Raw genomic sequence first — 115343 nt, forward strand, 5'->3', positions numbered from 1 at the left:
AAAATTCTTGAAGAGCAAGGCAAGATGGACTTCGCCATCCAAGAGTTTGAATACGAACGCAATCTGCCTGACCCACAGCGAGCCGAGGAACCGTGGCGCAAGCTGTCCGGGGTCCATAAGCTCAAGGGCCGACGCAACCTAGCTATCGCCCGCGAGCTATGGCTTTCCCGCGAGTCTCTGGCCCAAAGCCAGGACGTTGCCCCAGGCCGACTCTTGCCTGATCGAGCAATTATGGCAGCTGTGGAGCAGCGCGCTGCCAGCGTTCCCGCGTTGCTTCAAATCCCGGGTTTCCATACCCGCCACGCCAAACGAGATGCTCCACGCTGGATGGATGCCATTCAGCGCGGACGACTTACCAAGGACTTGCCTGAGCTGCGCGCCAGCAAGGCCGGGTTGCCTCATCCACGTTCGTGGGCTGAGAAGAATCCGGCGGCTTCGGCTCGACTCGAAGCGGCAAAGCTTGTGCTGGCAGAGGTCAGCGAACACTGGAACATTCCGGCGGAAAACTTGCTGACCCCTAAATATCTTCGGGAACTGTGCTGGAATCCACCGGTGTTGATCAGTGCCGAGGGCATTGATGAAAAACTCGCTGAATTGGGCGCTCGTCCGTGGCAGCGAGAGTTGCTCGTAGCTGGTTTTGCGCAGGCATTTGCCGAGGTATAAGCAAAGTGTGATGGGTTGCACTTGCACTTCAAGTTACTACTGAGTAACGTATGGTTTAGGTCACAGTGATGCTGGCCACTGCCCTATGCTGGGCAGCATGAACCAACCCCAAGGAGCCCGACGGTGAGTGCCAACGCTTCGACCGTGCCCAATAACGTGCACCCTTCGCTCAACGACCGCGATGTAGTCTTCATCGACGGTGTCCGAACCCCGTTCGGCAAGGCCGGCGAGAAGGGCATCTACCACGGTACCCGCGCCGATGATCTGGCGGTCAAGGCCGTTCGCGGACTACTCGAACGCAACCCAGAAGTGCCGACAGAAAAAATCGACGAAATTTCGATCGCCGCCACCACGCAGACCGGCGACCAGGGCCTGACTTTGGGCCGCACCGTGGGCCTTCTGGCCGGAATCCCAAAATCCGTTCCAGGCTTTGCCATTGATCGCATGTGCGCCGGCGCCATGACCGCGGTAACCGCGACTGCAGGTGGCATTGCTTTTGGCGCCTACGACATCGTTGTAGCTGGCGGCGTAGAACATATGGGCAACCACCCGATGGGTGCCGGAGCCGATCCAAACCCGCGTTTCCTTTCCGAAAAGATCGTGGATCCGCAGGCCCTGAACATGGGCAACACCGCGGAAAACCTGCATGACCGCTTCCCGGCGATCACCAAGGAACGCGCTGACCGCTACGCCGTGGCCTCCCAAAATAAGCTAGCCAAGGCATACGAAAACCAGCAGATCCAGCCCGATCTGATTCCCGTCGCTGCCAAGCGTCCAGGCGAGGGCTGGTCGGTCAAGACCGCCGATGAGCCACCACGTCCAGGGACCACCATGGAATCCTTGGCAGATCTTCGCACCCCATTCCGTGCCCACGGACGAGTCAGCGCCGGCAACGCCGCTGGCCTGAATGACGGTGCCACCGCAGCCCTGCTAAGCAGCGGACAGGCAGCGCGCGAGCTCGGACTGACGCCAAAAATGCGCATGGTCTCCTTCGCCTTCGCCGGCGTTGAACCAGATGTTATGGGCTACGGTCCAGTTCCTGCCACAGAAAAGGCTCTAGCCAAGGCAGGACTGAGCATCAAGGACATCGGCCTATTCGAAATTAATGAAGCTTTTGCTGTCCAGGTACTCTCCTTCCTCGACTTCTACGGAATCGAGCAGGATGACGATCGAGTAAACCGCTACGGCGGAGCAATCGCCGTCGGCCACCCACTGGCCTCCTCCGGCGTTCGCCTGATGACCCAGCTTGCCCGACAGTTCTCTGAAGACCACTCGGTACGGTACGGCATCACCACCATGTGCATCGGTCTGGGCATGGGTGGCACCGTCATTTGGGAAAACCCAAACCATGCAGACTTTGGCAGCAAGGCATAAGGAAGAGACAATGACTGCAAACACCAAAAACTTCGCGGCCGTCGCTGAAATGATGCACGACGAAACCGTCACTCACTCCTATGTCACGGACGTTGCTCTGCCCAGCGGCAAGACTCTCGCCCTACTGACCTTAGATAACGACCTTGACCACAAGAAGCCAACCACCCTGGGCCCCAACGGCCTGCTGGAACTTCGTGCGACCCTTGAGACTCAAGCTGCACGTGCCAAGGCCGGCGAAATCCACGCCTTGGCCATTACGGGAAAGCCCTACTTCCTCATCGCCGGTGCCGATTTGTCCGCGGTCACCCGACTGAGCGAACCAGATCAGGCCACGGCCATGGCAACTTTGGGTCACTACACCTATGAGCTACTTGCCGATTTGGGCGTTCCAACTTTCGCTTTCATCAACGGGCTAGCCCTCGGTGGCGGTCTAGAGATTGCACTGGCTTGCAACTACCGCACGGTGAGCACAGCAGCTGGCGCTTTGGGTCTTCCTGAAGGATTCCTCGGATTGATTCCAGGGTGGGCCGGCGTCTACCGCCTGCCACGTCTGGTCGGTCCCGAAAATGCCTTGAAGGTCATGATCGAGAATCCTCTGAACAACAACCGCACGCTCTCAGGCCCTGCGGCCTACAAGATGGGTGTGGCTGATGCGTTGTTCGAGCCAGCAGATTTCATCGAACACTCAACCGGGTTTGTTGATTCAGTACTCACTGGAACCACGCAGGTCCAGCGTCCCAACGCTGTGGATCCGAGCGACCCCGAGGTGGCCCGCCGCTGGTTGGAAGCCGCCGATCAGGCAGAAAAGTTTGTTGATGCCAAGCTTTCCGAGGCAGCACCGGCACCATACAAGGTGCTCGAAGTATTCCGAAAGGGTCTGACTCTTTCCCAGCCTGACTCCGCCAAGCTTGAAATTGAAGCTCTGACCGGTCTGATGCGTACACCTCAGTTCCAGAACACTGTTTACGCGTTCTTGGATCTAGTACAGAAGCGTGGCAAGCGACCAGCAGGCGCACCGGATGCCAAGCTTGCGCGCCCGGTGACCAAGGTGGGCGTTGTTGGTGCCGGCCTGATGGCAAGCCAGCTCGCGCTACTGTTCGTCCGTCGACTCAATGTACCGGTGGTCATCACCGACTTGGACCAGTCACGCGTAGACAAGGGTATTGCCTACATCCATGGTGAGATAGACAAGCTACACAGCAAAGGTCGCATGAGCCAAGATGGCGTCAATCGCTGCAAGGCACTGGTTTCAGGATCGGTAACCAAGGAAGCGTTTGCCGATGCTGACTTTGTTATTGAAGCCGTATTCGAAGAGCTCTCGGTTAAGAAGCAGGTCTTTGCCGAAGTTGAAGCCGTGGTCTCCCCCGACTGCGTCTTGGCCACCAATACGTCCTCACTATCCGTGACCGAGATGGGCCGCGATCTTAAGCACCCAGAGCGGCTAGTTGGTTTCCACTTCTTCAACCCGGTAGCACTGATGCCATTGCTGGAAATCGCAGCCACCGAATGGACCAACGAGACGTCGCTGTCCACGGCGTTTGTGGTCGGCAAGGCACTGAAGAAGACCACTGTGAAGACCCAAGATTCGGCGGCCTTTGTGGTCAACCGCGTATTGCTTCGACTGATGAGCGAAGTCCAGGCTGCCTTCGATGAAGGTACCGACGCACAGACTGCGGATTCTGCCTTGGCACCTATGGGTCTGCCAATGAGTCCGTTCACCCTGTTGGCCATGGTTGGCTTGCCAGTGGCTCAGCATGTGAACAAATCTTTGAACGCTGCTTTTGGAGACCGTTTCGCTGTCTCTGAAAACCTGCAGAAATTGATTGATGCAAAGATCACTGCACTGTGGGTGAAGAATGAGGATGGCTCGCAGGAACTGAACCCTCAGGCAGCACCATTGTTGAATCAGGGAGAGAAGCCCTCGACCAAGGAAGAGATTCTGCTTCGGGTGCAGGATGCTCTGGCAGAAGAGATCGGACTGTTGCTCAAAGAAAACGTTGTGGCCGAAGCGGCCGATGTTGATCTTTGCATGATCACCGGTGCCGGCTGGCCAATGCACCTCGGCGGAATCACTCCTTACCTTGACCAGGTTGGAGCCGCGGAACGAGTGAACGGCAAGAAGTTCAACAGCTAGAACTTAGCGAACATTGGGCCTCAATCCATTAGGGTTGGGGCCCAACGTCGTAGTGACAGCAATTAATTAATTTCCAATTCCTTAGCACCGTCACAGCGACTTCTGTCAGAATAAACCCATGACTGACTTCGCCTTACCAGCACGCCGCACCATCATGTGCGCTTCTGCAGCCCTTGGTTCCGCCGCATTGTTGACCGCTTGCGGTGACGGACATTCGGAAGCTGATACCCCTGAGGCCTCTGCCGCACCGAAGCCAACCGGTGAAGGGCAGAAAGTCATCAAGCTGTCCGATCTTGAAGTCGGTGCACGCACTTCCGTTCAGGCAAAACATCCCTCTGGCGCGGAAATACCAGTACTACTGTTCCGCCCAGATGAAAAGTCTGTACTGGCCTTCTCCAGCGTCTGCACACACCAAGGTTGTGTAGTCACCCCCGATTCAAGCAAAGATGATTTCTTCTGCGCTTGCCATGGCTCTCGGTTTAAGCCGGCTGATGGAACCGTTCTTGATGGTCCTGCCGTCGCCCCGTTGGCCAGGTACGCTACCGAAATCACCGACGGTCAGGTCGTTGTGTACGTAACTGAAAGCAAGTAAAAAAGCTTCAGCGCAAAAATTGAGAGGTTGCAACCCTTTAGGGTCGCAACCTCTCAGTTTAATTATTGGTCCGAGCTAGTGGTTCTTCAGACTAGAACAGGGCCACTTTGGTCGGCGCCGGGAAGATCTCATCAAGTTCCTTGCGCTCTTCTTCTGTCGGTACCCAGCGTACAGCTTGAGCATTCATCTGGATCTGCTCGGGACGAGTGGCGCCAGCAATCACAGAAGTGACTGGTTCCTGTGCGGCCAACCATGAGAAGGCAAGCTCGATTGGTGCCAGATCGCGCTGCTGGGCGAACTGGGCGAAGCGATCAAGCTGTTCAAAGTCGGAGGTCTCGACCAATTGCTGTCGAGCATGGGTGAGGCGGCTACCAGCAGGTGCATGGCCCTTTGAATATTTTCCGGTGAGCAGGCCGTTAGCCAATGGGAAGTACGGAAGCACGCCGAGGCCAAATTCGCGGGCGGCTGGCAGGACTTCCAACTCGGCGCGGCGATCAATCAAGTTGTAATGATTTTGCGCCGAGATGAATCGTTCGGTTCCCAATTCGCGAGCCACGTACTCTGCCTGGGCGATCTGCCATCCGGCACGATTTGAGTGGCCAATGTAGCGGACCTTGCCGCTGGTCACTAAGTCGTCCAGCGCACGGAGGGTTTCCTCGATCGGAGTGTTCGCATCAGGAGTGTGGAATTGGTACAGATCAATATGGTCAGTACCCAGACGCTTTAATGACGCTTCCACAGCCTTCATGATGTAGCGACGTGATCCGCGGGCGTTAAAATCTGGTCCGTTAGCTCCGGCAACATCCATGCCGAATTTAGTGGCCAACACGATATTTTCGCGGTTCTTGCCCAGCGCTTTACCCAGGCGTTGTTCGGAGAGCCCAGCAGTTTTGCCATAGTTGTCGGCAACATCGAAGAACGTGATTCCAGCGTCCAAGGCTGCATGAACCACGGCGTCGGTACCTTCTTGGCTCTGCGTGACGGTCCCCGAGCGTCCCAGATTGTTGCATCCCAAACCAACGACTGAAACGCTCAAACCACTGCGGCCTAGTTGACGGAATTCCATGTGCACCTCACTGTTTTTCATCTGCCGCTTCACTGCGCGACCTTATACCCATAGGCTATCTGGTAGGTCTGAAAAGCAAAGAGTCCAAGACACAATTCACTGCATTGCATATTTATCCATTAGGATGGAAACATGTCTAAAGTTCTTACCAATCTTCCTGTAGGCGAACGCGTCGGAATCGCGTTCTCCGGTGGCCTCGACACCTCGGTGGCAGTAGCGTGGATGCGCGACAAGGGCGCCATTCCTTACACCTACACTGGCGATCTCGGCCAGTACGACGAGCCGGACATCGACGCCGTTCCAAGCCGTGCGCTGGAATACGGTGCCGAGAATTCCCGTCTGGTTGACTGCAAGCCAGCACTGGTTGAAGAAGGCTTCGCAGCACTGGCCTGCGGCGCTTTCCACATCCGCTCCGGTGGCAAGACTTACTTCAACACCACCCCATTGGGCCGCGCCGTTACCGGCACCCTTCTGGTTCGCGCAATGCGCGAAGATGGCGTGGACGTGTGGGGCGACGGTTCGACCTACAAGGGCAACGACATCGAGCGTTTCTACCGCTACGGCCTGATGGCAAACCCAAAGCTGCGCATCTACAAGCCTTGGTTGGATCCAAACTTCGTCACCGAGCTCGGTGGCCGCCAGGAAATGTCGGAGTGGCTTCAGGAACACGACTTCCCTTACCGCGACTCCGCCGAGAAGGCATACTCGACCGATGCCAACATCTGGGGTGCAACCCACGAAGCTAAGACTCTGGAACTGCTGGACAGCTCCATCGAGTCCGTTGAGCCAATCATGGGCGTTAAGTACTGGGATGAAAGCGTAGAGATCAAGACCGAAGACGTTTCGGTTTCCTTCGTCGCTGGACGTCCAGTTGCCATCAACGGCAAGGAATTCACCGACTCGGTTGCCTTGGTCAATGAAGCGAACATCATCGGTGGACGCCACGGTCTGGGCATGAGCGACCAGATCGAAAACCGCATCATCGAAGCTAAGTCGCGCGGCATCTACGAAGCACCAGCTATGGCGCTGCTGTACATCGCCTACGAGCGCTTGGTTAATGCGATCCACAACGAAGATACCGTTGCCAGCTACCACAACGAAGGCCGCCGTCTGGGCCGCCTGATGTATGAAGGTCGCTGGTTGGACCCACAAGCTCTGATGCTGCGCGAGTCGCTGCAGCGCTGGGTTGGCTCTGCCATTACCGGTACCGTAACCGTTCGCTTGCGCCGTGGAGATGACTACACGATCGTGAACACCGAGGGCGAGAAGCTCAGTTACCACCCAGACAAGCTGTCCATGGAACGCGTGGGCGACGCAGCCTTCGGTCCAGTGGATCGTATCGGTCAGCTGACCATGCGAAACCTGGATATTGCCGACTCGCGCGGTCGCCTAGAACAGTACGCCAGCATGGGTCTTGTCGGTGGAACCACCGCTGAGCTGGTTGGCTCGCTTGAGGAAGGTGGCGCTGACGATATCGTCAACGCAACCCGCGTTGATAGCGACGATCTTGCTACCGATCGTGCCATCGAATCTGCAGCCTTCGACGCTGGTACAGACTAGTATCTGACGGCTAAACAAAACCGGTCGAAGCTTCTCATTTTAGAGAATGCTTCGACCGGTTTTTTGTGCCCGTTTGGGCTGCTGCTAGCGCGAAAATCCATTCAGCGCAGCCAAGGACTGTAACGCCATGATGAAACCAACGAGGGCTAGAAAACGAATCGACCCATGAATCACTGAGCCCCGCTTGCTATCTTTTGAAGGCAATGAAATGACTTCATCCGCCAACCAGGTGACCAGCGTGATGACCGTACCAATGAGCGCCACTTGTTCTTCGGGTAGTGACATGGCTTTGGCCATGGCAGTACCGATTCCTACACCGGCAATGACCTGCAACAGCATCCAAAGCCATTGTTTGATACTCCGGCGCTGCTTGGGCTGAGCTGAAAGTTGTTCTTGGCTCATGCTTCAATCAGCGTGAGCAATGGGCTAACGGCAAGGGTAAAGCCCACTAGGGATACAAGGCGCAACACCAAACGAACTCGGGCACCGGGCTTGGTGTTAGGCGCAGGCAGTCGGAAGCCCTGCTCAACGATCCAAACAACAACAATCACCAGCACACCAGCCAGTGCAAGCTTTGCCGGGGCAACTCCGGAGAACACCGAAGCGATACCCAGACCGATAATCACGCCAACACAAGCTTGGAACACCAAATGCAGTGGCGTTCGAGTGGCACCCATCGGTGGCGCCTTGCGTTGGGCACCGGGAGTCTCGTCCCGATCTTCCTGTGGAATCATTTCTACTAAGTTCCTTATTTCTTGCGGTCGGCGGAAGCACGATTGCTGGGGGTGACTTCCTTGCACAGCAAAAGGCCACTTCCGCCAGTGAACTGCACAGAACCGAACTGTGGTGCTCTACAAATTTCTCTAAATCCAAAAGACCGCTGCAACGCGAGCGACGCAGTGTTTTGCGCATTCACAACACACCATGCCCGATCGGCACGGTGGGCTATCCATTCCAGTCGCGCGGTGGTCAAGATTGAGGCCAACCCGTGCTGCTGAAAGTCAGCTGCAATCTCCACGCCGGACAGATAGAACCCTGCCGGTGCCAGTTCATCGTCGGGATCCCACCAGCTTGCCTTAGCCCAGCCAAGCAGCTTATCTTGGGAATCCTTCAGCACTAACTGGCAACCTTCCACGCCAAAACGCGCAGGCTCGGCGTTTCGGCCTAATGAGCGTGAGAGTGCCTGTACGGCCTGATAGTCCGCTTCCTGCATTGGTTGCGGAAGAAGAGAAGGCAAAACCAATTAGCTCAGGGTCATTGGCTTCGCTGGCAACGGGTGAACCTGCTTGAGTTTTTCTGGAGTCGCGTAATCAGCGGTGCCGATGCTCATCTTGGTGAAATCGAGCTTGGCTTCGCGGATGCAAGTCTTGATAGCTGAAACAGCGAGCTTTGGAGCCGGCGAAAGAACACGGATATTCAACTTACGTGGAGCAAAATCACTGGACTCAACGGTGCCCAGGCCACGCCATGCCAAGTGACCGGTGAGCGCCTCTTTGACCTTTTTCTCCAAGTACTGGTCACGTTCGGTACCTGCAGCTGACTTCAGCGTGTACTGAACGATGACCCAAGTCTGGTCTTCATCCTTGATTTCGGCGTAGCCTTCATCGGCGCATGCCTGCAGGAAACCCGCAAAAAGCTCGTCGGCACGGTCGTTGTTCACGTCCTGAACATCGCTGGTGGTGGACATGTGCCCAACGCTGCCATGGTTGATGACAAACTGACCCAGCTCGCCGTCTTCAAACTGCTGGAACCACGCTTCGCGGAAGTGCAGTACGTTCTTGTCGTCTAAACGATAGGTGCGAATAATCGCCATTGTTTTCCCTTTTCAGGTCAGTAGAAAATCAGTAAAAGTGTTTAGGTCGTGGGCAGGTCGCCGGCTTTGGCTAACCATTGGTTTCGATAGGACCGGTCAAATGGTGAAGCATCTGTTGCGACGAGGTCCAACAACTCTCGCGCCGCTCCGCTCATTTCCGTTTTTAGCTGCTCTGGATAGCCCATAGCCACAGAGTGTTCTTCGAATTCGTCTTCGTCATCCAAGAATGTCCCCCGACTACGAGAGCGAATAACGTCCAGATCAAGATCTATCGAATTCACTTCCCAGCCACCAGACTTCATTGCCTGCCAACCGATCTGGTGCGACAAGTCGATATAGACATCAAAGTCTTCCGTGGGCTGTGCGTACAACGTGGCAATCCACGGACCCTCGTGAGGAATGAGGCACAACGCATCACTTTGAGCCAGGTGGGCAACGCCGGGACGCGCTACGAGTGAGCCTTTGGGCTGATGGAGCCAGTGCCCGTACTCGTCTTGTCCGAGGTAGAAACCCGGAACTACCCAGTGTGGCGTGCCATCAAATTTCCAGGCACGGGCGACTACCAACTCACCAGTTGCGATCACTTTTGGTGTGCGAGGAAGTCCTTGGGGGCATGCCTGAACTGAGCTCATAGCTTTGGAATCTGTCCAGTAGGAAGATCCTGCCCTGGTAGTGGACGAGCGAACGGGACCTTGGTTCCGAGCACCTGAGCCAAAGTGTCGCGGGCCACCTGTTGCGCGGTCAGTCCCACACGGTCCAGAACTTCAGCACGGGTACCGTGAGCCAGGAATTCGGTAGGCAAACCAACTTCATTAAGAGCAGTATCAACACCAGCGGCACGCATTTCGGTGCGAAGACGCGAACCAACACCACCAGCGCGGACGCCGTCTTCGATGCAGACAACGATGCGATGGCGAGCGGCCAACGAAATCACCGAGGTTGGCATGGGCAATACCCAGCGAGGATCAACAACGGTGACCGAAACGCCCTGGCTGTTCAGGCGTTGCGCGACGTCCAAAGACAATTCGCTCATCGCACCAACCGAAACGATCAAGACATCCGGAGCGGACTTGTCCCCCAACCGAGCGAGCACGTCCACACCGTCGGGCAAGCGATCGATGGCGTCGATGGGTTCCCCAACTGATCCCTTGGAGAATCGAACAACGCTTGGTGCGTCGCTGATTTCCAGGGCTTCACGTAATTCTTCGCGGAGTCGATCAGCGTCACGTGGTGCAGCCAGATGAAGATTTGGCACAATCTGCGTCAACGCCATATCCCACATGCCGTGGTGGCTGGCGCCGTCAGGACCGGTCACGCCAGCGCGGTCAAGGACGATGGTGACCCCGGCCTTATGCAAGGCAACATCCATGAGCAGCTGATCAAATGCGCGGTTCAAGAAGGTGGCATACACGCAAACCACTGGGTGTAGCCCGCCGAAGGCTAATCCTGCCGCGGTGGTCATCGCATGCTGTTCGGCAATGCCAACGTCAATGACGCGTTCAGGATGCTCTTGAGCCATCTTCTTCAAGCCCACCGGCTGCAACATGGCACCGGTAATGGCGACAATGTCATCACGTTCGTTGGCTACCTTGGCGATTTCCTCGCCAAAGACGCTGGTCCAGCTCTGTGCGCTCGACTTGGAAACGGGCAGACCGGTCACGGGATCAATGATTCCCACGGCATGGAACTGGTCAGCTTCATCGGCGCGGGCTGGAGCGTAGCCGTGTCCCTTTTCAGTCAATGCGTGCACTAGCACTGGTCCCGAATACTGTTTGGCTTGCTGCAAAGCTTCTTCGACGGCACGCTGGTTGTGTCCGTCAATAGGGCCGATGTACTTCAGACCCAAGTCTTCAAACAATCCCTGTGGAGCCCACCAGTCTTTGATGCCTTTTTTGGTGGCATGAAGGGACTTATAGGTGAATCCGCCGACGGCGCCGGATCCCTTGAGCTTGTCTTTGAGCTTTTCCATGGCGTTTTCGTACGCCGGGTGGGTGCGGAACTTATCCAGTTGCTGACGCAGGCCCAGAAGCTGATTGGCCAAACCACCGATAGTTGGGGCGTAAGACCGACCATTGTCATTAACCACGATGACGGCTTTGCGGTCCTTATCGGCTGCAATGTTATTGACCGCTTCCCAGACCATGCCACCGGTCAGTGCACCATCGCCAATTAAGGCAACGGCATAACGCTCGTTATTCCCCCGCAACTTGTTGGCGCGGGAGATTCCGTCGAGCCATGACAAAGACGCGGAGGCGTGTGAGGATTCCACTACGTCGTGTTCTGACTCAGCTCGATCAGGGTAACCCGAGAGCCCGCCTTGCTGACGTAGTGTTTCGAAATTCTGGCGTCCGGTAAGCAGCTTGTGAACGTAGGACTGGTGTCCGGTATCAAAGATGATGGAATCCTGCGGCGAATCGAAGACTCGATGAATGCCTAAGGTTAGCTCGACAACACCAAGGTTGGGGCCAAGGTGGCCACCTGTACGGGCAACATTGTCGATCAGGAAAGTACGGATTTCCTCTGCAAGATCGTCTAGTTGTTCTAAGGACAGCGCCCGAAGATCGCTTGGTTTCTTGATGGTCTTAAGCAAAGACACGCTCGTCCCCTTTACAAATTCGCCCTTGGTGGCTGTGAGCCCATGCGAAATACTTAGTCTACCGCGTTGGAACCTTCTCTCATTATCCGCCACCGTTCCAGTTAGTGCGAATTTGCGGGCAATGAGGTTCAATACCATGGGCAATGCCGGTGGATTTCGAAGGTGCACATGCCGGGAGCGCCTTCAAGTCCGACCTTTAGCTCAACAGTCGCCGGAAAACCCAATGCTCCGGTTGAGCGTACCCATTGGTTTCGGCGATGCGGGCAAAGTCTAGGCGCTGACAAACTTTCTGCGAGGGGACGTTGCCTGGATCTACGATCGCGAAGACCGATTCCCCGCCAGATTCACGGACGTAGTTCAGGACCTCCCTCACCGCTTCCGTCGCAAATCCTTGGCCTTGAGCACTCGGGTGCAGATGCCACCCAACCTCGATTGGTGTCTGCAGGAAATTCAGGTCAATGCTCTGTTGAGTTTCACCCTGCAACGGTTTGCAAAGAACATTTCCAACCAACGCATCAGTCTCACGATCAGCTACAGCCCAAATACCTTGTCCTTTGGCGATTATTCCCCGACGTCTAGCGATGGAAGCTAGTGCCTGATCCAAGGTTGTCATGCAAGTTGCGCCCGGACCGAGATACCGCATGGTTGCAGTGCGCGACTCTAGGTCCAGCAAGAATGGTGCGTCGTCAGTTGTCCATGAGCGCAAGTGCAGTCGCTGGGTCAATAATTCTTTCATTGATGGCTCTCCACATCGCAGTATTTATCCAGAGCTTAGCAACATCTTTGACGCTCTTGCCCTGCGCCTATGCTGGTGCAATGAGTAGCGTAGAACCCTCGGTCCAAACTGCCAGTGAATACTCGTCGATAGCCCAGCGCTATATCGACTTGTTCGGTGCCATTGAGCAGGCGGAGAAAGAAGATCGTGAGCTGATCGCAGCGTGGGCCGAAGGTGTGCGCGGACCCGTTTTGGATGCCGGATGCGGCCCTGGCCAGTGGACTCAATTTATCTCTGGTCCCCAACGCCCTGCCACGGGCGTTGATATGGTTCCAGAATTTTTGGCTCATGCGGCCAAGAGCTACAGTGAATGCACTTTTCAGCAGGGCGATTTGTCGAATCTGAGTTTCAGCGACAATCACTTTGCTGGGCTGCTGGCGTGGTATTCGGTAATCCATACTCCCCCAGAACAATTGCCTTCAATCTTCTCTGAGTTCGCACGAGTCCTAAATCCTGGTGGTCAATTACTCACGGGCTTCTTTGCGGGCGACAAAGTTCAACCGTTTGCCCACAAAGTCGCACCCGCCTGGTACTTGCCACCTCGATTCTTGGTCGGGCTACTAGAAAACGCGGGTTTTGAACTTCTCGACTCCCAGACCCGCTCGCGCCCGACGGCACGGCTGCACGGTCATGTTGTGGCGCAGTTGAAGTCTTAAAGTTGAAGACCCAAGGCAATTGCCTTGGGTCTTCAACTTTGCGTGTTGCGTAACTACTAGTGGAACACTCCGGTATACACCGGGGTGGCTCTACTAGTTAGCAGCGGCGATCTGGCGCAGTACGTACTGCAGGATGCCACCGTTGCGGTAGTAGTCAGCTTCACCTGGGGTGTCGATACGCAGAACTGCGTCGAACTCGGTAACCTTGCCGTCTTGTGCGGTTGCGGTAACCTTCAGGGTCTTCGGGGTGGTGCCGTTGTTCAGCTCAGTCACACCGGAAACTGCGAAGGTTTCGGTACCGGTCAGACCCAGCGAATCAGCGGACTCACCCTCTGGGAACTGCAGTGGCAGAACGCCCATACCGATCAGGTTCGAGCGGTGAATACGCTCGAATGACTCGGTGATGACGGCCTTAACACCCAGCAGTGCGGTGCCCTTAGCAGCCCAGTCACGCGAGGAGCCCGAACCGTATTCCTTACCACCAAGGATGACCAGCGGGGTGCCGGCAGCCTTGTAGTTCTCAGCAGCGTCGTAGACGTAAGCCTGCGGAGCACCTTCCTGGGTGAAGTCGCGGGTGAAGCCACCCTCAACGCCGTCCAGGATCTGGTTCTTGATGCGGATGTTTGCGAAGGTACCGCGGATCATGACTTCGTGGTTACCACGGCGCGAGCCGTAGGAGTTGAAGTCCTTGCGATCCACACCATTCTCGATCAGGTAACGGCCAGCCGGGGTCTCCGACTTGAACGAACCTGCAGGCGAGATGTGGTCAGTGGTGACCGAGTCGCCCAGCTTGAGCAGAACACGAGCGCCGTCGATGTCCTTCACTGGCTGTGGCTCGGCGGTCATACCGTCGAAGTAAGGTGCCTTACGTGCGTAGGTCGATTTTTCGTCCCATGCGAAGGTTGAACCCTCTGGGGTGTCCAGTGCCTTCCAACGATCGTCGCCTTCGAAAGCGGTTTCGTAGCCCTTGGCGAACATTTCCTTGTCAATCGACGAGTCCATGATTTCCTGGACCTCTACTGGCGATGGCCAGATGTCCTTCAGGAAGACGTCGTTGCCCTCGGAGTCCTGACCCAGTGCGTCAGCTTCGAAATCGAAGTCCATGGTGCCAGCCAGTGCGTAAGCGATAACTAGTGGCGGGGAAGCCAAGTAGTTCATCTTTACGTCTGGGTTGATGCGACCTTCGAAGTTACGGTTACCGGTGAGCACCGCGGTGGCTGCGAGGTCGTTGGTGTTGATCGCCTCGGAGATCTCAGCATCCAGTGGACCGGAGTTACCGATGCAAGTTGCGCAACCGTAGCCAACGATGAAGAAGCCAAGCTGCTCCAGGTATGGCATGAGGCCGGACTTCTCGTAGTAATCGGTGACAACCTTCGAGCCTGGTGCAACCGAAGTCTTAACCCATGGCTTGGAGGACAGACCCTTTTCGGCTGCGTTGCGAGCCAGTACGGCTGCGGCCAGCATGACCGATGGGTTCGAAGTGTTGGTGCAAGAGGTGATCGAAGCGATCGAAACCAGGCCGTGGTCCAAGGTGAACTTGGTCCCATCTTCCTTGGTGACCTCAACTGCGGTCGACGGACGGCCGATACCCTGGGTATCTTCGGCGTCAGAAACGTAGTTGTGCAGATCCTTGCGGAACTGTTCCTTCGAGGAAGTCAGCTCGATGCGGTCCTGTGGACGCTTCGGGCCAGCGATCGATGGAACAACGGTGGAAAGATCCAGCTCGATGAATTCCGAGAAACGGATTTCGCGGCTTGGATCGTGCCACATGCCCTGTTCCTTGGCGTAAGCCTCAACCAGTGCCACGTTCTCGTCGCTACGGCCGGTCAGGCGCAGGTAGTCGAGGGTGACATCGTCGATTGGGAACATTGCGGCGGTGGAGCCGAATTCTGGGGACATGTTACCGATGGTGGCGCGGTTTGCCAGCGGCACCTGTGCGACACCTTCGCCGTAGAATTCAACAAACTTGCCAACAACGCCGTGCTTACGCAGCATTTCGGTGATGGTCAAAACCACGTCGGTTGCGGTGGCGCCAGCTGGGATCGAGCCAGCAAGCTTGAAGCCAACAACGCGTGGGATCAGCATGGAGACAGGCTGGCCAAGCATTGCTGCCTCGGCCTCAATGCCACCAACGCCCCAACCCAACACGCCCAGGCCGTTGACCATGGTGGTGTGGGAGTCGGTGCCTACGCAGCTATCTGGGTAAGCGCGCAGTACGCCGTCGACCTCGCGGGTCATTATGGTACGTGCCAGGAACTCAATGTTGACCTGGTGCACGATGCCGGTTCCTGGTGGAACGACCTTGAAGTCGTCAAACGCAGTCTGGCCCCAACGCAGGAACTGGTAACGCTCACCGTTGCGCTGGTACTCGATTTCCATGTTGCGCTCTACAGCGCCCTTGAAACCGAAGGTATCAATCTGCACAGAGTGGTCAATAACCATTTCGGCAGGTGCCAATGGATTAACACGGGTTGGATCGCCACCGAGTTCCTTGACGGCCTCGCGCATGGTGGCCAAGTCAACAACACAAGGCACGCCAGTGAAGTCCTGCATCAGGACTCGCGCTGGGGTGAACTGGATTTCAGTGTTAGGTTGCGCCGACGCATCCCACTGACCCAGTGCGTTGATGTGCTCGTTAGTTACGTTCGCGCCATCTTCGGTACGAAGCAGGTTCTCAAGCAGAACCTTAAGGCTGTAGGGAAGGCTTTCTGAGCCTTCGACCGCATTCAGTCGGTAAATTTCGTATTCGGTTCCATTGACGTCAAGTACGCCCTTGGCACCGAAGCTGTCCACATTGCTCACGTGGGACTCCTCTCGCCAGACACTCATACTGTTGCACGCGCACACTGTAATTCCAGTTAGGAGTTCCTAACTGAGATAGTCAGGTTCCTAGCGCGGCAGAGCTAGAAACAGTCTATCGCCAACTGCCAGAAAAAGACTCCTCGGAATAAACTTTGACCAAAATTCGTGTCTCAACGGACAAATTCAGGTGATTAACGGCGCACGAAGAGGCCAATGGACTCCATGTGGTGAGTATGTGGGTATAAATCGTGAATCTCCACGTGCTCTAATTCGTAGCCGCGAGCGGTCAAACGCGAGATATCTCGGGCGAAAGATGCAGGGTCACAGGAGACGTAACAAATACGTGAGACACCACTGCTACCCAATTCAGCAGCAACTTGCTTGTCGATACCGGTACGCGGTGGATCAAGGACCACGCCATCTAGCTTCGCGTCACGGGAGACCTGACGTAGTACGTGCTCTACCCGGCCGCGAATGACGGTCGCCTGAGGATAATCGCGAAGATTCTTTTTAGCGTCCGCGTGGGTGCCTGGTGCTCCCTCAATGGAGAAGACCCGTCCTTCTTGTCCCACAGCCTTGGCCAAGGGAACGGAGAACAAGCCAGCGCCTGCATAAAGATCGGCCAGCTGTTCACCACGAACAGGATCAAGTAGATCCACTACTCGTTCCGAAAGCAGGGTCGCGGCGCTGCGGTGCACCTGCCAGAAGCCTTCGCCGGTAATCCGGTACTTCTCCCCCAGCACTTTTTCATTCAGCCAGGGCGAGCCAGCCAAGATCTCCAATGAACCCTTGCCGTCAGAGGCGGAACCACCACGCTGGGTGAACGAAGCGACGTTCACGCCTTCTGGGAATTGCTTGGCCACCTTCAGCGCAGCACCGGAGCTTGCCTCGGAGAGCAAAACCAAAATCGTACGATCGTCCGAACTGGACACCGCTACTTCAACGCGGTCAATACCCGAATAGTTCACCGCATAGATTCCGCTAGCCTCGATGGCTGGATGAGCCAATGGCATCGAAGTAATGGCGGTGAGCTGGTTGCTTCGGAAGCCACTCATGGCCAAGTTGCCGGAGGCATCAACCGAATAGGACATGCGTGTGCGCCAGCCCAAACCGTCAGTTGAACCAGCAACTTCTTGGACCTGGGGGAAGTTGTAATCCTCAGCTTTCATGCCGCCCAAGCGGGTGAACTGTTCGGCCACTACCTGTGACTTCAACTCGCGTTGGTGAGCCAAGGAAATGTGCCCAAATTCAGCACCGCCCACGGGATCACGGTGCTTGAGTGCATCAGCCGCATCCCAGAAGTGTGGCACTCGGTGCTCACTGGCTTCATGGACCTCAACTACATCTGCACGCCAAAATTTCGCTTCCGGGGCCGAGTCAGTCAAACGCACCGATACAAGTTCTCCGGGAATACCGTGACGCACAAAAATCACGCGCCCCTCGTGGCGAGCGACGGTGTGACCGCCGTGGGCGATATTGCCCAAACGTACTTGCAACGTTGATGATTCAGTCATTTTTTCGTCTTTCGTAGGAAGCATTTTTAGCGGTGTGCGGAAGACTCTTCGGTCGCTCCGCCGCCTAGGTTGTTTGAGGCACTGCGCAGACGCCACGGCACCGAAGCGATCACAACGCCCGGTTCATAGTGCAGGCGGTTCTTTACGCGGAGCGCAGTTTGGTTGTGTACCAGCTGTTCCCACCATTGGCCCACCACATACTCGGGAATGTAGACAACGATGAGTTCTCGCGGGGACTCGCGCTTGATGGAACGAATATGTTCGATCAGCGCTCCAGGAATATCGCGGTAGGGGGAAGCCAAGGCCGTAATCGGAACGGGGATCCCCAGTCGGTCCCAGTCTTCGAGGGTGGTCTCGGTTTTTTCCCGTTCCACGTCAACGATGATCGCTTCCAACTTTGAGGGCCGCGAAGCCCGCGCGAAGGCCAGAGCGCGAAGCACCGGTTTGCGCACGGTAGAGACCAGAACCAACGCGTGAACACGCGATGGCAGTGCGGTGACGGCGTAGTCTTCGTCGACCTCGAGTTCGTCATCAACCTTTTGATAGTGGCGCTGCAAGCCATGCATGATGAACATCAATACGAGGATGCCCAGCAGTGCCAGCCATGCACCATGAACAAATCTGGTGGCCAGCACAACAACAAGAACCAACGCTGACAGGACCAAACCAACCAGGTTCAGCAGGCGTTTGCGTTGCTTAACAGCTCGAATTTTACGGTCCGAGATGGGGACAAGGACGCGCTTCCAGTGGGTCAGCATGCCCAGCTGACTCAGCGTGAAGGAAACAAAGACGCCCACGACGTAGAGCTGCACCATCGAAGTGACATCACCGTGGAAGAGCAGCACCAAGATAATTGCGGCAACACCCAAGGAAAGGATGCCGTTGGAGAAGCCAAGACGATCGCCACGTGTTCGCAGCTGTCGAGGCAAGAACCCGTCGGTGGCCAAATGGCTGGCCAGCAATGGGAAAGAGTTGAAGGCCTGATTACCAGCCAAAAGCAAGACGGCGATGGTCAACACGGACACTACGATCAGACCCAAAGTGTAGTCACCAAAGACCGCCTGGGCCAGCTGTCCCAATACCGGCACCTGCACGAAGTTCGGCGAAATTGGCTGACCATCAAGCAAGAACGACGCCTGAGGATCGGCGACAACCTTAATCCCGGTGGCACGCGCCAGCATCAATGTTCCCAAGGTTAATACGCCTGAGAGCAGGCCAAGAACCAACAAGATTCTTCCGGCGTTTTTTGCTCGCGGCTTAGCCAAAGTTTGAACGTTGGAGATGGGGACTTCAATACCCGTTAGTGCGGCAGATCCAGTGCTGAAGGCACGCAAGATCAGCAATGCTCCAACCACGCCGTGCAGGCCATTGGCGAACTGTGCTTCGGGGACAATAGTGAACTCAGCACTTGGCGCGTGGCCAAGGTTTCCGGTCAATGCCATCACGCCGCCGATGGCGACAAGGGCCAGCATTCCCGCAACAAAGAGGTACACCGGAATTGCTAGGGTCCATTTTCCTTGCCCGGTGCCACGCAAATTGCCAACTACCAACAGTGCCACCAGCGCGGCAGCAACCCAGGCTTTGTGTTCACCTAGTACCGGGAAAATGGCGCTCAGGTAAGCAGCAGCCGAGGAGCTAGACACCGCAACGGTCAAGACAAAGTCCACCAACAGCGCCGCTGCCACCGCTGTACCGGGACGCGCACCCAAGTTCTTCTTGACGATTTCATAGTCGCCACCACCGGAGGGGTACTCAACAACCGATTGCCGGTACGAGAGCACCAGCACCACCAGAACGGCGAGGACTGCCAATCCCACTGCTGGGGACAGCATCGCTGCCGCGACACCGGCCATAGCCAGCGTCAGCAGGATTTCATCTGGCGCGTACGCCAGAGAGGACAGGGCGCTGGAGGAGAAAATCGGCAACGCTACGTTTGGTGGGAGCGGCTTCTTTTTCAGCTGTTCAGTGCTGAAAGGCCGACCCACAAGAATCCTCTTGAGACCATCAAATAATGCAGGCACGAGATAACGTTATCGCAGGTGTGCAAACCACACGGGAGGTTCACCGCCAATAATCTTGACCCGAACAGCGCTATTGTTGCATTCGGAGCACACTTAGGCGGTGCGCCGGTCAATCACCACAAGCAGCAATCCAAGGAGTTCTCGGTGGCACATTTTGTGATCATGGGGTGCGGACGCGTCGGCGTTTCGTTGGCCCATACACTGGATTCAGCGGGGCATTCAGTAGCCATCATTGATCAGGATGCTCATGCCTTCCGCCGATTGAGTACAGACTTCTCTGGTTTTACTGTCACCGGACGCGGTTTTGACCGCGACACATTACAAGCAGCAAAAATTGATGGCGCGTATGCTTTTGCCGCTGTATCTAGCGGTGATAATTCCAACATTCTTGCTACCCGTGTAGCCCGCGAAACCTACAACGTGCCACATGTAGTCGCTCGCATTTATGACCCAGGACGCGCCGAAATCTATCAGCGTTTGGGTATCCCTACGGTGGCCGCTGTGCGTTGGAGTACCGACCAGGTATTACGACGCATCCTGCCGGACTACTCGATGCGTGGTGACTACCGCGAGCCTTCGGGCCGATTAGTACTCTCAGAAGTGGCGCTGAATCGAGGTTGGTACGGACGACTCGTTAAGGACTTAGAAGCAGCTTCTGGGGTTCGTGTCGCCTATCTGACTCGCTTTGGCGAGGGAACGATCCCGCAAAACCGCACGCGATTGCAGGGTGGCGATTTGGTCCACGTGATGATGCGTCTGGATCAGAGCAAGGACGTCGAAAAGATTCTTGCAAGCCCACCTGCTCCCCTGTCCAACGACTAATTGAGAGGCACTCCATGAAGGTCATGATTGCCGGAGCCGGCTCAGTCGGTTCCTCTATCGCCCGAGAGCTTGTGATCAACGGTCACGAAGTTTTGCTGATCGACATCCAGCCAGAGATGGCACAGCGCGAAGATCTTGAAGGCGTCAAGTGGTTAATTGGCGATGCTTGCGAGCTTGCCGTGTTGCAACAAGCTCATCTTGAGGACTATGACGTTGTAGTCTCTGCCAGTGGTGATGACAAGGTCAACCTAGTGGTCTCACTGCTGGCTAAGAGTGAGTTCGGAATTCGTCGTACCGTCGGACGCGTCAATAATCCTAAAAATGAGTGGATGTTTGATGACGCATGGGGCGTTGACGTCGCGGTGAGCACTCCGCGATTGATGACTGCTCTGGTCGAGGAAGCGGTGGAAGTTGGTGACTTGGTGCGTCTGCTGACTTTGAAGACCGGTGAGGTCTACATGGTCGAGTTCACGGTTCCGCATGATTCTGCGCTCATTGGCCGCGCTATCGGTCGCGTTAGTTGGCCGCAGGACACCACCTTGATGGCTGTAGTACGTGATAAGACGCCGTTCCCACCAAGTGCCGACGATGTAGTTGAGGGTGGCGATGAAATCTTCTTCATCACCACCCCACAAGCAGAACCTCTACTGCGCCGCACCTTGCGCGACGCGACCCGCTAACCTACGGTCGGATCTTGGGCGGCAACGTTTGTGGTCTCGGCTGGTTTGGAAAGTAACCAGGCGAACCACAGACCGGCTGCATACAGGGGTACACCCATTAGTGCACGGGCTAGCCCCAAGGCCACAACGTGGTCGGTGTAGTACATCGGTAGCTGCACCGCTAGGCGTGCGGCAAACACCGCAATCACGATCCACGTGGCAATCTGGTAGCGACGCAGGCGATCGGCCTTCTTGCGCCATTCGACGCCTTCATTGCGAATGAAGCCGAACAACAATCCGATCAGTGGCCAACGGATGACCACGGAAATGATGAGGCCCAGCAGGTAGGCGCCAGAGGTGTAGAAGCCGGGAATGTAGTAGTCCTTGGCATTACCGGAATGGCGAGCGGCAAAGGCACAAATCAAGATTCCGATCAGGCCGGACACCGACTGGACCAGGCTAGAGCGTTTGGTCATGCGGATGACCATGAAGATCACGCCAAGGCCAATCGAAGAGATCAGAGCCCAGGTCAAGTTGGAGCTCAGCGCAAAAACCATGATGAATACAAAACCTGGCACGACGGTTTCTAAGATGCCACGCACACCACCCACGGTGGACAGCAGGTCGATTCCGCCATCTGCGTTCTGAGCAATTTTCGAATTTGCGCCGATCATCGCGGCAAAACTTTGTTGCTGGTTTGGCGCAGGCGCAGGTTGCTCCTGCGGCTCTGAATCCTCGTTGTGCATCCTGCTCACTTCCATTGGTTCAACGGCACTGACACTGCCCCGCGTCGGCGGAAACTTGCTCCGGTTACCCTCGGGCGACAGGAACGATGATGTAGCGCGGATTAAAAATCGTCGGGACTTGCTCTACGGGCGCGACCATTCCCGAATACTGCACCTTCACCCCAGGCTTGATGCCAGGAACAGATTTTTGTCCCATAAACACCAGTCTCACGTGCGCGACGGTGCCTCGACGGGCAGCAACGCTGCCTAGCTTGTCCACCACCACGGCCTTGAGCAACGGTGCCTGATTTGAAGGCGAGTAGCTCACCGATTGAACGTAACCGGTGTGCTTCACTCTGCCCTTGACCGGCAACTGGGCCAGGTTATCCAAGCACAAGTAGTGCAGTGTCGGATCCGCTGGCCCCAGTTGCGGGGTAACGGGCTTACCGTTGAGCGCCATCTCTAGCCAATCTGGGTGATCTCAGGGCCGCGTTCGGGACGCTTTAGCTCTGGTTCTGCTTCCTCGCCTACCGGGCGGGTCTGCGCATTCGCTGGCACGTTCAGTGGCAACAATTCGGCCGGAGGCAGTGGCTTGTCGCCACGGTTCACGATGACATCGCGCAGGACGTTTTCGACGGTTTGGGCTGCTTCTTCATCAGAAATTGCGCTGCCACCGATGACTGCACGCAGGAACCAGCGAGGTCCGTCGATGCCGACAAAACGTAGCGCTACATGACCGTCACGGCCATCGGGTAGTTGCTGTGGAACGCGCGCCAGCAGTTCTTCACCGTAGGCACCGTCGCGCTTAAAGATCTCACCATTTTGGGCGGTGATGTCACTCTTGATTTTGTCTTTGATGCCAGGCCACAGCGACTGCGACTTGGAGGAAGAGAAAGCCATCAGCTGGACGCGCGACTCAGCAACTTCCAGCGACACTGCGATCACACGCTGGTTGGACTCTTCAACGTCCATGCGCACCTTCAAACCGCTCACCGGCTTGATAAGAATCGACCCGAAGTCTAAATACTCGTCCGTGTTCTCAACATCATTAATGTCGAATGGGCCGGCCTTAGGCTCATTAGGCTCAGAGGATTCAGTGGTTTCAGAAGTTTCAGTAGCGACGTCGTTGGATTCGACGGCCGGTTCCTGCTCTTTGGATTTTTTACGCTTGAAAATCATGGTGTCCTTAAAAATCTGGGCTTACTGTCCGCTGGTCTTTGTTAGGCGTTGAATCCGCCAGTAGATCCAAAGCCGCCGGCTCCTCGTGCGGTCTCCTCCAGTGAATCGACAGGCGTGAAGGCCGCCTGCTCAACTTTCTGAATAACCAGCTGGGCGATGCGATCGCCTCGGTTGATAGTGAAGGATTCAGCCTTATCTGTATTTAGCAGAGTGACCATGATCTCACCACGGTAGCCAGCATCAACAGTACCCGGTGCATTGACCACTGTGATTCCGTGCTTGGTAGCGAGGCCGCTTCGCGGGTGCACGAGTCCGACGTAACCGTGAGGAATTGCCAGAGCGATACCGGTTCGCACCAAGGCACGTTCACCCGGTTCAAGCACTGCACCTTCGCGGGCGTGCAAGTCAGCGCCTGCATCTGAAGGATGCGAGTAGCTCGGAACGGGCAGTTCACTATCGAGCATATTGATGGCAATCGAGATTGTTGGCTCACTCATCGGTTTGGTAGTCCCCCGGGGTGTTTTGTGACTTGGTGGTTCGCTTGTTTCTTTGGCTTAACTCTATCGCGCAGATCTTAGAATGAGCTGTCCACACCGGCGCTGTCCTCGTTCAAAGAAATATTGCCTAAACTTGGAATCATGAGTAATACCAGCCCTGAGGCTTCGCGCGTTCTGTACACCGAAAAACTCTGGCCTTCAGCCAGCACCTGGATTTGGCCAATCATTATTGCCATAACTGCCGGTGTTGCGGTGGCGCCAATCAACGTCATTCTTGGGTGGAGCGTTGGAGCTGCTTTCCTAATCGCCCTGGTAGTGATTTTCCTCGTGCGCGTACCGGCAATCGAAGTTACCGAAAGCACCGTCTCGGCTGGTCGAGCCAGCATTGAACGAGAGTTCATCGGTGAAGTCACCGGCTACCGCGGCAACGATGCGTTTAAGCAGCGTGGACAGAAGCTTCATGGGCTGGCCTATATGGTGCTTCGAGGCTGGCTCGACGGCGTTGTGAAGATGGAAGTCACCGACGAACGTGACACCACCCCGTACTGGCTGATCTCTACTCGCCGCCCCGAAGAATTGGCCGCGGCACTCTCCGGCGTTATGTACGAATTCACCGAAGAAGGAAAGCTCGAAGCCGAGAAACTGGAAAAGGCTCACGGGGTCAACGAAGACCAGTAGTCCTTCTGACCTATAGGAAGCACTGACCCGTAGTTCTACGTAGCACCCTTAGATCCTCAACGCTTAGCAAAAGCGTTGGGGATCTATCCTTCGCACTCGCTGCAGAATTTCTGCCCGTTGTCTTCACGAGCGAGCAGAGTGCGATGTCGAACCATGAAGCAGGATGCACAAGTGAACTCGTCAGCTTGCTCGGCCATGACCTCGATGCTTGCTTCTTCTTGAGCCGTCTCTCCACCAGGCAAAACGAAGTCCTCAGCCAAAGAGGTTTCCGATTCATCGATGAGGTTCGCCATCTCGACAGTCTTACCGGCCTTGAGCGATGCAATTTCCTTGGCGCGGTCCTCTTCTGAGAGCATCGTTGGTGCAGCAGATTCAAATGTCATGATCGTTTTTTGCTCTTTCCTGCAGGTGTTTCGTCCATGCCGGCAGCATCACTGGGTGAAAACTCATACCGGCATAGAAGTATAACGTTTTTACGCAAAATCCATTCCCTCGGGCTACTTGGTATGCCACAGGCTGAAGGAACACGAAATAAGACGTGAAGTTGATGACTATTCTTGCGCCACACCCGGGGCGGTGGTAGGAATTCAGGCTTCAAGGTGGCAGAGTTTTACTCAGGAAATAGAGCGTGTGGAGGGTATTAATGCGTCAGCTGAGACTGGTAGGAATTCATGAAAATGGTTCCAGCCTGCAGGTCAGCAGTGACGACGGGATGAGCTACGAGCTCCCCGTTGACGATGCACTGCGCAGTGCAATGGCAGAAATAGCCCGTTCGCGGGCTCCAAGGAACCGTGAGGAATCCTCTGTCCACTCGCCGCGTGAAATTCAGGCGCGAGTTCGCGCCGGTGCTTCTGCCTATGATCTGTCGCTCGAATGGGACATCCCAGTCGAGGACATCGTTAAGTATGAGGGCCCTGTACTCGCTGAACGTGAGCACATGGCTGAACTCGCTCGTCGTGTAGAGGTGTCCGGTCCACAGACCGATGCTGAATACCGCGAAGTCTTTGGTGAAGAACCAGCAGACTTGGGCTCGATGGTTGTGCACCGTTTTAACCAGTTGCACATCGACAGCGATTCTGCGCGCTGGAACTCTTGGAAAGATCCTGAGGGTCAGTGGATCATTACCGTTGAATTTGATTCTCCGTTGCCTAGCGACAACGTTGAATCCCTCGGTACCGATGCGCAGAGTGCCGCTGGAAACGTTGCCCGCTGGTCGTTCTCCCCAGCACGCAAATCTTTGAAGAACCTCAACCGCTGGGCACAGACCTTGAGCGAGCAAGTAGCTCCTGACTACTTCCGCCCGGTCGCTGCGGTAAGCCAGGCTGAGCCTGAGCCACCAGCATCCAACGCTCCTGAAGCTGACGAGACCGAGGAATTGGTAACTCTCCTCAACGCTCGTCGTGGACAGCGCCCCAAGGATCAGGATCCTGAGCGCGAGTCACGCTTCAACGACATCATTGAGCGTGGCATGAGCAAGTACGATGCGGAAGAAGATGACTCGTTGCCGAACCTCCCGCAGGGTATCTCGCCTCGCACTTCTCAGCTGATGGTTGTGACCGATTCAGATCATGATGATTCTGAAGCTGACGACAAGCAGTCCGAGCAGAACGATGACTCTGCACCTCGCAAGGCCAAGCGTTCGTCGGTTCCTAGCTGGGACGACATCATGTTTGGCAAGCGCAAGAAGGATACAGATTCTTAGCCCTCAGTAGAGGGACAATATGCGATTGGGGTAGCACCTTCTGGTGCTACCCCAATCGCATATTTTTTATCAAATTCTTATTTGGTTCGGTGCACTAACAGCGGAACGAAGCGCTCCCCCGCTGTGAGCGAACCGTGCTGTCCCACCATGTCGAAAGCCATCGGAGCAACCCGACGACCGTCGTAAAAGGCTATTGACTCTGCCGCTAGGATCATCAGATCTCCCAGACGTGCCTGGTGCTCATCGGTGATCGGGCCAAAGTAATCACGTTCCACCGCTTCTTGGCGTGTCATGATCCAAGCTTTGGTACCAAATTCTTTGTGCCAGGCATTTTTGACTCGTTGCCTGCCGGCCTCGTCTGTTTCGACGGCAAAGGTTAGTTGTGCCCCGCGAGGTTCACCGCTGGTTAGCTCCACTCCCTCAACAAGTTCTGGGTACTGGCTGTAGTCGATGCGCTGCGATTCGGGAACGTCGACCATCCCATGGTCCCCAGTAATCAGCACCGTGGTTTCTTCAGGCAGTCGAGACACCAGCGACTTGATGACGTAGTCGAGTTCCTCAAGGGTGTCTCGCCACTGACTGGAGTCAACACCGAACTTATGACCCGTCTTATCTAGCTCGTTGAAGTAGGTGTAGACCAGCGCACTACGATGTGAATCGAATACGTTGTGGGTGGCTTTGGCTCGTGCCATTGGCTGGTTCGCTGCGACAAACACAGGACCGCGCAGAGAGGCACGGGTCAATGCTGATTTGGCGAACATTGGGATTGAAACCGTGGCCACGTGTACGCCGTGTTCGGCTACTTTTTGGAATACGGTTGGCTGAGTTTGCCAAGCTTCCGGATTCAGGTCTGCCGGCCAGCCACCTAGTTGGTTGACTACTCGACGTTGCGCCGGATCCACCACATCGTATCCGAGCATGCCGTGCTCCCCTGGAGTGACACCGGTGGCCAAGCTACTCAGGGAAGTTGCAGTGGTTGAGGGAAACCCGGTGCCCAATTTTTGCCCATCGGCAAATAAAGATCGCAAGAAAGGTGCATGCCCTGTGTGGCTCTTGAGCTGGTTCCAACCCAAACCGTCCACCATGATCACTACAACGCGCTTGGTCTTTTTCAAGCCCAAAGCGTTGGCGAATCCCGGTACTCCCAAGGCCGTAGCCGCAGAGGGCAGGATCTCTGAGAGGGTGGCTTGCCCGTACTTCGGTGCATCAGGAATTTTGGTTGCTGGGACCGCAAGTTCAGACACATTTACCTCGTCATTATGGCTCAAGAGATCGTAGCCAAACGTAGTCGAACAGCAAATTCGCGAGCCTTGTTGACCGCACGTTGCCCATCGGCTTCAGCGCTCACCCGAATCACTAAGTCTTCTGGTTGTGAGGTGCCGTTCAAACCGTGGTCGGCCTCGCATTGCGGGTCACCGCAATCAGCGGGAGCCAGATCGATACGTTTGGTGCCACCCCACGACATTCCGAAGGTCAGTTCCTTGACTGGATCCGCAGCCGAATAGTGCTGCGGCTGATGGTACACAAAGCTGGTTGCGACCGATGCAATACGTGCAAGTGCAATCATTTCGACCGAAACCTGAGCCATGACATCTTTGCCATGATCATCGAGCTGCTGGTCATCAACATGCAAGATAAACAGAACTTTTTCGCTCATCACCATGACCGTAATGTGTCGGTGAACTTCAGTGTTGTCGAAATGAGTTTCCAGATGAACATAGTGGTCAAGCACTGGCTGATTCATCATTGCTTCAGCAAGTACATCCTGGACCATCTGCGGGTAAAAACCTGCACGAACCAGATCGTCTTGAAGCTCAGCGCCAGGAGCAGTCGAATATGTTGGAGAACTCATAACTCAATTCTACTCAGTTGACGAGGTCAATTCACGTTGGGCGATTGCGCTCAGCTTCGTAACGCCCGGCGGACGCTATCAATTCGTTGCTCAGCATTGCTGATCTGAATATTCACCGACAAGACGCTCAGCGAATCTGCTGACACCGAGATAGGTGCAAACTTTGCCACCGTGATTTCGGGGTGATTGTCTTTGAAGAGAGACACGCGAGTAATAAAGTCCTTCAGTGCTTCGAGGTCCACTGCGGCGAGCCCCTGATATCCCAACAACCGAACGCTGCTTCGCGGACGCCTAATGAGTTGTTCAAGATCGTGAGCGGACAGCGGCGCTACCCCATGAGCCCAGTCATCCAAGAGATTCACCGGATCTCCACTGAGGCCAAAGGAAATCACGGGCCCAAGCAATGGGTCTTCCACTGCCTTAAGCACGCAAGCTTGACCAGCCGGGGCCATGCTCTGAACTTCAAGGGCATCCACTCCGTAGGTTTTCATCAGTAACTTCATGTGGGTGAAATTGGATTCCAGGCTGGCACGGTCCGGAATGCTCAACCGTACTCCGCCAAGATCTAGACGCTGACGCAAGTCTGGATCATTGGCTTTCAGTGCTACCGGCCAGCCCAATTCGTCGGCCGCTTTGATGGCCTCGGAAACCGTGTTGACCACGCGAGATCCAAAAATTTCGATGCCGTAGAAACCAAGCAGCTTTTGCGCCTGAGATTCGGTGAGTTCTAACAAGTTGGAACCCGAGACGGATTTTCCCAGTTCTTTGAGGAAGTCGGCGGCACCGTCAACATCGATGCCTTCCGGCTCTTCGATGGCCTCATAGGGCACGTCGATCCATTGCTGATAACCGTAGGCCTTGGCTAACGCACCGATCGCTGTGGTGGGCGAGGTGTACAACGGCACGCCTTGTTTGAGCCCACCGGTAATTTTGGTATCGGCCAAGCCAGGGACGAGAGCCAAAACAGGTTTGGGTTGGTCTAAGAATTCACGAGCAACCTTGAGAACAGCAGAGGTTTCCAATCCGGAATATGGCAAATGTGCCAGCACGACAGTGTGCACTTGAGGGTCGTCAATCAGCTGCTGAATTCTGCGGCGCAACATCGGGAGGGCACGAGATTGGCCCACGCTGTAATCGAGCTCGCCTCCATGGATCACGGAATTCAGATTCCGTGTTTCTGCGACATCGCAAACCACTTCGGCAATCGTCACGGAGTTCGAAAGGACGGCAACGTTCGGCCCTTGAGGTGGCGGGAAAACTGAGAGTAATGAGGACACGTCGAGTAGCTCTTCGGAGGACCGAACGCGGATCACCCCTGATTGGCGCAAGATCGCGTTCATTGCGCCGGCCGGTGCCTGTCCTACTCGCACCGAATGGCCCGGTGGCAATCTGCGCCCCATCACATCGGTCTTGGCAACGACGACTGGTTTACGTCGCGCCAGCCTGCGGGCAATGCGAGCAAATTTACGGGGATTACCAAAGGACTCAAGATACATGGCAACGACATCGGTACGTGTGTCGTCTTCAAAGAATTGCATGGCGTCATTGCCAGAAACGTCGGCACGCAGGCCTGCTGAGATCGCGCTACTGACACCGATTCCTTGCTGGATGGCTACGCCCTGCAGAATCATTCCCATGGCTGCTGACTGGCTAAAGAAGCCGACGTTGCCAGGTTGTGGTGAGCCGGCGCTGCCCGAGGCGTATAAGTTCACGGCAGGATCGGTGTTGATCAGGCCCAATGAGGCCGGCCCAACAACCCGCATCCCGTTAGCGCGCGCCAGGGCTACTAGCTCGCGTTGGGCGCCAAGACCTTCGGCGGATTCGTATCCGGCCGACATGATCACGAGCGCCTTTACACCGTGGGCGGCGCAGTCTTTGATCGTTTCCAATACTCGTTCGCGTGGAATGCAGAGCACCGCCACATCCACTGGTCCCGGGATTTCGCTGACCTTGCCGTAAGAGACTAGTCCCCCGACTTCCAAAGCTGCATCATTAACCGCGTAGACGATGCCGGCGAATTTGGATTCGATAAGTCGTTCCAGAACATCATGGCCAAGCTTTCCCCACGTCCGGCTAGCACCAACGATCGCAATGGAATCTGGTGACAGAAGCCCGGCCACACTGCTGGCTTCGGCACGGTGCTCACGGGATTCCGTGACTTCTCGTGCCTTCTCGGTAGGACTAATGGAGAATTCGAGCATCACCACGCCATCTTCAAAATGGCGAGCTACCGCATAGCCGGCTTCAGAGAAGACGGTGAGCATCTTGCGGTTCTCAGGCAAAACTTCAGCAGCGAACTTTTCAATGCCCTTTTCTCGGGCTGCCGCTGCGAGGTGTTCAAGCAGAATTGATCCGATACCAGTGCCTTGGTATTCATCAGAGACGTTAAACGCCACTTCAGCTTCACGCGGATTATCTAAACGGTCATATCTTCCAACACCGATAATCTTTGAACCGCGCACCACAGTGAATGCCACACGGTTGGTGTGATCCACGTTGGTGAAACGCTCTAGCTCTTTAGGGGTCAGCGACGACTTGTACGTAAAATAGCGTAGGTAGACCGAGGTTTCAGACTGATGCTTATGCATCTCCTGCAACGCCTGCGCATCACGCGGGGTGATAGGCCGCAAATGCGCTGTCGTCCCATCGCGAAGCACAACATCAGCTTCCCAATGTGCCGGATATGCCGCCGAAAGTTTACGATCCACCATAGGCTTAGGATAGTCGTGACCTTCGCGTTGTGCCCAGACGCAACACGAAGTATCGACCGCTCAGGCCGCAAGAGAGTATGTGAAGGACAAATAGAGTAATGGCTCGAAAGAAGTCTGAAGAGATTCCCGAGGATTTCGTTGAGAACATCGTCGATATCGACGTGACCAATGAAATGGAATCCTCCTTCTTGGAGTACGCCTACTCGGTGATTTACTCACGTGCTCTACCCGACGCACGCGATGGACTCAAACCAGTCCAACGCCGAATCCTGTTCCAGATGGCGCAGATGGGTTTGCGCCCTGAAAAGGGTCACGTGAAGTCTGCCCGCGTGGTCGGCGAAGTCATGGGTAAATTGCACCCGCACGGCGATGCCGCAATTTACGACGCGATGGTTCGTCTGGCCCAGGATTTCTCGCTGCGCCTTCCTTTGATTGATGGCCACGGAAACTTCGGTTCTCTCGATGATGGTCCGGCTGCACCTCGTTACACCGAAGCACGCTTGGCCGCCTCTGCTGTAGCAATGACGGCCAACTTGGATGAAGACGTCGTGAACTTCATCCCTAACTACGACAATCAGTTCATGCAGCCAGAGGTTCTTCCTGCTGCCTTCCCTAACCTTTTGGTCAACGGAACCACCGGCATTGCCGTGGGTATGGCCACCAACATGGCCCCACACAATTTGGGTGAGGTTATTGCCGCCGCCCAGCATTTGCTAGTTGAGCCCGAAGCCACCGTTGAAGAACTGATGAAGTTCATTCCAGGCCCTGACTTGCCATCCGGTGGCAGCATCGTTGGTCTGGACGGCGTGAAGGATGCCTACCGTACCGGTCGTGGCTTGTTCCGCACTCGTGCCACCGTCGCTTTAGAAAAACTTTCCGCCCGTAAGTCCGCCTTGGTAGTCACCGAGCTTCCTTACGGTGTGGGCCCGGAAAAGGTCATCGAGAAGGTCAAGGATGGTGTGAACAACAAGAAGATCTCTGGCATCTCCGACGTTGTTGATCTGACTGACCGCCACCATGGCCTCAAGTTGGTTATTGAACTGAAAAACGGTTTTAACCCCAACGCAGTTTTGGCAAGTCTCTACAAATACACACCGATGGAAGATTCCTTCGGCATCAACAACGTGGCATTGGTCAACGGCCAGCCGCGAACCATGGGTTTGCGCGAGCTGCTCACTGTTTACGTTGATCACCGACTGGACGTAGTCCGCCGTCGTACCACTCATCGTCTGGCAAAACGCGAAGATCGTTTGCACCTGGTTGAGGGTTTGTTGATTGCCATTGTTGATATCGACGATGTCATCGCCATCATCCGTTCATCGGAACAGACTAATGAAGCTCGTCAACGACTGATGACGGTCTTTGACCTCAGCGAGCCGCAAGCCAACCACATTTTGGAACTGCGTCTGCGCCAGCTGACCAAGTATTCCAAGTTGGAATTGGAAACCGAAGCTGAACAGCTGCGCGAAGAAATCGAACAGCTACGCGCGATTTTGGCATCGGATCAGCTACTGCGCTCCCTCGTTTCCGAAGAGCTTGGCACCATGGCGGAAACCTTCGGAACGCCTCGACGTACCAAGTTGCTCAAGTCTGCACAGTTGGCCCCGTTGAAGGGCACCGCGCTTCCGGAGGCCGTTGGTAACGGCAAGCAGGCCAAGCTCACTTTGGAAATCTCTGACAGTGCATGCTGGGTTCTGCTTTCTGCCACCGGACAGATCGCACGTACTGCCGATCGAACCGAAGTGGACTTCAACTCAGCGCGAATCAAGCACGACGTGTTGGTATCCCAGGTACCTTCCAGCGCACGCGGTGAAATTGGAGCGCTGACCAGCACCGGTCGAATCATTCGTGTTTCGCTAATCGACGTGCCAGCCCTGCCTGAATCCCATGGCTTCCCGCAGTTGGCTCAGGGTGTGCCAGTTACTGAGTTCCTCAAGCTCGCCAAGAATGAAACGGCGATCGCGCTGGTACCGCTCAATGAAGTGATTGCTATCGGAACGCAACAGGGCGTGGTCAAGCGAGTTACGCCTGAATACCCGCTGAACCGTGATGAATTTGAGGCCATTACACTCAAGGACGGCGACGCCGTTGTCGCCGCTGCCGTGGCACGCGAAGAAGACGAGTTAGTCTTCTTAACTCGCGATGCCCAGCTCTTGCGCTTCTCAGCCTCCGCGGTCCGTCCACAGGGTCGGACCGGCCGAGGTATGGCCGGAATCAAGCTCAGCGAGAATGATCGTGTGATCTTCTTTGGTGTGGTGCCGGCCAACGCGGAGCAAACTGTTGTGGCTACCATCGCGGCCGGTTCGCAAACCTTGCCGGGGACGTCCGGTCAGTCCGTGAAGCTGACCGAGTTTGCTGAATTCCCGTCAAAGGGTCGTGCCACCGCGGGCGTTCGTGCGCACCGATTTGTTAAGGGCGAAGATCATTTGCAGCTTGGCTTTGCGGGTCAGGGACCGGCACGAGCTAGCTCCACTGCGGGCATCGTTCGTGCATTGCCTACCGAATATGCAAAGCGTGATGGATCAGGTGCACCGCTGGCACAGTCGATCAACATCCTCGGCGGCACATTAAGCGTCAACGGTGCACAACCTGCGCCAGTTGTACAGGACGAGCCGGACTCTCCTGTTGAAGTGCAGCAGCCAAGAGTTGCTCCAACCTTCACCCCAGGCGAAGACACTTTACCTTTTGACGACGGCGGAGTCATTCTCTAGCCCTGAGCCAAATGCACTAAAGGTGCCTTAGTGAATCGATACTTCGATTCACTAAGGCACCTTTAATTGTTTCAGCCAGTTGTTTCAGCGCATTAACGCTTTGGTGCCAAGGTCTATCTGCTGCTCGCAGTGTTGTGCCAATTGTTCATCATGAGTAATGAGCACTACGGTGCGAGTCGCCAAAGACTCACGTAGTGTTCGCATTAGCTCTTCGCTTTCGTCAACACCCAAATGAGCGGTGGGCTCATCGAGCAGAACAACTTGGTGCCCGCCTAGGATTGCCCTAGCCACAGCCAGCTTGCAACGCTGTCCGCCCGAAAGGTTATGCCCGCCGGAACCAATTCTGGTATCTAGTCCGGAAGGTTGTTTCAGGTACCAGGCGTACAGGTTAACCTGTTTGAGGACGTCAATGAGCTGATCATCTGTGCGTTGTTGCTCCTCGGGCACGCCGAGCATCAGGTTTCGACGGACGGACGAGTCAAAGAGGTGCGCTTCTTGAGGACACCATGCCACCGATGACAAATCTGCGTGATCGATAGGCTGACGCTGACCGTACTCATCAACAACGTTCAATGCACCGCTTCGAATCGGCAACGCACCGAGTAGGGCTGTCAGTAGAGTCGACTTGCCTGAGCCAGACGGACCGACGATGGCTGTCCACTGGCTTTGTGGGATTATCGCTGTCACCCCGGAGACAACGTCCGGGCCAGCACCATATCCCAAGCCCACAGCGTCCAGTTCAAAGCCCACGACGTCACCGCTTAGTGATTCGGCGTGATTGTCCTCTGCGGCCTTGTGGTCCTCATTGCTGGTCAGACCGTGGCGTTCAAGTTGTTTGGTGAGTTGTTTGAGCGACTGCCCCTGTTGCACCGCCAGCAGTGCATTGCCTGCGCTATCCCCCAGAGCAAGACACAACAGAACTGCAAGAGCGGTCAGGGAAGCTGAACTATGCGAGAGCGAGGTGACGAGAACTGCCATCGCAACGCTAAACAATACGGCGAGCACCGATGCGCTGCCTTGCCCGAGTGCGTGTCGACGTGCGGCAAGAGTATTGGCTTGTTGTTCCGCATGCAGCGTTTGAATCGCTGGTTCAAGGGACTGATTGATTCGCAGCGCCGACTTATGACGCAGGACGTTCAGCACAGATTGGTTCATGGCAAAACGGTGATTCATCTGTTCAACAAGTTGTTGGCCTTCCACCCGCTTTACTAGCCAGCGGACAGGGAAAGCCAGCGCCAAACCAGCAACTAGCGCTACCCATCCGAATTCAGGTTGGATGATGAACAGGGTGATCGTGGCCAGGACCCACAAGGCAATTGCTGAGAGCGGCGGGAACAGGACACGTGCCAGCTGGTCCCGCAGTTCGTCTACCTCAGCTAGCAGGAAGCGCAACACCACCGATGAACGGCTGAACAAGCCCCATCGTGCGGGGTCTTTAATCATGGCATTCCACATTTTTTCGCGAAGGTCACCGGCGTAGCCGAGCACCGCGTCGTGAATTGCCAGTTGTTCCAGGTAGCGGAATGCTGCCCTGCCAATTCCCAGCGCTCGAACCATAACAAAGGCGACGCTCAAGTGCAGGATGGGTGGCTGGTAGCTGGCTTCAACGATGAGCCAGCCGCTCAGTGCGGCTAGCGCTACGGCGCATAGGACGCTGAGTGTTCCCCACAGCACGGCCTTGGGTGCGCTATGGTAGTGGCGCAGCAGCTCAGATCGAGGAGTAAAGGTTCGCGTCGTTACTTCTGCGAAGTGCTCGCTGTGCTGTGTGGTTTCGAGCTGTTCTGGCACCCGTGCAGGCAGTGCTGAAGCACCCTGGTTTGTGCGCAGCGTCTGATCGATCAGTGGGTCGTGGCTGGCAATAAGTACGGCGCAACGCTCGGGAAGCTCTTCGAGAAGCTGGTGGACCTGTGCCGCATTGCCCTGATCAAGATGTGCCGTAGGTTCATCGGCCAGCAGTAGCCTGCATTCAGTATCGGTGTGGATGCGCAATAGCGCACGCATGACCTCTAGCCTGCGTAATTCGCCCGGTGAATACTCGGAGATGTTGCGCTCCAATAGGGCTTTGAGCGACAAACGGTTGGCCAACTCGGAGATCATGGCCGGGCTGGCAAGTGGCGCGTCTTGGGCTAGTTGTTCGGCGCCAGTGCTCGCGTCAAACCGTGGATGCTGACTGATTACCGCCATTGAACCTGAGTACCGGATGCTGCCCTGCACCAGCTCGGGGTCAAAGGTGTTGTCACTGCTGTAGGCCTCAGCAACGAGGGAGAGCAGGGTTGTCTTTCCGGTACCGCTGGGTGTAGCCACGATGTGGCGCTGCCCCGCAGCCAGGGTGAGACTAAAGTCTTGGTAGACGTAAGCACCCTGCTCATAGCGCAGGTTCAGGTTTTCGATTTCAAGCACGTTGTCGCCGCTTGGTGGAGTGGACTGTCTGATGCCGGCGGTAGGAGTGGAGCTGCTGAGCTTCACGTAGCGTCCGTAGGCAGCTAGTCCGTCGTCTGCCGCGTGATAGGAAGACCCAACTTCCCGAAGAGCGGAGAAGAGTTCGGGGGCCAAAATCAAGATGGTCAGCCCCGCCGATAGCTCGATGGAACCGTTGACGAGCCGGACACCGATAAAGACTGCGAGCACCGCGACAGAAAGTGTCGAGATGAGCTCCAGCCAGAAGCTGGACATAAACACGGTCTTGAGATTCGCCATGGTCGCGGTGCGATATTTGGCGCCAACCTTGGCTATGGCGTTGCCGTGCGCTCGGGCACGTCCTAGTCCCATCAGCGCCGGAAGCCCCTGGGCCAGCTCATACAGTTGGCTTGCAAGACGGTCTAGGGCCGCTTGCGACTGGTCCAAGGTATCTTGGGTGTGCATTCCGATCAGCGCCATGAACACAGGAATGAGTGGAATCGTCAGCAATAAAATGACTGCGCTGACCCAATCAACTTTCAAAATGAACAGGCCGAGTAGCAGCGGGACCGCTACTGCGCCGATCAGCGCAGGAATGAATTTCGTAAAGTAGTCGTCTAGCTTTTCAATTCCGTGACTGGCAAGCGTTGCGACCACGGGAATTGGATTCTGCTTGGCCGCAACAATCGTTGGCTGAGCTGCTTCGGATTCAAGCAGATTCATCCGCATTCGTTCTTTGGCGCCCAGTCCCATGCGCCGCGCCCCGACGTTCAGTCCCCACGCTGCCAAGGCTCGCACCACGGCACCTGCTACTGCCACGTATAGGAGGCTGGTATCAGGGTTCCCGCCTTGTGCCATGGTGGCAATCCAGCGCCCGAGTGCATAGGCGACAAGAACCAGCCCCACGGCCTTGATGACAGAAAAGCACGTCAGCAAGGCGAACTGCCGGGGTGAGATCAGTTCTCTAGGAAGAAAACGTGGGGCTGGCATAGCTCAACTTTCGGTTGTGCAAATGGTTAGTTGACGATCGAGGTAACGCGGTGAGTTTTTGGGATGTGTTCTTCGCGCAACCGCTTGCGAAATACCCAGTAGCTCCACGCTTGATATGCCACTACTAGAGGAACACCAAACGCCGCAACAACGCTCATCAGTTTTAATGTGTACGCAGTGCTTGAAGCATTCTCGACGGTCAGGTCAAATGCCGAGTCAATGGTGGACGGCAGAACTACTGGGTAAGCAGCCAAGAAGATCGCAGCAACCGCAGCTAATAACATGATCCCCAGCGCCAGGAAGGAGATTCCTTCTCTACCTGCTCGACCTGCTATCAGTGCAACCACTACCGCTATCAGGGCGACCGCTAGGGCTGCCCACGCGAATGCTGATTCGTTCTTTAGCAGAACCCAAAGCGTCCAGAGCAGCAATGGAAGGACGGCCACTGATAGCCAGCGTCCAACTAGTTTGCCTGCTTCTTGGCGTACCGGGCCGTCAGTTTTCAGACGCAAGAAAGCCAGCGCATGAATCCAGCAGAAGGCAACTACTGCCACACCACCCAGGACGGCATGCCAGGTAAGCCACGCGAAGGCCCCGCCGATCCGGTCTCCGTTCTCGTTCAGCGGTAGGCCGATGGTCGTTGAAGCCAACAGGGCTCCCACACCGAAAGCTGCCACCAGCGATCCGACTCCCAAGGCTAGATCCCAGAGCTTACGTGTGGGCACGGTGATCGCCTTGCCGCGGTATTCAATGGCCACGGCACGGAAGATCAGTGCCACCAACACCACAGTGAGTGGAATGTACAAGGCTGAGAATAGCGATGCGTACCAATGTGGGAAGGCAGCAAACGTCGCGCCACCAGCGGTTAGTAGCCACACCTCGTTCCCGTCCCATACCGGTCCGATGGTATTGAGTAGCAGTCGTTTTCTTTTCTCGGTAGGCCGACCCAGACCGATGAGCATGCCCACCCCGAGATCGAATCCTTCAAGAAATAGATAGCCGCACCAAAGTAGTGCAATGACGATGAACCAAAGTGTTGGTAGCCATTCCATGGTTTTCTCCTTTGAGTGCGCCGCTAGTAAGCGAACGCCAAAACGTCGTCGTTTTCGTGGTGGTCACAATCAGGATGATCATCGTGACCCGTTGCGTCGAGTTCTGGCATTGCTGAGGCCACCCCACCCCGGATGTATCTGGTCAACAGCACCAGTTCAACAACGAGTAGGACTGCATAAATCGACGTCAAGGTGATGAGTGAAAAGAGCAGTTCTCCAGCAGTGACAGTCGGAGAGACCGAGGCAGCTGTGTACATAAAGACTTGGTCAACCCCACCCATCTGCGGATTAGGTGCCACGGTGAATGGTTGGCGTCCCATTTCGGTAAAGATCCATCCAGTGGCATTGGCACCGAAAGGAGCCGCAATACCCAAGACAGCCAGTCGTGAAATCCATTTGTTCTCGGGCACCGTGCCCTTGCGCGTAATCCAGAGGGCCAGCGCAGCAGCGGCCGCGGACAGACCGCCGAAGGTAATCATCAGGCGGAAGCCCCAGTAGGTCACTTCCATGACTGGAAGGTAGTCGATCTTTTGACCTGCGTACTGCCCGAAGGACTCGTCATCCGGGTAGTACTCACCGTACTTCTGCTGGTATTCAGGAATCAGAGTATTAACGCCTTTTACTTCGGTAGTGAAGTCTCCGTTAGCAAGGAAGGACAACAGGCCAGGTACTTCGAAGACCGCTACAACATCGTTGCAATCGGTAGCTCCATGAGCGTTGATGTCACCGAGTGAAAGCACGGAGAATCCGGTGCCATCGTGGCACGCAGCTTCAGCCGAGGCCATCTTCATGGGTTGTTGCTCGAACATTAGTTTTGCTTGCTCGTGGCCGGTTAGGGCCACGCCCAAGAAGGCCACTACCGCAACACCGGCGCCGATCCTTAGCGATTTGATCCACACTTGGTAATCGGTCTTGTCGCGGTTCTTACCCTTGCTCAAGTCTTCGCCGACGATGACGTAGCCGTTGGAATCAACGGTATCGATTCCTTCTTTCCGGCGACGGTATAGGTGGAACCAAGAGATGCCAAGTAAGAATCCGCCTGCCACGGCAAAAGCACCGAAGAGCGTGTGAGGGAAGGTGATCAAGGCAGTGTTGTTGGTGAAGACCGCCCACGCGTCGGTCATGACAGCGCGTCCGTCAACGATCTTGGTGCCTACCGGGTGCTGCATCCAAGAGTTGGCTACGAGAATAAAGTACGCCGAGAGCATGGTCGCTAGCGAAGCGCACCAGATGGTGGCTAGGTGCGCGAGCTTTGGCAGCTTCTTCCAGCCAAAGATCCATAGTCCGAGGAAGGTCGATTCGACGAAGAACGCCAGCAACGCTTCCATAGCTAGTGGTGCGCCGAAAACGTCTCCGACGTAGCGGCTGTATTCGCTCCAAGCCATGCCGAACTGGAATTCTTGCACGATACCAGTGGCCACACCCATGATGAAGTTAATCAGGAACAGTTTGCCCCAGAATTTGGTCATGCGCAGCCAGTGTTCATTGCCGGTGCGGTGCCAGATGGTTTGCAATACTGCGACGGTCAGTCCTAAACCGATCGTTAAGGGCACCATGAGAAAGTGGTAGACCGTGGTTATGCCAAATTGCCAGCGGGCAATTTCCAATGCATCCATTGATTCCTCAATTTTCGCTTTGTAGGAGCTTGGGAGACTTTTTCTACGAACCGTAGAAGTGCCTTCACGTATCACAATAGACGATTTCGACAGCTTGTAGAAGTCAAGATTCCGAGATCCATCGCACATCCAAGAAACGACCGCATCAACCAATCAAACCCTCGACTTGCAGCTCGGGAAATCCTGACTGCGCGCGTAGCCCGCTGCGTCACCAACACGAATCACCACTCTTTTACGCGTTGTAGAAATCTCGCGCAAAAATCGCTACAATTGGTGTTTCAAGCTGTACACCTAGGCCTTGGGCCAACATGTTCAGCGAAAGAACTAAAAGCAAGTGAGGTAAGACCTAGTGGCCAGCCTTGGCGATCTGGAACGTTCCGTCTTGGACCTTCTGTGGGACTCTGCAGAACCGCTCACCGCGAATGACCTTCGCGATGATCTTGCGGCACTTGGCGCCGATGCGAAGGAACTCGCAGTTACTACGGTGCTCACGGTGCTTGCCCGCCTAGAAAAGAAAGGGCTCGTGGAACGTGAACGCTCCACACGCCCTCATCGCTATGCTGCTTGCTCCTCGCGCGAAGACCACACCGTTGGCTTGCTCAACGAGGCTCTTGGCACCGCGCAGGACCGCGAAGCAGTCCTAGCCCGTTTCATTGGCGGCATAACAGCAGATGAAGCAGCTTCTCTGCGTGCTATCTTGGACTCAGTAAAGTCCGCATAATTTAGACAAACTTCGGGGACTGAGTGCTTCTCACCTCATATTTCCTAGCGGCGTTGGCTATCGCATTGGCGTGGCCGACGCCGTTGGCATTATCAAAAGCTAAATGGATCACGCGCGCGCCGGTGCAGGCCGTTCTTCTATGGCAAGCAATCGCTTTGGGCGGTGGCCTTTCGATGATCGGCTCCATGCTGGTCTGGGGGCTATCCCCTCTAGGCGACAATCTCATTTCTGCGTTGGACGCCGGATGGCGACTGCTCATGGGCGACCCTCAAGTGCAATATCCAGGCGTTGTGCACCTCTTTGCGCTCAGTACAGCCTTCCTATTTGGCTTCCACTTGGTGCTCACCCTCATCCGAGCAGCATGGCGGACCTCAAGGCAACGAGCAAAGCACCGTCAGTTACTTCGACTGCTGAGTAATCCTTCAGAGACTCGACCCAACACATTAGTCATTGATCATGACATGCCGGTGGCCTACTGTGTGCCGGGCATTTCTAGGTCAGTTACTGTCCTTTCACGCGGGCTGCTGACTCAACTTACGCCAGAGGAACAACAGGCTGTAATCACGCACGAGCGATCACATCTGGACCAACGACACGACTTGCTCATCTTGGCCTTTACCGCTTGGAATGAGGCACTCCCCTGGCTTCCAACCTCCAAGCTGGCTTTAGAAGCCGTGCGTCAATTGATCGAAATGCTGGCCGACGATAAAGCTCTGGAACAGGTCAACCGTCAGACTCTGCTCAAAGCCATCGTTACCGTCGCCACCGCTGCAGCCGTTGATGATGCTTCTATGATCAAAAGCTCGTCCAATGCTGAGTTGGTCGGAATGCCCGGCGGTGAGGTTTCCTCACGCCGACTGCAGCGTCTACTCTCACCCGAAACTGCCCTGAACAAGCTCGCTCGCTTCCTCGTACTTGCCAGCACGGTCCTGCTCCTAGCCTGTCCCACGATCTTGTTAGTCGCACCAACTCTGCTAGCTTGGTAGCTTTCAAATCTGAACTTGCAGGCAACAAGAAAGTCCTTGGATACGGTTCACAATTGAACTGCATCCAAGGACTCTTGAGCTCTAAACGCTAAACGTCGATACGTTCACGTTCCAAATCATCGGCACCGTCAATGATGAATTTCTTGCGTGGTGCGACGTCGGAGCCCATGAGCAGATCAAAGACCTCCTCGGCGGCCTGCGCGTGTTCGATACCAACGCGGCGCAACATCCGATGGCGCTGATCCATCGTCGTTTCTGCCAGCTGGTCTGCGTCCATCTCGCCCAAGCCCTTGTACCGCTGGATTGGCTCTTTGTAACGCCGACCCTCTTTTTCGATCTTTGCAAGCAGACGGTTCATTTCCGCTTCCGAATAGGTGTAAACCACTTCGTTCTGCTTGGATCCCGCATTGATGATTTCAATTCGGTGCAGAGGTGGAACCGCCGCATAGACGCGCCCATGCTCAATCATTGGACGCATGTAGCGATAGAACAACGTGAGCAACAGCGTGCGGATGTGCGCACCGTCAACATCAGCATCCGTCATCAAAATGATTTTTCCGTAGCGTGCCTGCTCAATGTCAAAGCTTCGACCCGAGCCGGCGCCGATGACCTGAATCATGGCAGCGCATTCAGCATTCGAAAGCATGTCCGAAATGGATGCCTTCTGCACATTGAGGATCTTGCCGCGAATCGGAAGCAAAGCCTGATACTCGCTTGATCTGGCCAAGCGAGCCGTGCCCAATGCGCTGTCGCCCTCAACGATGAATAGCTCGGATTTCCCGACCTCTTTACTCCGGCAATCCAACAGCTTGGTTGGTAGGGACGAAGATTCCAGCGCGGTCTTTCGACGCTGGGTTTCCTTGTGCATACGCGCAGAGACACGAGATTTCATCTCGTTGACTACCTTTTCGAGCAAAGTAGCTGCTTCTGCTTTTTCTGCGCGCTTGTTGGATCCCAGGCGTTCGTTGAGCGCTTTCTCAACCACCTTGGTGACAATCTGGCGCACCTGAGGGGTACCCAGAATCTCTTTGGTCTGCCCTTCAAACTGTGGTTCCGCAAGACGAACAGTAAGCACTGCAGTCATGCCAGCAAGAACGTCGTCCTTCTCCAGCTTGTCCTTCTGGCCAAACTTGAGCTTGCGGGCGTTAGCTTCAACATTCTTGCGGAAAGATTTGAGCAACGCCTGCTCTAGACCAGCACTGTGAGTACCGCCCTTGGGAGTGGCAATAATGTTGACGAAGCTGCGCACCGAAGTGTCGTAGCCAATCCCCCAGCGCAGGGCCACGTCCACTTCGCAAACTCGTTGCACGTCTTCCATGTGGCTGCGCCCCTTGTCATCAATGACTGGAACTTTTTCGTGGAATGAACCACTGCCTTGGAAACGCCAGATATCAGTAACTGGAGAGTCACTGCTGAGGTAGTCAACAAATTCACTGATACCACCGTCGTGTTGGAACACTTCCTCATGCGGTCCCTCAGCGCCGGGTGTACCAGGCAGGCCACGCTCGTCGCGGAGAGTAATGCGCAATCCTGGCACGAGGAATGAGGTCTGGCGAGCACGATCCTGCAGGTCCGAATAAGAGAACTTGGCGTCCGGGGTAAAGATGTGGTTATCTGCCCAGTACCGAATTCGAGTTCCGGTTACACCACGTTTAGCTTTGGCGATGACCTCGGGAATCGTGGCCTTTTCGTGCGGCGTAAAGGGAGCTTCAGCCTTCTTGCGTCCCTTGTCCGAGAACTTGCCTGGCTCTCCACGGCGGAACTGCAAGCTGTAGGTCTTGCCACCACGATCAACTTCAACGTCAAGTCGCGCCGATAGCGCGTTAACGACCGAAGCGCCAACACCGTGCAAACCACCGGAAGCGCTGTAGGAGCCACCACCGAATTTACCGCCAGCGTGAAGTTTAGTGAAGACAACTTCCAGACCGCTCAGACCAGTTTTGGGTTCCACATCAACAGGAATGCCTCGGCCATCGTCATGGACCTCGACTGATCCGTCGGCATGCAGGATTACGTTGATTGCCTGACCGAAGCCGCCCAAAGCTTCGTCAACAGAGTTGTCGATAATTTCCCATAGGCAGTGCATTAGCCCGCGGGAGTCGGTTGAACCGATGTACATGCCTGGACGTTTACGAACCGCTTCCAGGCCTTCCAAGACAGAGAGATGTCGCGCGCTGTAATTGTCGGATGAAGCCACTGGGCTATAGTCTCCTACCTACATAAGAAAGAACGTCTTGTCTTCCATTCTAATCGTTATTGTGTTCGAATACCTGTCATTTTCCGCCGGTCGGCGCCACCGATGACAGCTATGACCTTGTCCACATCAACTACGCGGTGAGCGAAAGACGGCCATTTTAGGGATAAAGTCGAAGCCCAAACTGGTTCTATTGAGTAACCATCAACTTTAGGAGGCTGGCAATGACTACTACGACCGCTAGTCGTGAACTGAACGCCCTTGACCGGTGCGACCGCTGTGGTGCACAGGCCTACGTGCGAGCCGTGCTGGCTTCAACCGGCGGTGAGCTGCTGTTCTGCGCTCACCACGCCCGCGATGTGGAACCTAAGCTACGCCCACAGTCCTCAGTTTGGCAGGACGAATCCTCGCGACTTTACGAAAAGCCAAAGGTTGACGCTAACGACTAATCTCGTTTTCGTCTAGCTCGAAATTGGTGGCCCACTATTTGTGGGCCGCCAATTTTTGTCTTAAAAGCAAGATAGCCAGTTGAACGAAAGTTCAACTGGCTATCTTGCTTTCAGTTTTAGTCTAGGTAGTCCCGCAGAACCTGCGAACGCGATGGGTGACGTAGCTTAGACATCGTCTTGGATTCGATCTGACGGATACGCTCACGCGTAACTCCGTAAACCTTGCCGATTTCGTCTAAAGTCTTCGGCTGACCATCGGTCAGACCAAAGCGCATTGCCACTACGCCGGCTTCGCGCTCGGAGAGCGTGTCGAGAACCGAGTGAAGCTGTTCCTGGAGCAAAGTGAATGACACAGCGTCTGCTGGCACAACTGCTTCAGAGTCTTCGATCAGGTCACCAAACTCGGAATCGCCATCTTCACCCAGTGGAGTGTGAAGTGAGATTGGTTCGCGGCCGTATTTCTGAACTTCGACAACCTTTTCAGGAGTCATGTCCAGTTCCTTGGCCAACTCTTCAGGAGTTGGTTCGCGACCGAGGTCCTGCAACATCTGACGCTGTACTCGCGCCAACTTGTTGATGACTTCAACCATGTGTACTGGAATACGAATGGTACGAGCCTGGTCAGCCATGGCTCGTGTAATAGCCTGACGGATCCACCAGGTAGCGTAAGTCGAGAACTTGAAGCCCTTGGTGTAGTCAAACTTTTCAACGGCACGAATCAGACCCAAGTTACCTTCCTGGATCAAGTCCAAGAAGAGCATGCCACGACCGGTATAACGCTTAGCCAGCGAAACAACCAGACGGAGGTTTGCTTCCAGCAAGTGGTTCTTTGCGATCTTGCCGTCGTGAATGATCTGCTCATAGTCCCAGCGCAAACGCTGGTCAATGGCGCCGGTGTCCTTCTCCAGCTTGTCGGTAGCAAAAAGGCCCGCTTCGATGCGCAGAGCCAAATCGACTTCCTGCTCTGCGTTCAGCAGGGCAACTTTACCGATCTGCTTCAGGTAGTCCTTGACCGGGTCAGCCGTCGCGCCGGCGACCATAACCTGCTGCTGAGGAGCGTCGTCGTCACCGCTGGAGAGGGTGAAGCCCTTCGAATTGTCGTCAGACTTCGAATCGGTGCTTTCTTCAGCATCGTCGTCGCCTTCTGCGACAGCTGGGGTTGATTCGTCCTGTGCTGCAGTATCTGCAGCTACCTTTTTGGTCCGAGGCTTAGCCTTGGTTGCACGCTTCTTCGCCGCAGGAGTTTCTGCTGGTACCTCTGCCTCGGGGACCTCGGCCTCAGTGGCCTCAGTTGCTTGACGATTAGCGTTCGTCTCAGAAGATGACACGAATAACCTTTCTAACGATGCGTTCCGGATGCACCTGCCGGTAACACCACTATGACCCTGTCAAGTCCGAAGACGTTTAATCAGTGACTAAACGCCGGGGCTGGCACATTGATAACAACGCTTCAAGCCCGCCTTATGTTCCCAAAATCGTGAGATTTCAGGCCAAGGCAATTCGAACCTAACCGGGTCTGTAATTTCATTATCCACGAATTACCACCCAGACACCACTTGAGACACCCCGGTGAGCCCGTGTCACGCGAAGTTCGCACGCCAGGCACGAAGTTGATCCGTTGCCCACGAGGGCATAATGCCGTGAGACATGAGTTTCTGAAGCAACGCTGCTAATTCATACTTCTCGTTTTCTTCCACCGCCTGGTTCAGTAGTGCCAACGCCATTGACCCTCGCCCTCTTGCCCATTCAATCCAAGCCAGAATGCACAGTAAGGCGTGTCGGCTATCGTCGCACGCTACACCTAAAAGGTCACGAGCAACCTCCCACAGTCGATCCACCCTGCGCCAATCTGGTGCATACCAGCCCCGACCAAGCAGATAATCAGATAACGGGGCGATGGCACCCTCCTGCGCGTCAAATGAAACGCCAAAAATGATGTCCAGGGTGTCTTCTAGTCCCTGGCCAGCCAGATACGGCAAGAGGTCTCGAACGAATTTCGTCTGTAAGGATCCAAGAAGTAAAGCAGCCAATCTCGGATCATCGCGCAAGGATGACTCTGAATCTTTCTGCGTCATCTTTAGAGTGCGATTCCATGTTTCGAGGCACTCCATGACGTTGCCACCTTGATCTACAACAAGGTGGAGAACATCTTTGGAATTTGACCATTTTGCGATACCGGTTCCATCCCATGGCGTGTCCATCGGTGCGGATCCAGCCAGGACCATCGATAGGTGAGTTTCATTAGTGACCAGTGACGGTACGGCCTTGGCGCAGTTACCCTCTTCTGGGTCGTAGTCCCAAATCATTGAGGCGCGTAAGCACCATGCGTGGCGTAGGCGGATTCTTCTGCGACTCAGGGTGGTTTCGAGATGGTTCACCAGCGATGAGTAGGGCGCGTCAAGCTGAGCGAGGCGATCTTCCGGAGCGTAGATCACCAGAGCGACGTCTTGGACGCTAGGGATCCGTTCAAGGAGTCGGTTGACCTGGCTGGACCAATTCTCCACGTCTTCGCGCCGAGTAGATGGCGGTAAGTCAACCCGCAACGTGGCTTCAAGACGATCATCTTCAATAAGTAGCAATACCGCTGAATTACGAGGATGGAACCCAAGGGCATGCGGCACATAGGCCAAAATGTCTTTGTAACTGGACAGCGATAGCGGCTGGCGTTCTGGTGTAGTTGTCATGCACTTACCGTGCACTGCATCTACTAGCTTTATTTCTTAGAACTGGCCAGTTGTGGAGAACCTAGGACGCTAGTGGCGATGGACTACTGCTCTGCTAGGAATCGGCGAGCTTTGCGTCGTTCGATCAGCATAAAAGTAATGCCTATTGCTGCCATGACAAATTGGAACGACAGTGCGATTCTGAATGATCCGAGACTGTACAACTCGCCGGTGGAGCCGTTGGCGTTGTTGAGCAAATCGAGAATGAACCCAATGACGTAGATCGTGACGAATGCACCGATAAAACCACCGGTATTCACCAGACCCGTGGCGGTGCCTAAGATGCGTGGCGGGTTGAAGGTGCGGGCAAAATCGAACCCGATCACCGAGGCAGGACCACCGGCTGCGACGCTGATCATCAAGATAATCAGTATCCACAACGGCGCGTGTCCCGGCCAAAGAAGCACAACAGCCCACAAAAGCAGCATGAGGCCAATAATGCTCAACGCGTAATTGGAACGATGTTGCGCATGGCGTGCGGTGAGCGTTCCAAGCACAGGACCCAAGACAACCGCGACGACAACAAAGACGGACATAAGCCCGGAGGCCAACGTGCTGTCTAAGCCTTGTCCTTCAACCAGGAACGGGTAGCCCCACGTCATCATGAAGGTGTTCGCCATAAATGCGGTAGTGAAGTGGGTCCAGAACCCCAGCCGGGTACCTGGCTGCTTCAGTGCAAGGGCGATCCGTGAATCCTTGGGATGCGAGCTGTGGGCTGAACCCTCCCAGCCAGAGCCGTTGCGCACAAATGCAATCGTCGTAATGAACGTAGCGAAGGCAAACCCGGACATTACCGAGAACGCTGGCGACCAGCCGGCGTTGAGCAGCATCAGGTGGAACGGGAAAATACTGATCAATTGACCAAGCTGACCGAAGGTACCGGTGAGCTGTGTGAGCACGGGAATTTTTGATCCGGAGAACCACAGGGGCAAGAGTTTGAGGACGGAAACAAAAACCATCGCATCGCCCATGCCAACCATGACGCGCCCAATCAAACCCATGGGAACGTTGACCGACATGGCGAGAAACGCTTGTCCAGCGGACATTAGTAACGCACCACAGGTGATCAGTATGCGCGGCCCATACTTATCAAGAAGTAGGCCGACTGGAACTTGGGCCCCAGCGTAGACAACTAACTGAACTACTGAGAATGTCGCTAGGATCTGCGCACTGGCATGAAAGCGCTCAGTGGCTTCAATGCCGGCCACACCAAAACTAGTGCGTTGTGAAATTGCGGATATATAAGCAAGAATTGCGAATCCGAAAACCAACCAGGACTTCGACGAATTCAAATGCGATTGACTCACTGGTCTTGATCACCTGATTGGGGCTCTTCGCGCCCGTTCCTTAACCAATCATTGGTATTTTCGATTAGCGAGAGGAAGTGTTCGGCGCTTGCGCCCAGTTCCTCCGCGCCCGGCATCTGCTTGTCCTCGTCAAGAAGCAACGAGCGCGGCTCATGCTCCTTCACGTGGGCATCAAAGCGTTCTTCAAATCCATCCACCATTTGGCGAACATCATTGTTAGCTTCAAGTTGCTCCGCTAGTTGCTGTTCAAGAAGTCGAGCAGCCTCGCGAAGTTTGTCTGTGGGAAGCGCGAGCTTCAGGGCGGCACCGACGTACTCTAGGGTCGCTACCGCTACCGCTGGATATTCGGATTCGGCTAAATAGTGTGGGGTGTGCAGAGAATAACCCACAATGTCGCGGCCGACTTCAGTCATCCGAATTTCGAGTAACGACGTAATTCCAGCCGGCGATTCAACGGTGGGGCTCCACGTTGAAATGTTCTCGATCAAATCTTTGCGGTTTCCATGAGCCGTCACGCCTACCGGGCGGGTGTGTGGAACCGGCATCGGAAGCGAAGCAGAGCCAACAACTAGAGCCACGTTAAAGGCTTCGATAAATCCGAGAATCTCTGCGATGACGCGTTCCCATTTGAGATCAGGTTCTACTCCAGTGAGGAACCAGAATTTTCGATCCATCCCATCGGTCATCAAGTAAATCTCAATACGCGGCGCTTGGTAGGCGGCAAAGTGATCACCCAGGAAGGTCAACCGTGGACGCTGGGAGGTGTAGGCAACCAGTTCATCAGCATCAAAAGTTGCAAACAGTTCAGAGTCCAGACGACCAAATAGTTCGTTGGTGACCTGAGATTGGCTCTGTCCCGCATCACTCATGCTCTTGAGCAAAACGTACATTCCGAGGCCTTGGAGGCGTGAATTATCCAAGTCGTCTGCGACCAACGTCATCAACGATTCCTTGGACATTTTCTCCTCATTCAGTGCCGACTTGCTTGTTAGCGGACCTCGGGCGTTCGTAATCTTCCAATTCACCCTAATTTAACCGCGATATTACATACTATCGCTTCGATGCTTACGCTCGCTGTGAAGTGACGCACGATGAACCTTTTCCTCGGATAACATCAGAGGTAGCAAGTGTTTTGCTCAACAGCATGCACTACGTTTCGGATTACCATTCCGGAGCACTGGACCTCAGACCCTACAAAGGCACAGAAGGAATGATTTTGTGATCAACTCAAGTGATCTCACTTTGAGCGCCATTGGCACTGACATTAAGCGCAAGAGCGCCGATACCCTCGTTTTGGGCGTATTGAAGAATGACGGTAAAGCAACCATCGTTGCCTCGCCTTTCACTTCGGAAACTACTTCTTCGCTGGAGCAGTCGCTGACCACGCTAGGAGCTTCGGGTAAGGCTGACGAAGCCACCTTGCTTCCAGGCGTTGAGGGGTCCAAGGCAAAGGTTCTGCTTTTCATTGGTCTGGGCGTTGAAGAACTAGCTGAACTCACCGAAGAGAAGCTTCGTCGTGCCGCCGGATCCGCTGCACGCCAGCTGACCAATACCAAAACCGCCATCTTCGTGTTGCCTTCCGAGACGGTCGAACGTGTCGCAGCCATCGCCGAAGGTATCGCCCTGGGCAGCTACCGCTACGAGAACCACCGCTCAAAGAAGAGCGACAAGCCAGTCTTGGCCGAAGCGCAGATTGCAACTTCGGTGGCCACCTCCAAAGACCTTCCTGCGGTCTTGAAGCGTGCGGCTGTGCTCGGACGTGCTGTTCGCGGCACCCGCGACCTGATCAATGCACCAGCCAATGTTCTCTACCCTGAATCATTTGCTACCGCAGTGAAGGATTACTCCAAGTCACTTCCGCTGAAGGTCGCGGTCTTTGACGAGAAGCGCCTGGCTAAAGAAGGCTTCGGTGGTCTGATCGGCGTTGGCGGCGGTTCAGTGCGTCAGCCTCGAATGGTCAAGGTGGAGTACTCCCCCGCTAAGGCAACCAAGCACATTGCACTAATCGGCAAGGGCATCACCTTTGACACTGGTGGAACCTCGCTTAAGCCAGCTGCTGGCATGCACGCCATGAAGTCTGACATGTCCGGCGCGGCAGCGGTGTTCCAGACTGTGGCTGCAGTGTCCGAGCTGGGTCTCAACGTCAAGGTCACCGCGTGGCTTTGCTTGGCTGAAAACATGCCAGGTGGCGCTTCGACGCGTCCGGGCGATGTCCTGACCATGTTTGGTGGCAAAACCGTAGAGGTTTTGAACACCGACGCTGAGGGCCGTTTGGTTATGGCCGACGGTTTGGCCGCTGCCAGCTTGGAAAAACCAGATGTCATGATCGACATCGCTACCCTTACCGGTGCACAGATGCTGGCGCTTGGTCTGCGTACCGCTGGCATCATGGGCAACGAACAGGTCACCAACGATCTTGTTGCAGTATCCGATCAGGTGGGCGAGCTTGCTTGGGCAATGCCGCTGCCAGAAGAGCTGCGTCCAAGCATCGAATCCCAAGTTGCCGACTTGGCGAACATCGGTGAGCGCATGGGTGGCATGATGACCGCAGCCGTCTTCCTTGAGGAATTTGTCGGCGAAGTTGACGGCAAGAAGATCCCATGGGCACACATCGACTTTGCTGGCCCTGCCTTTAATGAAGGTAGCGCTTGGGGCTACACCCCGAAGAACGGAACTGGCTCACAGGTTCGTACGTTGGTTGCCTACGCGGAGCAGCTCGCCGCAAATTAGGCACCGATGAGCAGTCTGCTTCATCAGCATTTTTAGCTCTTAATCTCATCCCGGTATCACTGCCGATGGCAATCGGATGCCGGGATGAGATTGAAAATAAGAGACATGCCTGACTTTTACGCCCTCGAAGGTGACTCTGGCAGGTATGCGGTACTAAGGTAAGTTTTGAAACATCACCGTGGATCTATGGTGCGCGCCAACCAGCGTAATGCTCCCAAAGATCTGCGACCGATCCCCTGGTCGGCCAAAGCCGGCCTCACTTAGCGAATACGAGGGAGCGTTCACGTGGCCGATTCGGCAGCAACGCAAGAATTTGATGTCCTCATCCTCGGCGGTGGATCCGCTGGATACTCGGCAGCATTGCGTGCCATCCAGCTGGGCTACACCGTTGGATTGATTGAAAAGGAAAAGCTGGGCGGCACTTGCCTTCACACCGGCTGCATCCCAACCAAGGCTTACCTGCACGCTGCAGAGTTGGCTGAAAACGCTCGCGAGGGTGCCAAGTTCGGCATCAACTCCTCGCTCGAGTCAATCGACTTGGGTGGCGTGCGCAAGTACAAAGAAGGCATTGTTGCCGGAAAGTACAAGGGCTTGCAGGGCCTGCTCAAGATGAAGAAGGTCAACGTTATCACTGGTAACGGCCGTCTTGTCTCCCAGGATTCCATCGATGTTGATGGCACCGTTTACAAGGGCAAGAACATCATCTTGGCAACCGGCTCCACTTCCAAGACCTTCGGTCTGGAAATCGGTGGCCGCGTTATGACCAGCACCGAAGCATTGAACATGGAAGACATGCCAAAGAGCGCCATCGTGCTCGGCGGCGGCGTTATCGGTGTTGAATTCGCTTCCGTATGGAACTCATTCGGCGTCGACGTCACCATCGTTGAAGGCCTGCCTTCGCTGGTTCCTAACGAAGATCCAGCCATCATCAAGACCTTGGAGCGCGCTTTTAAGAAGCGTGGCATCAAGTTCAACACTGGTGTCTTCTTCGAAAAGGTCGAGCAGAACGCCAACGGCGTCAAGGTTTCGCTGGCTGACGGCAACGTACTGGAAGCAGACATCGTTCTGGTTGCAGTGGGTCGCGGTCCAGTTACCGAGGGTCTTGGCTTCGAAGAGCAGGGCATCACCATCGATCGCGGCTTCGTGATCACCGACGAGCGTCTGCACACCGGCGTTGGCAACATCTACGCAATTGGCGACATTGTCCCAGGCGTACAGCTTGCACACCGCGGTTACCAGCACGGTCGCTTCGTGATCGAGGAAATCAACGGTCTGAAGCCAGCGATCATCGAGGACATCAACATCCCGAAGGTCACCTTCTGCGAACCAGAGATTGCATCGGTCGGCTACTCCGAGCCTAAGGCTAAAGAGAAGTTCGGAGCAGACCAGATCGAAACCACCGAGTACAACCTCGCTGGTAACGGTAAGTCCGCAATCTTGGGCACCAGCGGTCTGATCAAGATGGTTCGCGTCAAGAACGGTCCAATCGTGGGCGTTCACGGCATCGGCGGTCGCATCGGCGAGCAGATCGGTGAAGCACAGTTGATTGTTAACTGGGAAGCATACCCAGAGGACATCGCTCCGCTGATCCACGCTCACCCAACTCAGAACGAAGCATTGGGCGAAGCAGCTATGGCTCTGGCCGGCGCTGCACTACACGGCTAATAGCTTTTGATTTCACTAGGCAGCGCGTTCGACGAACGCGCTGCCTAGTGCACAAAGCTCGGAGGCTCGGCCTCCACCCACAATTCAAGATTTAAAAACCAAGGAGATACGGGACGATGTCTGAAACCGTAAACCTACCCGCACTGGGTGAAAGCGTTACCGAAGGTACGGTAACTCGCTGGCTGAAGCAGGTCGGCGACCGCGTAGAGGTAGACGAGCCGTTGGTGGAAGTGTCCACCGACAAAGTAGACACTGAAGTTCCTTCGCCAGTTGCTGGCATCATTGAGGAAATCTTCGTGGCTGAGGACGAGGACGCTGAAGTTGGCGCTCCACTGGTTCGCATTGGCGACGGTTCGGGATCCGGCGACGCCGCTCCTGCCGCACCAGCTGCTGAAGAAGCACCAGCCAAGGAAGAAGCTCCGGCTGCACCTGCTGCGGAAGAAGCTCCAGCTAAGGAAGAAGCACCAGCTGCTGCTCCATCGGCCGGTTCCGCTTCGGGCACCGAAGTTACCCTGCCAGCTCTGGGCGAATCGGTTACCGAAGGTACCGTTACCCGTTGGTTGAAGGAAGTTGGCGAAGAAGTTGCCGTCGACGAGCCTTTGCTTGAGGTATCCACCGACAAGGTCGACACCGAAGTTCCTTCCCCTGTTGCCGGTACCCTTCTGGAAATCCGTGTTCCAGAAGACGAGACCGCTGAAGTTGGCGCAGTTCTCGCAGTGATCGGTGCCGCTGGCGCCGCTGCTGCTCCTGCTAAGGAAGAAGCTCCTGCGGCTCCTGCTAAGGAAGAAGCTCCTGCGGCTCCTGCGAAGGAAGAGGCACCTGCTGCCGCTCCGGCTGCACCTGCTGCTCCAGCTGCACCTGCGAAGGAAGAAGCACCTGCTGCTCCAGCTGCTCCAGCTAAGGAAGAAGCTCCTGCTGCAGAGTCGAACAACGAGTCGGGTTACGTAACCCCACTGGTTCGCCGCCTTGCTAACCAGCACGAAATCGACATCGCATCGGTCAGGGGCACCGGCGTTGGCGGTCGCATCCGTAAGCAGGACGTGCTTGATGCCGTTTCCGCTAAGGAAGCAGCTGCTCCTGCCGCATCGTCCGCACCAGCTGCTGCTCCTGCAGCAGCCAAGCCAGCTGCCCCGGCTGTCGAGGCTTCCTCGCTACGCGGAACCACCGAAAAGGCTCCACGCATCCGTCAGGTTATTGCCCGTCGTATGCGCGAGTCGCTGGACGTTTCGACTCAGCTGACCCAGGTCCACGAGATCGACATGACCCGCATCGTCAAGCTGCGCGGTTCGGCTAAGAGCAGCTTCAAGGCCACCAACGGCGTGAACCTGACTTACCTGCCATTCATCGCTAAGGCTGTTGCCGAAGGCTTGAAGGCTCACCCGAAGTTGAACGCAGAGTACAACGAAGAGACTCAGCAGATCACCTACCACAATGCCGAGCACTTGGCATTTGCAGTCGATACCGACAAGGGCCTTTTGGTTCCAGTTGTATCGAACGCAGGAGATCTGAACCTCGCCGGTTTGGCTTCGCGCATCGCCGATGTTGCTGCACGTACCCGTAGCAACAAGATCGGTCCTGATGAGCTGTCGGGCGGCACCTTCTCGATCACCAACATTGGTTCGGTCGGCGCACTGTTTGACACCCCGATCATCAACCAGCCACAGGTAGCAATCCTGGGCACCGGTGCGATCGTCAAGCGTCCAATGGTCATCACCGATGCAGATGGCAACGATTCGATTGCAATCCGTCACATGATGTACCTGTGCCTGACCTACGATCACCGTCTGGTTGACGGTGCTGACGCAGGTCGCTTCCTGCAGACCGTCAAGGCTCGCCTTGAGGGTGGCGCATTCGAAGGCGATCTAGGACTCTAAGTCTTAGATTAGACCAATAGCCGCAACAAAGATCGTCCCTGCTGACCTTTCAGCAGGGACGATCTTTGTTTTCTACGTTACGTCGAATTTAGATTAGGCTAGGACTATGGAAATCCTTAAAGTCATTTTGGTATTTGTTCACATCCTCGGAGCTGGAGCAATCTTCGGTGGTTGGCTAGCCAACTTCAAAACGCCAACTGTCAATGTCTGGCAGTGGTACGGTGCCCTGGCACAGCTTGTCACCGGACTTGCGCTGGTAGGCATCGCTGAGGCTGGCACCGATCCAGTGAACCACGCAAAAATTGCCGTGAAGATTGTCATCGCTATCGTGATCGCTGTAGCCGCATTCCTCGGCCGCAAGAAGATCAAGGCTGGCGAAGAGGTCTCGACTGGCCTTGCCCACGCCGTAGGCGGAATGGCATTCATCAACATTGCCGTTGCCACCCTCTGGGTCTAAACAAGACTCTGACCTTTGGCAGGAACAGTAACTGGCGCACTACTCGTGCTGGTTTACAGTTCCTGCCATTGCGCGTTTAATGACGGATCACCTTACCGAGCTTCCACTGTTCATCAATGAGCACCAGTTCAATCTCAACGCGTTGAGGTTCTGCAGATTTAACTGTATGCACGTTCTTGCCCTCCAGATCCCTGTACTTATAGTCAGGCTGGGTTGAAGTGGCCGCCAGCATTACCGAGTTTCCTTGCCCGCGCGCAGTCACTTTCACATCTTGAAGATGGGTCTCCAGACCTTCAAATCTCAGTTCCATCTCTTCTAGCGCTTTGATTGTTTCCAAATCGCGTTTCAATTGCTCCGATCCCGGAGCGTAGATAGCCTTCAACGCCTTGGTATTCATCGCGCCCATGGCCGCATCACGCTTTTTAGTAAGACTGAGAAACGCAGAAGTTACCGTGTCCTGCTGAAGCACGCAGGCAGGTTCCTGTCCTGCATCATCGATTCGACAGCTTGGCTCTGCCAATGGCGTTACCAATTCAGCGCTGGGGTCCGATGCTGTGGCAGCACGAAGGTGATTGACACCCACCAAACTTCCCAGCAAAACTCCGATTCCTAGCACCACAGTCCCCGCAACTTTAAGAGCTCCGGGTGTGCGGCGAAGCTTGTGCATATTTGTACTCTTGTCGGATCCCGCGCATATCTTCGACTCTGCTCGATCTCGTCTGTGCTGATTTCGACTGCGCAGACCCCGGTGATCAATCTCCGGATGAATAGTTTCCATCAAATGGGTAGCATCCTCAGATACGTGCCCTTCCCAATGAATCGGCTCAGCCGCGCTACTAGAAAATAGCGTTCTGGCGAATTGCTCAGCCGTAGGCCTGCTGTGCGGGTCAACGCTCAATGACTCAATCAGTAGCTCGTGGACAATGTCGGGGATGGTTGGGAACATGACGCTGGCCGGAGCCCGACTCCATTCAGGATCCGGTGGCCGACCTGAGAGCAAGAACCATAGGCAAGCACCCAAAGAGTAAACGTCCTGCGCCCCCACTTGGGGTTCTAGTTCTCCAGAACTGGCTTCAGGGGCCATAAATCCGGGTGTGCCTGCACCTGAGGGGATTTGTGTCTCTGATGCAGCTTCCTGGAAGTCAATAATTTTAGGCATTCCACTGGCAGTAAGCAGGACATTGGCTGGCGACAGATCACCATGCCTCGTGCCTGCGGAATGCATCACCGACAATGTCTGAGCGACCGGGGCCAGCGCAGTAATACATTCTCCAAGGCTGAAGACACCACGGCTATGGACCAGCTCGGCGACGCTTCCGCCGGGACAGTATTCCATGATCAACCCATCACCCAATTGTGTCGATAACGTCCCGTAAAAATCGACGACATATTTCCTCGATTCAGTGATGGCGTTTTGCCTCAACGAGGTGACGTTCTCCATAGTCAAACTCAGTTTTAGCACCATGTAAGACTGATCACTTTCCCGGCGCAGCAACCAAACTTTGCACGGTGACTTGGCACTTAATGGTCTAACCGTGACGTACCCGGGACTGATTGGCCACGATAAGACATTCGTTGATTCATTCATGTCTCCGTTGTAGTCCAAAAACCAGAAACACAAGTTGGTTATCCACAGATTTTGGCTCGTCAAGCGAATTAGCGACAGCAAAGACATCGGCGTAGGGTAACCCTCATGGCGATCGAATTCGAACGAGTCGGACTAGGCTCAAAATTTGTGCCCTATAAGGAAGCCTGGGACTACCAAATCCAGTTGCATGATGCGGTAGCCGCGGACGAACAGGCTCCGCGAGTTTTGTTCCTCGAGCATGAAGCGGTCTATACCGCAGGCAAGAGGACCGAACCGGAGGATCTTCCGTTAGACGGCACACCCGTTGTAGACGTAGACCGAGGCGGAAAGCTCACGTGGCACGGACCGGGACAGCTGGTCGGCTATCCCATCGTTAAGCTTCGCAAAATGAGCGCAATACGTCTCTACGTTGAAACCATCGAGGAAGCACTGATCAACGTTGTCAGTGAACTCGGTATCCCCACAGCCCAGATCAAGGGCCGCTCCGGCGTGTGGGTTCCCGGTAAGGATGGCGAGCAAGACAGAAAAATTGCTGCCATTGGCCTTCGCATTAGTCACGGTGTGACCATGCACGGCTTCGCATTAAACTGCTCGAATGAGCTCACCGGTTACGAGCAGATCATCCCGTGCGGTATTACCGATGCAGGTGTCACCACCATCTCAGCTGAGCTAGGTCGTACTGTTACCCCAGAAGACATCGTCGACCGCGTGCAGGTCGAACTCGAACGACTTCTTACCCCTCAAATCGTTTAGACAATCATTCCCTCCGAAAGAAAGAGCCGTTAATGAGCGTCGCACCAGAAGGCCGCCGCATGCTTCGCGTTGAAAAGCGAAACGCTGCAGTGCCAGTGGAACGTAAGCCCGAATGGATCAAGGCAAAGCTGAACATTGGGCCCGAATACGTTGGCCTAAAAAACCTCGTGCAGTCCGAAGGACTTCACACTGTCTGCGAAGAAGCAGGCTGCCCAAACATTTTTGAGTGCTGGGAAGACCGCGAAGCGTCATTCCTCATCGGTGGATCCGAGTGCACTCGTCGTTGCGATTTCTGCCAGATCGCTACCGGCAAGCCATCCCCTATCGATCGCTCGGAACCTTTCAAGGTCGCCATGAGCGTAAAGAAGATGGATCTTCGTTACGCCACCGTCACCGGTGTCGCCCGCGATGATCTCGAAGACGAAGGTGTCTGGCTGTACGCCGAGACCGTCCGTCAGATTCACAAGATGAATCCAACCACCGGTGTTGAATTGCTGATTCCTGACTTCTCAGGAAAGCCAGAGAATCTTGACGTTATCTGCGACTCCGCTCCAGAGGTTTACGCGCACAATGTTGAAACCGTGCCACGTATCTTCAAGCGTATTCGCCCAGCATTCCGCTACGACCGTTCCATGGATGTCATTTCCCACGGTCGTAAGCGCGGATTGATCACTAAGTCGAACTTGATCTTGGGCATGGGCGAAACTCGTGAGGAAATCTCCGAGGCCATGCGCGATCTCTATGAAGCCGGTTGCGACCTGCTGACTTTGACGCAGTACCTGCGCCCAACCGATCTTCACCTGCCGGTGGATCGTTGGGTTACCCCTCAGGAATTTGTTGAATTGCAACAGGAAGCTGAAGAGCTCGGCTTTGCTGGCGTCATGTCTGGTCCATTGGTCCGCTCTTCATACCGTGCCGGTCGCCTCTGGGCAGGCGCCATGCGCAAGAAGGGTCGCGAGATTCCAGAAGAACTTTCGCACATCGAATCCTCAGGCAACACCCGTCAGGAAGCCGCTTCACTGATCAAGTAAAGCTTCTCGGTTGTGAACATTTGCGAAGGCCTCGTAGTCCCCTAGTTCAATTTTGAACAACGGCTACGAGGCCTTTGACATATCAATTGATCGTCACATGCAGATGATTTTCCCGCGCGCCCGCTCTGGGCTTAGAACTCTGATCAATATCGCGTAGAATTAAGGCACTATGGCCAAAAACTCCGACAACGAAGCAGCCGCGCAACCAAAGCGTGGCCTGTTTTCGCGTAAACCAAAAGCTGAGAAGAAGAACAAAGAACCAGGCCGATTGAAGCAAATCGGACAAGTCTTCCAGATGACCCGCCGCAACGACCCTATGGTCGTTTGGTGGATGGCACTGGCAGCCTTGGCTGTAATTGCAGTCTGCTTGGTCATCGGTATCTTGATCAACAACTGGATCACCATGTTGATCATCGCCATTCCACTGGCTCTTCTTGCGGCAATGTTCATCATGTCCCGTCGTGCCGAAAGAGCCGCCTTCTCACAGCTTGAAGGTCGTCCCGGTGCTGCCGGTGCCGCGATGAGCGTGCTGCGTCGTGGCTGGATCCTGAAGCAGGAACCAGTGGCTTACAACCGCCACCAGGATTTGGTTTTCCTCGCCGTCGGTCGTCCCGGTGTTGTGCTGGTTACCGAAGGTCCTAAGACTCGTGTTCGCGAACTCGTTAGCTCCGAACGCAAGCGTATTGCTCGCGTTCTTCCAAACGTCCCAATCCACGTCATCAACGCTGGACAGGACGAAGACCAGACCAGCTTGGTGAACGTCGGCAAGGAAATGAAGAAGCTTCCTAAGGCCATCACCAAACTTGAGGTAAGCGCGATCGATAAGCGTCTAAGCACGTTGACTGCTAATCGCTTGCCTATCCCTAAGGGCGTTGACCCTAGCCGCGTACGGCCAAACCGCCGTGCAACCCGTGGTCACTAAGAACTAGACATGCAAGAAGCCGCAACAGGAATTTTTCCTGTTGCGGCTTCTTTGTTTTCTCTACAATTTTTCACTCATCGGATGTTGACCAAAATGCTCTTGGCTAACCGGTCGTGCAATCCGCGCTGGTCTTTATCGGTAACGAATACCGGAATTGCTAGGCAAAGGAGCAAAGACCGGATCAGGCCTTGCAAGGGCCTTAGCGCCGAGCCATCCATGGACTGTACCTGAAGCCCAAAAGTTCTATGGCCAATGGTGTGGCCGGTGAATCCTACGCCGATAATCTGTCCTGCACAGAACAGCAACAGCGTGGCAAGGTCACCTAGATCAAATAGCCACCAGCTAAGGAGCATTGACAGCCCCCAGTCAATAAACAATGCACCGACCCGTTTAGGGAAGCGTCCTATTGACCCAGGGCCTTTTTCTGGTCGGCCCAAATCTTGTCCTGGCCATTGTTGCGTGCTGTGCTGTGGCGGGCCCTCAAGCCACGAACCGAAGTCTTTTCTTTCCACATCTTCAAGTCTATCGAGCCTTTCTGTGCGTCGTGACAAGGTGTGAATTGACCGCAAAAAAGTACGCTAAGTGTCCGAGTCAGATTATTACGAACTGCATCGTGCCAGATCAGAGCGATACGACATGCCCGAGTTTCGTCCTTGTAACAGGCTGGAAACAATAGAGACACCATTCAGAAACGGATTGTGGGTAAGCTCTATATGTAAGCAAGGGAACCAGCGGGGCCATCCCGTCTGATCGTTCTGTTTACCAAAACTCATATCTCACCAGGGAGTCACCTGCACATGTTTACCAGTCCAGAAGAAGTCTTGGCATATATTGCCGATGAGGACATCAAGTTCGTCGATATCCGTTTCACCGACCTGCCAGGCGTACAGCAGCACTTCAACGTGCCTGCAAAGTCCGTAGACGCCGACTTCTTCGTCAACGGCCAGCTTTTTGATGGTTCTTCCATCCGCGGCTTCGCTGGCATCTCTGAATCAGACATGCAGTTGATCCCAGATGTCACCACCGGCTTCATCGATCCATTCCGTATCGAGAAGACCTTGGCTTTCAACTTCTCCATCATCAACCCACGTACCGGTGAGCCTTACCACCGTGACCCACGTGGCGTTGCAGAGCGTGCCGAGGCTTACCTCGAGTCGACCGGCATTGCTGACACCGCATTCTTCGCTCCAGAAGCTGAATTCTTCATCTTCGAAGATGTTCGTTACGAATCGAAGCCAGAAGGCGCGTTCTACAAGATCGATTCTGACGAAGCTCCATGGAACACCGGCCGCAAGGAAGAGGGTGGCAACCAGGGTTACAAGACTGCCTTCAAGGGCGGTTACTTCCCAGTTGCTCCAACTGACAAACAGGCTGACCTGCGTGACGCTATCTGCGTTGAGCTGGACAAGGCTGGCCTCGAAGTTGAGCGTAGCCACCACGAAGTTGGCGCAGCCGGCCAGGCTGAGATCAACTACAAGTTCAACACCATGGTTCACGCTGCTGACGAACTGATGCTCTTCAAGTACGTCGTCAAGAACGTAGCCGATGCTTGGGGCAAGTCCGCAACCTTCATGCCAAAGCCAGTCTTCGGCGACAACGGTTCGGGCATGCACGTTCACCAGTCGCTGTGGACCGGTGGCGAGCCACTGTTCTACGACGAGAAGGGCTACGCTGGCCTGTCCGACGTTGCTCGCTGGTACATCGGTGGCCTGCTGAAGCACGCATCTGCTGTGCTTGCATTCACCAACCCAACCGTGAACTCCTACCGTCGTCTGGTCAAGGGCTTCGAAGCTCCAGTGAACATGGTTTACTCGCAGGGTAACCGCTCGGCTGGTATCCGTATCCCAATCACCGGTTCGAACCCTAAGGCAAAGCGCATCGAGTTCCGCGCACCAGATGCTTCCTCAAACCCATACTTGGCATTCGCTGCACAGCTGATGGCAGGCCTGGACGGCATCAAGAACCGTATTGAGCCAGCTGAGCCAATCGATAAGGATCTCTACGAGCTTCCAGCAGAAGAAGCCAAGGACATCCAGCGTGCACCCGAGAGCCTTGAAGAGGCCCTGAAGGCACTGGAAGCAGATCACGAGTTCTTGCTCGAAGGTGGAGTATTCACCGAAGACCTGATCAGCACCTGGGTTGAGTACAAGCGCGAAAACGAAATCAAGCCACTGAGCCTGCGTCCGAACCCATACGAGTTCGACCTGTACTACGGCTGCTAATCACGCTCCTGCCATAAGGGCAGACTGATTAGTCGAAGCTGGGTCCCACCACTTTTGGTGGGACCCAGCTTTTTGTCATTGTTAGTCTGTAAACATGGATATTTCCGATTGGGTGAGCGTACAACGTGAAGACGGCGAGACGGTAGGCTACCTCCAACCTGTCACGCCCGACTACTCTCTAGTGATCCCCCGCAATATCTTGGGACACGCAATCGCTGAACCACACGAATATTCTGCAGCTGAATACCTTTTGGAAGAACGCGGCATCGCTGAGCTGATGAGTAACTGGAGACTTGATGCTCAAGAACAAGAGAAGACAGAAGAACTCACAATCCTAGAGGTCTCACCTCTCGGCATTGTGTTGGCTAACGCTCTGCGAGTCAAAGCTTTGGAAGCTACCGAACGGATCCACGTGATGTGGCCAGACGTGGAGCAAAGGCTCACAGTTACAATAAAAAGCCACCGGTAGCCAAAGAGGCTTTTGCCCCTACTCCCCTCTGACCTATGAAGGTTCTCTAAGCAACGCTGTGGCGTAGCGACGGCGTGTGTACTTCTGCGCAATCAACAGGAACGGGAAGATCGTTCGCCAGCGCAGTCGATCTGATGGCGCTGTCAGTGAGCGGATCACTAGGAAGATGCCGGCCTGTTCACGAACGAGAATGAACGCCTCTTCCCCACTGACAGGATGGCCTGACAGCGTCTTATAGGCAAAGCCAACACGTGAGCTTTCCTCGATGACATCCACGACTTCGATAGGTTCGTCGATGCTCATCGGTCCCAGCCTGACACGTAATTCAGGGTGTGCACCGATAGCTACTCGTGGTTGCCCGGTAACGGCAAACCCGCTTCGTGTCTTGATTTCCCAGTGAAGTAAAGCATCACAACTGCGTTCCCAGAGCGTTTCACCAGAGCCAAGATAGACCTTGCGTTCCCAGCGTCGATAGCCGGCCGAAGCAGTTGTCCACTGATTCAGTTGGATCTGGGTCAAAGACACTTTGAGCTAGTCTTCAAAACCGTAGAAGAGCAGTTCAAAAATACTTCGCGCGTGACGAGTAGCCCTAAGGTAATCTTCTTCGAGCTCTACACCGAAGTGCGGCTCGTAACCACACCAGCGGGCCACGGCTTCCATGTCCCGCGACGAGCTTGGCAGAACATCGCTTGAACGCCCGGAGGTAATGATCTCAGCGCTACGAATACGCGTGGCTAAACGCCAGGCATTCGCCAACTGTTCAGCATCATCTTCCGTGATCAGTTCAATCTTTGCCAGCTCTTCTAGTGCCTTCAAGGTTGAGGTTGTGCGCAGCGACTCGTGCTGCCAGGCATACTGCAGCTGATAGAACTGCACCAGCCATTCAATATCCGACAGTGAACCGCGACCCAATTTTAGATGCCGGTTGGGATCTGCACCGCGAGGAAGTCGTTCAGATTCAACACGTGCTTTGATCTTACGAATGTCGCGAATTTCGCTCTCTTCCAGTCCCTTGCCGTAGCGAACAGGTTTGATCAACGCGATAAAGTCGTCTGCCAGCTCAGCATCGCCAGCGAAGGGACGCGCTCTTTGCAAAGCTTGGCGTTCCCATACTTCTGCCCATCGTGCGTAGTAGGAAGCGTAGGCGTCGATGGAACGCACCAAGATCCCCTGTCGTCCTTCGGGACGAAGGTCAGAATCCACCTTGAGTTTTACCTCAGCAGGAATTGCTGGCTTCAGCGGCTTCGAGGTCCACGAGATCAACTCAGTGACTACTCGCAGTGCTTGTTCCTGAGCAGCTTGAGCTGGCGCACCAGGAACGGAACGCTGGACAAATAGGACATCTGCGTCAGATCCATAACCAATTTCTCGACCACCTTGTCGACCCATCGCAATGACCGAAATAACCGCCTGCTCACCGTGCTTTTCTTGATCCGCGCTCAACAGAACCCTTAGCACGCCGTCAATCATCGCTCCATCGATGTTCGACAGTGCCTGACCGACCTCGTCAACCGTGAGCAGTCCTGCGCCATCGGCCAGAGCCACACGTAGGAACTCACGTCGGCGCACCATGCGGATCATTCTGATTGCGCTCTCTGGCTGCTTGGTGCGATGAATGATCGACTGGTTTTGCTGTAAGAGACTCTCAAGGCTCTGCGGTGCCAAGGATGCATCCGAACCCAGCCAGGCGGCCGCTGCAGGCTCATTGGCAAGCAGGTCCGTCAGGAAGCGGGTGTTGGACAATAAATGGCTCAGGCGCTCGGCTGCGGCGTTGGTATCACGCAGCATGCCCAAGAACCAGTGCGTCTTGCCTAAGGATTCACTGAGCCGGCGGAATCCAAGTAACCCCGCGTCAGGGTCAACACCACGAGCAAACCAGTCCAAGAGCACCGGTAGCAGCTGTCGTTGCAGCGAGGACCTGCGCGACACTCCACCGGTCAACGCCTCAATGTGGCGCATAGCGGCTTTAGGGTCAAGATAACCTAGTGCACGCAAGCGTGCTTGGGCCGACTCGGCAGTCAGCCTGACGTCATCAGCGGAGAGGTTGGAGGCGCTGACCAACAGTGGACGGTAGAAGATGCGCTCATGAAGCGAACGCACCATACGCTTGGTCTCGTTCCAGCGGCGCATCAACTTTTCTGGGCTGGTCGGCTGAAGGTCCCCTGCGCCTCGAATGGAGCGCGCCAGAATTCGCTGCGCAGATTCGGCCCGTGGCATTAGGTGCGTACGGCGTAGCTGGCTGAGCTGGATACGGTGCTCTAATAAACGTAAAAAGCGGTAGGAATCATCAAAGTTTGTCGCATCTTCACGGCCAATGTAACCAATATGGCTTAGTGCGTGAATTGCTAGTGTGGTCGTCGGAATTTGAATGTCCCGGTCGACTCGCCCATGCACCAGCTGCAGCAACTGCACGGTGAATTCCACGTCGCGCAATCCGCCAGGACCGAGCTTGATCTGCCAGACAATATCATCTTTGGAAATATTGTCGCTGACTCGTCGACGCATCGCCTGAACTGATTCAACAAATCCATCACGCTCTGAGCTAGACCACACCATGGGGGAAACCATGCGCTCATAAGAGCGACCCAACTCCTGGTCCCCGGCAATGCAACGGGCCTTGAGCAGTGCCTGGAATTCCCAAGAATGAGCCCAGCGACGATAGTAAGCCTCGTGGGATGACAAGGTGCGGGTTAGCGCGCCGTCTTTGCCTTCGGGACGCAGGTTGGCGTCGACTTCCCAGAGCATTGGTTCCGGGCCCGGAACCATCAAAGCTCGTGCGGTATTGCCGCACAGGACCGTGGCGATAGCGGAAGCTAGATCATCTTCGATACCCGGGGCAGAACCGTGCACATAAATGACGTCCACATCAGAGATGTAGTTCAGTTCGCGAGCGCCACATTTACCCATCCCAATGATGGAGACCTTCACGCGGTCCACGTCTTGCGCATCGTACTGTTCGGCAGCTTCAGCGCGGGCTATAGCCAGCGCGCCTTCCAATGCAGCCCCAGCCATATCGGCTAATTCGGCGGCCACGTTGGGTAGGATCCGTTGCGGGTTGCTGGCTCCAAGATCTCGATGGGCTAGCGCAAGTAATGCCTTGCGGTAACTGGTGCGCAATCGCTGGCGGCCCTCGGCTCCAGTGAATGAGGAAACCCAGTGACCACCGGTTGTACGCTTGGCATCAATTGATGCCAGCATGCTCTCCACTAGATGTTCAGGCGTAGCTTGCTCAAACTCAGTGGAAGGCGCAGTGCGCACCGTCTCCAGTGCCTCGGGACAACGAATCAGGAACTCACCAAGCGCTGACGAACTGCCAAGCAGTCTAACCAAGCCCTGGCAGGTTTCAGGATCCGAGAAAATCTTGATTGCCTCGGGATGACGATCCACTAAGCGCAACGCCAAGAGCAATGACTGATCAGGATCTGGAGCATGGGCCATCTTGCTCACGATCAGCTTCGGATCAATCGGGGCGAGCTCCGGTGATTGCAGGAACTTTTTGGCCCGTTCGATATCGCTGAAACCAGCGTTGATCAATGATCGTGAGGATACGTCTGGCATGGTGATTCTTATGTCTTCCACAAATCGCCGCGTGCAAGCACGCGGCGATTTCTCTAGAGGGTACTCAGATTCTTGGTGAGCTCAAACGGGGTGACTACCTGACGGTATTCTTCCCATTCAGCTTTTTTGTTAGAGATGAAGGAGTTGAAAACCTGCTCGCCGAGGATCTCGGCCATCAGCTCGGATTCCTCCATCACGCGCAGTGCTTCGTGCAAGCTACCTGGCAGCGGGACGTGCCCTGAGGCGCGACGTTCTGCGGTGGACAGGTTCCACACGTCATCTTCGGTTGGCTCCTCCAGCTCATAGCCGTCGCGGATACCCTTCAGACCTGCACCAAGCAGGCAAGCGTAGGCGAGGTATGGGTTGGCTGCCGAGTCAATGCCACGGTATTCAACGCGAGCGCTCTGACCCTTGCCTGGCTTGTACAGCGGAACGCGTAGCAGTGCCGAACGGTTGTTGTGACCCCACGAGCGGTGGCTCGGAGCTTCTCCCCCGCCCCACAGGCGCTTGTACGAGTTCACGTACTGGTTGGTCACCGCGGTCATCTCTGGTGCGTGGTGCAAAATACCCGCAATAAACGAGCGTGCTACGTCAGAGAGCTGGTATTCACGACCGGCTTCGAAGAAGGCATTGCTGTCTCCTTCAAAGAGCGAGAAGTGAGTGTGCATGCCGCTACCTGGATGTTCTGAGAACGGCTTCGGCATGAAGGTTGCGTGAATGCCCTTTTGCATCGCCATCTCTTTGATGACGGTACGGAAGGTCATGATGTTATCTGCAGTCTGCAATGCGTCCGCGTAACGAAGGTCGATTTCGTTCTGGCCTGGGCCGGTCTCGTGGTGCGAGAACTCTACGGAAATACCCAAAGCTTCAAGCGTCGTTACCGAAGCACGGCGGAAGTCCTGGCCAACGCCATCCGGCACGTGGTCAAAGTAGCCACCGGTGTCGATTGGCTGCGGACGCCCATTGGCGTCAAGCTGATCGTCCTTGAGGAGGTAAAACTCAATTTCAGGGTGCGTATAGCAGGTGAAGCCCATGTTGGACGCTTCGGTGAGCTGTCGCTTGAGAACCTGACGAGGATCCGCGTTGGACGGCTGACCTTCTGGGGTCAGGATGTCGCAGAACATTCGGGAAGTCGGTTCGACTTCACCGCGCCATGGCAAGATCTGGAAGGTTGATGGATCCGGCTGAAGCAACATGTCGGATTCTGAGATTCGTGACAGGCCGTCAATTGAAGAACCGTCGAAGCCCAGACCCTCTTCAAAGGCGTCTTCAACTTCAGCAGGCGCCAACGCAACGGATTTCAGTGAACCAACTACGTCGGTAAACCACATTCGCACAAATCGAACGTCACGTTCTTCAATGGTGCGCAGCACAAATTCCTGCTGACGATCCATTATCCACCACCTTTGGATTTCTGATATCCGGACCTGATCACGGCCGGTAAGAAAAATTGACCTGTGGCAACACTATATCGGTTCCGGCCGGGCCGATGGACAAGCATCGCCCAGTCCAAGTGCGATAAAGTCATTTTATGCCTCAACCATACCTAGGGAATCCTGATAAAGGCCCGTCCCGCATCCGAATTCATCACCTTCAGCAGGCAAAAGATCGCGGCGAAAAATTCGCGATGTTAACTGCCTATGACGTAATGATGGCCGAAATTTTTGATTCAGCAGGAATTGAGATCCTGCTGGTTGGCGATTCTGCAGCAAATACCGTGCTTGGCTACAGTTCAACGTTGCCGATCACGCTGGATGAAATGTTGGTGTTCACCAAGGCCGTTGCCAACGGCACCAAACGTGCCATGGTTGTCGCCGATCTGCCTTTCGGAAGTTACGAGCAATCCCCCGCACAGGCCGTCGAGTCCGCAGTGCGGCTTTTGAAAGAGGGCGGCGCCCACGCCGTGAAGATGGAGGGAACCGCGCAGTACGCTGCACATGTGAAAGCCATGGTCCTCGCTGGCGTTCCGGTCATCGGTCATATCGGTTTCACCCCGCAAGCAGAGCACGCATTGGGTGGTTACCGCGTACAAGGTCGCGGTGATGCTGTGGAACAGATGAAAACCGATGCATTGGCTTTCCAAGACGCTGGAGCTTTTGCCATCCTCATCGAAATGGTGCCAAGTGATGCGGCAGCGCAAGTTGATGCCGCGTTGCGCGTCCCGACCGTCGGCATTGGCGCCGGTTCAGCCACTACCGGACAGGTATTGGTGTGGCAGGACATGCTGGGCCTAGGTGAGCGACGCACTCCGCGCTTCGTCAAAAAGTATGCAGATCTTCGCAGCGTAGTTGGACAGGCTGTCAGCGAGTACCACCAGGACGTCCTGAACGGATCATTCCCGTCCGATGAATACGAATTCAAAGAGTAGTATCGCGGCCTAGAACTATCTATGCCTAGAACTAACTAAGGCGATGGCGGAACAGGTGATTACTCACTTGTTCCGCCACCGCCTTAGTCGTGCACGATCGCTGCATCCGTTAGGAGCGAACGACTACTGCTCGTCTTCCTCGGATTCGTCCCACGCTTCGTTGCGTGCCTGCACCTTGGTCATAGCAGCTTCGGCTTCGGCAGCAGTTTCGTAAGGGCCCAACAACTGCGACCAATCAGACTGTGGTCCCTTTTCCACGCTCTTGGTGGAAACGTTGTACCAGTATTGTCCTTCATCAGGGGTGCCAGCTGAACTCATCGCAAACTCCTTAATTCTAGGTTCGTACGTCCACTTACACGTTAGCCCACCAACCAGAAAATAGGTGGAACACCACCTACAAGTTGGCCAGAAACGCGCCAGGCTAAAACCTGCATGAAGCTAGAATTAGTTTCATGGCTACTGCTGCAACTGCACCAATTGGAAACTTGACCGCTGGCACCGTCTCCCCCGAGCTTCCGGTGCCCAAACACATCGAACGGCCTGAGTACGTTGGCAAAAAAGAGCCTTCGGAGAACTCCGCTTCAGAAGTGAAGAGCCCCGAGGTTATCGAACGTATCCGTGTTGCTTCTCGAATTGCGGCTCAAGCTCTTGAAGAAGTTGGTAAGGCCTGCCAGCCCGGAATTACCACCGATGCGCTGGACCGACTCGGTCACGAGTTCCTCATGGACCACAACGCTTACCCATCCACCTTGGGTTACCGCGGCTTCCCCAAGTCCCTTTGCTCCTCACTGAACGAAGTCATCTGCCATGGCATCCCTGATACCACCGTGCTGCAAGATGGTGACATCATCAACATTGATATCACTGCGTACATTGGTGGAGTTCACGGCGATAACAACGCGACATTCCTCGTTGGTGACGTTGATGAAGAATCGCGTCTATTGGTAGAACGCACTGAAAATTCACTCAAGCGTGCCATCAAGGCTGTGATGCCAGGACGTGAAATCAACGTCATTGGCCGCAGTATCGAGACCTACGCCAAGCGGTTTGGCTACGGGGTTGTCAAAGACTTTACCGGCCACGGTGTGGGCGAATCCTTCCACTCCGGCCTGATCATCCCGCACTATGATGCGGCTCCTGCCTACAACACGTTGATTGAGCCGGGCATGGTCTTCACCATCGAGCCAATGTTGACCTTGGGCACCATTGACTGGGATATGTGGGCCGATGATTGGACTGTCACCACCAAGGACAAGAAGCGCACCGCTCAGTTTGAGCACACGCTGCTGGTGACCGACGACGGTGCAGAGATCCTAACCCTGCCGTAAGGTCTCTGTCTAAGAAAAAGCGAATGCCGGTATTCAAACCAAGGTTTGAATACCGGCATTCGCGTTAATAAGCGTTGAGTCTATTCTGCGGTCAATGGACGCTGAGTACCCTGAGGCGTAGTACTTCGTCGATCGCGCAGACGTCCAATGGCGCTTTCGAAGTCCGAGAGCGACTGGAAGTTGTGATAAACACTGGCAAAGCGCAGGTAAGCCACTTCGTCCAAACGCGAGAGCGGCTCCAAAATTGCAAGCCCAACCTGGTGCGCAGGAATTTCTGCCGCACCTGAGGTACGCACGGCCTCTTCCACTTCCTGTGCCAGAACGGCAAGGTCGTGGTCAGTAACTGGGCGCCCTTGGCAAGCCTTACGCACACCATTGATCACCTTGTTGCGGGAGAACGGTTCCACAGCACCTGACTGCTTAAGAACACTCAAGCTCGCGGTCTCGGTGGTGGTGAAGCGTCGAGAACACGCTGTGCACTGGCGACGGCGACGGATTGACACGCCGTCGTCAGCAACTCGGCTGTCGACCACGCGGGAATCTGCGTTACGGCAATACGGGCAATTCATGGCACCTCCGTCTTTGGCCAGTGAAGCATTCTCGATTACGCGGGCGACGAGAATCCACTCATGTCACATACAAGTTTAGCGCCTAATGAGCGTTTCGTACTGCTACCGCGTCACCGTGCGCTGGTAGGTCCTCCGCGTTGGCCAGATTGATCACGTGGGCAGCGACATCGCTCAGCGCGGCCTCGCTGTAATTAATGACCTGAATAGCTTTTAAGAAGGTATTCACGTTCAGTCCCGATGCGTGGACAGCGGTGCCGTTGGTAGGCAGTACGTGATTCGAACCGGCGCAGTAGTCCCCCAAAGACACTGGCGCGTAGGAACCGACAAATACGGCGCCGGCCGCGGTAATGCGCGCTGCCGTGGCTTGCGGATCCTGCACCATGATTTCGAGGTGTTCGGCCGCGTAAGCGTTGGCAACTTCAATGCCCTGTTCCAAATCCTTGATCAGGATAATGGCGGACTGGGTTCCCGACAGTGCCTCACGGACTCGCTGCGAGTGCTTGGTGTTCGCTACCTGGCCTACTAGTTCACCACGAACTGCACTGGCCAACTTTTCGGAATCAGTAATCAATACTGCTGCCGCGTTAGCGTCGTGTTCAGCCTGCGAGATCATGTCGGCAGCAACAAACTTTGCACTGGCGGTGTCATCAGCCAAGATCGCAATTTCCGTAGGACCAGCCTCGGCGTCGATACCCACAACACCCTTAACCAGTCGCTTTGCGGTAGCGACAAAAACGTTGCCCGGACCGGAAATCACGTCAACAGGTTCGATACCACCGCGTTGATCATTTTCAACCTCCACACCATAGGCGAAAGCCGCAACAGCTTGGGCACCACCCATTGCGTGAACCTCATCAATGCCCAGCAACTTAGCTGCAGCCAAGATGGTTGGGTGTGGCAAGCCACCAAATTCTTTTTGTGGTGGGCTGGCCAAAGCTAGTGAACTAACCCCTGCGGCCTGCGCCGGCACGGTATTCATAATGACTGACGATGGGTACACCGCAAGACCACCAGGTACGTAGAGTCCTACACGACGTACAGCAACCCAGCGTTGGGTGACGGTGGCACCATTTGAGTAACCGACCTCGGTATCCTGCGGGCGCTGGGCAGCAGCAAAGACGCGTGCGCGAGCGATGGATTCTTCCAGTGCTTCACGAACCAGAGGATCCAGTTCTGCAAGAGCTCGATCCAGCTCATGCTGTGGCACGCGGGTGTGTTCCAGTTCCACATGATCAAAGCGCTTGGCAAGCTCCTTGAGCGTTTCCATGCCACGAGCTCGAACGTCATCGATGATGCCTTGAACCGCAACGGTTGCCGTCTGCGTGTTCATTTCGGGGCGTGGAAGGTGTGCCTTGAGCTGCGCATAGCTCAGGGTTTCATTGCGCCAGTCGATAGTGGCGAGGTCTGAAAATTCGGTGTCTTCAATAGTGCTCACACATCAAGCTTAACGCCGATGACCGGGCGAGGTTTTATTGATTACCTCACCCGGTCACTAAAACTGTGCTTACACGTCCAAACAATGCGGGCCGAGCAGCACCTTGAGGTCCCCAAACAGGGCTGGATTCGGATTAACTCGGAAGTTCATTCCCAGTCGCATCAATGAGGTACCGCGGCTACCGGTGAGCTTAACGCGCACTTCGGTATTGCCACTATGGGTGCGAAGTACATCGCCCAGTCGTTGCACCAGTGATTCAGTAGCCTTGTGCGTTGGAATGCCAATGACCACTGGACCGCCGTTGGCGTCCTCGGAAATTTCCGGGATCATCATCTCTTGTGCGTTGAGCGTGATTGATCCATCATCGCGTCGCTGGACGCGTCCCTTGATGACCACGAGCAGGTCATCGGCCAGGATCTCGGCAATCGGCTGGTAGGCCTGCCCGAAGAACATCACTTCCATCGAGCCCGAAAGATCTTCGATTTCACAGCGCGCGTACGGGTTGCCACTCTTCTTGGCAATTCGACGCTGCAATCCGGAAATCATGCCCGCGATGGAAATGATGTGCCCATCTTGAGGTCCATCATCAGAAAGTACGTGGGTGACAGGCATATCCGCATATTGGTCAAGCGCTGAGCCCAAACCCTGCAACGGGTGATCAGATACGTATAGTCCGAGCATGTCACGCTCGTAGGCGAGCTTTTCCTTCTTGTCCCAGTCCGGCAGGTCTGGGATGGCAACATTCATCGATTCTGAAGCTTCGTCAGAACCCAACGCACTGAAGAGGTCAAACTGGTTGGCTGCTTCGTTGCGCTTCACCTGAATCACCGAGTCGACGGCTTCTTCGTGGATCGCTACCAGGGCTCGACGCGGATGCTTCAGCGAGTCAAAGGCGCCGGCTTTGATCAGTGATTCAATGGTTCGCTTGTTGCAAACTACTGCTGGAACCTTGCTCAGGAAGTCACTGAAGTCGTTGTAGTTTCCCTTTTCTTTACGGGCCTCGACGATGCCGGCCACGGCGTTGGTACCAACGTTTCGAATAGCGCCCATACCAAAGCGGATGTCCTTACCCACTGGGGTAAAGTTCAGCGCCGATTCGTTAACATCCGGTGGCAAAACGGTGATGCCGATGTGGCGACATTCGTTCAGGTACAGCGCAAGCTTGTCTTTGTCGTCACCAACCGAGGTCAGCAGCGCCGCCATGTATTCGGCAGGGTAATGCGCTTTGAGGTATGCGGTCCAGTAGGAAACCACACCATAGGCGGCCGAGTGGGCTTTGTTGAAGGCGTAGTCCGAGAATGGAAGCAGAATATCCCACAGCGTCTTCACAGCAGCGTCGGAATACCCGTTGTCGTTCATACCCTGTTTGAAGCCTGCAAACTGCTTATCCAGTTCAGACTTCTTCTTTTTACCCATGGCACGGCGCAAAATATCTGCCTGACCCAGGGAGTACCCGGCCAGCTTCTGCGCGATCGCCATAACCTGCTCTTGGTAAACGATCAGGCCATAGGTTCCACCGAGGATATCGGCCAGTGGCTCTTCAAGCTCAGGGTGGATCGGGGTAACTTCCTGCAGACCCGTTTTGCGCAAGGCATAGTTGGTGTGCGAGTTAGCACCCATGGGGCCTGGACGGTAAAGCGCGATAACTGCGGAGATGTCTTCAAAGTTATCCGGGCGCATCATTTTCAGCAGCGAGCGCATCGGACCGCCATCAAGCTGGAACACGCCTAGCGTGTCACCGCGAGCTAGCAGGTTATAAGCCTCGACATCTTCAATGCCCAGGGTTTCCAGATCGATTTCGTCGCCGGTGTTGTACCGGACGTTTTCCAAAGCATCGGAAATGATGGTGAGGTTACGCAGACCCAAGAAGTCCATCTTGATCAGGCCTAGGCCTTCACAGGTTGGGTAATCGAACTGCGTGATGACCTGTCCGTCTTGGATACGGCGCATAATTGGGACCACATCAATGATGGGATCAGAACTCATGATGACGCCGGCCGCGTGCACGCCCCATTGTCGCTTTAGACCTTCAAGGCCCTTGGCAGTTTCAAAGACGCGGGCAGCTTCCGGGTCATTAGCGACCAGGTTACGGAAATCCCCAGCTTCGGAATAACGCTTAGCTTCGGGGTTTTCAATATCGTTCAGGGCAATATCCTTGGCCATCACCGCTGGCGGTAGGGCCTTGGTTAGGGTTTCACCCATGCTGAAGGGATAGCCCAGCACACGCGAGGAATCCTTCAGCGCCTGTTTGGTCTTGATCGAACCATAGGTAACGATCATGGATACACGTTCATCGCCATACTTCTCGGTCACGTACTTGATGACCTCAGAACGGCGGCGATCATCGAAGTCGACGTCGAAGTCGGGCATGGAAACACGTTCAGGGTTCAAGAAACGCTCGAAGATCAAACCATGGACCAGCGGGTCCAAGTCCGTAATACGCATAGCGTAAGCAACCATCGAACCTGCACCAGAACCACGTCCTGGACCAACGCGAATTCCGTTGCTCTTGGACCAGTTGATGAAGTCCGCAACAACCAGGAAGTAACCCGGGAAACCCATCTTGATGATGACATCAAGCTCGTAGTCCGCCTGCTTGCGTGAAGCTTCGGGAATTCCGTCCGGGTACCGGTAGTGAAGACCCCTGTCGACTTCCTTGATCAGCCAGCTGGTTTCATCCTCGCCTGGCGGGCACGGGAACTTTGGCATGTAGTTGGCGTTGGTATCAAAGTCGACTTCAACGCGGTCTGCGATAGCTAGGGTGTTGTCACAGGCTTCGGGGAATTCCTTGAAAAGTTCGCGCATTTCTCGCGCACTCTTGAGGTAGTAGCCGGTGCCGGAGAACGCAAAGCGGCTACCGCCTTGATCATAGGTCGGCTCATCAAGGGTCGAGCCCGAGTTGATGGCCAGCAAGGCTTCGTGAGCCTTAGCGTCTTCTTCATGGGTGTAGTGCAGGTCGTTGGTGGCAACGAGCGGAATGTCCAGTTCTTTGGCAAGACGAAGCAAGTCCTTGGTAATGCGCCGCTCGATTTCCAGCCCGTGGTCCATGATCTCGCAGAAGTAGTTCTCTTTACCAAAAAGATCTTGCAGCTCAGCAGCTGCAGCTTTGGCTGCGTCGTACTGGCCCAGACGCAATTTGGTTTGCACTTCACCCGAAGGGCAACCGGTGGTGGCGATAATGCCTTCGTGGTGTTCGTTGAGAAGCTCTCGATCCCAGCGTGGGTATTTACCAAATACGGAGTCTAGTGATGCCCGCGATGAACCTTTAAAGAGGTTGTTCATGCCTACGTTGTTATAGGACAGGAGCGTCATGTGGTTATACAGACCACCACCGGAAACGTCGTCGCCTTTTTGCGACTCGTCGGTACGCCACTTCACACGGGTTTTATCGTTACGGGCAGTGCCCGGAGTGACATACGCTTCGACGCCAATGATGGGCTTGACCCCAGCGCCGGTGGCTTGCCTCCAGAAGTCGAAGGCCCCGAAGAGATAGCCGTGATCCGTAATCGCCAGGGACTCCATGCCTTGACGATTAGCCTCAGCAAAAAGTTCGCCGAGTCGGGCAGCACCGTCCAGCATGGAATATTCGGTGTGGGTATGAAGATGAACAAATCCGTCGCGTGTAGCACTCACCCAAACAGTCTAACGACTCTTCGGGACCCTTTGGGTCACCACAGCCCACCCGGTGGCTGTGGTTATCCCGACAGGTTGCCTCTGGCACGGCGAGGTGCCATGCGATCTGCTTTAGTAGTCGCCTTCGCGTAGCAACTCAAGAGCACCGTCAAGGTCTGTTGGGTAGTCACTTTCGTATTCAACCCACTGCCCAGACACGGGGTGACTGAAGCCCAATCGCTTGGCATGTAGCCACTGCCGAGTCAAGCCCAGAGCTGCCCCGAGCTTGGGATCTGCACCGTAGGTTTGGTCTCCGGCGCAGGGGTGTCCAAAGGCGGAGAAGTGCACACGGATCTGGTGTGTTCGACCGGTCTCCAAATGAACTTCAACCAGTGAAGCACGACTAAAAGCTTCGATGACCTTGTAGTGGGTCACCGATTGGCGTCCGCCTTCAAGGACGGCGAACTTCCAGTCATGCCCTGGGTGGCGTCCGATGGGTGCATCGATGGTGCCCTCCAGCGGATCAGGTAACCCTTGGACGACAGCGTGATAGATCTTTTTTGGGGTGCGTTCCTTGAAAGCTCGTTTCAGGGCGGTATAGGCACGCTCCGACTTTGCGACCACCATCAGTCCGCTGGTTCCAACGTCCAGACGGTGAACGATCCCCTGACGCTCTGCTGCACCCGAGGTAGAAATGTTGTAGCCCTCCGCCATGAGAGCGCCCACCACAGTGGGGCCAACCCACCCAGGAGAAGGATGGGCTGCTACGCCGACCGGCTTGTCGATGACTACATAGTCATCGTCATCAGCGATGATCTTCAGCTCTTCCACTTTCTCAACCTTTATTTCTAATGGATCACGTTGTGGCGGGATGGTCACATATAGCTGGTCACCGGCTTTAAGCTTCACAGCTTTTGAAACCGTGCGGCCATTAACTTGTATCTGTGAGTCCTTGCAAAGGCTTAGAGCAAGCGTTCGAGGAATCTGAAGGCTATGTGCCAAGTAGGCATCTAGCCGTGCCCCTACGTCGTCCGGGTCCACAAGTAGTTCATACGTTGTCGTCTCTGCGGAAATCAAGGCTTAGGCTCCGTTTCATCCAACCCGTGGTCCTCTTCTGCTGGCGAATCTCCGATGGTTCCATCAAGGTTTCGACCGCGAATGAGCATATAAGCGACGGCGATCATCGAACAGACGATAAAGGAGTCGGCAACATTGAAGATTGCGAAGTGATTCACGGAGAACATGTCTACTACGTGACCAAATCCAAAGGCTGGGTCGCGGAAAATGCGGTCCCCTAGATTCCCTAGGACTCCGCCGAGCAAAGCGCCCAGTGCGATCGCCCAGCTGCGTACTAGTACTTTGCGGCTGAGCAGGTAAATGACGAAGACCGCTACTGCTGCTTGGAGTATGGCAAAGATGATGGTGAAGTTTTCTCCGATGGAGAATGCTGCACCAGGGTTCAAAATATAGTGAATGCTCAAGAAGCCTGGAATGACTTCAAATGATTCACCAAGATGCATGTTCTGCTCCACCGCGATCTTCACGACTTGGTCCAGTACCAAGGCGATCAGGGCAATAACTAGGCCCAGGCCCAGAAACTTTTTGGGTGACAGGGATTTGTTCCCCGATTGAACTGCGTCCACAGTAATACCTATTGATTCCTCTTAAACGTCAACGGTGGTGCCCGGATATTATCCGTGCACCACCGTTGATCTTACTAGATAGCTAGATCAGGTTTTGACCTGTCAGCGACTAGTTCGACTTGGTTGCGTCTGCATCGATCGAACCCTGGGACTCAAGGTCACGCAGCTGTCCTTCGATGTAGGTCTTCAGGCGAGCACGGTAATCGCGCTCGAATCCACGAAGCTGCTCAAGCTTACGTTCGAGAACCGACTTCTGCTGTTCCAGAGCCGACAAGGTCTTGCGGCTCTTTTCCTCTGCAGAGGTAACCAGCGTGTTCGCCTCGGTCTTTGCGTCCGAGATGATCTTGTCGCGCTGCTCAACACCGGAGGCAACGTACTCATCGTGCAAGCGCTGAGCCATCGACAGCACGTTGGCTGCCGACTCTGCGGATTCGCTACGAGGAGCGGCTGCTGGAGTTGCAGCGGCAGCTGATGCAGTCGAAGCGGCAGGTGCTGGAGCGGCAGCAGCAGCAGGTGCTGCGGCTGGCTTCTCTGCAACCGCAGGCTTTGCTTCAGCCTTCTTCTCTTCAACAACCGGCTTTGCAGCTGGAGTTGCAGCCTTAGCTGGCTCTGCTGGCTTAGTTTCGGTCTTCTTCTCCTCAGCAGGCTTTGCTGCTGGAGCTGCCGAAACTGGTGCAGGAACGGTCTGTTCCTTCGATACCGAACCGGCATCTTCACCAAGCTCAGCAAGTCGGCTGCGGAGAGTTTCGTTCTCACCGGTCAGGCGACGCAGCTCCACTACGATCTCGTCGAGGAAGTCATCTACCTCGTCTTGGTCATAGCCTTCACGGAACTTGGTCGGCTGAAACCGCTTATTGACTACGTCTTCTGGCGTTAAAGCCATTGGGTCACCTCAATACTGGGATCATTTCCGCACGACCATGTCTTGCCTTGCGAAACACTTACCTTTGTTGTCAGTGTCGCGACCGGTGAAGTCGGAGCACTATTTCCTAAAGGATATAACGATTTGGACACTAAATACGAAATCAAGCTTACGCTCGTGTCTCATATTCTTTGAATCTACAGGGTTTGGACTCACAGAACAATCCCTGTTCTAGACGAAAACCGCCTAATCAGATCCCTGTACTGGTACCTACGCTGTACACCACTGCTTTGACAAGCATTACAACGATGAACAACAGCAGAAACGACAGGTCAAGACGAATTCCGCCAAGATCTAGTGGTTTGATTCTCCTCCGCAACCAGCGCAGTGGAGGATCAGTAATCGACACGATTGCAGTAGCTGCAATCAATGCGATGCCTTTGGGTTGCCAGTGGCGAGCAAAGCTTTCAGTAATATCCAGCACAATTCGCATCAGCAGTAGAATCTGCAGAATTGCTAAAGCGAGATAGATGATCCCGAACACCATTTGTGTGTGTGCTCCTGGGCTCTTAGCTTTGGTTGAAGAAAGTAGCCTGAGCTTCAGACTTCTTGTGGTCTTCTCCCAGCACCTCAACGGTTGAAGGAGAAAGTAGGAAGACCTTGTTAGTCACGCGCTCGATTGAGCCGTGCAAGGCGAAAACGAGTCCGGCGGAGAAATCAACGAGGCGCTTGGCATCGGTCTCGCCCATATCGGTGACGTTCATAATCACCGGGATTCCGTCACGGAAGTTCTCACCGATGATCTTGGCATCGTTGTAAGAACGTGGGTGAACGGTTGTAATCTGACGCAATTCGGAATCCTCATCCCGTACTGAAGGGGCACGCTTGATTGGGGTGACCGGAGCACGGTATTCCGTCTCTGGTTCTCTAGCTTGTGATTGCGCTGCAGCTGGCCTTGCGACAGCTTGCGGACGTGGGGTTTCTGCAGGGCGCTGCGATGGAGCAGCATCCTCAACAACACGCACCTGGCTTTTAGGCTCGGAGTATGCTGATTGGGTTTCTTCTTGCTCGACGGCGTCCGCCAAGCCGAGATATACCATTGCCTTACGTAGACCGTCAGCCACGATGTTTCTCCTCGTTTATCCCTTGCATGCAACCCCATTGCATGCTTCCGCTACTCCGACGCTACCGTACAAATTTCTGCAGACATCGTTTATTCGTTCAATTCCGCGCGGTGTGTCGCGCACGCCTACGCTGCGGACCAAATCAGTCCAGCAAGTCGCCCGGCACTTGGTGTGCGACGGTACGAATAATAGCTTTCGTTTTCCAAGGTACAGACCTCGCTTTGGCGTACCTGAACCCCGAGCTCAACAAGCTCTCGTTCGGCCGAAGCCGGCAAATCAAGTCCTGCACTCCCCCAGCGAGTTTCAGATCGAATACCCGCCCGGAGCGACTCGGACTCCTCCGCCATTTCGGTTGATACTTCGTAGCATCGTCCGCAAATAGAAGGTCCAATAATCGCTTCGATTTGATCTGCACCTAACGCCCGAAGCTCTTGGACCGTACGAGTGAGAATATTATCGAGCAGTCCGCGACGTCCTGCATGCGTTGCTGCGGTGAACGTGCGATCAGCTTGTGCATCTGTGCCAACAAAGAGCACCGGAAGACAATCAGCGACCATTACAGCCAATGGCTGCTTGCCCGTAGGATCAACCAATCCATCACAAGTAGGTGCCGGCGGTTCAAGCCATGAGCTACGCTCCACCGGTTGCACTTTGAAGACATCGGCTGAGTGCACCTGGTTCATGAAATTAAGCGAGAAACGCCGAACCCCGATCGAGTCTTCCAACCGGCTACGATTCTCCGCTACCAGGCGGGGATCGTCATCCACGTGCAAGGCGAGGTTTCCCTCTTCTTGCGACGTAAACGCCAACTGAATACTCGGATCGAGGTCCGACGTGAAATGTAGCACTGCTCAGCTTCTCGCTGTTTTTACTTCAGGAAGTCAGGAACATCCAGATCGTCGTTCGAACCGTTGAGGTCCGAATCGACAACGTCAGGAAGATCCTGGAACGAGCCGTTGTTCTCAGCAGGCTTTTCTTCAGCAACCGGAGCTGGCTTTGCAGCTGCAGGTGCCGCAGGGGCCTGGTGTTCAGGTACTGATGCAGGTACTGGCTCAACTGGACGCGAAGATACAGCTGGCTTTGCTGCAACCGGTGCCATTGGCTTGCTGGTTACATCTGGCTCGTCAAAACCAGCAGCAATCACGGTGACGCGTGCTTCATCGCCCAGGGCATCGTCAATGACGGCACCGAAGATGATGTTAGCTTCGGGGTGAGCAACTTCCTGCACCAGGCGAGCGGCTTCGTTGATTTCGAACAGACCGAGGTCCGAGCCACCCTGGATGGAGAGCAACACGCCGTGTGCGCCATCGATGGATGCTTCAAGAAGTGGCGAAGCGATTGCGAGTTCGGCAGCCTTGACTGCACGATCCTCACCGCGCGCCGAGCCGATACCCATGAGTGCGGAACCCGCACCCTGCATAACAGACTTAACGTCGGCGAAGTCCAAGTTGATCAAACCGGAGGTAGTGATCAAGTCGGTGATGCCCTGCACACCGGAGAGCAGGACCTGGTCGGCCTGGCGGAATGCATCCAGAACCGAAACGTTGCGATCCGAGATCGAGAGCAGTCGATCATTCGGAATCACGATCAAAGTATCTACTTCGTCGCGCAGAGCTTCAATGCCCGACTCGGCGGAGTTCGCACGACGGCGACCTTCGAAGGTGAACGGACGGGTGACAACACCGATGGTCAGTGCACCAAGCGAACGCGCAATGCGTGCAACTACTGGTGCGCCACCAGTACCGGTGCCACCGCCTTCGCCGGCGGTAACGAAGACCATGTCTGCGCCACGTAGGACGTCTTCGATTTCTTCTACATGATCTTCAGCTGCCTGGCGTCCCACATCAGGGTTAGCACCAGCGCCCAGGCCGCGAGTAAGTTCGCGTCCTACGTCTAGTTTGACGTCGGCATCACTCATAAGCAGAGCCTGAGCATCGGTGTTAATGGCGATAAATTCTACGCCTTTAAGACCGACTTCGATCATTCGATTGACTGCGTTTACACCGCCACCGCCGATTCCGACGACTTTAATGACCGCGAGGTAATTCTGTGGAGCTGCCACGTCCCGCTTCCCTTGTTAGATGTGCTACATATGTCACGACTTCAGCTCAGAACCTTCATCTTTAGCCTTAAGCTTTAGGTTCTGTCAAGCTGTCGTTATAAGAAACGCTATGAGTCGTGTGGTCTTTGTGCAACGACCGCCGAGGCGTGTCGCTTGTTCAAAACTATCTTTCCAGAATTTGTCGGCTTATTCGTCCTCCCGCGCCCATAAGCCCGAGACTTAATAAACCACTGGATTCTCTGGGTTGGTAACGTCGATGGTGGTCTTGGCTGAATCCTTGTCGCCAAGCTCTTTCACGAAAATCTTCGCTACCTGGTTTTTTAGTGCAGACTTCGTATTGTCTCCCCAAATCAGCGTGCGCTTCTTGGGAAGGGCAAGTTCTGCAAAGCCTGCTTTGGACAGGGTCGCTGTTGTAACGTCCTTCAACACTTCCTGATCCACTGAGCTCAAGATGCTGGTCAACAACTTAAACTTCTCAGGGTCCTTGGTTTCATTGCTGGCTTTGATCTTCGGAAGTTTCGTCTTGTCTTTTTTGCCCAAGGTACGAAGCTTCTTGCCGGTCTCAGAGACTAGATACTGCTTGTCGCCATCAACCAAGATGGCCACCGGATCCGCCTCGATAACTTCTACCACCAAGGTATTTGGCATCTGTGCTTTAACGACCACACTGTCGATGGCTGGCTGCTCACCGATCAGTTCCTGAACCTTGGACTCCGAAATTCGTGGAAGGGGAGTGCCCTTCAGCGGCTCCAAAGATTGCGTCAACTTTTTAGCGTCAGTCAGCTTGGTGCCAGAGACTTCAATTTTCTTCGCTGCCAGCAAAGGAGAAAAACTCAAAATAAGCACTGCAACGAGGCTGAGCACCACAATGCTCACCGAGATAATGATCAGCAGCTTACGTCGCTTCTTCTCCGGACTTTCCGGAAGTACTACGACTTTTGATTCTTCACCCATGGAACGCCTTGTGTGGTTGGTACGACCAATGTCATTGGCCTACGACTATTGCCTGCTTGCGTTAGCTCAGTGATTTCACGATTTCAGGACCCAGCGCGGTGACATCACCGGCGCCGATGGTCATCACGACATCTCCGGGTTCTGCCTTCTCGATCACGTGTGCGACCGCAGCAGCAGGTTCAAAGACGTGTGAAGTAACTTCAATCCGCGAGGAAATCAGCTCACTGGTCACGCCTTCGATCGGCTCTTCGCGAGCCGGGTAGATTTCCAAGACTGCCACTGAATCCGCCAGCGAAAGTGCCTGCGCGAATTCTCGGTAGAACTCCTTGGTGCGGCTAAACAGGTGCGGCTGGAAAACAATGTGAAGTTTGCCTTCACCGGCAACAGTGCGCCCCGCGGACAAAGCGGCCAAAACTTCAGTTGGGTGATGCGCGTAGTCGTCATAGACCCGAACTTCACCGACTTCTCCCTTGAACTCAAAGCGGCGCGCTGCACCGGAGAAGCTTGCGAGCGCCTGCAGTGCTTGGTCAGCGTCAAGGCCTGCGTCCAGCGCAACACTCAGTGCTGCGGCAGCGTTGAGTAGGTTGTGCTGGCCAGGTACAGCCAGATCCATGGTGTGTTTCTGACCGTCACCTAGGTCAATATTGGCGGTAAAGCGTCCGTCTGCTGTGGCCTGCGCCGCAGAGAGACGGTGATCAGCATGCTCGCTAAACCCGTAGGTACGCACACGCAGGTCGCTGCGTTCGGCGCGCATCTTATTGGCCAGGTCGTTAGCGCCTGGATCATCCGCGCAACAAATCAGCAGACCATTTTCTGGCAGCAACCAAGCGAAGTCCACAAAGGCTTGGTGTACTGCTTCGGCGGTTCCGTAGTGATCCAGATGATCGGCCTCGACGTTGGTCACGATGATCACGTCAGGTCGGTAGTTCAGGAACGACGCATCGGATTCGTCGGCTTCGGCAACAAAGTATCCGCCTGCACCAAGCTCCGCATTGGTACCCAAGCTTGGGATATTTGCGCCTACTGCAAAGCTGGGGCGTGTGCCAACAGCCTTGAGCATGTGAGCGGTCAGCGAAGTGGTCGTGGTTTTTCCGTGAGTACCGGCGACGGTCACGACCTTCTCGTGGCCTCGCATGGTAGCTTCCAAGCCCTGTGAACGGTGCAGAATCTTCAGGCCACGACGTACGGCCTCATCGTATTCTGGGTTTCCCGGCTTGATGATCGAAGAGATCACCACAGTTTGGGCGTCACCCAAGTTGGCAGGATCGTAGCCAATATGGATTCGAGCTCCGCGTTCACGCAATCCGTCCAGAACCGGCAGGTCCTTAGCGTCGGTGCCCGAAACTTCCAGCCCGTAGTCCAGTAGCAATCGAGCCACCGCAGATACTCCGACCCCGGCAACGCCCATGAGGTGTACTTTGCCGAGTTCAGTGTGCAGTTCGTTGGCGCGCAGTGCCATGGTTCTAGCCTTCCTGACCCGCACCACGGCGGGTTGAAACTTCTTCAATAATTCGACGCGCCATGATTTGTGCGGCGTCGCGCTGCCCTAACGAGGCAGCTGCTTGAGACATCTGTTCAAGTTTATGCTGATCGCCGAGCAATGTGATGACATTTTCGGTGACATAGCTCTTGGAAAATTCGTCATCAGAGACCAAGAGCGCTCCCCCAGCAGCGACCAAAGCACGGGCATTAAGTTTTTGCTCTCCGTTGCCGATTGGCAGTGGGACCAAAACGGCTGCGGTGCCGGCAACTTCTAGTTCGCACACGGTTCCTGCACCGGAGCGGCAGACCATCAGATCGGCCACGGCGTAGGCATACTCCATACGGTCAACGTACTCAACCTGGGTGTAACCCTCGTGTTCCAAAAGCTGGCCCTCGGAGTTAAGAATCTGCTTGCCTCGTCCGGTGATATGCACGGTATGCACTCCGGCTGCATGAAGCTCATCAAGCGAGTCGGCGATAGCAGTGTTGATACTCTGCGCACCCGAGGATCCACCGGTGACCAACAGGATCGGCTTGGCATCTGGAACGCCGAAGTACGCACGAGCTTCATCGCGCAACGCGTGACGATCCATCTGTGCCACGTTGGAGCGCATTGGCATACCAACTTGGACTTCGCCGGGAAGTCCGGTCTGCGCAAAAGTGGTTCCCACAAAGACGGCTGATTTTGCGCCGAGCTTGTTGGCCATACCTGCCACGGAGTTAGCCTCGTGAACAAAGATCGGGATCCGTAGCTGCTTGGCAGCTAGGTAGGCCGGGGTGCAGACGTAGCCTCCCACCCCGAGTACCGCTTCAGCCTTGGTTTCTTTAAGCACACGCTTAGCTTGGTTCAGTGCCGTGAGGAAACGGAACGGGAACTTAAACAGGTCAAGATTCAGGCTGCGAGGCATGGGTGCTTTAGGGATCAGCTCCAAGGGATAGCTGGCCTCTGGAACCAGTTTGGTTTCCAGACCGCCAGGGGAACCCAAGGCAGTGATCTGTGCACCGGCTTGTTCAACTTTCACCGCATCGGCAATCGCCAGCATGGGTGAGATGTGGCCAGCAGTTCCTCCGCCAGCGACGACAAGACGCATTGCTTCGCTCATCTGCTCTTCTACTCCTTTGGCCCCGAACGTACGGGCTTGGTACCCTTCAATATGAATTCAGGGCGTCAACGTTTGTGTGGCGAACGGTGCGCTACTTTTGCTTAGTTGGCTTGGTTTTGTTCAGGTTCTTCTCTGCGCCGGCTTCAAAAGCTAGCTTCTGAGCCCGAGCAGATGACAGGACAAAGCCCATGGCCAACATAATGGCTAGCATGGCCGAACCACCGGATGAGATAAACGGTAGCGGGACACCAATGACCGGAAGCACTCCGGTAACCGTACCTAAGTTTACGAACGTCTGGCCAACGACCCACGCCATCAAGCAACCCATGAGCACCTTGGTGTACATGTCGTTGGCTCGAATCGCAATGCGGTACATAGCCAGGGCCAAGACGATGAACATAGCAAGTACGAAGAGCACACCAATCAGACCAAACTCTTCACCCAAAATGGAGAAAATGAAGTCGTTCTGGGCTTCTGGCACATAAGACCACTTCATGCGGGACTGCCCGGCGCCCACACCAAACCAGCCACCGGAGGCGAAAGCGTGCAGACCCATACTTGCCTGGTAACAAAGCTGGTCGCTAGGACCACAATCGGTATCCAGCCACGCAAGCACACGCTGACGTCGGTTGGAAGATCCCATAACGGCGATGGCCATGCCAACAAGGCCTACGGCTCCGAAGCCGGCCAACCACTTCATGCGAATTCCGCCAAGGAACATCGCTGTGGCGATCACCATCAGCAGCACCAGTGCAGTACCAACGTCTTTACCGACAACCACCAGGCCAACAATGCCGATGCCAACCGGAGCGACGACCGGGATGACCAAGTGCTTGATGTCGTGCAGCATGTGCTGCTTCTTCTCAAGCATGAAGGCGGCAAAAACGGCCAAAGCCAACTTTGCGAACTCACTTGGCTGCAAGCCTAAAGGGCCGATCCTGATCCAGTTTCGGTTACCCAGCACGGTGTGACCCAACGGGGTAAAGGCAACCATGAACAGCAACAACAGTGCACCAAAAACTGCCGGCCAAGCCAGAGCTTTGAGCTTGGTTGGTTTGAGGAACTGCATACCTAGCATGCACAGGATGCCCACGCCGGCGAACATCGCCTGCGATAGGGCTACGGTGAAGCCGTCTTTGCCTTTGGCGATGGCTTCCACCGAGGCGGAGGACTGCACCATCAATACTCCGAAGATGGCCAGTACTACCGAGATCGCAAGGACCATCCAGTAATCCATGGACGCCATGCGTCCGCTGGCACTTTCAACCGTGCCAATCAGTTTGCTCAACAAGGGAGTTTTTGCTGCGGCCCCCGTGGCTGGCTGATGTTGCTCTGTCGCCATCGGTGCCTCCTGCCTTGGTGTCATCTGTACGGTAAACGGTTGCTTAGTTCTCTTCGCCAGCTTTATCCATCAGATCACTGACGGCGCTGATAAACGCGTTGCCACGCTGGGCATAAGAGCTGAATTGATCCATCGAAGCCGCCGCAGGTGCCATGAGTACGGTGTCCCCTGGCTCAGCGATTTCGCCAGCCTTCGCCACGGCCTGAGCCATGACGTCGGTGCCGGTTGGTTCACTCAATTGTGCCGACTGTGCCAGAGCGGTGATGTTGATGACCTCAACATCCGGAGCCTTGGCAGCCAGAGCCTTAATCAGTGCCGCGGTGTCGGTTCCGATCACCAGCACCTTAGCCAAGCGGTGTGCGTGCTTAGCGACCAACTCTTCGTATTCAACACCCTTAGATAGGCCGCCGGCGATCCAGACAACACGCGTAAAGGCAGCCAAGGAGGCGTCCGCGGCGTGTGGGTTGGTCGCCTTAGAATCGTTGATCCAGAGGATGTCGTTCTTTCGAGCTACTGCTTGGATGCGGTGTTCACCAGCATCAAAACCGCTCAAACCGTTAAACACGGCTTCTGGTTCAACGCCATAGGCACGGGTCAGTGCCGCTGCTGCGGCTGCATTGGCTGCCGTGTGCCGAGGAACAATCTCACCGATCTGATCCAGCGGGATCAGTTCAGCGGCACTCGATTTGCGATCTTCAACAAAAGCACGGTCAACCAACAGGTTCTCCACGATGCCAAGCATGGATACTGCTGGAGTATCAGTGGTGAAGCCAACAGCACGGCAGCCTTCAATGACGTCAGCATTTTCCACCATCGAAATGGTGACTTCTTCTTCAGCGTTAAAGATCGCAGCGACTTGAGTGCGCTCGTAGATCTTCGCTTTAGCGTCCTTGTAGTTCTCAAAGCCGTCGTGCCAGTCAACGTGGTCTTCTGCGATATTCAGAACCACGGAGGCCAACGGCGAGATGCTGTGGGTGTAGTGCAGCTGGAAGCTGGAGAGTTCTACGGCAAAAACGTCGTATTCAACCGGTTCGCGAACTGCATCAAGAATCGGGGTGCCAACGTTTCCTACGGCGATGGCCTTCAGGCCGGCTGCACGCAAGATCGATTCGGTCATGCCCACCGTGGTGGTTTTACCGTTGGTACCGGTAATCGCCAACCACTTTGGAGCCACATGGCCGGCACGGTTTTGCACACGCCAGGCCAGCTCAATGTCGCTCCAGATAGCAATTCCCAGATCCGCAGCTTGCGCGATCACTGGGTTACGTGGATTCCAGCCCGGTGAAACCATCACCAGCTGTGCTTGTTCGCCAGCTACCAATGGCAGGGAGGAAACGTGTTCGGCACCAAGCAATACTTCGTGGGCGCCAACAATCTTGAGCGTTTCGCCACGCTGCTGGTTCTTCTCATCATCTTTGCCGTCAATGACGGTGACGATGGCGCCCAGCTCGATCAGTGTGTCGGCGGCGGAGAAGCCGGAAAGCCCCATGCCTGCAACAACAACACGCAAACCTTTCCAGTTAGCATCCCAGCTAGTTAGTGAGTCCAAAAGTTCTTTGGCATCTGCGCTCACAGTGCGACAACCCATTCAGAGTAGAAGAGTCCCAAACCGGCAGCCACAAAGAGGCCGGCAAGGATCCAGAATCGAATTACGACGTTTTCTTCGGACCAGCCCGAAAGTTCAAAGTGGTGCTGCAACGGTGCCATCTTGAACACACGCTTACCACCGGAGATCTTGAAGTAACCCACCTGGATGATCACCGAGAGTGCAACGATGACAAACAGACCGGCAATGACTACAAGCAACAGCTGGGTGCGCGAGAGGATCGCGAACGCGGCAATGGCGCCACCAATAGCCAACGAGCCGGTGTCGCCCATGAAGATCTTTGCAGGCTTGGCGTTGAACCAAAGGAAAGCGATCAGTGCACCGGAGAGGGTGGCACCAAGCAGGGCCAGGTCCTGTGGGTCACGAACCGAGTAGCAAACATCCATCGAGCTGATGTTGGCGCACGCTTGGTTCTGCTGCCAGATCCCCATCAGGGTGTAGGCACCAAAGACCATAATTGCCGCACCGGTTGCTAGCCCGTCCAGACCGTCGGTGAGGTTCACCGCGTTAGTGGTACCGGTAACGATGAAGTTCGCCCAGATCACAAACAGGATGAGTCCAAGTAACGGTCCAGCAAATGCCAGATCAATGTTGGAGTCGCGAAGGAATGAGATCGCGGTGGAGCCCGGGGTCAGGCCGCGTTCGTTAGGGAACTGCAAGGCCATCACCGCAAAGCTGATACCAAAAATCGCCTGAAGGACGATCTTCTGCCATGCGCGTAGCCCCAGGGAACGCTTCTTAAAGATCTTGATGAAGTCATCTAGGAAGCCGACCAGACCCATGCCTCCAAAGAGCAGCAGGGCAAGTAATCCGCTGGCGGTGATGCCAGAGGATGAGCGTCCCATCAAGGCAAGGATGCCGTGAGTGGCGAAGTATGCAACAAATACCGCGAGCACAAAGACCACGCCACCCATAGTTGGGGTGCCTGACTTTACGGCGTGGGAGTTTGGTCCATCATCACGAACCACTTGGCCATACTGCTTAGCAGTAAGCAGTTTGATGTACAGCGGCATTGCCACCATGGTCAAAACGAGGGCAATGCCAGCCCCCAAGATCAATGCGATCACGCGTCTTCGCCTTCCTTCACGAATGCTGCGATGTCGTCGCCAAGGAAGCGCAGACCGGCCCCATTAGAGGACTTGAATAGGGCAATATCCCCTGGTTGAAGTTCAGCTTGCAGCAGTTCACGAGCTTCGTCCACGCTTTCAACGTAGTACGCCTCGTCGCCCCAGCTACCTTCAAGCACGGCCGAGTTGTAAGCCGGCTTAGCGCCGGATCCAACAACAACCAGTTTCTTAATGTTCATTCGAACGGCTAAGCGTCCGAGCAAGTCATGTTGGTGAATTCGTTCATCACCGAGTTCAAGCATTTCACCCAGTACGGCCCAGGTGCGTCGACCCGGTGCACCGTCTTCGCCCAGTCCCAGTTCTGCCAGCGTTACCAGAGCGGCACGCATGGATTCAGGGTTGGCGTTGTAGGCATCATTGATGATGCTCACCCCGTCGGCGCGTTCGATACGCTCCATGCGCCAACGGCTACCGGCGGCCCGTCCGTCTAGGCTTGAGGCGATGGCCTCAGGGTCGATGTCTAGTGCGTAGGCCGCGTTAGCAGCTGCCAAGATATTGCTGACGTGGTGTCGGCCGAGCAGCCCGGAGGTAATCCGCTGGCTGTAACCGTTAGGGAATTCAAGGGTGAGCTGCGGCTGTCCTGCAGAATTGACCACAATGTCGCTGGCCCAGACCCCTGCCCGTTCTGGTTTGTGCTCGCTGGTGCCAAAGAAACGCACTTCACCGGAGGTCCGGTCTTCCATGCGAGCCACACGGGAATCATCAGCGTTCAGAATTGCGATGCCATCGGTGTCCAAAGCTTGAACAAGTTCGCCCTTGGCCTTCTCGATGTTTTGCACGCCGCCAAATTCACCGGCGTGGGCGGTACCAACACAGAGCACCACTCCGACCTGCGGGTGCACCATGTCGGTGAGGTAGGTGAGGTGGCCAAGGCCAGTAGCGCCCATCTCGATAACAAGGTACTTAGTTTGTTCCGTCGCAGTGAACACCGTCAGCGGTACGCCAACTTCACCGTTGTAGGAGCCGATGGGTGACACCGTCGGTGCCACGTCCGAAAGGATCGACGCTAGCAAGTCCTTGGTGGTAGTTTTTCCGGCCGAACCGGTAATGCCAACCACCTTGGCGTCGTTTTTGGCTTTCAGGTACTGAACAATGTGAGCGGCGATCTTGCCCATTGCCTCAACAGCGTCATCAACGATGATGGCCGGATGTACGTTCCGGGCATCGTCGTAGGTCAGCCGTTCTGCCAGAGCTAGTACGGCTCCGGAGGCTAAAGCGCGATCAATAAACGCGTGTCCGTCGGAGAATTCTCCGGGCTTGGCTACAAATAAGCAGCCTGAAGTAACTTCACGCGAATCCGTGGTCACGGAAGTGATCAGCGTGTCGGAAGCGACTGTAGCACTCGCTTCTCCCCCGGTGATCTTCAGTAGGTCAGTCAAAGACAGTTCAATCATGGCATTAAGGACTTTACACTCGTGCGGAGGCGATAGTGGTCTTGTTCAATCTAGGATTTGGTCACAAATCCATGAAGATTTAGCGCGTTGGCTAATTCCACACGATCGTCGAGTTCTACATCAATTCCCGCAACGTCTTGGCTTACTTCGTGGCCACGACCGGCTACGAGGATTGCGTCGTTGCTCTTGGCTAAACTCACAGCGAATTCCACGGCTTTGGCGCGTGGCGCGATGTTGTAGAGCACCGTTTCGCCGCGTTCGTTGCGGATGACATCTTGCGCTCCGGCCGCCACTTGTTCACGAATCGGTTCTGGTGCTTCACCGTGTGGATCATCATCGGTGACGATGACAATGTCCGCGTGACGCGCTGCCACGGCTCCCATATCTGGGCGCTTGGTCTTATCTCGTTCACCGGTGGCGCCAAAGACGATAATGCGTCGCCCGTTAGCACCAGGACGGATCGAGTCCAAGGCTTTGGCCAAGGCATCAGAGTTGTGCGCGAAGTCGACGACTGCAACCGGTGACTCGGCCACGACCTGCATTCGACCTGGAACGGCCACCGAAAGCGGATCCTTGGCATCCAGCGCCTTTTGCAAAGCGTCAAGTTCTACTCCGCTTGCGAGCACCATGACGGTTGCTAGCGCGGCGTTAGCTACGTTGAACATGCCGGGCAACGCGGTGCGGGTGCGCAGTACCTGTCCGTCGCGGTGTGCCAAGGTGAAGCTATGGCCGAGCCCAGAGTGCTCCAACTCGATGACTCGCCAATGTGCAGCGGTATTGCTTTCATCCAAGCTCAGCGACAAGGTAGGGATCTGGGCTTGGTCTGCTAGCCGTGCCCCGTATTGATCATCAACCATCACGACCGCGCTCTGGCTGTGTTCAGCAGTGAACAACTCGGCCTTGGTCTGGAAGTAATCTTCCATGGTCCCGTGAAGGTCCAAGTGATCCTGGGTGAGGTTGGTGTAACCGGCCACCGCAAAGTTCAGCGCGTCAACGCGTCCATAACTCAAGGAGTGACTGGAGACTTCCATGGCCACGCTGGTGACGTCCTGCTGCGCCATGCGCGCCAGTACTCCGTGAAGCTGGGTTGATTCAGGAGTGGTTAGAACGCTGGGGATAATTTGACCCCGCGCAGACATTTCGATGGTGCCGATCAGTCCGGTCACTTCACCGAGCGCTTCAAGAATCGAACGAATCATGAAGGTGGTGGTGGTTTTGCCGTTGGTCCCGGTGACTGCGAACAGCGTTGGGCTCTTGTCCTTGGTGCCATACACAGCCTGGGCAATCTGCGCTGCAGATTTACGTACGTTGGCAACCACGGCGACCGGAATGGACAGGTCTTCGGGCAGTAACTCCAGTCCGGCGGTATCGGTGATAATCGCGACCGCGCCATTGGAGATCGCGGTGTCAACAAATTCTGCGCCGTGACGCTTCGCCCCGGAGATGCCAAGGAAGACATCGCCTGGCTGGATAACTTGCGGGTTCAGGCTTACTCCGAAAACCTGCACGGTAGCGTTGAACGCAGTTCGCGTTCGAACCGCGCCAGCAGCGCCGCAGACCTGTTCAAAGCCCAAGCCGGCCATGTTCTCTGGACGAAGGTACCGCTCCAACTCGCGTGGAGTTCCGGGATTCTGGGCTACCAAGATTTCTTTTGTTCCTTACCTGCAAAGACGTCATACGCCTCTGAATCTGTTGTGCTCGGTGGCACGTTGAATGTGTTAAGCGTGTGGCTCATCACGTCGGTAAACGTGTCAGCGACCGTGAAGGCTTTCCAGTCACCCTTAGGGCGATACATGGTTGCGACAACTACGTACTGTGGGTCTTCCAAAGGTGCTACACCTGCAAAGGAATAAGTATAGCCGTCGTAGCCCTTATCACCCGCGGCCTGACCGGTACCGGTCTTACCACCAACGCGGTATCCGGGGATGGCTTCCTTGTAGCCGGTTCCGTAGTCGACCACGGATTCCATGACCTTAAGCATCTCTTTGGCTGTGGTTTCTTTGACCACGCGTTTCTGCTCTGGGTCAGGAATCTTAGTGACCGAACCATCATCGTTTCGGTAGCCTTCGATCAGACTTGGAGAAAGTCGCACGCCACCGTTGGCCAAGGTCTGGAAGATCGAGGCAGTGTGGAGCACAGTCTGCGAGTAGCCCTGACCGAACATGGTGGTGTACTGCTGACGACGGTCCCAATTTTCTGGCTTGGCCAGCTGGCCTGCACTAGCACCATTGAGGCCAACCTGGATGGGAGTTCCCAGTCCAAAGGCCCTCATGTAGTCATAGCGGGTCTGCTTGCTCATCTTGCTACCGATCATCACCGTACCGGTGTTGTATGAACGGGCGAAGACACCGGCGACAGTCATGTCGTAGGTTGGGTGCCGCAAGGAGTCGTTGATGGTCTCCTTGGTGAAAGTCTTCTTGTTCGGCACGGTCATCACGTCGGTGGGCTTAACAACACCTTGATCAATGGCCGCAGCGAAGATTGCTGCTTTACCGGTGGAACCTGGCTCGAAGGCACGAGTAATGGATGTGGAGTGACGGAACTCAGGATCGGTCGCGCCCGGGTCATTGGGATCAAGCTCGGCAGAGTCACCGATAGCCAGAATCTTGCCGGTCTTAACTTCCATGGCAACCACGGAAACCCACTCGGCGTTGAACTCGTCGCGCTTCTTTTCAGCAGCGCGCTGAGCCACGTAGTTGATATCTGAGTCGATGGTCAGCAAAACGTCCTGACCATTAACTGCAGGAGTTTCTTCAACCTCGGTCACCGGGATACGAACGCCGTCGGCGCTGATCTCGTATTTGCGACTACCTTCGGTTCCAGCCAAATGATCTTCTTGGCTCAGTTCCAAACCTTCGGCACCAACTACCGAGGTCTGGTCTTCAGAGTTTTTGACGAACCCCAAAAGTGGTCCGGCAATGACGCCCTGTGGGTACTGGCGCTCGCTGCGTAGCAAGGAAGACAGGCGAGGAATGCCGATTTCGTTAACTTCGTTGCGGACTTCTGGAGTCACGCTCTTGGCAAGGACTACGTAGCCTTTAGGAGTTGCATCTCCTTGCGGGCGAACCTTTTTTGCCAGTTCTTCGCGGTCTTGATCTAACGCATCAGCTAGTTCATCAATGGCCTGATCCCAAGAGACCATCTCGTGGCCGTTGGAACCATCGCGTTTTGCGCGGCGGATGTTTTCATCCTGCTGGCGCTGGTCGATGACAAGATCGTAGCGATCAACTGAGACGGCCAGAGTTGTTCCGTTGCGGTCCTCAATGGAGCCACGGGTCGGAGCAATGGTTTCTTGGCGTTCGCGATTTTCCTGGGCTGCGTTGGCGACGGAAGTTGCGTTGATGCCCTGGACCCAAACCAACCGGCCCAGGATCACCACCAACAAGATTACCGAGAGAAGCAGTACGAAGCGCATCCGCTTTTTCACAGTGTCGATTGCCGTCGAGCTCACAATGAACCTAACTTTCCCTCAGCGTGGTTTCCAGCAGTATCCGCTAGCTCTTATCTAGCTTAGGAAGATCTGGCTACCCTGCTGGGGATTTGGTGCTTGGAGCCGGGATCGTGCCGCCATTGAGCTCTGATTCCTGGAATACCGGGCGACCGTTATCAGCTACCTCGCGGTTGCTTTTTGCGGTAGTCACCACGGTTTCCTTGGAATCCTGAGCCGAAGCAGTGGAATCATTTGCTTCTTGTGAGGTTTTACCCACAGTGGTCTTTGGAGTCGAGGACTTTTCTTCCTTAGCCTTTGACTCAGTCTTCTTGCTCTCGCTGGTCGTTGAGCCTGGCAGAGGCAATGTGCCGTACTCTTGCTTGCTGTCCTTAGCCTTGACTGCTACTTCAGCGTCCTGAGTCACTTTGCTCTCCGAAAGGCTGATCAATCCAGGAGCACCTGGTGAAACCAGACCCAGATCTTTAGCCTTGGCAGCCAGTGCCTGAGGTGCACCCAGGGACTGCGCTTCTTTGAGCAATGATTGATTCTCTTGCGAAAGAGCACGTTCCTGATTGCGCAGCGAGACGATGTCGTACTGACGCTGTGCCACAGAAGTGTTGAGCAACACCAGGGTGACGATAACGCTGAAGGCGAGCAAAACGAGGACTGCTGACATGGTGACCATGGAGCGTCGGTTTGTTTCTCTGATCCGTGGGACCAAAGAAAGAGTCACTCGCTGTCGCAAATCACTCTTTGGCAACTCGCTAGCGAGCACGGGCTCTGGGCGTAAGGCTCGTGCAGTGTTGCCTTGGACAACTGGTTGGTTGTTCACGATTGCAGCATTCTGCACGCGACGCGGGGCTCGTTGGCTCATCCTAGCTCCTCTTCAACACTCGCTCCACAGCTCGTAAACGAGCTGAGGCTGCGCGGGAATTTTCTGCAATTTCCTGGTCGCTCGGCTTTTCGGTGCCTTTGGTAAGGACCTTATATTCAGCCTTATGTTCTTCAAGCTCTACCGGGAATCCCGGAGGGGCCGAAGATGTGCCACCTTGGACAAAGTGGCGCTTGGTGATCTTGTCTTCCAAGGAGTGGTAGCTCATCACAACAACTCGTCCCCCGACGTTCAGTGCGCCCATTGCTGCTGGGATAGCACGTTCAAGAACGTCTAGTTCCTCGTTGACTGCGATGCGCAGTGCCTGGAAAGTTCGTTTGGCCGGGTGGCCGCCATTGCGAGCAGCCGCCGCCGGCACGACTCGACGAATGATTTCGACCAGTTCGGCGGTAGTGGTGATTCGCGATTCGGCACGTGCCTCAACGATTGCGGTCGAGATCCGTCCGGCGAATTTTTCTTCGCCCCACTGTCGAATGATCCGCAGCAGTTCCTCGCGGTCCAAGTCGTTGACTAGGTCCTCTGCGGTTGGCCCTACGGAAGTGTCCATTCGCATGTCTAGAGGTGCGTCGTAGGAGTAAGCGAAGCCACGCTCACGCTCGTCGAGCTGCAGCGAGGAAACACCAAGGTCGAAGAGCACGCCGTCAATGCCTGGGAAGCCCAAGTCCTCGACTACGTCTGCGATCTCATCGTAGACAGCGTGCACTAGATCGATGCGATCCTCGAATGGCTTCAATCGAGCGCCTGCTAGTTCGTGTGCCTGCTCATCACGGTCAAGACCGATAAGGTGCAAGTTTTCAAACCGCTTCAAAATGGCTTCTGAATGGCCACCCATACCAAGGGTGCAGTCCACAACGATTGCTCGACGGCCTTCAGCATTTGCCCGTTCAATACCTGGTGCTAGGAGATTTACGCAACGGTCCAGAAGTACTGGAACATGGCGTTCTGATGCTGGTCGTTGAGAATCTTGATTTGGCACTGCGCCCCCTTTCGATGTTCAAAGTGTTGTTGGAATCAGATCCCCCTCCAACCAAGTGGCAGTTCAACCTTCTGGCTCCGGGGAAGTGGAGCCAGACGATCTTCCCCCTCTAGGTGGCTGGAGATCTCATCCCAACATCTTGTGCTGTCGGATTGACCTTGGGCCGCAGCCCTTAGTCCTCATCCGTATCTGAGAACACGTCTTCCTGTTCATCCAGATACTGTTGCCATGCCTGCGTGTCCCAGATTTCAATGCGGTTACCCGCACCAATTACTGTCACTTCACGGTCAAGGCCACCGTAGGTACGCAGTACCTGCGGAATCGTGACTCGTCCCTGCTTGTCCGGAACTTCATCAGATGCCCCCGAGAGGAATACACGTGCGTAGTCGCGTGCTCGTCGTGAGGTCAATGACGCCTGAGCCAGTTGCTCATGCTGTTTCTCAAACTCCCGCTGACTGAAAACGTAAATGCAACGTTCCTGACCGCGGGTAAGAACCAGCCCGAAGGACAATTCATCACGATATTTAGCCGGAAGAATTAGGCGACCTTTTTCATCGAGTCGGGGCGTGTACGTTCCAAGGAACATGCACACCACCTCTCCACGAATCGGCCGGAAGCCCCATTCTTCTCTACTTGCCTCCACTTTACTCCACAACCCTCCACTGTCAATGCGATTTCACTGGTTTCGCGAGGGTCTGGAGTAAAAAATCAGCGCAATCTAGCGGGTTCTCAGACTGATTGCAGGTGGAGGGAGCGAGGGGATCCTAGACAGACTTCACTACTGTTTCAGAGATTTTGCAGTGAAATACTGCGGAATCTAGGGAATCCTGAGTCCAGTGGTGGAAAGTGGAGTGGATTAGGGAGCAAAGTGGGGTGGCGCCAAAACGCCGCTGGAACAACCAAGCTTGGAATCTGCCGAGAATTTGAAATAGCACTTTGAGGCGTGTCGCATGACGCACTGCTCGCGCACCGCAGGGACGGCCGAAAATGCGCTCAGTCACGTGGCATCCAGGAGGAAATCTTGGTCACCTTCAGGCTTCCCCGCCAATAAGGTGGCCTGAGTTTTTAGACAAAAAAGAGGTGTAACCCTACGGGCTACACCTCAACTACGTGTCCGACTAGCTATCGGACTGATCTCGCTTGCGCTGATTCCAGCGTTCCTCAAGACCCGACATGAACTGCGAATTATTCTTCGCAGCTGAATTCTGTCCAGTATTTCCAGCTCGACCTAGTTTGCCAGAGGCGGACTTGGTCAAGGCCAACAATACCCCACCAAACATGACAACGAACCCAAGGACACCAAGAATAATAATGTGCTGGGAGATGCCAAATATGAGGCCAGCAAGACCGACGATCACCAGAAGTATGCCTAGCGCGACGTTACTCGTGGAAAGGCGGCCTGTGCTTGCAGCCCCCTTCATACTAGAAGCGAAGCGACGATCTTCGTGCAACTGTTTTTCAAGTTGCTCCAACAAACGCTGCTCGTGTTCCGATAGCGGCATCGTCTTCTCCTTCCAAAGGCAAACTTGACGGTCATTTACCGTCGTGAGGTTCAACGTGGATTAGGAGGAAAAAGTTCCCCAAATCATTTGAGCCTTACTCCTAGGATAGTCTCATTTGTTGCCAGCCTGCCAGTTGATCTTCACCACTGGTTCATATACCCACCTGGCACACAGAAACGGATTATTCTCGCGGCCGCAAGAAACGTGCTGGTGTCACCAATGACTGAGGGAATTTCTGTCCGATCAAGTCAGCCATTCGTTCAGCTTCCCTTACTTTTTCATCCTTCGGGTCCAGGCTCAGTTGCAATCCATACTCAGGATCCTGCAGTCGCTCCGCGCGAACACCAATCAGTCGTACCGGCTGAGCAAGCGGCAAAAGCTTACTGAGCAAAGACAGCGCAGCATCACCAATGGCCGATGATGAATCCGTCGCGGCACCAAGAGTTTTTGTTCGTGTTAGTCCCGTGAAATCGCGATACTTGATTTTCAGCCCCACACCACCGGCGGCATGCCCTTGGTCTCGCAATCTTTTTGCAACCCGATGGCTCAGCCGAAGAAGCTCACCTTCCAGTACTTGCGGGTCAGAAATATCCTCGGCAAATGTGTGCTCTGCCGAGATACTCTTTTCCTCTCGCGTCACCTCGACCGGTCGATAATCTATCCCTCTAGATAAGAGGTGCAAAGATCGGCCGTGCTCCCCCATCCGTGCAACGAGTCGAGACTCCGGCTCCCGCGATAGCTGCCCGACAGTTTCAATACCCAAAGCATGCAGTTGCTCCCCTGTTCGTTTCCCAACGCCCCACATCTTTGACACGGGCAAATCCTCCAGGAACTCTTCGGTCCGCTCCGGAGCAATAACAGCCATCCCATTGGGCTTGGCATAGGTTGAGGCCAACTTGGCAACAAACTTGTTCTTGGCGATTCCCACACTGGAAGGCAATCCCATGTTTTGGCTAATGTGCTGGCGAATCGTTCGTGCGATCTCCACCGGCCCACCGAGCATGCGCACACTACCAGTGACATCCAAGAATGCTTCGTCAACGCTGACCTGTTCCACCAGTGGAGTCAAGGTTCGGAAATAGGCCATGATCTGTTCTGAGGCTTCGTAATACTTGTGATGGCTCGGTTCAACGATTGTGGCTTCCGGCATCAACGGAATCGCTTGGCTCATCGGCATCGCCGAATGCACTCCCCTAGCCCGGCAGTCATAAGAAGCGGACAGCACCACGCTTCGTCCTTCAGGGAACCCAACTATCACCGGTTTATCAACCAGCTCTGGACGGTCACGCAACTCGACAGAGACGAAGAACGCGTCCATATCGACATGCAATATCGCTCGATGCCCCATCTTGACCTCCTGGTTCAACCACCCCGAACACAACTACCATACTCGAATATATGTTCGGTTTTCACTATGATGATTATTAGAGCTTGGTTGACCGACAGCGCCGAGCATTCACCGGTAGAGTTGTACCCGCCACCTGTACTTCACTCAAAGAAACGATTTTGCATGTCATTGCCTGATTCTTTGTCCTCCTTCGAGGTCGACGCCATCGATCTTAGCCGCGCCTATACGACAAAAGTCGCGCAGGCACTGGAGGAGTTCCTAGCTACCAAGAGTGTCGAGGTTGGACAAATCACGACCAGTGCCACGGAAATTGTCAACGCTATTACCTCTTTGACGCGTGGTGGCAAACGACTGCGCCCTTTGTTCGCCTACTGGGGATTTCTGGGAGCAGGTGGAACTAAGGACTCGCCGGACATCGTCCGACTTGGTGTAGCTTTGGAGCTTTTCCAAGCAGCTGCGCTGATTCATGATGACATCATCGATAACTCGGATACTCGTCGGGGCCAACCAAGTGTGCACAAACGCTTCGAAGCTCAGCACCAACAACTCGGCTTGTCCGGCAGCGCCGCAGCTTATGGAACAGCCAGTGCCATCCTTACTGGCGACCTGTGCCTTTCACTCAGTGAGGAAGCTTTCTCCGAAATCAGCGATCTGCCAGCCAACGCGCGTCAGATTTTCAACCGTATGCGAACCCAAGTTATGGCCGGTCAGTATCTGGATGTACTAGAGGAATCGGCTGGTCCTGCCTACGATCCCCGTGAAGCCGTCAAACGCGCGCGAACTATCGTGACTTTCAAATCCGCCAAGTACTCGACGGAAAATCCGCTCCTAATAGGTGGTGCACTAGCCGGCGCCAGCGAAGAGCTTCTGGCTCAATATTCTGCTTTTGCGTTGCCTTTGGGCGAAGCGTTCCAGCTGCGCGACGATGTACTGGGCGTATTCGGCGATGCCGCTGTAACTGGGAAACCAATCGGTGGCGATCTTTTGGAAGGTAAACGCACGGAGCTGATTGCGCATGCATTGCTTCTTACAGATGATGCACAACGCGATTTCATTCAGACGCGACTCGGCGCAGCAGATATGACTGACCAAGAAGTTCAGCAACTAAGCAACATACTTCGAGATAGTGGGGCCTTGGCCGCAACAGAGAACAGTATTAGTGAACTTACCGAGCAATCGCAGGTGGCGCTCGAGGCACTAACGATCTCTCCCCTAGCCTTGGCCGGACTACAACAACTGAGCGACGCGGTCACCAAGCGCTCAAAGTAGCCACTGCGGTCTCTATTTCATAACAAAAGGTCTCAACCATCCGTTTGCTCGGAATATGGTTGAGACCTTTTTGTTGCCGGTTTCTCTAAATACTAAAGTACGGGAGAACTACCAGCCCAGGGCTTGAGCACGGCGTCGGATTTCTGTTTTGCGGCCCGAACGCAGGGCGTCCATTGGAGTGCCAGGAAGCGAATCATCCTCGGTGAATAGCCACATGATCGATTCTTCGTCCGAGTACGCAGCATCCAAAAGTACCGAGAGCGTACCTTTCAGGCTTTCGACTACCGAGCCGTCTTGGAGAAAATCAGCTGGGATGGAACGAACCTTGCGCTCACCAATTCTTACTGACACGATTGCACGCTCGTCCAGGAGGCGGTGCACCTGTCGAATGTCGATTTCTAATTCTTCTGCCACATCGGGCAAGGTCAGCCACTGGCCGACGATATCTACGATTTCCTTCACCCCTCAAGGTTCCCACAAATTCGCAAACTCCGCAGAAACTTTAGAAAAACTGACCTCAGTAGTTTCCATGCGTCACAGGAGTAGTGTAAATTTCCTTGTATCACTTTGATAACAATTGCATCACGAACAACATTGGGAACTTGCGTCCTTCTGGTTGCCGAGAAGTAAAAGCCGTTATTTTCACCGTATATATGAGGATCGACTCCATGCCCCACGAATCCAAACATGTCTCTAAGCATGCGTTAGGCGTAGTAGCAGGCGCGGCTATCCCAGCTGCAGTCATTGGTAGCCTTGCGCTGGCACCAGCAGCGCAGGCAACTCCCGTATCCCTCCCCAAAGCCTCTGGCAGCCTAGCCAAGGCAATCACCCCAGAAACCATCAAGGTTGCCGAGGAACAGATCAAGGCTCACTTGATCGCATCACGAGTTTCAACCCTCGGATTAGCAGCAAAGCGCGACGTGAAGGAAATCAAGATTCCTGCCGGCGCAACTCTTTCCGGACTGGCTAAGGAATACAACCTCTCAGTATCGGAGCTGAAAAAGCTCAATGGTCTGAAGAGCGATGTCATCATCGCGGGCAAGACTCTCAAGGTTTCCGGCAAGCCCGAATCCTCGAAGTCTTCAAAGCAGGATTCCCCTAAGTCCAGCAACTCCTCGGGAACAAAAACTTATACGGTGAAGAGCGGCGACACGCTCAGCGCGATCGCCAGCAAGCACAACATGAGCCTGTCCTCGCTGTTGAGCAAGAACGACATCTCAGCCAGCAAGGTCATCTTCCCGGGTACCAAGTTGAAGGTCAGCGGATCCAGCTCGGATTCGAAAGACCAGAATTCAACATCCAAGCCTAAGAGCAGCTCTTCGAGCTCCGCCACGTACACTGTAAAGGCCGGAGACACCCTCGGCAGCATCGCGGTGAAGCACAACATGAGCCTGTCCTCGCTATTGAGCAAGAACAACATCTCGGCAAGCAAGGTCATCTTCCCGGGCAACAAGCTGAAGATCAGCGGATCGGGTTCAAGCCACGAGTCCAACTCCTCCAAAAAGGAATCTTCCTCGTCGAGCACCTCGAGCTATACCGTGAAGTCAGGCGATACGCTTGGTGGAATCGCTGCGAAGCACGACATGAGCCTCTCCGAGCTGCTTAAGCTCAACGACATCTCGGCCAGCAAGCCAATTTATCCAGGCAGCAAGATCAAGGTTTCGGGTGGTTCTTCTTACTCTTCGAAGTCGACTACTCAGAGCAAGCCAAAGGCAACGACTTCCACTTACACCGTGAAGTCCGGTGACACCCTCGGTGGAATCGCAGTCAAGCACGATATGTCTTTGAAGTCTTTGCTCAATCTGAATCCAAATTTGAGCACCAGCTCCCCGCTCAAGATTGGTACCAAGATCAAGGTCTCGGGCTCAACCGTAGCGCCGACGAGCAATGTCAAGAAAGACAAGATCGGCAACACCTTTGAAGGTCGCACCTACGAAGATCATGTTGTCAGCAGCGCCAACGAGAACAAGAACTACCTAGACTCAGTTGACGTTCCAAGCCGCGCAGAAATGCAGGCGTTGATTCGTTCCACCGCTCTGAGCATGGGTGTAGACCCGGCTTTGGCACAGGCACATGCTTATCAGGAATCCGGATTCAACATGCGCTCGGTCTCTCCAGCTAACGCAGTAGGCGTTATGCAGGTCTTGCCAAGCACAAGCGACTGGATTGCTTCCAGCATCGGTCAGAACCTCAACCCGCTGAACCCACGTGACAACGTGGTTGCCGGTGTTGCAGTCATCCGTTACAACTTGAACAACACCGACGACCTGGACACTGCCATCGCAGCGTACTACCAGGGCCTGGGTGGCGTGAAGAAGTACGGCATGTACGAGGACACCAAGCGCTATGTTGCTAGCGTAAAGGCGCACATGAAGAACTTCCGCTAAATTGCAAAAACGATGGTCGGCCAAGCACTTAGATGCTTCGCCGACCATCGTTGTAGCTACGGTCTTTTGTTTTTGCTTAGGAGTTTCTTCGTTCCAGGTCCAATGGCATGTCGATGAGGACCTTAGTTCCCCCGCCCTCTCTGGGCAACCAACGGATCTCACCGGAGAGTTCACTTGTCACCAAGGTTCGAACGATTTGCAGCCCAAGCCCCTCACGTCGTGGCTCCGGGGGCAAGCCATGACCATTGTCTTCAATGACCACGCGCAGCCAGTCCACACCGTCCGTACCAATGTAGCGCTCTGCGACCAACGAAACCTCGCCGTCGCGTTGCGCCAAACCATGTTCCACAGCGTTGGTTACCAATTCATTGATAACCAACGACAACGGAGTGGCTAGGTCAGCAGCCAACATACCAAATTCGCCTTCTCGGCGTGTGGAGACGCGTTGTTCAGGCGACGCGATTTCAACAATCAACCGGAACTGACGGTCCATCAGGTCATCAAATTTCACGGTCTCGTTTAGACCCTTAGACAGGAAGTCGTGAACCGACGCGATGGTCGAGACACGTCGCATTGCCTGTTCCAGGCCCTGCTTGCCATCTTCAGAGGTCATCCGACGCGACTGCATGCGCAGCAAGGCTGCGACTGTCTGCAGGTTGTTCTTGACCCGGTGGTGGATCTCTCGGATAGTCGCGTCCTTGGTGACCAATTCTTTTTCGCGACGACGAAGCTCTGTGACATCGCGGCACAGAACCAGTGCGCCCCAACGTTTGGATTCGTTGCGCAACGGAATTGCACGCAACGAAAGAGTGACACCACGGTGTTCAACTTCGGTACGCCACGGCATCTTGCCCTGAAGCACCAGCGGGAGTGTTTCGTCTACCACCCGGCGGTCGCTGACCAAAGCCATGGTCAAGTCGGCTAGTGGCTGGCCTTGAAGGACATCCGCAGCACCGAGACGACGGAAACCAGATACCGCGTTGGGGCTCGCGAATTCAACAACACCATCAACACTGAGTCGAATAAAACCATCACCGGCGCGTGGTGCACCTCGACGTGAACCGGTGGGGCTGCCAAATTCTGGCCAGAGGCCGTGGGTACCCATTTTTAGCAGGTCATCTGCGCTTTGCCGGTACACCAATTCTAGGTTGGACGGGGTCCGTGATTGGTTCGGATCAAAGTGCGAGGTAATGACGGCTACGGGACGATTCTGGCGGACCAGAGGAATCGCTTGAACCGTGGTTAGGCCCAAGATGATGTCGTTACCGACCTGCTCCGCGGAGCGTTGAATTTGCAAGGTTTCCCATGCCTGATCCACCATGAGCCGTAAATCTTTACGAATGCGCTCTCCAACAAAGTCACTATGGAAAGCAGTGTGAGAAGTTGAAGGGCGCACATGCGCTAAGGCTACATAAGAGCCATCGCCGGTGGGGAACCACAACACAAGGTCAGAGAATGAGAGATCCGAGACCAGTTGCCAGTCCCCCACCAGCAGGTGGAGCCAGTCCTCATCACCGGGTGCTAGCGCAGCGCGTTGACGTAATTCTTCCGTGATGAGGGCCATTGGCGGTATTTACCTTCGTACGATGGAACGCAACAGGCGAAGGGCAACGGACAGAGACGCCATGTCGTCTCGTTCGAGGCTGTTCACTTCAGCAAACATTGTCTTCGCACGATCTAGGTTAGCCGCGTTTACGTTCTCCCAAGCAGCAACACGCTCTGATGGATCTGCAATATCCCCATGCGCTTCCAAGATGTTGCCGGTCAGATCCATGATTGTGGTGTACAGGTCGTCACGCATCGCTGCACGAGCCAGCGCCTGCCAACGATCCGATCGAGGCAATCGCGTAATCCGATTCAACAGACTGTCCACGCCAAACAGGTCGTAAAGCACGAAGTACGTTTCCGCTACCTTGATTGGAGAAATCGAAGTGCGGTGCACATACTGCGCGATGTCCAGCAAAGCGAAGGACTCGAACTGCGTAGCCCACATGCTCGCACGAAGTTCTGGAATGTCGTATCCCAGCGCTTCGTCACGCCATTCGTTAAACCGCACAAGGTCTTTTCCACGAAGGATAGTAGGCAAGGCCTTACGCAGCTGCGTCACGGTGTCCTTGAAGCGATTTACCGCCTCGGTGACTAGTAGCTGCTCATCGACGCCGTTGATGAACCAACGGGTGGCGCGGTCCAGCAAACGACGCATGTCGTGGTGCTGACGTCCCCAGTGATCCAGGCTAGTTCCTGCAGGCTGGGCATTGATGGCATCAAACTGACGGTCAAATCCGTAGATCTCGCGCAGTGCGCAGAAGACCTTGGCGATCTGAACTTCGTTGGCACCAGTTTCTTCCATTGCGCGGAATACGTAGGTGATACCGCCGACGTTGACTACGTCATTGGCAACTACGGTGGCAATGATTTCCTTACGCAGCGGATGGCTCTGCAGCTGATCTCCGAATCGCTCTACGAGCTTTTCAGGGAAGTACCCGCGCAGGATCTGCGCGAAGTACGGATCATCAGCAATATCCGATTCAGTCAACGCATTAGCCAACTGGATCTTGGAATATGCGGCGAGCACCGAAAGTTCTGGAGTCGTCATGGCTCCGCCCGAGGCCCGGCGTTCTTCAAGCTGTGCGGTGCTTGGCAGGAATTCCAACTCGCGGTTGAGGTCCGCTGCGGATTCAAGCCACTGCATGAGGCGCTCATAGGCAGGAGCCCACGCCAACGCTGCATGCTTTTCGTTGAGCAACAACACGTTCTGCTCGAAGTTGGTCTTCAAAACAAGGTCGCCAACATTGTCAGTCATCGACAGCAAGAAATCAGTGCGCTCTTCAGTGCTCAAGTTTCCGGCTGCGATCTGACGATCAACAAATATCTTGATGTTGACTTCACGGTCTGAGGTATCAACGCCAGCAGAGTTATCAATGGCGTCGGTATTGAGCAGTACACCGTTATTAGCAGCTTCGATACGACCCAGCTGGGTCATGCCCAAGTTACCGCCTTCACCGACCACGTTGGCACGCAGGTCCTTGCCGTCAATGCGGAATGCATCGTTGGCGCGGTCTCCGACCTGACCGTTGGTTTCGGTGGATGCCTTGACGTAGGTGCCAATGCCGCCGTTGTACAGCAGGTCAACCGGAGCGGACAGAATTGCCTTGAGCAATTCGTTAGGGCTCATCTTGACCGTTCCAGCGCTCAGTCCCAAGACTTCGCGGACCTCTGCAGTAATCGGGATCGACTTGAGGCTTCGCGAGTACACGCCGCCACCAGCCGAGATGAGTTCCTTGTTGTAGTCCGCCCAGCTGGAGCGAGGCAGGTCGTACAGGCGCTGACGTTCGTCAAAAGCAACCTGCGCGTTCGGTGTTGGGTCCAAGAAAATGTCGCGGTGGTCAAAGGCCGCCAGCAACTTCACGGTCGGAGTACGACGCAGTCCGTTACCGAAGACGTCGCCGGACATGTCGCCCACGCCTACTGCGCTGAACTCATCACTCTGGGTATCAACACCGAGCTGGAAGAAGTGACGCTTGACCGATTCCCACGCACCTCGCGCGGTGATGCCCATGCCCTTGTGGTCATAACCAACCGAACCGCCCGAAGCGAAGGCATCGCCCAGCCAGTGTCCCTTTTCTGCGGACAGTGAGTTAGCGATATCGGAGAAGCTTGCAGTGCCCTTATCGGCAGCAACAACCAGGTACGAGTCATCGCCATCGCGGCGCACAACGTTTTCGGGAGCTACGATGTGCTCCCCCTCTGCGTCGGCCACCATGTTGTCGGTCAGCTGCAGCAAGGTGCTGATGAAGACCTTGTACGCGCCCTTGCCTTCTTCAAGCCAGGCGCCACGATCCTGAGCAGGGTTAGGCAGCTGCTTGGCGTAGAAGCCACCCTTAGCTCCGGTCGGAACGATGACCGAGTTCTTCACCATCTGAGCCTTGACTAGCCCAAGAACTTCGGTACGGAAGTCTTCTCGACGGTCCGACCAACGTAGGCCACCGCGTGCAACGGCTCCGAACCTGAAGTGGGTTCCTTCAACGCGTGGCGAGTAAACCCACAACTCGTGCTTTGGACGTGGGAACGGCGCAAAGTCGATCTCCTCAGGAGCCAGCTTGAAGGCCAACGCCTGATGAGCGGTGAAGTAGTTGGTTCGCTTGGTAGCTTCAATGACCTTGACGAAGCGGCGAAGCAAGGTATCAGCGTCCAGTGTTGGCACTGCTTCAAGTGCTTGCGCAATCTTTTCCTTAGCAGCTTCACGAGCTACCTCGGATGCTTCACTGCTCAAGGCAGGATCGAAGGTAGCTTGGAAAAGCTCCACAATGCTGTGGGTTACCGAAGCGTTGTCCACCAGGGTGTTGGCGATAAAGCCGGTGGAGTTAGGCACTCCGAGCTGCAACAGGTAGTGAGCGTAGGCGCGCAACATGGCCACCTGCTCCCAGGACAGTCCTTCGCGCAAAACCAACGCATTCAAGCTGTCGGATTCAGCTACGTTGCGAACTACCGCGCTGTAAGCTTCAGCCAGTTTGGTTTCGACAGAGCTGAAATCGATCGCTTCATCGAACTTCAAACCCATGTCGTATATGTAGCGCTGTCCGATGCCCTCTGGGTTCAACTCGTAAGGTCGTTCATCAACAACCTCAAGTCCCAGATCCTGCAGTACTGGCAAGATCCGTGAGAGCAACAAAGGACGCGTCACGAAAATCTTCATGCGCTTTGAGACTGGTGATTTTTCATCACGGCTGGTCGGGTCGTAGAAGGAAACGACCGGTCCGCTTTCAGTATCTTCATCAAGGCTGGAAAGCAGGTTGACGTCCTTGAACGCATCCTCAATTTCAAACTGAACCTTGTAGGCAGCCGGGAAGGCCTCGGCCCAAGCGTTGGAGAGCGTATTGGCGTCGCCCAGTTCCAAGTTGGTTCGCGCGGTGTCAACGATGGCATCAGACCAGGAGCGAACGGCCTTAGCAATACGTTCCTCTAGAGCGTTACGGTCCACCTGCGGGTTGGATCCGTTGCGCTGCAGACGTAGGCGGTAGAACAGTCGGACCAATGCGCCGGCACCAAGCTGTGCTTCGTACTCAACCGAGTCCGCATTGAAGGTGTCCTGCAGTTCCTGCTCAACACGCAGTCGTACCGCGGTGGAGAAACGATCACGGGGCAAGAAGACCATTGCGGTGACAAAGCGACCGTAATCGTCGGTGCGCAGGAAGACTGAAGTGCGACGTCGTTCCTGCAGACGCAGGATTCCCAGTGCGGTTTGGGTCAGGTCCTCCACCGTAATCTGGAACATCTCATCACGAGGGTAGCTTTCCAAGATGGTGGTGATGTCCTTGCCAGAGTGGGAATTCACAGCGAATCCCGTGCTCTTCAGGACGGCCTGAACCTTCTCGCGAACTACTGGAACGGTCTTGACGCTTGAGGTGTAAACGCTAGAGGCGAATAGACCGATGAAGCGGCGTTCACCGTTAACTTCACCGTTAGCGTCAAAGCTCTTCACACCTACGTAGTCCAGGTACACGCCACGGTGCACCGTTGAACGTGAGTTAGCTTTGGTAATGATCAGCGCGCTCTTATCGCGTGCGGTGATGCGACCTTGCTTGGTCAAATGCTGCGGGCCCTGAGATTCAACTTCCCGCATGAGTCCAAGGCCGCTACCAGCACGGGCAACAAGAACTTCTTCACCATCAACGCATTCCAGATCGTATTCTCGGTATCCGAGGAATGTGAACTGACCATCTGCCATCCAGTCGAGCAGCTCAGCTGCCTGGGACAGCTCTGCGATCTGTTCAGCGTGCGCGGTCTGTGGCAGGGTATGCGCGATGTTTTTTGCCTGGTCCAACATTTCTGGCCAGTCGTTGACCGCAACGCGAACATCTGACAGAACGCTGTAGAGTCGCTCCACCAGTTCTTCAGCCTGCTGATCGCTCAACTCACGAGCCAGTTCGATGGAAATCCATGATTCGACATGGGTGGCCGAACCTGCGGAGATCAGGGTGCTGAGATCAGACAGCGCTGCGGTGTCACCACTGGCAACATGCTGTAGGCCTGCGTGGCTAATCTTGACGATTTCGCCACTTTGATCATCACGAGAGACCACAAAAGTCGGGTGTACCACGAGCTGAATTGGCGAATTAAGCTGAACCAATGCTGCGGTGACCGAATCAACCAAGAATGGCATGTCATCGGTGACGATGTGAACTACGGAGATTCCGTTATTTCGAGTGATGGCAACGTTAGGGGTATCCGCTTCGCGCTCATAACCGATTTCAAGGTGTGCCGCCACTCGCGATTCGAGTTCGTCGGGCCGGTAGGCCGCCACGTCCTCGGTCGCAATCTGGCCATAGTACTCGCTCACCAATTTTGGGGTGAGAGTCGCATCCATGAATGATTCTGACATGCTGGATTCCGACGAGTTCAACTGAACGCCTCCAAGAACAAAGTTCGATGTGCCCGCGCCGTTGCGGGTCACTAGTCTAATCAACCCTACCCGGTTTTCACGTCCTGAGTTCGTGCATTCCTACTAAATCGACGAGTTGCCCGTTTCTTGGGGATATCCGTAGATTTTATGCCGGTCAAAGACCGAATTTCAGAACGCAATGAACTCTTAGGTGCAATCTCCAGTAAAGGGCTTCCTGCTAACACTGACGCACTACAGACGGCGCTGTCATTGGGCATAAAGCCAACCACGTCGTGCATTGGACCAAAGCGATCCCAAGCTTCGATTAATCGGCGTTTTGGACTGCGTCCGCTACCGGAGACGCTGACCCTGTTGAAGACAATTTTTGGTTGCAGACCCCCATAGGATTCTTCAAGTTCGTCGATGGCACGCAAGGCTCGTGGAATGCCGACGCTATCTGAATTCACGACCATGAAAATCTCATCCGAACACTGAAGCATCTCAACGGTCACTGCGTTGCGTTGAGGTGCTTGGGTGTCAAAGCTCAGCTGTTCGTCCATGGCAATGTGTGGCGCCAAGTCTAGGACGACCACGTCATAGTGTTCCTTGAACGTCATTGACGCTCGCCGCAATGCCGAGGCCCGCACTTCAGGCCATCTGCTCGAACGAGGAATTCCAGTACCTACCCGAATCGTGGTGTCACCGACTTGGACCAGCGAGCAAGCGGCATTGAGCCGAGCGATGTCCGAGCTACCCGAGTCAATGATGCGGCAAATTTGGGCTACCGATGCCGATTCATCCATAAGGCCCAGCTGAATGGATATCGAGGCAGCGTAAGTATCGGCATCGAGTAGTACAACGTTTTTTCCTGCGGCTGCTAGCTCCACCGCGTAGTTCAACGCGATAGTGCTTCGCCCTGGAGAGCCAGGTGCACTCCAGAAGCTAACGATCTTTCCCGCGGTACGCGGTTCCTTTTCGGTCAGGTGTGGGGAGACCTTGTCCTTGTTGCTTTCAGGTTGCCTCAGCGAAAGAACCGTAGCTGCAATTCGCTGTTCAAGATCTGAAATCGCAATGTCTGCTGGCACTTGTAGAACATCTGGCGTGGGTTTGAGATCGGATGGGTTTTCTAGCATGCAGACTATCGCTGTGCGGTTGATCAGCAAGTCATCAACTTGTTCCATGGGCGGGACAAGATGCGAGTCGGCTACTAGCAAGACGTCCGCGGCTCCCGTGGCGCAGGCGGCGACAGCTTCAGCAATGTCAGAGCAAACACGGGTGACAATGAGTTCACCTTGGTAGCCCTCAATCTGCCTGACGATGGATTCTTGACCTCCCAACACCACTACTGAGATGCTCATTCTGCTGCCCCGGCCGGGTTGTAGATCACGATGATCCTTGAATCATTGGCCAAGGCTTGGAGCAGTGGTTCAAGTTGGTTTGGTTCCACGAGGAGTTCTAGGTTGGTTCCCTGCCTGTCTACTAGTCCCCCGCCACTTTCAACGCGTGCAGCGACTTCAACCATTGAGGACAGCTTCTCTGGAACGCCGTAGCTATTGCCGCCTGATTCTTTTTTGGCAATCCATACATCCACGAAGCTTCCCGGTGCGATTGACGAGGTTAGATCCGCTGGCAGATCCACATTGATCGGTCGTCGTGAGCCGAGCTCGCTCTGAGTAACCGAGGTGACCGGAATCAGTTCCCCGGCGCTGACAAAGGTGTTCACCCGAGAGTTCTTGTCTAACCCGGAAGCCGGGTGCAGATACTTCCCCGCGGTGTCGCCGAGCTGAACTTCTTGGGTTTTCAGGTTTTCTTCGGTCAATTGTTCGCCGAGGGTAATGTTTGAGCGCGCCACGTAGACCGTTGTTGTTTCGTGCATTGCGCCGATGAGATACATTGTCCCGGCTACCGAAGCAAGCACAAGGAAGGCGCCAAGGGCCAGCCTCGGGTCTTTCCACCCTGGACGCCGGACACGCGCAGCTTTTGTTGTGCGCTCACCTTGGACTATTTGGTCACTCATCAAGGCTCAACCCTCCGCCAGTGGATGTGCTTATGAATCGTGAGCCTACGACAACTTGGGCTTCTAGAAAAGACCTTTTCTTGGCTGTGGATCAATTAAGCGTTGTTGCAACCACCCAGCCGATGGACTCCAGCGGGATCAAGAGATTGCCTGAGATTCGTCCTGGACGGGCAAATTCATCACGCGGGTGAACGTCGATAATCAGGTAATCCTTGGCAACTTGGGCCAAGGTTCCTTCAGCCAGCGCATTGCCGTCGCGGCCGTGAATCTGGCACCTTGACCTATCCCGCAGCAGACCTCGAATGACGCTGGCGAACCTTATGGATTTGCTCTGATGCCGCCAGCTAAGGCCGGAGCCTTGGGTCTGGGGCAAAGCAATTGACTCGACTGCTTGGCGCCTGATGACCCACTGCGATCGGTCTGTTTCCAGGCAGAGATAGTCAGTAGACACGGGCCCGAGAGTTGCACGAATTTCAGTTGCTCCGGATAACCGGATTGTCAGTTCTTGGCCCTGGAAGCGCGCCAATGTCTGAGTGAGCTCAGCAGTTGATTTTTCAATGCGGACATTCTCAGAAATTTCGTCGCGCAGTTGAGCACGGTTTTGCTCATCCAGTTGAGCTTCAAGATCGTCAAAGAGTGAATCCCAGCGCATGTGGCAACTGTACGAGACAAAAACTTGTTTCAACACCCTCTTCACAAAATCACGGCAAAGTGTCATCATTGCTACCAAATGACATCAAATTGTATCAAACAGATGCTAAGGAAGTGATTTGGATGAGCTTGTCGAGGGTATTCGCCATCTTCTTGTTGTTTGCCGTCTCGGGGTCAGTCCTCGTTTTTGTTGGCATTCACTGGATCATCGACTTCCATGCGATCAGCGCTACCTCGGATCCGAGCTCATACATTGTGCTGTTACTCAGTCCCTAGCCACCTTGTACGCAATTCACTACGGGGCACGTCGGCTGCTTATTTGGGCCATGGCCCGCCGCCACATTCCTACCATCCGGTTTTTCCAACGAGTTGCTCCACGATTCACACGCAAGGTACTCGGATCTTTGCTCGGGACCTCAATCGTTCTTTCATCCGCGGTCGCGGCTAACGCCGCGCCGGTGACTCCCCTGGAAAACCACGCCTCCGTTGAAAGCGCAGAGAAGAACGTGGATCCACAACGATCAGAACCTAAACAACGAAGCGTTCCCAATGCTCAGTGGTTCCCCGAACAAGTCAGCGTTCCAATGAACAACTTGATCTCGCAGACCCCACAGCCAAAGCGGGAGCCGGCAAAGTCGGGAGCTGAGGTGGTGGTTGCCGAAGGCGAAACGTTGTGGAGCATTTCAGCCAAACGCCTCGGGGCCCAGGCCACTGCCGAAGAAATATCAACCTACTGGCCGCAAATCTACAAAGCCAATGAGCAAGTCATCGGTCCAGATCCTGATCACTTAGAAATCGGTACCGTCCTAGAGCTTCCACCCACGCCTTAGCACCACAAAGAAACAACCACCCATCAATGATCATTAGGAGTCATCATGAGCACCATCACCGTCACCCCACGGAGCCTAGGTAAGGAACTACTCTCCGACGACCCAGCATTCCCCGACACGTCTTTTGGTGTTGAAGCAAGCTCAGCACCAAGCGGTAGCGCCGAAACTCCGTGCAATAGTCCAGCCCATTTGAGTAGGGCCATGGACAACATTTTCCGTAGGAACGAGGGCTACCGAACGGAACGTCGGGCTGTCGTTGAGATCTCGTACTCCGTCGCCCGTGCGGTTTTTGAGATCGTTGCTGGCTATCGCAGCGTCAGCCAGTTGGCCTTTGTTGTTGAGCCTAATTGCATCGACAAGCTCCGTCGTAGGGCACTACTAGAGACTTCCCGCTACACGGTAGATCCAGTACCTGGCACTGCACATGGGCAAATCATTTCCTTGCACCTGGATCACTGTTTTTCAGGGGCGTGGGAATGCACAGCCATCATCGGCTTTAAAGACCGCGTCCGCGCCGTAGCTCTCAAGATTGAGCCATGGCACGGACGTTGGCAAGTCACAGATGTGGAACTTATTTAGTTACGCTTGGACTTCTTTTTCTTCTTACCGTTGGTAGCTGGAGCACGCTTGGTGCTAGCTTCGCCGTCTTCATCAGGACCAGTGAACTGCAGGTTCTTCGGCTTCGCTGATTCGTCGACAGGCGCTGCTTCTTCAACGGCGTCAGAACCCGATGGGATATCAAGGTTGAACAAGGCACCGATGCTTTCCTCGCGGATGCCTTCCATCATGGTCTGGAACATCGTGTAACCCTCACGCTGGTATTCAACCAACGGGTCACGCTGCGCCATGGCACGAAGTCCGATACCTTCCTTGAGGTAATCCATCTCGTACAGGTGTTCCTGCCACTTGCGACCAATGGTCGAAAGCACCACTCGGCGTTCCAGATCTCGCATGGTCGATGAACCAACAAGCTTTTCACGCTCTTCGTACTGGTACTGCGCGTCCGAAAGGATTTCGCGTTCCAAGAAGGATCCGGAGAGGTGGCCAATGCCACCGGCTTCTTCAACAACTTCGTCAACGGTGATACCGATTGGGTACAGCTGCTTGAGGTTAGTCCACAGGGACTTGAGTTCCCACTCATCTGGGTTGCCCACCTGCGTGGCTTCCAAGACCATGGCCTTGACGACGTCCTCTAGGAAGTGGCCGACCTTCTCTTCAAGGTCACCACCTTCGAGGATGGCTCGACGGTCAGCGTAGATAGCTTCACGCTGGCGGTTCATCACGTCATCGTACTTGAGCACGTTTTTACGCTGTTCGGCGTTAACGCCCTCAACCTGAGCCTGTGCTGACTCAATGGCGCGGGAAACCATCTTGGATTCCAGTGCCACATCTTCAGGCATTGAAGGGTTGTTCATGATGCGCTCTGCCATGCCGGAGTTGAATCGACGCATCAAATCATCGGTCATCGACAGGTAGAAGCGTGATTCACCCGGGTCGCCCTGGCGTCCGGCACGACCACGCAGCTGGTTATCGATGCGGCGGGACTCGTGGCGTTCGGTACCAAGCACGTAAAGGCCGCCGAGTTCGGCAACTTCCTTGGATTCGGTAGCGACGGTTTGTTTTGCTTTGGCAAAAACTTCGTCCCAAACCTTGTTGTACTCGTCCGGGTTGTTCTCTGCGTTCAAGCCACGACGTTCCATCTCAGCGACTGCCAAGAATTCTGGGTTACCACCGAGCATGATGTCGGTACCGCGACCGGCCATGTTGGTAGATACGGTCACGCCGCTCTTGCGACCAGCCATAGCTACAACGGCCGCTTCACGGGCGTGCTGCTTTGCATTCAGTACCTCGTGGCGGATGCCCTTTTTGGACAACAGACGCGAGAGGTATTCGCTCTTTTCCACGCTGGTGGTACCAACCAGAACTGGCTGACCGGTGGCGTGACGTTCAGCGATGTCCTCAACAACAGCGTTGAACTTAGCGACTTCATTCTTGTAAATGTAGTCGGACTGATCCATACGGATCGCTGGCTTATTGGTAGGGATTTCCACTACGCCCAGCTTGTAGGTGCCCATGAACTCGGCAGCCTCGGTCTGCGCGGTACCGGTCATGCCCGAAATCTTGTCGTACATGCGGAAGTAGTTCTGCAGCGTGATCGTGGCCAGAGTCTGATTCTCCGCCTTGATGCTGACGCTTTCCTTGGCTTCAATAGCCTGGTGCATGCCCTCGGAGTAGCGACGGCCCTGCAATGCACGACCAGTGTGCTCGTCAACGATCATTACTTCGCCGTTGACTACAACATAGTCTTTGTCCTTCTTGAACAATTCTTTGGCCTTGATGGCATTGTTCAAGAAGCCGATCAGCGGGGTGTTGTTGGCTTCGTAGAGGTTATCGATGCCGAGGTAGTCCTCAACCTTTTCAATTCCCGATTCCAGTACACCGATGGTGCGCTTCTTCTCGTCAACTTCGTAGTCGTCTTCGCGCTTGAGCGTTGAGACTATCTTCGAGAAGACGGTGTACCAGCGGTTAACGTCGCCCGAAGCCTGTCCGGAGATGATCAGTGGGGTACGAGCCTCATCGATCAAGATCGAGTCGACCTCATCAACGATGACAAAGTTGTGGCCACGCTGGACGAGCTCGTCCTTGCTCCATGCCATGTTGTCACGCAGGTAATCGAAGCCGAATTCGTTGTTCGTACCGTAGGTGATATCTGCTTCGTACTGCTTGCGACGCTCTTCTGGCTTCATGCTGGCCAGGATGCAACCGCAGGTCAGACCTAGGAAGCGGAAGACGCGTCCCATAAGGTCGGACTGGTACTGGGCGAGGAAGTCGTTGGTGGTGACCACGTGGACGCCCTTGCCGCTTAGGGCGTTGAGATACGCCGGCGCCGTAGCCACCAGAGTTTTACCTTCACCGGTACGCATTTCAGCGATATTACCCAGGTGCAGGGCGGCTCCACCCATCAGCTGAACGTCAAAGTGGCGCATTCCAAGAACACGATCAGACGCTTCTCGAACCACTGCGAATGCTTCGGGGAGCAAATCTTCCAGCGTCTCGCCGTTAGCCAAACGTTCGCGGAACTTGTCGGTTTCGCCCTTGAGCTCTTCGTCTGAAAGTTCGCGAATTTCGACTTCCAACGTATTGATTGTGTCGGCGTACTTACGAAGAACCTTTAAGGTCTTCTTGTCGCCGGTACGCAAAATACGTTCTAGCAATGATGCCACGTGGTAGCTCCCAATATCTCAAGCACAGTATTTTCTGGCGTCTTTAGTCTACGTGAGGAAATCAGCGCTTCTGGCTATTTCCCGTAGATGACCGCTGTTCTTCTAGCGAACAACAATAGGATGGACAGGCCGTTCACAGGCCAATTTGTATGTTCTCCAGCTTCAGCCATCGAGCCATACGTTCAAGTTCTGCGCGTAAAGGTAGTTCGGCGCTACTCTCCCAGCCTGGTTCATAGTGAACACTCTTGGCGTGAAGAACACCGCGGGCACGATCAGCTTTAAGATCTACACGACCTACGAACTCATCCCCCAGCAGCATTGGAAAGACATAATATCCATACCGTCTTTTCGCTTCAGGGACATAGATTTCAATCCGATACTCAAAGCCAAAAAATTGTTCTAGACGGCGTCTATTAAATACCATCGAATCAAAGGGCGAGAGTAGTCGCAAATCCTGTTCGATCTTACGGGGAACTTTGGTGCCCAGCGGCATGAAACAAACTTCGCTAAGCCCTGGTACTTGCACCTGCTCAATATGGGCATCGATCGCTAGTTGCGCCAACGTGGCTTTAACTTCCCGGATTGGCAGACGGAAATACTCCGCAACACAATGCGCTGTAGCTATACCTTGGGCTTCAAGGGATCGGTGGATGAGCCGTTCCAGGGCTTCTTGCCGAGGAGCTTCACTCACGTCAACGGTTGTCGCTAGTACGTTTTGGGCTAAGGCGTAACGCCGTTCAAACTGGGTGTTGCGGCCCAGAGTAAGAATCTTGGCCCGCGCAAAAAGTGACTCGGTAACGTACTTGGTGTCGTTCCAATTCCAGCCCCAGTGTTCTTTGGATGCGGTCGGCGCGACGTCCAAGGCTTGACTGATTTCTCTGGCACTCGATCCAGGATTCTTCGCCAAAAATTCAAGTACCTGTTCCGAGAGATCATGCTGCTCAGAAGAAAAATTATCTGACTTGTCGATCCAGGTACGGCGTTGCCACACCTGCAAATCTGGAACGAGTTCGGCGCTCACCACGGATGCTTCATGGGCCCAATACTCGGTCAGCGGGCTACGCGGTGTTGCCAAAACCTTGTCCAAGGTTTCAATGTTGTACTCCCCTAGCCTCGCAAAAAGCGGCATGTAGTGAGCCCGACGAACAACATTGACCGAATCGACCTGCAGCTGCGAGATGGACTGGACGGTCTTGATAATTTTTCGTGCTGAAATCTCTTGATTAGTCCTGCCACGAGACAGGCCTTGGGCGGCCAACGCGATCCGACGAGCCTGCTTGAGGCTCAGGACGCGATGGCCGCCCAACATAGTTTGTGCGCTGATGACTTACCCTCAGTCGGTTACTAATGCCTTGTCACGGTACCCGCGAGTTTCCGTGGTGGCTTCTTGATCAGATTCTAGTGACGGGTCAAGGCTGATCACACCGTACTGGTACTGTGTGCGGCCGTAGACCACGGCGTGCTCTCCTGTGGCTTCATCGATGAACAGGTAGAACGGGTGCCCGACTAGCTCCATGCGGTCCACTGCGTCATCAACGCTCATCACTTCGGCTGGGAAGGACTTACGGCGAATGACCACTGGCGAGTACTCGGCCTCGGACTCAGTCTCGGAAACTTC

At 55.0% G+C, this 115343-nt stretch carries 95 protein-coding genes and 1 pseudogene (2 of these 96 running past the window's edge); 30 read left to right on the top strand and 66 right to left on the bottom strand.

The genetic code is table 11. The features are described 5' to 3' along the window. The 4 genes from AC1Z3F_RS07235 to AC1Z3F_RS07250 all read left to right on the top strand — a co-directional run. Nucleotides 1-663, top strand: partial view of an HRDC domain-containing protein gene (locus tag AC1Z3F_RS07235; RefSeq protein WP_262197482.1) — the 3' portion only. 588 nt of this gene lie to the left of the window's left edge; only the last 663 of its 1251 coding nucleotides appear in the window; its start codon lies off the left edge, out of view; its stop codon occupies nt 661-663. A 123-nt stretch (nt 664-786) separates the two neighbouring features. Then, nucleotides 787-2037, top strand: coding sequence for a thiolase family protein (locus AC1Z3F_RS07240; protein ID WP_483566863.1), 1251 nt, complete (start codon nt 787-789; stop codon nt 2035-2037). Nucleotides 2038-2047: 10 nt separating this feature from the next. Further along, on the top strand, nt 2048-4171 hold the full coding sequence (locus AC1Z3F_RS07245; RefSeq protein WP_262197480.1) for a 3-hydroxyacyl-CoA dehydrogenase NAD-binding domain-containing protein: 2124 nt from the start codon (nt 2048-2050) through the stop codon (nt 4169-4171). A 118-nt stretch (nt 4172-4289) separates the two neighbouring features. Then, complete coding sequence (locus tag AC1Z3F_RS07250; protein WP_131088494.1) at nt 4290-4763, top strand: QcrA and Rieske domain-containing protein; 474 nt, start codon at nt 4290-4292, stop codon at nt 4761-4763. A gap of 91 nt (nt 4764-4854) precedes the next feature. On the opposite strand, the gene AC1Z3F_RS07255 is transcribed toward AC1Z3F_RS07250, so the two are convergent. Further along, complete coding sequence (locus AC1Z3F_RS07255) at nt 4855-5829, bottom strand: aldo/keto reductase (protein WP_262199715.1); 975 nt, start codon at nt 5827-5829, stop codon at nt 4855-4857. Nucleotides 5830-5961: 132 nt separating this feature from the next. Between AC1Z3F_RS07255 and argG the strand changes: the two genes are divergently transcribed. Beyond that, nucleotides 5962-7389, top strand: coding sequence for an argininosuccinate synthase (argG, locus tag AC1Z3F_RS07260; protein ID WP_262197479.1), 1428 nt, complete (start codon nt 5962-5964; stop codon nt 7387-7389). Nucleotides 7390-7473: 84 nt separating this feature from the next. On the opposite strand, the gene AC1Z3F_RS07265 is transcribed toward argG, so the two are convergent. The 7 genes from AC1Z3F_RS07265 to AC1Z3F_RS07295 all read right to left on the bottom strand — a co-directional run bounded on the left by AC1Z3F_RS07265 (nt 7474) and on the right by AC1Z3F_RS07295 (nt 12534). Beyond that, the gene (locus tag AC1Z3F_RS07265) at nt 7474-7791 is read right to left on the bottom strand and encodes a hypothetical protein (protein WP_262197477.1); all 318 of its coding nucleotides are present in this window, start codon (nt 7789-7791) and stop codon (nt 7474-7476) included. Beyond that, a complete protein-coding gene (locus AC1Z3F_RS07270; protein ID WP_444613654.1) occupies nt 7788-8123 on the bottom strand; it encodes a hypothetical protein in 336 nt (111 codons plus the stop codon). The genes AC1Z3F_RS07265 and AC1Z3F_RS07270 overlap by 4 nt, the downstream gene beginning before the upstream one ends. A gap of 14 nt (nt 8124-8137) precedes the next feature. Beyond that, entirely contained in the window at nt 8138-8602 is a 465-nt protein-coding gene (locus AC1Z3F_RS07275) for a GNAT family N-acetyltransferase (RefSeq protein WP_483566864.1), read from the bottom strand. A 30-nt stretch (nt 8603-8632) separates the two neighbouring features. Beyond that, complete coding sequence (locus tag AC1Z3F_RS07280) at nt 8633-9202, bottom strand: hypothetical protein (RefSeq protein ID WP_483566865.1); 570 nt, start codon at nt 9200-9202, stop codon at nt 8633-8635. A 41-nt stretch (nt 9203-9243) separates the two neighbouring features. After that, entirely contained in the window at nt 9244-9834 is a 591-nt protein-coding gene (locus AC1Z3F_RS07285; protein WP_131088500.1) for a DUF402 domain-containing protein, read from the bottom strand. Beyond that, a complete protein-coding gene (gene dxs, locus AC1Z3F_RS07290; RefSeq protein WP_483566866.1) occupies nt 9831-11798 on the bottom strand; it encodes a 1-deoxy-D-xylulose-5-phosphate synthase in 1968 nt (655 codons plus the stop codon). Before dxs ends, AC1Z3F_RS07285 begins: the two co-directional genes overlap by 4 nt. A 196-nt stretch (nt 11799-11994) precedes the next feature. After that, complete coding sequence (locus tag AC1Z3F_RS07295; protein ID WP_483566867.1) at nt 11995-12534, bottom strand: GNAT family N-acetyltransferase; 540 nt, start codon at nt 12532-12534, stop codon at nt 11995-11997. Nucleotides 12535-12614: 80 nt separating this feature from the next. On the opposite strand from AC1Z3F_RS07295, the gene AC1Z3F_RS07300 reads away from it, so the two are divergent. Further along, nucleotides 12615-13229 (top strand): class I SAM-dependent methyltransferase, encoded by a 615-nt coding sequence (locus AC1Z3F_RS07300; RefSeq protein WP_483566868.1) that lies wholly within the window; start codon nt 12615-12617, stop codon nt 13227-13229. Between the two features lie 93 nt (nt 13230-13322). Here AC1Z3F_RS07300 and acnA read toward each other — a convergent pair whose 3' ends face one another. The 3 genes from acnA to AC1Z3F_RS07315 all read right to left on the bottom strand — a co-directional run bounded on the left by acnA (nt 13323) and on the right by AC1Z3F_RS07315 (nt 19566). After that, nucleotides 13323-16031 (bottom strand): aconitate hydratase AcnA, encoded by a 2709-nt coding sequence (gene acnA, locus AC1Z3F_RS07305; protein WP_483566869.1) that lies wholly within the window; start codon nt 16029-16031, stop codon nt 13323-13325. Between the two features lie 191 nt (nt 16032-16222). Then, complete coding sequence (locus AC1Z3F_RS07310; RefSeq protein WP_483566870.1) at nt 16223-17545, bottom strand: class I SAM-dependent RNA methyltransferase; 1323 nt, start codon at nt 17543-17545, stop codon at nt 16223-16225. Nucleotides 17546-17571: 26 nt separating this feature from the next. Beyond that, complete coding sequence (locus AC1Z3F_RS07315) at nt 17572-19566, bottom strand: APC family permease (RefSeq protein WP_483566871.1); 1995 nt, start codon at nt 19564-19566, stop codon at nt 17572-17574. A 144-nt stretch (nt 19567-19710) separates the two neighbouring features. Between AC1Z3F_RS07315 and AC1Z3F_RS07320 the strand changes: the two genes are divergently transcribed. Together AC1Z3F_RS07320 and AC1Z3F_RS07325 are read left to right on the top strand one after the other, a co-directional pair. After that, nucleotides 19711-20388 carry a potassium channel family protein gene (locus AC1Z3F_RS07320; RefSeq protein WP_262197473.1) on the top strand — a complete coding sequence of 226 codons (678 nt, stop codon included), beginning with the start codon at nt 19711-19713 and terminating at the stop codon, nt 20386-20388. 14 nt (nt 20389-20402) lie between these two features. Next, nucleotides 20403-21068 (top strand): potassium channel family protein, encoded by a 666-nt coding sequence (locus AC1Z3F_RS07325; protein ID WP_483566872.1) that lies wholly within the window; start codon nt 20403-20405, stop codon nt 21066-21068. Here the strand turns inward: AC1Z3F_RS07325 and AC1Z3F_RS07330 are convergent. The 4 genes from AC1Z3F_RS07330 to dut form a co-directional block, all read right to left on the bottom strand. Beyond that, on the bottom strand, nt 21065-21793 hold the full coding sequence (locus tag AC1Z3F_RS07330; protein WP_483566942.1) for a DUF3159 domain-containing protein: 729 nt from the start codon (nt 21791-21793) through the stop codon (nt 21065-21067). The two genes, AC1Z3F_RS07325 and AC1Z3F_RS07330, sit on opposite strands and share 4 nt — an antisense overlap. A 64-nt stretch (nt 21794-21857) precedes the next feature. Further along, entirely contained in the window at nt 21858-22232 is a 375-nt protein-coding gene (locus AC1Z3F_RS07335) for a hypothetical protein (RefSeq protein WP_483566873.1), read from the bottom strand. A gap of 2 nt (nt 22233-22234) precedes the next feature. Then, nucleotides 22235-22951 carry a DUF3710 domain-containing protein gene (locus tag AC1Z3F_RS07340; protein WP_131088511.1) on the bottom strand — a complete coding sequence of 239 codons (717 nt, stop codon included), beginning with the start codon at nt 22949-22951 and terminating at the stop codon, nt 22235-22237. A 41-nt stretch (nt 22952-22992) separates the two neighbouring features. Continuing rightward, entirely contained in the window at nt 22993-23448 is a 456-nt protein-coding gene (gene dut / locus AC1Z3F_RS07345) for a dUTP diphosphatase (protein ID WP_483566874.1), read from the bottom strand. Between the two features lie 141 nt (nt 23449-23589). Between dut and AC1Z3F_RS07350 the strand changes: the two genes are divergently transcribed. After that, nucleotides 23590-24126, top strand: a complete 537-nt coding sequence (locus AC1Z3F_RS07350) for a DUF3093 domain-containing protein (protein WP_483566875.1) — start codon at nt 23590-23592, stop codon at nt 24124-24126. Nucleotides 24127-24209: 83 nt separating this feature from the next. Here the strand turns inward: AC1Z3F_RS07350 and AC1Z3F_RS07355 are convergent, their stop codons facing one another. Beyond that, complete coding sequence (locus tag AC1Z3F_RS07355) at nt 24210-24509, bottom strand: DUF4193 family protein (RefSeq protein WP_131088514.1); 300 nt, start codon at nt 24507-24509, stop codon at nt 24210-24212. Nucleotides 24510-24769: 260 nt separating this feature from the next. Between AC1Z3F_RS07355 and sepH the strand changes: the two genes are divergently transcribed. Continuing rightward, nucleotides 24770-25828 carry a septation protein SepH gene (gene sepH, locus AC1Z3F_RS07360; RefSeq protein WP_483566876.1) on the top strand — a complete coding sequence of 353 codons (1059 nt, stop codon included), beginning with the start codon at nt 24770-24772 and terminating at the stop codon, nt 25826-25828. 77 nt (nt 25829-25905) lie between these two features. Here the strand turns inward: sepH and AC1Z3F_RS07365 are convergent, their stop codons facing one another. Genes AC1Z3F_RS07365 through AC1Z3F_RS07375 form a run of 3 tightly spaced genes read right to left on the bottom strand, consistent with a single transcriptional unit; the run spans nt 25906 to nt 30391 of the window. Then, a complete protein-coding gene (locus AC1Z3F_RS07365; RefSeq protein WP_483566877.1) occupies nt 25906-27072 on the bottom strand; it encodes an alkaline phosphatase family protein in 1167 nt (388 codons plus the stop codon). Between the two features lie 20 nt (nt 27073-27092). Next, complete coding sequence (locus tag AC1Z3F_RS07370) at nt 27093-27680, bottom strand: DUF5998 family protein (RefSeq protein ID WP_131088517.1); 588 nt, start codon at nt 27678-27680, stop codon at nt 27093-27095. A gap of 50 nt (nt 27681-27730) precedes the next feature. Beyond that, nucleotides 27731-30391 (bottom strand): bifunctional acetate--CoA ligase family protein/GNAT family N-acetyltransferase, encoded by a 2661-nt coding sequence (locus AC1Z3F_RS07375; protein ID WP_483566878.1) that lies wholly within the window; start codon nt 30389-30391, stop codon nt 27731-27733. A gap of 98 nt (nt 30392-30489) precedes the next feature. On the opposite strand from AC1Z3F_RS07375, the gene AC1Z3F_RS07380 reads away from it, so the two are divergent. Further along, nucleotides 30490-33102, top strand: a complete 2613-nt coding sequence (locus tag AC1Z3F_RS07380) for a DNA gyrase/topoisomerase IV subunit A (RefSeq protein ID WP_483566879.1) — start codon at nt 30490-30492, stop codon at nt 33100-33102. Nucleotides 33103-33186: 84 nt separating this feature from the next. Here AC1Z3F_RS07380 and cydC read toward each other — a convergent pair whose 3' ends face one another. From cydC to AC1Z3F_RS07395, 3 genes are read right to left on the bottom strand one after another with little or no spacing between them, the layout of a single operon-like run. Beyond that, nucleotides 33187-36489, bottom strand: a complete 3303-nt coding sequence (gene cydC, locus AC1Z3F_RS07385; RefSeq protein ID WP_483566880.1) for a thiol reductant ABC exporter subunit CydC — start codon at nt 36487-36489, stop codon at nt 33187-33189. 26 nt (nt 36490-36515) lie between these two features. Continuing rightward, nucleotides 36516-37541, bottom strand: coding sequence for a cytochrome d ubiquinol oxidase subunit II (gene cydB / locus AC1Z3F_RS07390; RefSeq protein WP_131088521.1), 1026 nt, complete (start codon nt 37539-37541; stop codon nt 36516-36518). 23 nt (nt 37542-37564) lie between these two features. Then, nucleotides 37565-39157: a cytochrome ubiquinol oxidase subunit I gene (locus AC1Z3F_RS07395; protein WP_483566881.1), complete on the bottom strand. Its 1593-nt coding sequence runs from the start codon at nt 39155-39157 to the stop codon at nt 37565-37567. A 349-nt stretch (nt 39158-39506) separates the two neighbouring features. On the opposite strand from AC1Z3F_RS07395, the gene AC1Z3F_RS07400 reads away from it, so the two are divergent. Together AC1Z3F_RS07400 and AC1Z3F_RS07405 are read left to right on the top strand one after the other, a co-directional pair. Then, nucleotides 39507-39878, top strand: coding sequence for a BlaI/MecI/CopY family transcriptional regulator (locus tag AC1Z3F_RS07400; RefSeq protein ID WP_483566882.1), 372 nt, complete (start codon nt 39507-39509; stop codon nt 39876-39878). Between the two features lie 23 nt (nt 39879-39901). Next, on the top strand, nt 39902-40864 hold the full coding sequence (locus tag AC1Z3F_RS07405; RefSeq protein ID WP_483566883.1) for a M56 family metallopeptidase: 963 nt from the start codon (nt 39902-39904) through the stop codon (nt 40862-40864). A gap of 88 nt (nt 40865-40952) precedes the next feature. Here the strand turns inward: AC1Z3F_RS07405 and AC1Z3F_RS07410 are convergent, their stop codons facing one another. Next, complete coding sequence (locus tag AC1Z3F_RS07410) at nt 40953-43061, bottom strand: DNA gyrase/topoisomerase IV subunit B (RefSeq protein WP_131088525.1); 2109 nt, start codon at nt 43059-43061, stop codon at nt 40953-40955. 221 nt (nt 43062-43282) lie between these two features. Here AC1Z3F_RS07410 and AC1Z3F_RS07415 point away from each other — a divergent pair, with 221 nt between their 5' ends. Continuing rightward, nucleotides 43283-43507, top strand: a complete 225-nt coding sequence (locus AC1Z3F_RS07415) for a DUF7455 domain-containing protein (RefSeq protein ID WP_131088526.1) — start codon at nt 43283-43285, stop codon at nt 43505-43507. Nucleotides 43508-43623: 116 nt separating this feature from the next. Here the strand turns inward: AC1Z3F_RS07415 and AC1Z3F_RS07420 are convergent, their stop codons facing one another. The 4 genes from AC1Z3F_RS07420 to AC1Z3F_RS07435 all read right to left on the bottom strand — a co-directional run bounded on the left by AC1Z3F_RS07420 (nt 43624) and on the right by AC1Z3F_RS07435 (nt 48496). After that, nucleotides 43624-44835 (bottom strand): RNA polymerase sigma factor, encoded by a 1212-nt coding sequence (locus AC1Z3F_RS07420; protein ID WP_262197466.1) that lies wholly within the window; start codon nt 44833-44835, stop codon nt 43624-43626. Nucleotides 44836-45087: 252 nt separating this feature from the next. Continuing rightward, nucleotides 45088-46191: a DUF4192 domain-containing protein gene (locus tag AC1Z3F_RS07425; protein WP_262197465.1), complete on the bottom strand. Its 1104-nt coding sequence runs from the start codon at nt 46189-46191 to the stop codon at nt 45088-45090. A gap of 83 nt (nt 46192-46274) precedes the next feature. Next, nucleotides 46275-47537: an MFS transporter gene (locus AC1Z3F_RS07430; protein WP_131088529.1), complete on the bottom strand. Its 1263-nt coding sequence runs from the start codon at nt 47535-47537 to the stop codon at nt 46275-46277. Then, on the bottom strand, nt 47534-48496 hold the full coding sequence (locus AC1Z3F_RS07435) for a proteasome assembly chaperone family protein (RefSeq protein WP_131088530.1): 963 nt from the start codon (nt 48494-48496) through the stop codon (nt 47534-47536). Before AC1Z3F_RS07435 ends, AC1Z3F_RS07430 begins: the two co-directional genes overlap by 4 nt. A gap of 259 nt (nt 48497-48755) precedes the next feature. Here AC1Z3F_RS07435 and AC1Z3F_RS07440 point away from each other — a divergent pair, with 259 nt between their 5' ends. From AC1Z3F_RS07440 to AC1Z3F_RS07455, 4 genes are all read left to right on the top strand, one after another. Continuing rightward, nucleotides 48756-50267 carry a leucyl aminopeptidase gene (locus tag AC1Z3F_RS07440; protein ID WP_483566884.1) on the top strand — a complete coding sequence of 504 codons (1512 nt, stop codon included), beginning with the start codon at nt 48756-48758 and terminating at the stop codon, nt 50265-50267. A gap of 285 nt (nt 50268-50552) precedes the next feature. Further along, nucleotides 50553-51932 carry a dihydrolipoyl dehydrogenase gene (gene lpdA / locus AC1Z3F_RS07445; protein WP_131088532.1) on the top strand — a complete coding sequence of 460 codons (1380 nt, stop codon included), beginning with the start codon at nt 50553-50555 and terminating at the stop codon, nt 51930-51932. A gap of 116 nt (nt 51933-52048) precedes the next feature. Further along, nucleotides 52049-53806 carry a 2-oxoglutarate dehydrogenase, E2 component, dihydrolipoamide succinyltransferase gene (gene sucB / locus AC1Z3F_RS07450; RefSeq protein WP_483566885.1) on the top strand — a complete coding sequence of 586 codons (1758 nt, stop codon included), beginning with the start codon at nt 52049-52051 and terminating at the stop codon, nt 53804-53806. A 106-nt stretch (nt 53807-53912) separates the two neighbouring features. After that, nucleotides 53913-54263 carry a hypothetical protein gene (locus AC1Z3F_RS07455; RefSeq protein ID WP_131088534.1) on the top strand — a complete coding sequence of 117 codons (351 nt, stop codon included), beginning with the start codon at nt 53913-53915 and terminating at the stop codon, nt 54261-54263. A gap of 76 nt (nt 54264-54339) precedes the next feature. Here the strand turns inward: AC1Z3F_RS07455 and AC1Z3F_RS07460 are convergent, their stop codons facing one another. Then, nucleotides 54340-55704 carry a serine/threonine protein kinase gene (locus AC1Z3F_RS07460; RefSeq protein WP_483566886.1) on the bottom strand — a complete coding sequence of 455 codons (1365 nt, stop codon included), beginning with the start codon at nt 55702-55704 and terminating at the stop codon, nt 54340-54342. Nucleotides 55705-55944: 240 nt separating this feature from the next. Here AC1Z3F_RS07460 and lipB point away from each other — a divergent pair. The 3 genes and pseudogenes from lipB to AC1Z3F_RS07475 form a co-directional block, all read left to right on the top strand. Then, nucleotides 55945-56604 (top strand): annotated as a pseudogene (gene lipB, locus AC1Z3F_RS07465) (lipoyl(octanoyl) transferase LipB); the annotation flags it as partial. Nucleotides 56605-56636: 32 nt separating this feature from the next. Continuing rightward, nucleotides 56637-57635: a lipoyl synthase gene (lipA, locus tag AC1Z3F_RS07470; RefSeq protein ID WP_131088537.1), complete on the top strand. Its 999-nt coding sequence runs from the start codon at nt 56637-56639 to the stop codon at nt 57633-57635. A gap of 169 nt (nt 57636-57804) precedes the next feature. Then, the gene (locus tag AC1Z3F_RS07475; RefSeq protein WP_483566887.1) at nt 57805-58557 is read left to right on the top strand and encodes a DUF4191 domain-containing protein; all 753 of its coding nucleotides are present in this window, start codon (nt 57805-57807) and stop codon (nt 58555-58557) included. Nucleotides 58558-58631: 74 nt separating this feature from the next. Here AC1Z3F_RS07475 and AC1Z3F_RS07480 read toward each other — a convergent pair whose 3' ends face one another. Further along, entirely contained in the window at nt 58632-59069 is a 438-nt protein-coding gene (locus AC1Z3F_RS07480) for an RDD family protein (protein ID WP_131088539.1), read from the bottom strand. Nucleotides 59070-59354: 285 nt separating this feature from the next. Here AC1Z3F_RS07480 and glnA (AC1Z3F_RS07485) point away from each other — a divergent pair, with 285 nt between their 5' ends. Together glnA (AC1Z3F_RS07485) and AC1Z3F_RS07490 are read left to right on the top strand one after the other, a co-directional pair. Continuing rightward, nucleotides 59355-60779, top strand: a complete 1425-nt coding sequence (glnA, locus tag AC1Z3F_RS07485; protein WP_131088540.1) for a type I glutamate--ammonia ligase — start codon at nt 59355-59357, stop codon at nt 60777-60779. A 94-nt stretch (nt 60780-60873) separates the two neighbouring features. Beyond that, on the top strand, nt 60874-61248 hold the full coding sequence (locus AC1Z3F_RS07490; protein WP_483566888.1) for a hypothetical protein: 375 nt from the start codon (nt 60874-60876) through the stop codon (nt 61246-61248). 33 nt (nt 61249-61281) lie between these two features. Here the strand turns inward: AC1Z3F_RS07490 and AC1Z3F_RS07495 are convergent, their stop codons facing one another. Genes AC1Z3F_RS07495 through glnA (AC1Z3F_RS07505) form a run of 3 tightly spaced genes read right to left on the bottom strand, consistent with a single transcriptional unit; the run spans nt 61282 to nt 66200 of the window. Next, nucleotides 61282-61773, bottom strand: a complete 492-nt coding sequence (locus tag AC1Z3F_RS07495) for a DUF1990 domain-containing protein (protein ID WP_262197441.1) — start codon at nt 61771-61773, stop codon at nt 61282-61284. 6 nt (nt 61774-61779) lie between these two features. Further along, on the bottom strand, nt 61780-64806 hold the full coding sequence (locus AC1Z3F_RS07500; RefSeq protein ID WP_262197440.1) for a bifunctional [glutamine synthetase] adenylyltransferase/[glutamine synthetase]-adenylyl-L-tyrosine phosphorylase: 3027 nt from the start codon (nt 64804-64806) through the stop codon (nt 61780-61782). Nucleotides 64807-64859: 53 nt separating this feature from the next. Then, the gene (gene glnA, locus AC1Z3F_RS07505; protein ID WP_131088544.1) at nt 64860-66200 is read right to left on the bottom strand and encodes a type I glutamate--ammonia ligase; all 1341 of its coding nucleotides are present in this window, start codon (nt 66198-66200) and stop codon (nt 64860-64862) included. 137 nt (nt 66201-66337) lie between these two features. On the opposite strand from glnA (AC1Z3F_RS07505), the gene panB reads away from it, so the two are divergent. Next, entirely contained in the window at nt 66338-67174 is an 837-nt protein-coding gene (panB, locus tag AC1Z3F_RS07510) for a 3-methyl-2-oxobutanoate hydroxymethyltransferase (protein ID WP_131088545.1), read from the top strand. Between the two features lie 123 nt (nt 67175-67297). On the opposite strand, the gene AC1Z3F_RS07515 is transcribed toward panB, so the two are convergent. Then, a complete protein-coding gene (locus tag AC1Z3F_RS07515; protein WP_131088546.1) occupies nt 67298-67492 on the bottom strand; it encodes an SPOR domain-containing protein in 195 nt (64 codons plus the stop codon). Between the two features lie 134 nt (nt 67493-67626). On the opposite strand from AC1Z3F_RS07515, the gene map reads away from it, so the two are divergent. Next, a complete protein-coding gene (map, locus tag AC1Z3F_RS07520) occupies nt 67627-68502 on the top strand; it encodes a type I methionyl aminopeptidase (protein WP_131088547.1) in 876 nt (291 codons plus the stop codon). A gap of 80 nt (nt 68503-68582) precedes the next feature. On the opposite strand, the gene nrdR is transcribed toward map, so the two are convergent. From nrdR to dinB, 24 genes are all read right to left on the bottom strand, one after another. Next, on the bottom strand, nt 68583-69071 hold the full coding sequence (gene nrdR, locus AC1Z3F_RS07525) for a transcriptional regulator NrdR (protein ID WP_131088548.1): 489 nt from the start codon (nt 69069-69071) through the stop codon (nt 68583-68585). Between the two features lie 82 nt (nt 69072-69153). Then, nucleotides 69154-70506, bottom strand: coding sequence for a histidinol dehydrogenase (hisD, locus tag AC1Z3F_RS07530; RefSeq protein WP_262197437.1), 1353 nt, complete (start codon nt 70504-70506; stop codon nt 69154-69156). Nucleotides 70507-70575: 69 nt separating this feature from the next. Then, nucleotides 70576-74139, bottom strand: coding sequence for a DNA polymerase III subunit alpha (gene dnaE / locus AC1Z3F_RS07535; protein WP_444613682.1), 3564 nt, complete (start codon nt 74137-74139; stop codon nt 70576-70578). A gap of 111 nt (nt 74140-74250) precedes the next feature. After that, nucleotides 74251-75192 carry an RluA family pseudouridine synthase gene (locus tag AC1Z3F_RS07540; RefSeq protein WP_483566943.1) on the bottom strand — a complete coding sequence of 314 codons (942 nt, stop codon included), beginning with the start codon at nt 75190-75192 and terminating at the stop codon, nt 74251-74253. Next, nucleotides 75192-75761, bottom strand: a complete 570-nt coding sequence (lspA, locus tag AC1Z3F_RS07545) for a signal peptidase II (protein ID WP_242632452.1) — start codon at nt 75759-75761, stop codon at nt 75192-75194. The genes AC1Z3F_RS07540 and lspA overlap by 1 nt, the downstream gene beginning before the upstream one ends. A 109-nt stretch (nt 75762-75870) precedes the next feature. Further along, nucleotides 75871-76644, bottom strand: coding sequence for a DivIVA domain-containing protein (locus tag AC1Z3F_RS07550; protein WP_444613684.1), 774 nt, complete (start codon nt 76642-76644; stop codon nt 75871-75873). Nucleotides 76645-76873: 229 nt separating this feature from the next. After that, nucleotides 76874-77170 carry a YggT family protein gene (locus AC1Z3F_RS07555; RefSeq protein ID WP_131088553.1) on the bottom strand — a complete coding sequence of 99 codons (297 nt, stop codon included), beginning with the start codon at nt 77168-77170 and terminating at the stop codon, nt 76874-76876. Nucleotides 77171-77192: 22 nt separating this feature from the next. Continuing rightward, the gene (locus tag AC1Z3F_RS07560; RefSeq protein ID WP_131088554.1) at nt 77193-77747 is read right to left on the bottom strand and encodes a cell division protein SepF; all 555 of its coding nucleotides are present in this window, start codon (nt 77745-77747) and stop codon (nt 77193-77195) included. 125 nt (nt 77748-77872) lie between these two features. Continuing rightward, entirely contained in the window at nt 77873-78595 is a 723-nt protein-coding gene (locus tag AC1Z3F_RS07565; RefSeq protein ID WP_483566889.1) for a purine nucleoside phosphorylase YfiH/LACC1 family protein, read from the bottom strand. A gap of 20 nt (nt 78596-78615) precedes the next feature. Then, nucleotides 78616-79809, bottom strand: coding sequence for a cell division protein FtsZ (ftsZ, locus tag AC1Z3F_RS07570; RefSeq protein WP_262197430.1), 1194 nt, complete (start codon nt 79807-79809; stop codon nt 78616-78618). Nucleotides 79810-80028: 219 nt separating this feature from the next. Beyond that, a complete protein-coding gene (locus AC1Z3F_RS07575) occupies nt 80029-80763 on the bottom strand; it encodes a cell division protein FtsQ/DivIB (RefSeq protein ID WP_483566890.1) in 735 nt (244 codons plus the stop codon). 61 nt (nt 80764-80824) lie between these two features. After that, a complete protein-coding gene (murC, locus tag AC1Z3F_RS07580; RefSeq protein WP_483566891.1) occupies nt 80825-82222 on the bottom strand; it encodes a UDP-N-acetylmuramate--L-alanine ligase in 1398 nt (465 codons plus the stop codon). A 4-nt stretch (nt 82223-82226) separates the two neighbouring features. Next, the gene (gene murG / locus AC1Z3F_RS07585; RefSeq protein ID WP_131088559.1) at nt 82227-83348 is read right to left on the bottom strand and encodes an undecaprenyldiphospho-muramoylpentapeptide beta-N-acetylglucosaminyltransferase; all 1122 of its coding nucleotides are present in this window, start codon (nt 83346-83348) and stop codon (nt 82227-82229) included. 91 nt (nt 83349-83439) lie between these two features. Next, nucleotides 83440-84690: an FtsW/RodA/SpoVE family cell cycle protein gene (locus AC1Z3F_RS07590; RefSeq protein WP_483566892.1), complete on the bottom strand. Its 1251-nt coding sequence runs from the start codon at nt 84688-84690 to the stop codon at nt 83440-83442. 43 nt (nt 84691-84733) lie between these two features. Next, nucleotides 84734-86278 (bottom strand): UDP-N-acetylmuramoyl-L-alanine--D-glutamate ligase, encoded by a 1545-nt coding sequence (gene murD, locus AC1Z3F_RS07595; protein WP_483566893.1) that lies wholly within the window; start codon nt 86276-86278, stop codon nt 84734-84736. Next, entirely contained in the window at nt 86260-87363 is a 1104-nt protein-coding gene (gene mraY, locus AC1Z3F_RS07600; protein ID WP_131088562.1) for a phospho-N-acetylmuramoyl-pentapeptide-transferase, read from the bottom strand. Before mraY ends, murD begins: the two co-directional genes overlap by 19 nt. Continuing rightward, nucleotides 87360-88817: a UDP-N-acetylmuramoyl-tripeptide--D-alanyl-D-alanine ligase gene (locus tag AC1Z3F_RS07605; RefSeq protein WP_131088563.1), complete on the bottom strand. Its 1458-nt coding sequence runs from the start codon at nt 88815-88817 to the stop codon at nt 87360-87362. The genes mraY and AC1Z3F_RS07605 overlap by 4 nt, the downstream gene beginning before the upstream one ends. 50 nt (nt 88818-88867) lie before the next feature. Further along, entirely contained in the window at nt 88868-90460 is a 1593-nt protein-coding gene (locus tag AC1Z3F_RS07610) for a UDP-N-acetylmuramoyl-L-alanyl-D-glutamate--2,6-diaminopimelate ligase (protein WP_483566894.1), read from the bottom strand. Continuing rightward, nucleotides 90454-92268, bottom strand: a complete 1815-nt coding sequence (locus tag AC1Z3F_RS07615; protein ID WP_483566895.1) for a peptidoglycan D,D-transpeptidase FtsI family protein — start codon at nt 92266-92268, stop codon at nt 90454-90456. The genes AC1Z3F_RS07610 and AC1Z3F_RS07615 overlap by 7 nt, the downstream gene beginning before the upstream one ends. 73 nt (nt 92269-92341) lie before the next feature. Next, complete coding sequence (ftsL, locus tag AC1Z3F_RS07620; RefSeq protein ID WP_262197422.1) at nt 92342-93121, bottom strand: cell division protein FtsL; 780 nt, start codon at nt 93119-93121, stop codon at nt 92342-92344. 1 nt (nt 93122) lies between these two features. Next, entirely contained in the window at nt 93123-94115 is a 993-nt protein-coding gene (rsmH, locus tag AC1Z3F_RS07625; protein WP_131088566.1) for a 16S rRNA (cytosine(1402)-N(4))-methyltransferase RsmH, read from the bottom strand. Between the two features lie 172 nt (nt 94116-94287). Further along, nucleotides 94288-94701, bottom strand: coding sequence for a division/cell wall cluster transcriptional repressor MraZ (mraZ, locus tag AC1Z3F_RS07630; RefSeq protein WP_131088567.1), 414 nt, complete (start codon nt 94699-94701; stop codon nt 94288-94290). A gap of 532 nt (nt 94702-95233) precedes the next feature. Next, nucleotides 95234-95617 carry a DUF3040 domain-containing protein gene (locus AC1Z3F_RS07635; RefSeq protein WP_262197421.1) on the bottom strand — a complete coding sequence of 128 codons (384 nt, stop codon included), beginning with the start codon at nt 95615-95617 and terminating at the stop codon, nt 95234-95236. 181 nt (nt 95618-95798) lie between these two features. Further along, nucleotides 95799-96965: a DNA polymerase IV gene (gene dinB, locus AC1Z3F_RS07640; RefSeq protein ID WP_262197420.1), complete on the bottom strand. Its 1167-nt coding sequence runs from the start codon at nt 96963-96965 to the stop codon at nt 95799-95801. 162 nt (nt 96966-97127) lie between these two features. Here dinB and AC1Z3F_RS07645 point away from each other — a divergent pair, with 162 nt between their 5' ends. Further along, entirely contained in the window at nt 97128-98234 is a 1107-nt protein-coding gene (locus tag AC1Z3F_RS07645; protein ID WP_262197418.1) for a polyprenyl synthetase family protein, read from the top strand. A gap of 108 nt (nt 98235-98342) precedes the next feature. On the opposite strand, the gene AC1Z3F_RS07650 is transcribed toward AC1Z3F_RS07645, so the two are convergent. After that, nucleotides 98343-98696, bottom strand: a complete 354-nt coding sequence (locus AC1Z3F_RS07650; RefSeq protein WP_262197417.1) for an Rv2175c family DNA-binding protein — start codon at nt 98694-98696, stop codon at nt 98343-98345. A gap of 206 nt (nt 98697-98902) precedes the next feature. Between AC1Z3F_RS07650 and AC1Z3F_RS07655 the strand changes: the two genes are divergently transcribed. Continuing rightward, nucleotides 98903-100621 carry a LysM peptidoglycan-binding domain-containing protein gene (locus AC1Z3F_RS07655; RefSeq protein ID WP_483566896.1) on the top strand — a complete coding sequence of 573 codons (1719 nt, stop codon included), beginning with the start codon at nt 98903-98905 and terminating at the stop codon, nt 100619-100621. A 76-nt stretch (nt 100622-100697) separates the two neighbouring features. Here the strand turns inward: AC1Z3F_RS07655 and AC1Z3F_RS07660 are convergent, their stop codons facing one another. The 5 genes from AC1Z3F_RS07660 to AC1Z3F_RS07680 form a co-directional block, all read right to left on the bottom strand. Beyond that, on the bottom strand, nt 100698-102185 hold the full coding sequence (locus AC1Z3F_RS07660) for a sensor histidine kinase (protein ID WP_131088573.1): 1488 nt from the start codon (nt 102183-102185) through the stop codon (nt 100698-100700). A gap of 9 nt (nt 102186-102194) precedes the next feature. Further along, complete coding sequence (locus AC1Z3F_RS07665; protein ID WP_483566897.1) at nt 102195-107003, bottom strand: NAD-glutamate dehydrogenase; 4809 nt, start codon at nt 107001-107003, stop codon at nt 102195-102197. A gap of 86 nt (nt 107004-107089) precedes the next feature. Further along, nucleotides 107090-108361, bottom strand: a complete 1272-nt coding sequence (locus tag AC1Z3F_RS07670; RefSeq protein ID WP_483566898.1) for a MinD/ParA family ATP-binding protein — start codon at nt 108359-108361, stop codon at nt 107090-107092. Continuing rightward, a complete protein-coding gene (locus tag AC1Z3F_RS07675) occupies nt 108358-109020 on the bottom strand; it encodes a CpaB family protein (protein ID WP_483566899.1) in 663 nt (220 codons plus the stop codon). The genes AC1Z3F_RS07670 and AC1Z3F_RS07675 overlap by 4 nt, the downstream gene beginning before the upstream one ends. A gap of 91 nt (nt 109021-109111) precedes the next feature. Then, nucleotides 109112-109672, bottom strand: a complete 561-nt coding sequence (locus AC1Z3F_RS07680; RefSeq protein WP_483566900.1) for a hypothetical protein — start codon at nt 109670-109672, stop codon at nt 109112-109114. A gap of 122 nt (nt 109673-109794) precedes the next feature. Between AC1Z3F_RS07680 and AC1Z3F_RS07685 the strand changes: the two genes are divergently transcribed. From AC1Z3F_RS07685 to AC1Z3F_RS07695, 3 genes are read left to right on the top strand one after another with little or no spacing between them, the layout of a single operon-like run. Beyond that, the gene (locus AC1Z3F_RS07685; protein ID WP_483566901.1) at nt 109795-109947 is read left to right on the top strand and encodes a hypothetical protein; all 153 of its coding nucleotides are present in this window, start codon (nt 109795-109797) and stop codon (nt 109945-109947) included. A gap of 5 nt (nt 109948-109952) precedes the next feature. Beyond that, the gene (locus tag AC1Z3F_RS07690; protein ID WP_483566902.1) at nt 109953-110501 is read left to right on the top strand and encodes a LysM peptidoglycan-binding domain-containing protein; all 549 of its coding nucleotides are present in this window, start codon (nt 109953-109955) and stop codon (nt 110499-110501) included. Nucleotides 110502-110546: 45 nt separating this feature from the next. Continuing rightward, nucleotides 110547-111080 carry an Rv3235 family protein gene (locus AC1Z3F_RS07695; RefSeq protein ID WP_483566903.1) on the top strand — a complete coding sequence of 178 codons (534 nt, stop codon included), beginning with the start codon at nt 110547-110549 and terminating at the stop codon, nt 111078-111080. On the opposite strand, the gene secA is transcribed toward AC1Z3F_RS07695, so the two are convergent. The 3 genes from secA to hpf all read right to left on the bottom strand — a co-directional run. Further along, nucleotides 111077-113725: a preprotein translocase subunit SecA gene (secA, locus tag AC1Z3F_RS07700; RefSeq protein WP_131088579.1), complete on the bottom strand. Its 2649-nt coding sequence runs from the start codon at nt 113723-113725 to the stop codon at nt 111077-111079. The two genes, AC1Z3F_RS07695 and secA, sit on opposite strands and share 4 nt — an antisense overlap. Nucleotides 113726-113858: 133 nt before the next feature. Beyond that, on the bottom strand, nt 113859-115034 hold the full coding sequence (locus AC1Z3F_RS07705; RefSeq protein ID WP_131088580.1) for a winged helix-turn-helix domain-containing protein: 1176 nt from the start codon (nt 115032-115034) through the stop codon (nt 113859-113861). Nucleotides 115035-115058: 24 nt separating this feature from the next. Continuing rightward, a protein-coding gene (gene hpf, locus AC1Z3F_RS07710; RefSeq protein ID WP_131088581.1) for a ribosome hibernation-promoting factor, HPF/YfiA family crosses the window boundary here: on the bottom strand, nt 115059-115343 show its 3' portion. It continues 411 nt past the right edge of the window; the window shows 285 of its 696 coding nt (coding positions 412-696); its start codon lies off the right edge, out of view; it ends in the stop codon at nt 115059-115061.

Source organism: Glutamicibacter sp. MOO4 (genome assembly GCF_056934395.1).

Bases quoted from the DNA above. Each gene is read 5' to 3' on its own strand.
- AC1Z3F_RS07660 (WP_131088573.1), bottom strand. From the start codon at position 102,185: ATGGCCCTCATCACGGAAGAATTACGTCAACGCGCTGCGCTAGCACCC.
- AC1Z3F_RS07675 (WP_483566899.1), bottom strand. From the start codon at position 109,020: ATGAGTGACCAAATAGTCCAAGGTGAGCGCACAACAAAAGCTGCGCGT.
- dinB (WP_262197420.1), bottom strand. From the start codon at position 96,965: ATGGGGCATCGAGCGATATTGCATGTCGATATGGACGCGTTCTTCGTC.
- AC1Z3F_RS07655 (WP_483566896.1), top strand. From the start codon at position 98,903: ATGCCCCACGAATCCAAACATGTCTCTAAGCATGCGTTAGGCGTAGTA.
- AC1Z3F_RS07460 (WP_483566886.1), bottom strand. From the start codon at position 55,704: ATGGAGAACGTCACCTCGTTGAGGCAAAACGCCATCACTGAATCGAGG.
- sepH (WP_483566876.1), top strand. From the start codon at position 24,770: ATGCGTCAGCTGAGACTGGTAGGAATTCATGAAAATGGTTCCAGCCTG.
- AC1Z3F_RS07280 (WP_483566865.1), bottom strand. From the start codon at position 9,202: ATGGCGATTATTCGCACCTATCGTTTAGACGACAAGAACGTACTGCAC.
- AC1Z3F_RS07500 (WP_262197440.1), bottom strand. From the start codon at position 64,806: ATGCCAGACGTATCCTCACGATCATTGATCAACGCTGGTTTCAGCGAT.
- AC1Z3F_RS07350 (WP_483566875.1), top strand. From the start codon at position 23,590: ATGAGTAATACCAGCCCTGAGGCTTCGCGCGTTCTGTACACCGAAAAA.
- map (WP_131088547.1), top strand. From the start codon at position 67,627: ATGGCTACTGCTGCAACTGCACCAATTGGAAACTTGACCGCTGGCACC.
- AC1Z3F_RS07575 (WP_483566890.1), bottom strand. From the start codon at position 80,763: ATGGGTGAAGAATCAAAAGTCGTAGTACTTCCGGAAAGTCCGGAGAAG.
- AC1Z3F_RS07255 (WP_262199715.1), bottom strand. From the start codon at position 5,829: ATGGAATTCCGTCAACTAGGCCGCAGTGGTTTGAGCGTTTCAGTCGTT.
- cydC (WP_483566880.1), bottom strand. From the start codon at position 36,489: ATGCCAGCCCCACGTTTTCTTCCTAGAGAACTGATCTCACCCCGGCAG.
- AC1Z3F_RS07375 (WP_483566878.1), bottom strand. From the start codon at position 30,391: ATGGTGGATCGTAAACTTTCGGCGGCATATCCGGCACATTGGGAAGCT.
- mraZ (WP_131088567.1), bottom strand. From the start codon at position 94,701: ATGTTCCTTGGAACGTACACGCCCCGACTCGATGAAAAAGGTCGCCTA.
- AC1Z3F_RS07265 (WP_262197477.1), bottom strand. From the start codon at position 7,791: ATGAGCCAAGAACAACTTTCAGCTCAGCCCAAGCAGCGCCGGAGTATC.
- AC1Z3F_RS07250 (WP_131088494.1), top strand. From the start codon at position 4,290: ATGACTGACTTCGCCTTACCAGCACGCCGCACCATCATGTGCGCTTCT.
- AC1Z3F_RS07275 (WP_483566864.1), bottom strand. From the start codon at position 8,602: ATGCAGGAAGCGGACTATCAGGCCGTACAGGCACTCTCACGCTCATTA.
- AC1Z3F_RS07435 (WP_131088530.1), bottom strand. From the start codon at position 48,496: ATGTCCAAGGAATCGTTGATGACGTTGGTCGCAGACGACTTGGATAAT.
- AC1Z3F_RS07695 (WP_483566903.1), top strand. From the start codon at position 110,547: ATGAGCACCATCACCGTCACCCCACGGAGCCTAGGTAAGGAACTACTC.
- AC1Z3F_RS07550 (WP_444613684.1), bottom strand. From the start codon at position 76,644: ATGGCTTTAACGCCAGAAGACGTAGTCAATAAGCGGTTTCAGCCGACC.
- AC1Z3F_RS07605 (WP_131088563.1), bottom strand. From the start codon at position 88,817: ATGATTGAACTGTCTTTGACTGACCTACTGAAGATCACCGGGGGAGAA.
- glnA (WP_131088544.1), bottom strand. From the start codon at position 66,200: ATGGATCGTCAGCAGGAATTTGTGCTGCGCACCATTGAAGAACGTGAC.
- murG (WP_131088559.1), bottom strand. From the start codon at position 83,348: ATGAGCGAAGCAATGCGTCTTGTCGTCGCTGGCGGAGGAACTGCTGGC.
- sucB (WP_483566885.1), top strand. From the start codon at position 52,049: ATGTCTGAAACCGTAAACCTACCCGCACTGGGTGAAAGCGTTACCGAA.
- AC1Z3F_RS07330 (WP_483566942.1), bottom strand. From the start codon at position 21,793: ATGCACAACGAGGATTCAGAGCCGCAGGAGCAACCTGCGCCTGCGCCA.
- AC1Z3F_RS07455 (WP_131088534.1), top strand. From the start codon at position 53,913: ATGGAAATCCTTAAAGTCATTTTGGTATTTGTTCACATCCTCGGAGCT.
- ftsL (WP_262197422.1), bottom strand. From the start codon at position 93,121: ATGAGCCAACGAGCCCCGCGTCGCGTGCAGAATGCTGCAATCGTGAAC.
- AC1Z3F_RS07310 (WP_483566870.1), bottom strand. From the start codon at position 17,545: ATGACTGAATCATCAACGTTGCAAGTACGTTTGGGCAATATCGCCCAC.
- nrdR (WP_131088548.1), bottom strand. From the start codon at position 69,071: ATGAATTGCCCGTATTGCCGTAACGCAGATTCCCGCGTGGTCGACAGC.
- argG (WP_262197479.1), top strand. From the start codon at position 5,962: ATGTCTAAAGTTCTTACCAATCTTCCTGTAGGCGAACGCGTCGGAATC.
- AC1Z3F_RS07555 (WP_131088553.1), bottom strand. From the start codon at position 77,170: ATGGTGTTCGGGATCATCTATCTCGCTTTAGCAATTCTGCAGATTCTA.
- AC1Z3F_RS07635 (WP_262197421.1), bottom strand. From the start codon at position 95,617: ATGCCGCTATCGGAACACGAGCAGCGTTTGTTGGAGCAACTTGAAAAA.
- AC1Z3F_RS07370 (WP_131088517.1), bottom strand. From the start codon at position 27,680: ATGAGTTCTCCAACATATTCGACTGCTCCTGGCGCTGAGCTTCAAGAC.
- AC1Z3F_RS07325 (WP_483566872.1), top strand. From the start codon at position 20,403: ATGAAGGTCATGATTGCCGGAGCCGGCTCAGTCGGTTCCTCTATCGCC.
- AC1Z3F_RS07680 (WP_483566900.1), bottom strand. From the start codon at position 109,672: ATGCGCTGGGATTCACTCTTTGACGATCTTGAAGCTCAACTGGATGAG.
- AC1Z3F_RS07705 (WP_131088580.1), bottom strand. From the start codon at position 115,034: ATGTTGGGCGGCCATCGCGTCCTGAGCCTCAAGCAGGCTCGTCGGATC.
- AC1Z3F_RS07335 (WP_483566873.1), bottom strand. From the start codon at position 22,232: ATGGCGCTCAACGGTAAGCCCGTTACCCCGCAACTGGGGCCAGCGGAT.
- AC1Z3F_RS07665 (WP_483566897.1), bottom strand. From the start codon at position 107,003: ATGTCAGAATCATTCATGGATGCGACTCTCACCCCAAAATTGGTGAGC.
- murD (WP_483566893.1), bottom strand. From the start codon at position 86,278: ATGGGTTGTCGCACTGTGAGCGCAGATGCCAAAGAACTTTTGGACTCA.
- AC1Z3F_RS07415 (WP_131088526.1), top strand. From the start codon at position 43,283: ATGACTACTACGACCGCTAGTCGTGAACTGAACGCCCTTGACCGGTGC.
- AC1Z3F_RS07590 (WP_483566892.1), bottom strand. From the start codon at position 84,690: ATGGCGACAGAGCAACATCAGCCAGCCACGGGGGCCGCAGCAAAAACT.
- AC1Z3F_RS07295 (WP_483566867.1), bottom strand. From the start codon at position 12,534: ATGAAAGAATTATTGACCCAGCGACTGCACTTGCGCTCATGGACAACT.
- AC1Z3F_RS07645 (WP_262197418.1), top strand. From the start codon at position 97,128: ATGTCATTGCCTGATTCTTTGTCCTCCTTCGAGGTCGACGCCATCGAT.
- AC1Z3F_RS07270 (WP_444613654.1), bottom strand. From the start codon at position 8,123: ATGATTCCACAGGAAGATCGGGACGAGACTCCCGGTGCCCAACGCAAG.
- AC1Z3F_RS07245 (WP_262197480.1), top strand. From the start codon at position 2,048: ATGACTGCAAACACCAAAAACTTCGCGGCCGTCGCTGAAATGATGCAC.
- AC1Z3F_RS07340 (WP_131088511.1), bottom strand. From the start codon at position 22,951: ATGATTTTCAAGCGTAAAAAATCCAAAGAGCAGGAACCGGCCGTCGAA.
- murC (WP_483566891.1), bottom strand. From the start codon at position 82,222: ATGGCACTGCGCGCCAACGAACTGCACACTGAACTCGGCAAAGTACAC.
- AC1Z3F_RS07515 (WP_131088546.1), bottom strand. From the start codon at position 67,492: ATGAGTTCAGCTGGCACCCCTGATGAAGGACAATACTGGTACAACGTT.
- AC1Z3F_RS07670 (WP_483566898.1), bottom strand. From the start codon at position 108,361: ATGAGCATCTCAGTAGTGGTGTTGGGAGGTCAAGAATCCATCGTCAGG.
- AC1Z3F_RS07300 (WP_483566868.1), top strand. From the start codon at position 12,615: ATGAGTAGCGTAGAACCCTCGGTCCAAACTGCCAGTGAATACTCGTCG.
- AC1Z3F_RS07380 (WP_483566879.1), top strand. From the start codon at position 30,490: ATGGCTCGAAAGAAGTCTGAAGAGATTCCCGAGGATTTCGTTGAGAAC.
- AC1Z3F_RS07490 (WP_483566888.1), top strand. From the start codon at position 60,874: ATGGATATTTCCGATTGGGTGAGCGTACAACGTGAAGACGGCGAGACG.
- AC1Z3F_RS07285 (WP_131088500.1), bottom strand. From the start codon at position 9,834: ATGAGCTCAGTTCAGGCATGCCCCCAAGGACTTCCTCGCACACCAAAA.
- cydB (WP_131088521.1), bottom strand. From the start codon at position 37,541: ATGGAATGGCTACCAACACTTTGGTTCATCGTCATTGCACTACTTTGG.
- glnA (WP_131088540.1), top strand. From the start codon at position 59,355: ATGTTTACCAGTCCAGAAGAAGTCTTGGCATATATTGCCGATGAGGAC.
- AC1Z3F_RS07685 (WP_483566901.1), top strand. From the start codon at position 109,795: ATGAGCTTGTCGAGGGTATTCGCCATCTTCTTGTTGTTTGCCGTCTCG.
- lipA (WP_131088537.1), top strand. From the start codon at position 56,637: ATGAGCGTCGCACCAGAAGGCCGCCGCATGCTTCGCGTTGAAAAGCGA.
- AC1Z3F_RS07395 (WP_483566881.1), bottom strand. From the start codon at position 39,157: ATGGATGCATTGGAAATTGCCCGCTGGCAATTTGGCATAACCACGGTC.
- AC1Z3F_RS07355 (WP_131088514.1), bottom strand. From the start codon at position 24,509: ATGACATTTGAATCTGCTGCACCAACGATGCTCTCAGAAGAGGACCGC.
- AC1Z3F_RS07425 (WP_262197465.1), bottom strand. From the start codon at position 46,191: ATGACAACTACACCAGAACGCCAGCCGCTATCGCTGTCCAGTTACAAA.
- dut (WP_483566874.1), bottom strand. From the start codon at position 23,448: ATGAGTGAGCCAACAATCTCGATTGCCATCAATATGCTCGATAGTGAA.
- panB (WP_131088545.1), top strand. From the start codon at position 66,338: ATGCCTCAACCATACCTAGGGAATCCTGATAAAGGCCCGTCCCGCATC.
- AC1Z3F_RS07475 (WP_483566887.1), top strand. From the start codon at position 57,805: ATGGCCAAAAACTCCGACAACGAAGCAGCCGCGCAACCAAAGCGTGGC.